The organism is Micromonospora reichwaldensis, from assembly GCF_031845925.1.
GTDB classification, from domain to species: Bacteria; Actinomycetota; Actinomycetes; order Mycobacteriales; family Micromonosporaceae; genus Micromonospora; species Micromonospora reichwaldensis.
The window spans coordinates 1-85,537 of sequence record NZ_JAVRFL010000032.1 but is presented as its reverse complement, the minus strand read 5'-3'; the positions used below and the strand labels follow the sequence as shown (position 1 = coordinate 85,537).

Sequence of the window (85,537 nt, the reverse complement as noted above, 5' to 3'; positions counted from 1 at the left end):
CGTTGATCATGAAGTTGTTGTCACGACACGCCGTGCCGAACGACAACAACCTCATGATCAACGCCCGCCTGCGGGCGGGCAGGAAGGAAGGGGGCGGCGTGGGGGCGGTGACGTTGCGGGGGTTCGGGTGGCGGCACGCCGGGCGGCGGGCCTGGGCCGTACGCGGGGTGGACCTGCGCGTGGAAGCCGGGGAGCGGGTGCTGCTGCTGGGGCCCTCCGGGGCCGGCAAGAGCACCCTGCTCGCCGCGCTGGCCGGGCTGCTGCCCGAGGACTCGGGCGAACAGGAGGGCACCGTCGAGATCGACGGGCTCGACCCCCGCAAGGGCCGGGAGCGGGTCGGCATCGTCTTCCAGGACCCGCAGACCCAGCTCGTGATGGCCCGCAGCGGCGACGACGTGGCGTTCGGGTTGGAGAACCGCGGTACCCCCGCCGGGGAGATCTGGCCCCGCGTCGACGAGGCGCTGGCCCGGGTCGGTTTCCCCTACCACCGCGACCGCCACACCGCCGCGCTCTCCGGCGGCGAGCAGCAGCGGCTCGCCCTGGCAGGCGTGCTGGCCCTGCGCCCCGGCCTGCTGCTGCTCGACGAGCCGACCGCCAACCTCGACCCGACCGGCGCGGCGCTGATCCGGGCGGCGGTGGCCGGCGCGCTGGACGCCGACACCACGCTGATCCTGGTCGAGCACCGGGTCGCCGAGGCCTTGCCCCTGATCGACCGGGTGGTCGTGCTCGAACCCGGCGGCGGCGTCCGCGCCGACGGCACGCCCGAGGCCGTCTTCGGTACGCACGGCGACGCGCTAGCCGACGAGGGCGTCTGGGTGCCCGGCCGCCCGGTACCGCCCCGCCACGCGACCGCGCCCCCCGGCGACGTGCTGGTCGCCGCCGACCAACTCGGCCTGCCGCCCCGGCTGGCCCCCGTCGACCTGGCGGTACGCGCCGGCGAGGCGCTCGCCGTCGTCGGGCCCAACGGGGCCGGCAAGTCGACCCTCGCCCTGCTGCTGGGCGGCCTGCTCAAGCCCGGCACCGGCCGGATCGCGGCGACGGCGGCACTGGCCGGCGGCGACGCCCGCACTCCCCCGCACCGCTGGCGCGCCCCGGCACTGGCCCGCCGGATCGGCTCGGTCTTCCAGGACCCGGAGCACCAGTTCGTCACCAACACCGTCTTCGACGAGCTGGCGCTCGGCCCGCGCCGCACCGGCCAGCCCGAGGCGGCGGTCCGGACCACCGTCGACACCCTGCTGTCCCGGCTGCGGTTGACGAAACTCGCCGCCGCCAACCCGTACACCCTCTCCGGCGGGGAGGCGCGGCGGCTGAGCGTGGCGACCGCCCTGGCCACCGCGCCCCGCCTGCTCGTGTGCGACGAACCGACCTTCGGCCAGGACCGGCGGACCTGGCTGGAGCTGGTGGACCTCTTCGCCGAGCTGCGCGACGCCGGGCACGGCCTGGTCGCCGTCACCCACGACCTGGAGTTCGTCGCCGCACTGGCAGACCACCGCCTCACCCTGGAGCGCCCGTGACCAGCGACCGAACCGCCGCACCGGTCACCCACCCGGACCGCCGCCCCACCCTGGGGCGGGCGTGATCAGTTTCGAGCCGGTCGCCGCGCCGGAGGCGTTGCTGGCCCGGCGCAATCCGGTGGCCAAGCTCGCCGCGGCGCTGGTGTTCTCGTTCATCCTGATCGCCACCCTGGACCCGGTGGCCCCGGCCATCGCGATCGCCGCCGAGTTGGCCCTGCTGCCGCTGTTCGGGGTCCGTTTCCGGGTGTTGGCGCGGCGGGCCTGGCCGCTGCTGGTCGGCGCGGTCGGCGTGGTGGTGACGCTGGTGCTCTTCGCGGCCGAGCGCTCCGGTCGGGTGCTGGTCGAGGCCGGCCCGGTGGTGGTCACCTCCGGGGTGCTGCTCACCGCGCTCGGCCTGGTGCTGCGCATGTTCGCGGTGGCGCTGCCCGGCGTGATCGTCTTCGCCACGACCGACCCGACCGACCTGGCGGACGCGCTGATCCAGAACGCGAAGGCGCCGGCCCGGTTCGCCATCGGGGCGCTGGCCGCGTTCCGGCTCGTGCCGCTGCTGGGGCAGGAGTGGCAGATGATCTCCATGGCGCGTCGCGCCCGGGGGGTCGAGGCCGGCCGCAACCCGCTGGCGAAGCTGCGGCTGTTCGTGTCGACGGCCTTCGCGCTGCTCGTCGGGGCGATCCGCCGGGGCACCCGGCTGGCCGTGGCGATGGACGCCCGGGGCTTCGACGCCGGGGTCCCGCGCACCGTCGCCCGGCGACAGCGCTTCGTCGCCGCCGACGGCCTGCTGATCGCCGGCGCGGCGGTGCTCGCCGGGGCCGCGCTGACCGTCAGCGTGCTGCTCGGCACCTTCCGCCCGTTGATCGGCTGACGCCGCCCGTTGATCGGCGGGCGGGCCGGGCGCAGGCGCCAACCGGGTGGGGCGGACGGCGGGTGGGCCGGGCGAAGGCGCCTGCCCGGGTGGTCGGGCGCGGGCGGGCCGGGTGGAGTCGCCGGTGACGACGGCTCCACCCGGCCGGCACCGTCAGCTGCGCCGGAAGGCGTACCGGCGGGCCTGCCCGGCCTTCTGGCCGCGCAGCGCGCCGGAGCGGCCGGTGCCGGAGACCGGCGGACCGGCCTTCGGCGCCGCCGGTCGGTCGACCGGCAGCGCCGGCACGACCGGCGCGACCGCCACCTCGTCGAGGTTGACGGGCGTCAGGTCCGCGACGGACGGCGTGGGGACGGTGGTACGGGACTTCTTCGGGTTGCGCCTGGCGGGCATCCGGTGCCTCCTCGGTCTGCGGGCCCTGCCACACCGGAGCGACGTCCGGTGACCGGGGCCCGCCTCGTTCGGCGACCGTCGCGCGACGGTCGGGCGGGATCGGGACAGCTGCCCGGGATCGGCCACGAGGAGCACCGCCGTTCGACGGCAGGTGCGGAATGCGGACGCCCGGGAGCACGCGGACCCGCGGCGACGCGGCGGCGGGTCGGCTCGGAAGTGGGGCGTCAGTTGCGCATGCCCACACGTTAGCCGCCCCACCGGTCGCGCGCACCCGAATTACCGGCGGGGTCCGCAGCCGGCCGGTCGGGCCCCACGGAGGCCGCCCGGCAGGGTCCGTGGTAGGCCGGTCGCGTCCGCACGGAGTCCGCCCGGCGGGGCCCGCAGCCGGCCGGGCGCCGCCTCGCAGAGGCAGGCCGCCCGGCGAAGGGTCTCGGCAGGCCGGTCGCGTCCCGGGGAGACCGCCCGGCCGAGGGTCATCGGGTGGCCCCCGCGCCCTTCGGGGCGACCGCCACGTGGCGGTGACGGAGTGCCTGACACGCCTCCGGGGCGCCCCGCCCGGCGATACGGTCGCACCGGCGGGTGTCGACGGCGGAGGGCGGACGGATGGCCGGGCGGGCGACGGCACGGATCGGCGTGACCGGACTGGCGGTGATGGGCCGGAACCTGGCCCGCAACCTGGCCCGCAACGGTTTCGCCGTGGCGGTGCACAACCGGTCGCCGGAGCGCACCCGCGGCCTCGTCGCGGAGCACGGGGACGAGGGCACGTTCCTGCCCGCCGAGTCGATGGCCGACTTCGTCGCGTCGCTGGAGCGGCCCCGCGCGGTCATCGTGATGGTCAAGGCGGGCGGCCCCACCGACGCCGTGGTCGACGAGCTGGTCCCGCTGCTCGACGCGGGCGACATCGTCGTGGACTGCGGCAACGCGCACTTCGCCGACACCCGCCGGCGGGAGGAGGCGCTACGGGCCCACGGCCTGCACTTCGTCGGCACCGGCGTCTCCGGTGGCGAGGAGGGCGCCCTGCGGGGCCCGAGCATCATGCCGGGCGGATCCGCGGAGTCGTACCGCACGCTCGGGCCGATCTTCGAACGGATCGCCGCCCAGGTGGACGGGGTACCGTGCTGCCGGCACATCGGGCCGGACGGCGCCGGGCACTTCGTCAAGATGGTGCACAACGGCATCGAGTACGCCGACATGCAGCTCATCGCGGAGGCGTACGACCTGCTGCGGGCCGGACTGGGCGCGCAGCCGGCGCAGCTCGCGGAGATCTTCCGTGGCTGGAACTCCGGCGAGCTGGAGTCCTTCCTGATCGAGATCACCGCCGACGTGCTGGCGCACACCGACGCGGCCACCGGGCGGGCGTTCGTGGACGTCGTGCTGGACCGCGCCGAGCAGAAGGGCACCGGCCGCTGGACGGTGCAGAGCGCGCTCGACCTGGGCATCCCCATCACCGGCATCGCCGAGGCGACCTTCGCCCGCTCGCTCTCCGGGCACGCCGACCAGCGCGAGGCGGCCCGTGGGGCATTCCCGGACATGGGCGCGACCTGGCGGGTCGAGGACCCCGACGCCTTCGTCGAGGACGTCCGCCGCGCCCTGCTCGCCTCGAAGATCGTCGCGTACGCGCAGGGCTTCGACCACATCCGCGCCGGCTCCCGCGAGTACGACTGGGGCATCGACCTGGGCGGCACCGCGACGATCTGGCGGGGCGGCTGCATCATCCGGGCCCGCTTCCTGGACCGCATCCGCCAAGCGTACGACGAGCGGCCCGACCTGCCGACGCTGCTGGTGGCGCCGTGGTTCGCGGACACCGTGAACGACGGCGTGCCGAGCTGGCGGCGGGTGGTGGCCGACGCGGCGCGGGCGGGCGTGCCGGCCCCGGCGTTCGCCTCGTCGCTGGCGTACTTCGACGCGCTGCGCGCCCAGCGGCTGCCGGCCGCCCTGATCCAGGCGCTGCGGGACAACTTCGGGGCGCACACCTACCAGCGCGTGGACCGCGAGGGCACCTTCCACACCCGCTGGCCCACCGACCGCACCGAAACCAGAACCTGACCCGAAACCCCGAACCCCCGACCCGCGAGTCGATCATGCACTTCTGGTGGCCGGAACGCCCCGGTGTGGGGCTTTCGCGGAGCACCACGACTGCATGATCGACGAACGGGTCGGGGGTGGGGTCAGGTCACGGGGTGGCGGGTTGGCAGTGGGCGTCAGAAGAAGCGGCGGCGCTTCGCCTTCTGCGGGCGGAGCATGTCGGCGCCCTTGGTGAGCAGGCGGCTCACCCCGGTCGGGCCGCGGCGGGCCTCCAGCGTGTGGCTGAGCCGGCGCGCGCCCGCCGCCGCCAACGGCACGGCGACGGCCATCATCGCCCACTGGGCAATACGCTTCTGGATCATGTGGGTTCACCTCCGTCGGTGGCTGCTGACCACCGTGGTACCCCGTACGACCGGGCGGTAAGCCTCAGGCGGGCGGCGGGGCGACCGGGTTGGGCAGCGCGCCGCCGAAGCGACGGTCCCGCTGCGCGTACAGCTCGCAGGCGTACCAGAGGTGGCGGCGGTCGAAGTCGGGCCAGAGCGTGTCGAGGAAGATCAGCTCGGCGTACGCGGTCTGCCAGAGCAGGAAGTTCGAGATCCGCTCCTCGCCGGAGGGACGCAGGAACAGGTCCACCTCGGGGATCTCCGGGTGGTAGAGGTACTTCGCGACCGTCTTCTCGTTGACCTTCTCCGGGTCCAGCCGGCCCGCCGCCACGTCGCGGGCGATGGCGGCGGCGGCGTCGGCGATCTCGGCCTGACCGCCGTAGTTGACGCAGAACTGGAGGGTCAGCGTCGAGTTGCCCCGGGACATCTCCTCCGCCGTCTGCAACTCGGAGATGACGCTCTTCCAGAGCCGGCCGGCCCGGCCGGACCAGACCACCCGCACCCCCAGGTCGACCAGCTGGTCACGGCGGCGGCGGATGACGTCGCGGTTGAAGCCCATCAGGAACCGGACCTCGTCCGGCGAGCGCCGCCAGTTCTCGGTGGAGAAGGCGTACGCCGACAGGTAGGGGATGCCCAGCTCGATGGCGCCCTCGACCGTGTCGAAGAGGGAGAACTCCCCCGCCTCGTGGCCCTTGGTGCGGGGCAGCCCGCGATCCTTGGCCCACCGGCCGTTGCCGTCCATCACCACGGCGACGTGCTTCGGCACCGCGTCGGCGGGCAGCGCCGGCGGCCGGGCGCCCGACGGGTGCGGAGTCGGCGGCACCGGCTCGCGACGCCCGGCCCTCATCGATCGGATCACTCGGTTCTCCCCCTGTTCACACCGTCCGCACCGGACCCGACGCCGGGCGGCGGCGGGACCGGGCCGGCCCCCGGGGCGCCCCGGTCGACCAGCGGCAGCGAGCGTAGCGCGCGCTCCAGGTGCCACTGCAGGTGTGCCGCGACCAGGCCGCTGCACTCCCGGCGTACGCCGGTCTCGGTGGCGTCGGCGACCCGCCAGTCGCCGCTGGTCAGCGCGGACATCAGGTCGATGGTGGCCGGGGCGGGATGGGCCGCGCCGGGCGGCCGGCAGTCCGGGCAGACCGCGCCCCCGGCCGGTACGGAGAACGCCCGGTGCCGCCCCGGCGTGCCGCAGACGGCGCAGGCGGTCAGCGCCGGCGCCCAACCGGCGAGCGTCATGCCCCGCAGCAGGTACGCGTCGAGCACCAGGGTGGTGGCGTGGCTGCCCTCGGCGAGCGCCCGCAGCGCGCCCAGGGTGAGCTGGAACAGCCGCAGCGACGGCTCCCGTTCGACGGGGGTGAGCCGCTCGGCGGTCTCGGCGATCGCGCTGGCCGCCGTGTAGCGGGGATAGTCGCCGAGGAACCGCTTGCCGTAGAGGTCGATGCCCTCGACCTGGCTGACCGTGTGCAGCGAGCTGCCCAGGTTGCCCTTCGGGTCGCCGGCGAGCTGGAGGTCGACGTGACCGAACGGCTCCAGCCGGGCACCGAACTTGCTGGTGGTGCGGCGGATCCCCCGGGCCACCGCGCGGAGCCGGCCGTGCCGGCGGGTGAGCAGGGTGATGATCCGGTCGGACTCGCCGAGCTTCTGCACGCGCAGGACCACCGCGTCGTCGCGGTAGAGCTGTCGGCGGTATCCGGCCATCGGACCATTCTCTCTCGGGGTGCGGAATCAGGGTCAGCTCGGGGTGTCCGCGCGCGGAACCCCGATGCGCGGGGGCCGTCACGCCTCGTAGCGTGCTCGCATGGCTCTGCACCGCACCGCCGCCGCGCTCGCTGCGGCCGCCACCCTGATCGTCTCCGCCGGGTGCGACAACCTGTCCTTCCGCCGGCTCGACTACGACAACACCGAGGCGGTCCGGATCAACAGCATCCGGGTGCTCCCGGGGGCCGGCGACGTGACCGTCCGCGCCATCGGCGCGCAGGACGAGGTGCGGATCAAGCGGGTGGTGCGCTACCAGGGCGGTCAACCCGACACGACGTACGAGGTCAAGGGCGGCGAGCTGGTGCTGGACACCGACTGCGGTTCCCGGTGCAGCATCTCCTACGAGGTCACCGCCCCGGACGGGGTGAGCGTGAAGGGCGAGACCGGCTCCGGTGACGTCGACCTGAGCAGGGTGGGCCCGGTGGAGATGCGGCTCGGCTCGGGCAACATCCGGGTGACCGCCTCCAGCGGCCCCGTACGCGCGGAGACCGGCTCCGGCAACATCCAGGTGGCCGGCGCCGGCGGGCCCGTACGCGCCCAGACCGGCTCCGGCAACGTCGAGGTCGACGAGGTCGCCGCAGCGGTCACGCTGCGTACCTCGTCGGGCGACATCACCGGGCACCGCCTCGGCGGCGGGGTGGACGCGGAGACGGGCTCCGGGGACATCGCAGTCGACCTCACGACGCCGGCCTCGGCGCGGGTGCACGCCTCCAGCGGGAGCGTCGACCTGGTCGTGCCGACGGGCCGCTACCGGGTCCGCTCCAACACCGACGGCGGCGACGCCGAGCTGGGCGTCACCGACGACCCGTCCGCCACGCTGGTGCTCGACCTCTCCACCGGCAGCGGCGACATCACGGTCACCCAGCGTTGATCTCGACGGTCTCCGGCTCCCGCGCGGCCCGGGGCCCCGGCACCACCGCCCGCCCGTTGACCGGTCCGCCGACCCTGCCGACGGTGGCCGGGCCGACGGTGGCCGGGCCGGGGCGGGCACGGCCGGGGACGATCTCCGGCGGCCTGCGGGCGGCCACGTCCTCCACCCAGCCGACGAGAGCGGTCACCGCCGCGACCAGCGCGAAGACCAACGCGACCCGGATCGCCAGGCCGAGCGGGTCCTGGTGCGACCAGCCCACCACGTCGACCAGCGGGGTGAGCGCCACCACGAACGGCATGTGCCACAGGTAGACGGTGAGCGCCCGCCGGTTGAAGATGGTCACCACCCGGCCGAACGCGGCGCGGTGGTCCACCCAGGGTGCGCTCGCCGGCCCCCGGCCGAGCAGCACGAGGACGAAGGCCGCCGACCAGAGGGCGTTGCCCAGGGGGTTGTCGTTCAGGTCGTACCCGCGCGGCCCGGGGTGGGTGACGATCCAGCCGGCTCCGGCGGCGGCGAGGGCCAGCGCGACCGGGACCAGCACCCGGTTGGCCAGGCGGCGCAGCATGCCGGCCTGGTGGGCGAAGCCGAGCAGCCAGGCCCCGAAGTAGAGCCCGAACTGGTGCAGCGCCACCGGCAGCGCCGGGAGCAGGCCCAGTTCGGCCGCCGCGAGCAGGGCGTACGGGGCGATCAGGGTGGGCACCGGGGCGCGCCGGAACAGCCAGAGGGCCACCGGCGAGGCGAGCACGAACCAGAGGTAGTCGCGCAGGTACCAGATCACGCTGAGCGCGATGGCACCCCAGCCGTTGGCCGGCGGGTCGGCGATGGGAAAGAGCCAGAGCAGCACCTTCGGGCTCAGCGGCAACCCGGTGAGCAGCATGGCCGGCACGAAGATGGCGGCGAGCACCCACAGCGACGGCAGCAGGCGTCGCAGCCGACGCACTATTGCCCCCGGTCCCCACCGGTGCAGTGAGGCCGCCATCAGCGAGCCGGCGAGCGCGAACATCACCGACATCGCCGGGAAGACGAGGGTCAGCGTGGCCCAACCGGTGACGTGGTAGACGACGACTCGAACGATGGCCAGGAAGCGGAGCAGGTCCAGGTATCGGTTTCGCATCAGCCTGCATCTATGTCCGGGGATACGGGGCTGTCCTACCCCTACCCTCCGGGCCGAGCACGCCAAACAGAAGAGAACCCACCAGAACGTGACATCTTCCATACGTCCGACCGGGACCGATCACGCGCCGGACGGGCCGCACCGGGGCCGGGAAACGTACGCGTACGCGCCCCGGCCCCGATCTCAGAAGCCCAGCTTGCGCAGCTGCTTCGGATCCCGCTGCCAGTCCTTCGCCACCCGGACGTGCAGGTCGAGGTAGACCCGGGTGCCGAGCAGCTCCTCGATCTGCCGCCGGGCGGTGGTGCCGACGTGCTTGAGCCGACTCGCCCGGTGGCCGATGACGATCGCCTTCTGGCTGGGTCGCTCGACGTAGACATCGGCGTAGATCTTCATGAGCCGGCCCTCGGGGACCATCTCCTCGACGACCACCGCGATCGAGTGCGGCAGCTCGTCGCGGACGCCCTCCAGGGCGGCCTCCCGGATCAGCTCGGCGACCAGCACCTGCTCAGGGTCGTCGGTGAGCATGTCGTCGGGATAGAGCTGCGGCGACTCGGGCAGGTAGCCGGTCATCACGTCGACCAGGGTGTCCACCTGGTGCCCGGAGACCGCGCTGACCGGCACCACCTCGGCGAACTCACCCAGCTCGCTGACCGCGAGCAGTTGCTCGGCCAGCCGCTTGCGGTCCACCAGGTCGGTCTTCGTGACCACCGCCAGCACGGTGGCCTTCAACTCGGCCAGCTCGCCGGTGATGAACCGGTCGCCCCGCCCGATCGGCTCGTCCGCCGGGATGCAGAGGCCGATCACGTCGACCTCGCTCCAGGTCTGCCGGACCAGGTCGTTGAGGCGCTCGCCGAGCAGCGTACGGGGGCGGTGCAGGCCCGGAGTGTCGACCAGCACGAGCTGGGACTCCGGGCGGTGCAGGACGGCCCGGATGATGTGCCTGGTCGTCTGCGGCTTGTTCGAGGTGATGGCGATCTTCTGCCCGACGATCGCGTTGGTCAGCGTCGACTTGCCGGCGTTCGGCCGGCCGACGAAACAGGCGAACCCGGCCCGGTAGGGGCGCGGCTGGAGATCGCTCACTCGACCACCGTGCCGAGGACGGACCCGTCCGGGGCGGCCACGTGGATCGGCGCGTCCGCGGCGAGGTCGCGTACCGCCGCGTGCCCCGCGCCGTCCAGGGTCGACGCCTCGGTGACCACCACGGCGGCCTCCAGCCGGGTCGCGCCGGCAGCCACCGCGGACGCCACCGCGAGCTGGAGCGCGGTGATCGTCAACGACGGCAGCGACACGCTGGCCGCCGCGTACGTCCGACCGTCCTGGTCGCGGACCGCCGCGCCCTCCACGGCGCCCACCCGGCCACGCGCGCCCCGCGCCAGGACGACCAGCTTGCCGTCCTCGGCGCTCAGCTCGACCGGGTCGGACGGGGTGGGCCGGGCGGCCGGTACGGCGGGTGACTCAGGCATCGGCGGGTTGCCTCTCCTCGGATCGGTTCGTGTCGTTCCGGGGCTCGGCGTGCTCGCCACGCCCCGGGCCGTTCTGCGTGTCGGTCGACTCCGCCCGGCTCACCAGCACGGTGTCGATCCGGTTGCGTCGGCCGGTGGTGCCCTCGGCGACCAACTGGAGCCCGGCGACCTCGACCTGCGCCCCGGGGATCGGGACCCGGCCCAGGGACTGGGCGAGCAGGCCGCCGACGGTCTCCACCTCGTCGGTGGGGAGGTCGGTGTCGAACAGCTCGCCCAGATCCTCCACCGGGAGCCGCGCGGTGACCCGCACCGCCCCGTCGTCGAGGTGCTCGACCGGCGGGCGCTCGACATCGTACTCGTCGGTGATCTCACCGACGATCTCCTCCAGGATGTCCTCGATGGTGACCAGCCCGCCGGTGCCGCCGTACTCGTCGACGACGATGACCAGGTGGTTGCGGGCGGCCTGCATCTCCGAGAGCAGGTCGTCGACCGGCTTGGACTCGGGCACGAAGGTGGCGGGGCGCATCAGCTCGGCGACGGGGAGCTGCCGGTCCTCCGGGGCACCGCCCTGGGTCCGCCGGATCAGGTCCTTGAGGTAGAGCACGCCGAGCACGTCGTCGACGCTCTCGCCGATGACGGGGATCCGGGAGAAGCCGGAGCGCAGGAAGAGCGCCAACGCCTGGGAGAGCGTCTTGCGTTCCTCTATCCACACCATCTCGGTACGCGGCACCATCACCTCCCGGGCGATGGTGTCGCCGAGCGCGAAGACCGAGTGGATCATCTGCCGCTCGCCGTGCTCCACGACACCGCGCTGCTCGGCCAGGTCGACCAGCTCGCGCAGCTCCACCTGGGTGGCGAACGGACCCTCCCGGAAGCCCCGCCCCGGCGTGACCGCGTTTCCGATCAGGATCAGCAGCGAGGCGAGCGGGTTGAGCGCCCGGCCCAGCCAGCGGACCAGCGGGGCGACGGACCGCCCGACCACGTACGCGTGCTGCCGGCCGATGGTGCGGGGGCCGACCCCGACCACCACGAAGCTGATCACGGTCATCGCGCCGGCGGTGACCAGCGCCGCGCGCCAGCCCGCGCCGAAGGTGTCGACCGCGACCAGCGCCACCAGGGTGGTGGCGGTCAGCTCGGCGAGCAGCCGCAGCAGGAGCAGGAGGTTGAGGTGGCGGACCACGTCCCCGGCGACGGCCTGGAGCGTCCGTGCGCCCCGCGCGCCGTCGCGGGCCAGCTCGGCGGCGCGGGCGGGCGAGACCGCGGCGAGGGCCGCCTCGGTCATGGCGATGAGGCCGGCCAGCACCACCAGGCCGGCCGCGAAGACCAGCAGTTGCAGGTCGGGCAGGCCGGTGGCGGCGGCCGCCAGTGTCGGGGTGGCCATCACCGGGACCGGGTCGACCGCCAGCTCGCCAGCAGCCGGGCCTGGAGGGCGAACATCTCCCGTTCCTCCTCCGGCTCGGCGTGGTCGTAGCCGAGCAGGTGCAGCACCCCGTGCACGGTGAGCAGGTGCAGCTCGTCGGCGGCGGCGTGACCGGCGGTGGCCGCCTGCTTGGCCGCCACCTCCGGGCAGAGCACGATGTCGCCGAGCAGCGCGGGCTCGCCGCCGGCGGCGGACGTCTCGCCGGGCCCGTGGTCGACGCTGCCCTCGTCCATGGGGAAGGCGAGCACGTCGGTCGGGCCGTCGCCGCCCATCCACCGGTGGTTGAGCTCGGTCATGTAGTCGATGTCGACCAGCAGCACGGACAGCTCGGCGAGGGGGTTGACCCCCATCTCGTCGAGGGCGTGCCGGGCCACGGCGAGCACGGCGTCGGTGTCGACGTCGACACCCGACTCGTTGGCGATCTCGATGGACAACAGTCTTCCCTCGGTCTAGCGGCGCCGGCCGGCCCGGCCGCCCTGGGCGGACCGCCCCGGCACGGCGTGCACGCTCTGCGCCTGCTGGTTCTCCCGCTCGTCCCAGCGGGCGTACGCGTCGACGATCTCCCCGACCAGCCGGTGGCGGACCACGTCGGAGCTGGAGAGCTCGGCGAAGTGCACGTCCTCCACGTTCTCCAGGATCTCCCGGACCACCCGCAGGCCGCTGGTCGTGCCGCCGGGAAGGTCCACCTGGGTGACGTCACCGGTGACGACGATCTTGGAATTGAAGCCGAGCCGGGTGAGGAACATCTTCATCTGCTCGGGCGTGGTGTTCTGCGCCTCGTCGAGGATGATGAAGGCGTCATTCAGGGTTCTTCCCCGCATATATGCCAGCGGCGCGACCTCGATCGTGCCCGCCGCCATCAGCTTGGGGATGGAATCCGGGTCGAGCATGTCGTGCAGCGCGTCGTAGAGCGGGCGCAGGTAGGGGTCGATCTTCTCGTTGAGCGTGCCGGGCAGGAAGCCGAGCCGTTCCCCCGCCTCGACCGCCGGCCGGGTCAGGATGATCCGGTTGACCTGCTTGGCCTGCAACGCCTGGACGGCCTTCGCCATCGCCAGGTAGGTCTTGCCGGTGCCGGCGGGGCCGATGCCGAAGACGATGGTGTGCGCGTCGATCGCGTCGACGTAGCGCTTCTGCCCCAGCGTCTTGGGACGGATGGTGCGGCCGCGCCGGGAGAGGATGTTGAGCGTCAGGACCTCGGCGGGCCGCTCGGCGCCGCCCTGCTCGAGCATGCCGACGGTACGCCGCACGGCGTCAGTGGTCAGGGTCTCGCCTTTCTCGATGAGTTCCAGCAGCTCGCTGAAGATCCGCTCGGCGAGGGCGTTGTCGGCGGGGGCGCCGGTGATGGTGATCTCGTTGCCCCGGACGTGCACGTCGCTGTCGACCGAGCGCTCGACCAGTCGCAGGATCTCGTCACCCGCGCCGAGCAGGTTGACCATGATCTTGGAATCCGGGACGGTGATCCTGGTCTGCACCCGGGGCGGGCCGGGAGGTGGGGTGCCGGTCATAGGTCGGGCCGAGGGGCCCTGCGCACCTGCTCTCGATCTCGGCGCCGGCCTGCTGGCGCGGCGCGCTGACGTTACTGCCATCTTATCTTTCCAACAGCGGCGGCACCCTGCCCATTTCCGCGCGTGGGGCACGGGCGGACCGGTCACCTCGTCCGCGGCCCGGGCGGACCGGACGGGGCGGGTCCTCGGCCCGTCCGGTCGCGCGGATCAGGAGCCGGCTCGGAAGTCGTACCGCTCGAAGGTCTCCTGGTGCCGGGTGAACCGGTAGGTCGCCCAGTGCATCCGCACCACCGTGCCGTGCTCGTCCCGGGTCAGCCGGAGCAGCTCCCCCGCCTCCCGGCCGGAGACCGTGCGAAACACGTCCGGCCGGTCCGGCAGCGCGACGAAGACCGACGGCGGCTTTCCGGCCGGATCATCGGCGCCCCGGGCCCGCAGCTCGCCGTCGTGCCAGGAGAAGACGTACTCGAAACCCTCCCCCCACCAGCGGCCGAGCAGCCCGCGTACGCCCTCGGGGGCGGGCGGGCCCGGCTGCCACGGCGTGACGTCGGCGGGGTCGTGCTCGACCGCGGCGGCCAGCAGCCGGTGCGGCAGGTCGAGGACCTCGCCGGCGGTGCCGGAGGAGCCGAGCACCGCGACCCCCATGGCGCCGGGAGTGCCCTCCCCGCCCCGCCGGCCGTAGACGCTGGCCAGGAAGCCGGGCATCGCGCCGTAGTGCCCGACGTGCATGATCCGCTCGCCCTGCGGCACCAGGATCAGCCCCAGCCCGAAGCCGTCGGCCCAGAGCGTCTCGTCGGTGACCGTCGCCGGCCAGCGCATCTCGTCGAGCGTCGTCGGGGCGAGCACGGCGCCGGCCGGGTCCAGCGCCGCCGGGTCGGCGAGGAAGGCCGCCCAGCGGGCCATGTCGGAGGCGGTGCTCCAGAGCTGCGCCGCCGGACCGATCGCCCCGAAGTCGGTCGGCGGCTCGGGGCGCGCCTCGTCGGAGTAGGCGTCGACCAGGAACCCCGTCGCGGCGTGCGGCCCGGGTTCCGTCGAGGTCGCGGCCAGTCCCAGCGGGGTCAGCACCCGCTCGGCGAGCGCCTCCGCCCAGGTGCCGCCCCGCAGGTGGCCGACGAGCCGGCCGAGCAGCGCCATGCCGAGGTTCGAGTAGTGGTAGCGGCGGCCCGGGGGCAGCACCCGCTCGGCCCGGGCCAGGTCGGCGACCAGCCCGTCGGCGTCCGGCGTGCGCAGGGTGTCCCAGACGTCGCCGTACGGCTCGCGTTGCAGGCCGGCGGTGTGCGACAGCAGCCGGCGCACCGTCAGCTCGCCGTGGGCCGGCAGGTCCAGGTGCCGGCCCAGCGGGTCGTCGAGGTCCAGCAGGCCGTCGTCGCGGCACTGGAGGGTCAGCACGGCGGTGAACGTCTTCGTGACCGACCCGATCCGGAACCGGGTGCCCGGCCCCAGCTCGGTGCCGTTGCCGGTACCGCCGACGGCGCACGTCCAGAGCGGGCGGTCCGCCCGGTGCAGGGCCGCCGACACCGCCGGCACCCGGGCCTGCGCCTGGACCGTCCGGACCATCCGCGACAGGCGGTCGTCGACCGCCGTCACGCGAGGTTCCGGGCCAGCATCGGGCCCAGCGGCGCCCCGCCGAGCACGTGCGCGTGCACGTGGAAGACCTCCTGGCCGCCGTACGCGCCGGTGTTGAACATCAGCCGGAAGCCGTCGCCGAGCAGTCCCTCGTCCTCGGCCACGGTGGCGGCCGTGGCGAGCACCTCTCCGGCCAGCGCCGGATCGCCCTGGGCGAGCGCCGCCACGTCGGCGTAGTGCTCCTTCGGGATGACCAGCACGTGCACCGGCGCCTTCGGGTCGATGTCGCGGAAGGCGAGCGTGGTGGCGGTTTCCCGGACGATCGTGGCCGGGATCTCCCCGGCGACGATCCGGCAGAAGAGGCAGTCGGTTCCCATGCGGGGCAGTGTAAGGAAGGGCACCTTGTCAACGCCTTCGGTAGAGGAAGGGTCCCTTCCTTGCACCCCGGGCGGGCCGGGCATGATGTCCGGCGTGACTTCACGGGCGGTACTGGTGACGGGGGCCTCGCGCGGCATCGGGCGGGCGGTGGCGACCGCGTTCGCGGCAGGCGGCGACCGGGTGGCGATCCACCACCGGGACTCGGCGGAGCTGGCCGAGCGGCTACGCGCCGAACTGCCCGGCGAGGGGCACGTCGTGGTCCGCGCCGACCTCACCGACCCGGACGCCGTACGGGCCATGGTCGACGAGGCGGCCGGCCTGCTCGGCGGGCTCGACGTGCTGGTCAACAACGCCGGGGTGTACGGCGAGCGGGACGCCCCGCACCCGGTCTTCGGCGCCTCCTACGAGCAGTGGCGCGCGCAGTGGCGACAGGTGCTGGAGACCAACCTGACCGGCGCGGGCAACGTCATCTGGTGCGCCGCGCAGCACATGCGCGACCGGGGCGGCCGGATCGTCAACGTCTCCTCCCGCGGGGCGTTCCGGGGCGAGCCGGAGCAGCCGGCGTACGGGGCGAGCAAGGCGGGACTCAACGCGCTGGGGCAGTCGCTGGCGGTGGCCCTCGCCCCGTACGGCATCACGATCGCGACGGTCGCCCCGGGCTTCGTGGAGACCGACATGACCACCGGACACCTGAGCGGGGAGCGGGGCGCCGCGATCCGGGCGCAGAGCCCGTTCAACCGGGTGGCCCGCCCCGAGGAGATCGCCGCCGCCGTGCACTGGCTCGCCTCCCCGCAGGCGGAGTGGGCCTCCGGCACCATCGTCGACCTCAACGGCGCCTCATACCTGCGCAGCTGACCCCGCCGGGCGGCGGCACCGGCCCGACGGAGGGGCCCGGCCCGGCTGGACCTCAGCCCGAAGGACCAGCCGGTGCACCTCTTCCCCGGGCTACTGGCCGGACCACGTCAGGAGGGAACCTTCTGATAGGCGTCGGCCTGCGTACGGTAGAGCCGCGCGTACGTACCTCCCAGTTCCGTCAGTGATTCGTGCGTGCCGTGCTCGACGATCCGGCCGTCCTGCAGCACGTAGACGGCGTCGGCATGGCGGACGCTCGCGAGGCGGTGCGAGATGAGCAGCACTGTCCGGCCGCGGAACAGTTCCCGGAGGTGCGCGAACAGTTCCGCCTCGGCGTCGGGGTCCAGGGAGGCGGTCGGCTCGTCGAGAACCACCAGTGGGGCGTCGCGGTAGAAGGCGCGGGCGATGGCCAGCCGCTGCCATTGCCCGAGTGACAGGTCGCTACCGTCGGAGAACTCCTTGCTGAGCATCGTGTCGTACCCGTGCCGTAAGCGGGTCAGGAAGCCGTGCGCACCGGCCTGCTCGGCCGCCGTCCGGACGCCACGCGGGTCGAACGGGACGTCGGGGCGGCCGAAGGCGATGTTGTCCATGGCGGAAAAGCGATACCGGACGAAATCCTGGAAGACGACGGCAGTCTGGGCACGCAGCGCGCCGAGATCCGTGACTGGTTCGCCGTTCAGGTCCAGCCGTCCCTCGGCAGGCCGGTACAGACCACTGAGGATCTTCGCCAGGGTGGTCTTGCCGGACCCGTTGGCGCCGACGAGCGCGACGAGTTGTCCCGCCTCCAACCGCACCGTGACGTCCTGCAACGCCGGCCGGTCCGCACCGGGATAGGTGAAGGAGACGCCGAGCGCGCGGAGCGAACGGAACGGGGCCGGCGCGACGGCTGTCGGCTGGGGGGCGGAATCGGTGATGAAGGTGCGCAGGTCGTGGAGGTACAGCGCGGCGCTGCCGACGTTGTTGAACAGAGAGCCCACGATCTGCATCCGGGCGGAGAGCAGCCACAGTCCGGTCATCGCGGTGAGGGCGGTGGGCAGATCCAGGACGGACCGGGTGACCGCCCACCATACGGCGGCGACGACAGCGAGGGAGAACGCGTCCCCGGTCCAGCGCGCGGCGATCTGGCGTCGCAGGTGGCGGCGGTACGTGGTCGTGGTGCGCCGTGCCTCGTCGCCGTAGCGGTCGTTCCACCTCTCCCGCAGCAGTGGACCGAGGCCGAGCGCGCGGATCTCCTTCGCCTCGTCGCGGCCGGTCATCAGCCGTTCCAGGTACTGGCGCTTCCGGCGGTTCTCGGCGAGGTCCCGGTTCAGGCCGTAGCTGTCGCGCCGTTCATCGCGCGCCGCCTTCACGGCCGGTAGTGCGCTGATCAACGCGAAGGGCAGCAGCCACCAGGCCATCAGCAGGAATGTCGCGGTCACCGCGATTAGGGCCAGGGCCGTCTGCACGACCGCAACGACGGTCGTGACGACCATGACGGCCTGACCGCGTGAGGCGAAGACAGCCCGTTGCATCCGGTCATGGAAGTCCGGGTCCTCGAAGTCGGTGATGTCGGCCCGCGTGGCCGCGTCCAGCACCAGTCCGACGACGTGCCGGTCCAACTGCATCATCAGGACGCGCTGACGGGTGTTCGCGATCGCGCGCAGGGTGCCGCCGAGGCCGGCGAACGCGACCATGCCCACGGCGAGCGGCACCAGCGAGTCGGCGGTCGCGGCGGGTCCCCCCTGCTGCAGGGCACCGCCGGTGGCATGGCGGAGGAGCAGCAGGCCGCAGCCCAGCAGGGCGGCGGTCACCACCTGGATGAGCAGCAGCGTGACCACGCCCGAACGGTCGGATTGCCAGGCGAGGCGTAGTGCGAGCGTCCCGGAGCGGAGCAGGTCGCGCAGGGAGACGCTGGGCTGCGCCGCGCGGTCGCTCACCGTGCCCCGTCCGTGGTCATCCGGTCGACCCAGGCCCGGTGCTCGCCGGTCAGCACCCGCTGGGTCTCGCGATAGATGAACGTGTGGCTCTCATGAGGCAGGAGCAACAGTCGGGCGTGGCCGCCGGTGGCAATGAGGCATCGGTAGAACGCCACCGCCTGATCGGCGGGGGTGGCGGGATTGTCGTCCTCCGCGCCGTGGACCAGCAGGACAGGACGCGTCAACTGGTCGGCCTGGTGCAGTGCGCTGAAGGCCTGGTAGAGCTCGGGCACCGCCCAGTACGGGCGGCGTTCCAACTGGAAACCGACAGGGGTGAGGGTGCGGTTGTAGCACCCGCTGTGCGCGATCGCTGCGGCCAACCCAGGCACCCGGGCCAGGGCGAAAAGGGCGAGGGTGGCACCGAAACTGTGCCCGCCCACGACGACGCCCTCGTGCGACTGAACCGACGGAGCGTCGAGCGCGGCGTGAACCGCCCCGACGATCTGGTCCTCGAGGAACGCGACCGTGGCGTCCGCGGGCCAGTCCAGGGTCAGGTCGAGGGTGGCGACCGGCCGCCCCGTGGCTGTCAGCGTCGCAGGTGGCGGTGCGCCCACCTGCTCGCCGCGGCCGACAGCCCGCAGCCAGAGCAGCATCGGCACCCCGCCGGTGGGTGGAGCCGACCAACTCAGGTGTGCCTGGTCGGTGATCGGCATGTCGACCCGCTGCGGCTTGCGCCGGCGGTTGGGTCGGTGTCCGGCCAGCCGGGACGCGACGCGTGCAGAGGCGTCGTCGCTGAGGTGATGCCGGGTCAGCACGCCGCGGTCGAAGACGATCAGGTCCGTCCGGTCCCCTCGTCGGACCGGCCAGGTCCGTCTGGGCCCGGGTTCGCCACCGCCGGAACTCGGAAGTGGGTGTGCGTGGGCGGTGGCCTTGACCAGTTCCACCACGGCAATCCCCACGTCTGCTCCCTGGCGGCACCGGAACACCGCCCGGTCACCGTGCACGACGAGTGGTTCGCGGCGCGACGGGACGACGGAAGTCGCCGCCCGGACGGCACGCGTACCGTCCGGGCTGTCGAGGGTGAGACGTCCGTCCTGTTCACCGAGGACCACGGGCGTGTCGCCGTGCCACAGCGGCCAGGAGGCGCCCGCGCCGGTGCGGACGGAATGATCGCGACCGTCGACGTTCCGGAAGTGCACGGTCGTGCCGCCCGGGTGGGCCGACCGCCAGCCGAGCACATCCTGGCCGCCCGGCACCCAGACGGCGTCGGCAGGCACGGCGAGCGGGTCCGAGGCGCCATCGAGGTCGACCATGCGGGCCTGGAACACGAACGTGCCGGGTCGGCCGCCGTCACCAGCCGTTTCGACGTGTCGGAGCAGGAGCCGTCGGCCGGACGGCGCGACGGACATGCCATGGATCAGATCGGCGTGGTGGACGAGACGGGCCTCTCCGGTCGCGATGTCGAGCCCCATGACGCGCGCCGCGGCCATCCGACGCAGGGCGTCGAGGTCGGGCCTGAAGGCGACGTGTCCAGGCCCGACAGCCTCGTACGCCGCAGGCGGAAACTCCTCGGCTAGGGCTGCGGGGCGAGTGGCCTGCGGCGCGGCCAGGAGCAGGAGAGTGTCGCCGGCCCAGGCCACCACGGGCTCTCCCGCGCCACCGTACGACGTCACGGACAGGGCGGCGCGTATCTGCCGGTGGTGGGTCACCGTCTGCCGGTGGTAGTCGGCCGTCCACGGGTGCAGTGCACCCTCGCGTTGCAGCAGACCGGCCACGAGAGGGCGGCGAGGGTGCCAGGCCAGCTGATCGTGGACCGCTCCCGGCAGGATCACGGGCCACGGTCGCTCTCCGTCTGCCCGTTCGATGACGAGATCCTCCAGCGTGGGCCGGTCGCAGACGAGTCCCGCGGCGCCGACGTCGATGCGCAGGTCCTCCCAGCGGGCGAGGTCGAGGGGCCGATGCGCCAGGGAGGGATGAGCGGGTACCCGGGCGACGGCCCAGGCCAGGCCGTCGGGTGCCACCTCGCACCAGGGGCGGCGCCGTTCCCATTGCTCCTCGGGGTCCGGAGGCCGCCCGTGGTCGGTCGGCGATCGGTGGGTCCACTCATCGGTCAGCATGACCACCGACCGGTGAGCCGAGCCGGATCGTGTCTATGAGGGCCTTCACCGCTCCGATCCCGTCGACCGGCGCGCAGATCGGCCGGCCGTCGACATCCAGCGCCTGCGCCGCCGGCACGCTGGTCATGCCGTACGGCAACTTCTCGCCGCGGTTCACGACGAGGGTGACCACGGCGTTTCGTCGGGCCGGCTCCATCTGAGCCAGCAGTTGCTTCAGCGAACGGCAGGAGGGGCAGGTGTCGGACACCACGAGTTCCACCATGGCGGGCGGCCGGTCGCAGTCGGCGGAGCCGGCCGTCGTCGCCGCCCGACGGTCGAGGGTACGGACCACGATGACGGTGCACACCGCGGCAGCGGCCGTTACGGCGAGCCGCCAGGGTGCCGAAAGTCGGTCGGGCGGGACGAGGGCCGCCGCGGCTGCGGACAGCAGGCCCGCGGTCAGGTTGGCGGCGATATGCCACCGTCCGACCATGGCGGCGGAGCCGAAGCAGGCACACGTCTGCCCCCGCAGCCTGTACGCGACGACGGTGAGGGTGAGGTACGCGAACGCGACAAGCAGGGCGGCAGGGCGAACCGGAAGCGTCGCGGCGAGCACGGCGGTGGCGAGTTCGGCGGCCGCCACGTTGCGCGGTCCGTGCGGTCCACGCAACGGACCTCTCTCGATCGGCCAGGGCAGCCGGTCGGCCGGTGTGAGGAGCTTGGCCACCGCACCGGCGGCGAGCGGTCCCGCCAGGGCAGCGACCAACCAACCAGGGGTCGTGAGCAGTTCTCCCGGGATCATGTCATTCCCCTCCGTCCAGGTCGCCGCGTCGGACGATCAGCCAGCCGGCCTCGATCAGTGGCGCGACGAGGGGTTGCACGGCAGCCCACCGGGCCGGATCGGGCACGCCACGGGTGAGCAGCAGTTGAAGGACTTGCCCGTCGCGTTCGCCGTACTCGGCGAGCGCCAGGCTCTGACCGTGCACCAGCACCGCGCCACCGAAGGGCAGGCGGGTGAAGGACGTGCCGGCCGCCACCCGCAGGAGGGTTCCCGGCTCAAGGTCGGTTGTCATGCGACACCTCTCAACCAGCGGTCGATCGACAGGATCCGCAGGACCGGCAGGGCGTTGTCCGCGAGGCTGCGGCCGTCGCGGAGCAGTGCCCGCACCGCGTGGACGTCGATCAGGCCGAGGTCGGCCAGCGCGGAGCCGCGCTCCCACTCGGCGGCGATCGCACGGCGTTGACGGTGCAGGTGGACGGCGGTGACCCGGCGGAGCCAGGTGCCGGGAGCGGTACGCCGGAAGCCGGTCACGCCGAGCCGGGACAGCGGCTCACGCAGCGGCAGGTGATTCTGGAACGTGCCATGCCTCAGGCGGCCGATCCTGCCGGGTGCCAGCCGCGCCACCGCAGCCAGGACGCCCGGGTCGAGTGCGGGTGAGAACTGCCCGATGGCGCCGCGTTCCTCTGCGCCAGCAGTCGCACGGGCCAGAACCGGGCCGAGGAAGTCCAGGTGTTCCTTCCACAGCGCCATGGTGCCGCGGTGGGTGGATTCCAGGACGGAGGTGCCGGTGTCGGTGATTCCAGGGACCGCGCTGACGATGTTGGGTGAGGGCGGCACGACCACGTCGGTGGGCGTCGCACCCTGTTCGCCGCGCGGCCGGGATCGTTCGGGCACGTAGACGATCGCCTTGGTGAGCAGTTCGCGCGCCTGGGCGAGGGTACGCAGTGTCCCGGCGATATGGAACGGCTCGCAGCTGAGCAGCCGACGACCGCGCAGACCGATGGACAGGTCCGGTAGGCGTACCGAGACCAGGTCCTCCAGCAACCCACCGTCGACGAGCGGCAGGCCGACGTGGGCGGCAAGGATGCGGCCCACCCGTTGTGGGACGTCGACATCCGGCACCGGCGGCGTGAGGCCGTCGAGGTTTCCGTGGTGGCCGAGCAGTTCGTCGGGATCCACGCGGACGCGCTCCACGGCCAGCCCGGGAATGTCGGGGAGCGGGCTGCCCGCATCCCAGCCGAGATCGGCGTGCACGAGCACCGGCCGGTGGCCGGCAGCGACGGCGGTCGCGGCGAGAAAGGCCGAGCCGAGACCGCCGCTGTAGGCGATCGCATACCGGCCACTGCCCGGTAGCGCGGCGGTGACGGCGTCGAGCAGGCCGGTGGGACGCGCGATCGGCGGAGTTGCCCGCCGGGTGAGGGAGATGCCGTCCCTCGTGACGCGCAACTGGGTACCGACGGTGAGCCGTCGCACGCCGTCGAGCGGGCTGCCGTCCGGCGCCGGTGATCCGCCCTGGATCAGAGTGAGCAACAGGCCCGGATCCGGCACCGGCCGTTCGCCGTCGACGACGAAGTCGGACAGGTCGTCGCTCCACTCGAGGCGACCGAAGTCGAGGCGGTAGTACAGGGGGCGTCGGCACGGCGCCTCCCGCCGCAGCGTGAAGGACCCCGCGCCGTGTTCGACGCGGACGCCGGAGGGAAGTGGTCGCGAAGCCGGCTCGGCCATGACGGGGTTCCCGTCAGCGGGGACTTCGACGAGGTTGATCATCCTGGCACCTCACATGGCGCGGCATGGACCCGTACGTAGTCCTCGAGCACGGGCAGAGAAGTGCTCACCACCCGGGTGCCGCATTCGACCCAGGCGTAGACGCCGGCCGGTGGGGCCAGCGGGGCCAACTCACGGCCGAGGTGGAAGGTGGCGTGGAATCCCAGCAGTCGCAGCGCGACGGTGAGATAGAGGGCGTCCTCGAGCGGATCGAGGAAGCCCACCGTGAGTCTCTGCACCAGCCGCAACCTCGCGACCAGGGGGGCCAGGTCCCGGTCGCTGCGCCGGCCGTCCAGCACGCCTGGCCATTCGGGAAGCTCGTACATTCCGTTTCCGGCTCTGGCGGTCTGCAAGAATGCCTTCGCCGCCGATGCCGCTTTCCATATTCGAAGCAATCCGACACCGTCTCCCCGAGTTCTGAATCAACGGCCCGGGCCGCCGGGTGGCCGTCACGCAGATGACAGCCACCCGGCGATTCCAGACCTCTCGTGACCTATTGAAGGGTCACGATCACTCGACGATCCAGATGCACTCGTACCACTCGCAGATGGTGTCGTAGCCAGCGGCGTTGCAGCAGTCGCTGTCCCAGACGCACCGGGCACCCTTGGGGCTGCACGCCTCCGCGACGACCGTGGGCTCGGCGTACATGTGCTGCTGCAGACCATTGCTGGCCAAGCGCGCAGCGACCGAAGTCACCGGCATTCCGCCTCCTCATTTTTTCGGATCGGGATCCGTCGTCCTATCTGGACGTTTACGAGTCTGCAATGCGGAATGGATGGTGTCGATGCTTTAGGGTCGTCTTGGCGCGTCCCGTTCTGTCCGGTACCGAATGGGTCAGCGTGGCTCACGATCAGTGCAGCCGGAGCGTCCGGCGCACCGTGACGACGAGCAGGGCGACGGCGCCGCCGACCAGCAGGAGGGCCTGGAGCGACTGGAACAACCAGAATCGGCTGGCCGGATGGACGTCGAAGGCCGCCTGGTATCCCTTGGCGAGCAGGCAGTCTTGTTCGGCGAGTTCGGCCCGACTCGACGACGGGTCGACGCCGGCGGCGGGTGGGCACACGCTGGACAGCGAGCCGTCCGCCACCCGGCCGTCCGGGGCCACCCACATCTCGGCGACGATGACGTCCCCGTTGGCGATGAGAGCGTCCCGGCTGACGCCGACCTGCCGGTCCGGCTTGGCGTAGAGGTCGTGACTGACGATGACCGCAGGGATGGCAACGGCGATCACCGCCACGGTGACCGCCATGGCCGGCACGGTGCGGCGCAGGATGGCGCTGGTGGCGGCGCCGACTGCGAATGCGAAGAGCCACCACGCGGCAGGCGCGAGGCCGACGATGTTGAACTTGCCGGGGTTGGTGAAGGAGGAGTCAGGGAAGGCACCCTCGAACACCACGTTCCACCGACCGACCATCACCGCCAGGGCTGCCCCGGCGACCACGACGGCCACGCAGAGCAGGCCGAGCTTGGCGAGGATCCAGCGTAGCGTCGTCACGGACTGGGTCCAGGCCATGCGGAACGTGCCGCGCTCCATCTCCCGGGCCACGAGGGGCGCACCCCAGAACGCACCGATCAGTGCCGGTCCCACCAAGGGCAGGTAGCCGAAGACCTGGTAGACGGCGTTGTAACGGTCGAACATCCCGCGGTTGAAGTCGTGACACACCGGCGACGATCCCGGGCAACCGTCGGGAGCGTGGCCTGCCGCCCACGAGGTGGCTTCGAGGGCGGAGACCAGGAGTATCCCGCCGAGCAGAATCAGTGCCCCGAACGTGACCAGCAGCTGGGCGCGGTGCTGACGGTAGGTCAGCCAGACCATCTTGCTCTCCTTCTCAGTTCGCCCGGACGATGTTGGGGCGGGGCAGCGCTGCGGCGTCGGGGTCACGCAGGTAGGTCAGGACGAGGTCCTCGAGGGACAGGGGACGTTCGGTCCACCGCTGGTCCGGAACGGCACCGGCGCCGCGGACCAGCATCGTGGCCTGCCGGCCGGTGCTGCTACGGGCGACGACGGGCAGCTGGGCGGCCACCGCCTCGGCGCTGTCCGCCGGACCGGTCAGGAGCCGGTGCTCGGAGAGCAGGTCGTCGATGTCCCCGCTGACCTGCACACGGCCGCCGTTGAGAACGACCAACCAATCGCAGGTGCCCTCGAGGTCGGGCACCACGTGCGAGGAGAGCAGGACGGTCATGCCCGTCTCCGCCACGGCGGCCATCAGGCTGCTCGTCACGTCGTGTCGGGCCAGGGGGTCCAGGTCGGCGAGCGGTTCGTCCAGCACCAGCAGGTCGGGCCGCTTGGCGATCGCCAGGGTAAGCGCCACCTGGGTCTGCTGGCCGCCGGAGAGCCTCGCCACCCGCCGGTCGAGCGGGATCCTCAACTCGTCGAGCCTGCCGCGGGCCAGGTCGTCGTCCCAGTTCGGATTCATCACCCGACCGAACCGCATCATCTCCGCGACGGTGAACCCATCGTAGAGGGGCTTCTCCTGGGCCAGGAACGCGATCCGGGACAGCGCGGCGCCGTCGCGTCCCACCGTCGTGCCGAAGACGCGGACCGACCCCCGAGTGGGTTGCAGCAATCCGACGATCATGTGGAGGAACGTCGTCTTGCCCGCTCCGTTGGGGCCGACCAGCGCCGCGACCCGACCGGCCGGTACGGCCACCGAACACTCGCGCAGCGCCCAGGTACGGCGGTACTGCTTGCCGAGCCCGGTCGCCTCCAGCGCATTGCCCTCCCGTCGCGCATGGGCCGGATGCTCCTCCGGAGACCTGCCCAGTCCTGGCATGTTCACGACCACCGCATCCTCACTCGTCCTCACGCCGACCTCCGAAACGAATCCATCAACACCGACGCGAACAGCGCCTCCACGTCCTCCTGGTCCAGGCCGGCGCGGCGGGCCTGGCCGACCCAGGCGGACAGCTGGGCGGCGAGTCGGGCCTGCTCACCCGCGTCGGCGGTCCGCAGCGACCGACGGACGAACGTGCCCTGCCCCGGGCGGCCGATGGCGAGGCCCTCCCGCTCGAGTTCTCGGTACGCCTTGAGCACCGTGTTGGGGTTGATTGCCAACTGCGCCACCACCTCCTTGGCGGTGGGAAGCTTGTCGCCGGGTTGAAGAACCCCCAGCCGAAGAGCATGTTTTACCTGGTGGACGAGTTGCAAATAGGTGGAGACCCCAGATCCACGATCCAGATGGAACTCGATCAACTCCGCCCCCCTTCACTATTGGAATAGTGAAAGAGTGCAGGTACCGTGAAGCCCTGTCAAGCGACTCCGGCAGACCGACGGTGACTGAACGTAGCCGCGCCTTGACGGCACAGGGGTGTCGCGTTAGCCTCGGATCACACGGGGATAGACGGGTATCTTTGTCATTGTCGCTAATGACTCTTATGTCGTTTTTGTGTCAGTTGCCGTCGTAGCGACGGTCGGAACCCCCGTGCACCGCGCCCGCACCACGGGCCGGACCTGGACCGGAAGCACATACGGGGGATCCATGAGCAGGAACCAAGCGGCACCCACGCCCTGCCACGCCCGATCAGCGCCCGAGTACATCTCTCTGCTGCGGCAGCTGCGCGCGTGGGCCGGACTGACGTACCGGGAAATCGAGAGCCGGAGCAGGCAGGAAGCACACGGGCTGCCCCGTAGCACGCTGGGAGCCGTCCTGGCCCGCAACGCCCTCCCTCGGGAGGACTTCATCGACTCGTTCGTACGCGCCTGCGGACAGGACAGCACGCTCTGGTTGCGAGCCCGCCGGCGCCTCGCCGTCGCGGCGGAGGGCTCCGGACACGGGAGGGCCCCGGCCTGGCTCACCGCCGCCCCGCTCGCCTCGGCTTCAGCGCCGCACCTGCTGCCTCCCGTCCAGGAACTCGTCGGCCGCGACGACGACCTGCGGCATCTCGCCGCACGTGTCGTACCGTCGTCGGTCACGGTCGTCACCGGAAGCGCAGGCGTCGGCAAATCCACTCTCGTGGTCCGAGTCGCCCACGAGGTCGCGTCCCGCTTCCCCGACGGGCAGGTCTATGTCGATCTTCGCGGGGCGCACCCTGGGGCGGAGCCGTTGACAGACCTGGAGGTCGTACGACGGCTGGCCGAGGCGCTCGGCGTGCCGGGCTGTGTGCAGGCCGACGACGTCCGCCAGGCCGCCGTCACCCTGCACGCGGCCCTGGCCGGCCGGCGGGTTCTCATCGTCCTGGACAACGTCGCCGTGGCGTCGCAGATCCGCAGCCTGATACCGGCCAACGCGGGAACGGCCCTGGTGCTCACCTCGCGGGCGAGCCTGAGCACCATCGGGTTCTGCTGGACCCACTCCGTACAGCCTTTGCCCCCACCGGCGGCGGAGGCCATGCTCACCCGCCTGCTCGGTGCCGAACGAGTCGGCGCCGAGCCGGACGCTCTCCGCGCCGTGGCCGCGCTCTGCGACCACCTGCCGCTGGCACTCTGGATTGCGGCAGCCCGGCTACGCGCCCGTCCCCACTGGCCGGTCCGGGTGATCGCCGAGCGGCTCGGACGGGCGGAGCAACGGCTTGACGAGCTCCGTGTCGACCACCTGGACCTGCGGGCGAGCCTCTCGGTCAGCCTTCAGACCGTGGCTCAGGACATCGACGGAGCAGTCGCGGTGCAGGTACTCCGCCTGCTCGGCTACCTTCCGGAGACGGAGGTCGTTCCCGACACGGTGGCCTACCGGTTGTCCCTCTCGGCTCACCAGGCGTGGGAGGCGTTGGAGCGACTGGTGGACGCGAGTCTGATCAGCAGCGTCGCGCCGGGGCGCTACCGGGTGCCGGCTCTGGTCCGTCTGCTCGGCCGGGAACTCGTCGGACCGCAGCACGAGGGCGTGACGCCTCCGCCGACCATCGGGATACACGGCAGCTCTGGCGCGATAGCGGTGCTGCGACGCTAAGCCCGCTAGGTGTTCGCGTTGCCGCCGAGAGCGGCCCTGTGAGCGGGAATGAGAGCACCAGATTCGGAGGAGATGGGCCGGCACTCCCGATGCGGCTGCGGCGTACCGACGGTCACCAGTGGCCGAGGCGGGTGGCCAGGACACTGAGGGCAGCCACCCCGGCGGTGGACGTACGCAGCACCGAGGGCCCCAGCCGCACCGGCCGGGCGCCGGCCTCGGTGAAGGCGGTCAGCTCGGCCGGGGCGATGCCGCCCTCCGGGCCGACGACCAGCACGATCTCACCGGCGGCGGGCAGCTCGACGGTGGTCAGCCGCTCCCGCGCCTCCTCGTGCAGGACGAACGTCGCGGCGGCGCCCGCGATCCGGCGGGCCACCGTCGCGGTGGACTCGTCGGGGGCGCCGGCCACCACCGGCAGCCACGACCGGCGGGCCTGCTTCGCCGCCTCCCGGGCCGTCGCCACCCACTTCTCCCGGGCCCGGGCGCCCCGGTCGCCGCGCCACTGGGTCACCGAGCGGGACGCCGCCCAGGGCACGATCTCGTCCACCCCGACCTCGGTCATCGCCTGCACGGCCAGCTCGCCCCGGTCGCCCTTGGCGATGCCCTGCACCACGACGAGCCGGGGGACGGACGCGTCGACGTACCCCCTGGAGGTGACCTCGAGGTCGAGGGTGCCCCGGCCGACGGCCGTGACCACCGCGGACGCGGTGCCGCCCCGGCCGTCGGCGAGCAGGAGTTCCTCGCCGACGCGCAGTCGTTGCACCGTGGCGGCGTGGTGCCCCTCGGGGCCGCCCAGGGTGAGCTGGTCGGCGGTGGGCAGCGACTCGACCAGGAACAGCGGCGCGGACACGACGATCAGGCTAGCCGCCCCGGCGGACGCCGGGGCGGTCAGGCCGCTCAGGCGTGGCCGTTGAAGGCGTCGCGCATCCGGGAGAAGAAGCCGCCCTGCTTGGTGAGCTCGGCGACCTCCTCGCCCCGGGTCTTGGCGAAGTCGCGCAGCATCTTCTCCTGGTCGGCGTCGAGCTTGGTGGGGGTGCGCACGTCGAGGTGGACGTAGAGGTCACCCCGGCCGGTGCCGCGCAGGTGCGGCACACCCCGGGCGCGCAGCCGCAGGTTGCTGCCCGGCTGGGTGCCGGCCTTGACGTCGACCGTCTCCTCGCTGTCCAGCGTCTTGATGGTCAGCCGGGTGCCGAGGGCCGCCGCGGTCATCGGCACCGTGACGCGGCAGTGCAGGTCGTCGCCCTTGCGGGAGTAGACGTCGTGCGGCCGCTCGTGGATCTCCACGTAGAGGTCGCCGGCCGTGCCGCCGCCCGGGCCGACCTCGCCCTGCTGGGCGAGGCGGATGCGCATGCCGTCCTCGACACCGGCCGGGATCTTGACGGTCAGCGAACGCCGGGTGCGGACGCGGCCGTCGCCGGCGCAGGTCGGGCACGGGTGCGGGATCGTGGTGCCGTAGCCCTGGCAGACCGTGCACGGCCGGGCGGAGACCACCTGGCCGAGGAAGGTGCGCTGCACGGACTGCACCTCGCCCCGGCCGGCGCACGCCTCACAGGTGGCCAGGTGGGTGCCGGCCGCCGTGCCGGCGCCGGAGCAGGTGGTGCAGAGCACGGCGGTGTCGACGGTGATCGGCGCCTCGACGCCGAACGCGGTCTCGTGCAGGTCCAGCTCCAACCGCAGGATCGCGTCGGCGCCGGGCCGGGTCCGCGGTCGCGGGCCCCGCGAACCGCCCGCCGCGCCGCCGAAGAACGCGTCCATGATGTCCTGGAAGCCGACGAACGGCCCGGCGCCGCCGGGGCCGCCCGGGCCACCCGCACCCCCGCCGCCGGGGGCGAGCGGGTCACCGCCCAGGTCGACGATCTGCCGTTTCCGGTCGTCCGAGAGGACCTCGTACGCGGCGTTGATGTCCTTGAACTTCTCCTGGGCCTCCGGATCCGGATTCACGTCCGGATGGAACTGCCGCGCCAACTTGCGGTAGGCGCGCTTGATCTCGTCGTCGGAGGCTTCCCGGCTCACGCCGAGAATGCCGTAGTAGTCCCTGGCCACTGCGTTCCGTGTCCTCATGTTCGTCTCGCGTTGCGCCGGTCGGCGGCCGGAGCCGGCCGTCGGCCCTGACTGGTCAGTTCTGGGCCAGCAGCTCGCCCACGTAGCGTGCCACGGCCCGCACCGTGGCGATGGTGCCGGGGTAGTCCATCCGGGTCGGCCCCAGCACGCCGAGGCCGCCGACGCTGGTCGCGCCCGGCCCGTAGCCGGTGCTGACCACCGAGGCGGCGCGCAGGTTGTCGATCTCGTTCTCGTCGCCGATCAGCACCCGCGTCGTGCTCGGCTCCGCCTCGCCGATGAGCTTGAGCATGACGACCTCCTCCTCCAGCGCCTCCAGGATGGGGCGCAGGGAGCCCTGGAAGTCGAGCAGGCCGCCGCGGGTGAGGTTGGCCGTCCCGGCCAGCGCGATCCGCTCCTCGTGCCGCTCGATCAGCGTCTCAAGCAGCACGGTGGAGAGGGTGGTCATGGCCGGGCGCAGGTGCGGCACCGACTCCTCGACCAGCGCCTGCACCAGCGGCGGGGTCTCCGACAGCCGGGTGCCGACCAGCTTCTCGTTGACCAGCCGGCGCAGGTCCGTGACGTCGTCGGCGGGGATCGGCGCGGGCAGCTCGACCAGCCGCTGCTCGACCCGGCCGGTGTCGGCGATCATGACCAGCATCAGCCGGGTGGTGGAGATCGGCACCAGCTCCAGGTGGCGCACCGAGGAACGGGCCAGGCTCGGGTACTGCACGACCGCGACCTGCCGGGTGAGTTGCGCCAGCAGCCGGACGGTGCGGTGCACCACGTCGTCGAGGTCGACGGCGCCGACCAGGAAACGCTCGATCGCCCGGCGCTCGGCCGGGCTGAGCGGCTTCACCCGGGACAGCCGGTCCACGAAGAGCCGGTAGCCCCGGTCGGTGGGCACCCGGCCGGCACTGGTGTGCGGCTGGCGGATGTAGCCCTCCTCCTCCAGCACGGCCATGTCGTTGCGGACGGTCGCCGGTGAGACCCCCAGCTGGTGCCGCTCGACCAGCGCCTTGCTGCCGACGGGCTCCTGCGTGGCGACGTAGTCCTCGACGATCGCGCGCAGCACGGCGAGCTTGCGGTCGTCGAGACCCATCCTCCCCACCTCCTGTCGCACGTCGGCCCCGGCACGCGGGGGGCCGGGGCGGGCTGCTGGCACTCGACTGTAGCGAGTGCCAGTCTACGTCGGCGGGGCCGCCCGCGCGATGATCGACCTGGGGTGATCAGTCCGATCGGCGACCGCGCGGGCCCGCCCGACGCCCCCGTGGGGCCGGTGTTCCGGGCGTCCCGGCCGGTGTCGCGCTGGTGCCGCCTTGCCGGCTGCCCCTACCGTGACCTTCATGACTGAACCACCTCGCCCTCCCGGAGCGGGGGACCCCGGCTTCCCGCCGGACCCGACCGCCCCGTCGGGGGTTCCCGGCCCCGCCGGCTCCGGCGACCCCACCGCACCACTGTCCGGGGCACCGGGCCCGGGCAGCCATCCTCCACCCGGTGGCTATCCGCCGCCCACCGGTGACCAGCCGCCGTCGGGCGGCTACCCTCCGCCCGGCGACTACCCACCGCCCGGCGGCTACGGACCGCCCGGCGACTACCCACCGCCCGGCGGCTACGGACCGCCCGGCGGCTACGGAGCGCCGGGGGCCGGCTATCCGGCCGGTGGCGGCTACGGACCGCCGACGGGCGGCTACGCCAGCAACGACGACAAGAACTGGGCACTGATCGCCCACTTCGGCGGCGCGGCCGGCGTGATCGTCGGCGGCGGCCTGCTCGGCTGGCTGGCGCCGCTCATCGCGCTGATGGTCCGGGGGCAGCAGTCGCCGGCCGCCCGGGCGCACGCCGTCGCGGCGCTGAACTTCCAGCTCACCTGGACGATCGTCGGGGTCCTGAGCTGGGTGGTCACGCTGATCACCTGCGGGGTGCTGTTCTTCCTCCCCATGCTCGTCTGGCTGGTGCCGCTGATCTTCGGCATCGTCGCCGGGCTCAAGGCCAACGAGGGCGTGCTCTACCGCTACCCGATGACCTACGCCTTCACCAAGTGACCCGGGTCGGCCGCTCCCCCGGCCGGCCCCGGCACGCGGTTCAGGGCAGCAGGTCGCGGACGACCGCGTCGGCGAGCAGCCGGCCCCGCAGGGTCAGCACGGCCCGGCCGGCCGCGTGCTCGTCGGCGGCCAGCAGCCCGTCCGCGAGGGCCCGCGCGGCGCCGGCCCGACCGGCGTCGTCGAGGGCGTCCAGGGGCAGCCCGGAGGCGAGGCGCAGCCGGAGCATGACGTCCTCCATGTGCGCCTCGTCGGCCGTGAGCACCTCGCGGGCCAGGCCGGGCGAGCCGCCCGCCGCCAGCCGCTTCGCGTAAGTCGTGGGGTGCTTGACGTTCCACCAGCGCACGCCGCCGACGTGGCTGTGCGCCCCCGGGCCGAGGCCCCACCAGTCGGCCCCGGTCCAGTAGAGCAGGTTGTGCCGGCACCGGGCCGCCTCGTCGCGGGCCCAGTTCGACACCTCGTACCAGGAGAGGCCGGCCGCGCCGAGGGCGGCGTCCGCGGCGAGGTAGCGGTCCGCGGCGACGTCGTCGGAGGGGTACGGCAGCTCGCCGCGCCGCATCCGGGCGGCCAGCCGGGTGCCGTCCTCCACGATCAGGGCGTACGCGCTGACGTGGTCCACCCCGGCGGCGACGACCTGGTCGAGGGAGGCGGCGAAGTCCGCCTCGGTCTCCCCCGGCGTGCCGTAGATCAGGTCCAGGTTGACGTGGTCGAACCCGGCGTCGCGGGCCTCCCGGGCGGCGGCGACGGCCCGGCCGGCGCTGTGCGTGCGGTCGAGGATCGCCAGCACCCCCGGCGCGGCGGACTGCATGCCCAGCGAGATCCGGGTGTAGCCGGCGGCCCGCAGCGCCTTCAGCGACTCGGGCGTGACCGACTCCGGGTTGGCCTCGGTGGTCACCTCGGCGTCGGGCGCGAGCCCCCAGGTGCGGTCGATGCCGTCGAGGATCCGGGCCAGGTCGTCGGCGGGGAGCAGGGTCGGGGTGCCGCCGCCGACGAAGACCGTGTCCACCCGGGGCGGCGGTGCGTCGCCCAGCACCCGGCGGGCGAGCGCCAGCTCGGCCAGCACGGTGTCGGCGTAGCCCTCCCGGCCCGCCCCGCCGCCCAGTTCGGCGGCCGTGTACGTGTTGAAGTCGCAGTAGCCGCAGCGGCTGGCGCAGAACGGCACGTGCACGTACACGCCGAAGCCGCGCGCGCCGACGGCACGGGTGGCGGTGGCGGGCAGCGACCCGTCGACGGGGACGGATTCGCCTTCTGGAAGGACGCCGGGCATGGCCACTAGTGTGCCCTTCCATGACCTCTCCCGACGCGCTCGTACGGGTCGCCACGGCCCGTGGGGTGACCACCCTCACCCTGGACAGCCCGCACAACCGCAACGCGCTCTCCACGCCGCTGATGACCCAGCTGCTGGCCGGCCTCGCCGAGGCGGTCGCCGACGACGCCGTACGCGTGGTCGTGCTCGACCACACGGGCCCGGTCTTCTGCTCCGGCGCGGACCTGAAGGAGACGGCCGCCGCGTACGCCAGCGGGACCGTGCCGGCCGGGATGCTCGGCGACGTGCTCGCGGCGGTCTGGGAGTGCCCGAAGCCGGTGGTGGCGAAGGTGGCCGGCCCGGCCCGGGCGGGCGGCCTCGGCCTCATCGCGGCGGCCGACCTGGCGGTGTGCGCGCGGGAGGCGACGTTCGCCTTCACCGAGGTGCGGATCGGCGTGGTGCCGGCGGTCATCTCCGCGACCGTGCTGCCCCGCCTGCACCCCCGCGCGGCGGCCGAGCTCTACCTGACCGGCGACACCTTCGACGGCCGGCGGGCGGCCGAGATCGGCCTGGTCACCGCCGCCGTGCCGGCGGACGGACTGGACGCGGCGGTTGCGGGGTACTGCGACTCTCTGGTGCGGGGGGCACCGGGCGCGCTGGCCGGGGCGAAGCAGTTGCTGCGCCGGCCGCCCGCCGCGGACCTGCGGGCGGAGATCGCCGACCTGTCCACCCTCTCGACCGGGTACTTCCTGTCGGAGGAGGGACGCGAGGGCGTCCTGGCGTTCCGGGAGAAGCGGCCGGCGCGCTGGGTGCCCGCCGACGGCGACGCGGGCGCCGACCGGTAACACCGGGGTGGCGCCGGGCGGGGGTGTGGCCGCGCGGTGAGCGGGGACTGCGGGTTGCGTGCCGGCGGTCCGCCGGGGCGTCCGCCCGGCGGGTCGGTGCCATGCCCGGCGCTCATGGAGAACCGGTCGGACGACCCGGAAGGCACCACGAGGGACGTACGCTTGTCGGACTGTCGATCAGGGGGTGTGGGTGCGTACTCGGGCAGTCGTGGCGGGCGGTGTCGTCCTCGTCGTCCTCGTCGCGGTCGGGATCTGGATCGTCATCCGGCAGATGGGCGGGCAGCTGCGCCTCCCCCTGGCCAGCCGGACCTGCACGGTGCAGGCGGACGGCCGGGTGGCGCTGGACCCCGACCAGATGGCCAACGCGGCGACGATCGCGGCCATCGGCATCCAGCGGAAGATGCCCGAGCGGGCCGTCGTCGTGGCGCTGGCCACCGCCTACCAGGAATCCGGCCTGCGCAACCTCGCGGGCGGCGACCGCGACTCGGTCGGGCTGTTCCAGCAGCGCCCCAGCCAGGGGTGGGGCACCCCGGAGCAGATCCGCGACCCCCGCTACGCGGCCAGGAAGTTCTACGCCGGGCTGAAGAAGGTGCGCGGCTGGGAGCAGATGCGGGTCACCGACGCGGCGCAGAAGGTGCAGCGCTCGGCCTTCCCGGAGGCGTACGAGAAGTGGGCCGACGAGTCCGAGGTGCTGACCCGGGCCCTGGTCGGGCACGCCACCGGCGCGGTCGCGTGCACGGTGGGCCGCGACCCGGCGATGCGCGGCGAGGCCGCGGCGACCGCGCTGACCCGCGGCCTGTCGTTGGACTGGGGCCTGGCCGGCGCGACCACCGCGGCGGACCTGACGGGCCTGACGGTCCCGGCCGCCGACGAGCGCCGGGGCTGGCGGTACGCGCACTGGCTGGTCTCGCACGCCCAGGACCACGGCGTGAAGCGGGTGCGCTTCGGCGACCTGGAGTGGACGGCCCGCGACGGCACCTGGAACCGGACCGACGACACGCCAGCCACCGGGCGGGTCGTCGCGGAGGTCTTCGCCGAGGCGTAGTGGCCCCCGATCTCCTTACCGGCAGTCACCGCGCAAACCGGCATTACCGGCGATAACTCCCGTCTCGCCACCCGACTGTGACTTTTCGTCACCGCGCCGCTCCCCACAGTCCGGACAACGGTCGCATATCGTGCTGGGCAGTACCCCGCCCCGAGACCAGCGGGTTACGATCGGCGGCCTGTGCCAGCAATGGTTTCGCCTCATGGGGAGGGGTACGTCGAAGTGTTCGACTACGGCGACCGGACCGGTTACGAACCGATCAGTGACACCGACCGCAAGGAATTCCACGAGCAGGGCTTCCTCCTGCTGCGCAACGTCCTGACGGAGGACCACCGGGCGGCGCTGGAGGCGGCGGTCGACCGCGTCTACGCCGAGGAGAAGGCGAAGGGCACCACCACCAAGGACGGAACCCTGCACCTGCTGGGCTTCCTGGAGCGCGACGAGCTCTTCGGCGACCTGCTGACCCACCCGATCGCCTTCCCGTACATGTGGGGCCTGGCCGGCTGGAACATCTACACCCACCACAACCACCTGGACGTCACCCCGCCCGCGGCGGAGCCGGAGAAGCCCTACTGGGGATGGCACCAGGACGGCTACCGGCAGAACTCCGACCCGGAGACGATGGACCCGAACCTGCCCCGGCCGATGTTCTCGCTCAAGGTGGCCTACGTCCTCTCCGACCTGTCGGAGAACGGCCGGGGCGCCACCAAGGTGATCCCGGGCAGCCACCTGTGGAACTCGCTGCCCCGCCCGGCGGACACCTCCGTGCACAACCCGGACCCGGAGGGCACGGTGGAGATCACCGCCAACCCCGGTGACGCCTTCATCTTCGACCGCCGCCAGTGGCACTCGCGGTCCACCAACCTGTCGACCATCACCCGCAAGATGCTCTTCGTCGGCTACACCTACCGGTGGATCCGGCCGCTGGACGAGCTGCACATCGACAAGGACGGCGAGTGGTGGGCCAACCGCACGCCGGTGCAGCGCCAGCTCTGCGGTGAGGGCACCCACACCGCCAACTACTGGGGCATCAACTGGGACGGCTACATCGACGACGAGATCCCGCTGCGCAAGGAGCTCAAGCAGCGCGGCCTGCTCGACCGCAACGTGCCCTGGCTGCGCTGAGCCGGTCACCCGGCGCGCGCCGAGCCGACGTCGGACGGGCCCCCTCCCCCACGGGACGGGGCCCGTTCCCGTTCACCCGGCCGCCGTCAGCTCCGGCCGGCGAGCCGGCGGCGCACCTTCTCCCGGACCCCGTCCGGCAGGTCGGGCGCGTCGAGCAGCCGGGGCAGCAGCTCAGGCTCCAGGCTCAGGGCCCGGAACACCTCGCCGATCGTCACCCCGTGCGCGGGCCGGTCCACCACCTCGACCGGGTCCCCCGCGCCGACCTCCCCCTCGCGCAGCACCCGCAGGTACGCCCCAGGCGTCGCCCGTACCGTGAACCGTTTGATCAGGTCGGGTACGCCCCAGAAGCCGGCAAAGGTGGTGCACGGCGTGCGCGGCTTGGTCACCTGGAGCAGCGCGGACCCGACCGCCCACTGCTCGCCGATCACGGCGCCCGTCACGTCCACCGCGTACGTGGTCAGGTTCTCGCCGAAGCCACCGGGGCGGATGCTGCGGCCCATCTCCCCCGACCACCAGGACGCGTCCTCCTCGGCGTACGCGTAGACCGCCTGCTCCGGACCGCCGTGGTGGGCGCGTTCGCCGATGAAGTCGCCGGCCACCCCGTCCACGCGCAGCAGCACCGGGCCGCCGACCGGCCGCTTGTCGATGCCGCTGCGACCGCTCGCGTCGCCCGCCCATGCCGCCTCGGTCACGCCGCCGAGGTTCACCGAAGCCAGCCTGCCCGTCATGGCGGCCAGCCTAGCCCGCCCTGCAGACCGCCCCAACGCGTGTAAGGAAGGGCCCCTTGTTAACGCTATGCGTTAACAAGGGGCCCTTCCTTACACGCTCCCCGTGCGGGGTCAGCCCTTGACGGCGCCGGCCACCAGCCCGGAGACCATCCGCCGCTGCACCAGTAGGAAGAAGATGATCACCGGCAGGGTGAACAGCGTGGACGCGGCCATCACCGGGCCCCAGGCGGTGTCGTCGCGACCGAAGAAGAACGTCATCGCGACCGGCAGGGTGTAGCTCTCCTGGTCGTTGATGAAGGTCAGCGCGAAGATCAGCTCGTTCCAGGCGGTGATGAACGAGAAGATGCTCGTGGCCACCAGCCCGGGCGCCACCAGCGGGAAGAGGACCTTGCGGAAGATCTGCGCCCGGCTGGCCCCGTCGATGGCGGCGGCCTCCTCCAGTTCCTTGGGCACCGCGGCGACGAAGCCGCGCAGCATCCACACCGCGAACGGCAGCGAGAAGCCGAGGTAGGTGAGGATCAGGCTCGGCAGGGTGTTGTAGAGCCCGAGCCGCTGGATCATCAGGAACAGCGGGATGACCAGCGCCTCCAGCGGGATCATCTGCACGATCAGCAGCATGATCAGGAAGGTGGTCCGCAGCTTGAACCGGAACCGGGCCACAGCGGTGGCGGCCAGCAGCGCCACCAGCCCGCTGAGCACCACGGTGCAGACCGCGACCAGCGCGCTGTTGAGGAAGAAGTCGCCGAAGGTGACGCCCGGGATCAGGTTCCCGGTGAGGATCTGCCGGTAGTGCTCCAGGGTCGGCTCGGTGGGCACCGGCCGGGGAGTGGACGAGAAGATCTCCGAACTCGGCTTCAGCGAGGTCGCGATCATCCAGTAGACCGGGAACGCGGCGAAGAGCGCCACCAGCAGCCCCGCGCCGTTGAGCGCGAGTCGCTTCGCGCCCCCGCCGCCTCCGCGTCGCGTCACGCGTCCTCCTCCTGCTTGAGCACCATGCGGACGTAGAGGCCGGTCACCACCAGCAGGATCAGGGTGAGGATCACCGCGATCGCGGCGCCGAGCCCGTACTTCGGCGGGGGTGAGAACGCCTCCGCGTACGAGTAGATGGAGAGCATGAACGTCGGCCGGTCCTGCGTGCCGCCGGCCAGCACGAACTGCTGGGTGAAGACCTTGAAGTCCCAGATCGTGGAGAGCACGATCAGGATCCCGAAGACCGGCCGCAGCAGCGGAAAGGTGATCTTCCAGAACACCTTCCACGGTCCGGCCCCGTCGACCCGGGCCGCCTCGTGCAGCTCGCTCGGCACGCTCTTCAGCCCGGCGAGCACGCTGACCGCGATGAACGGGAACGAGTGCCAGACCACCACCAGCGTCAGGATCGAGAAGAACAGCAGCGGCGAGTTGAACCAGCCGTAGCCCGTCCAGTCGCTGCGCCCGAAGAGGCTCTGCGACAGCCCGTCGGGCAGCGCGTTGAACAACCAGGTGACCAGGCCGCTGGTGTCGTCGAAGATCCACTTCCAGACGATCGTGCCGGTCAGCGCGGGGGTGGCCCAGGCGAGCATCACGCAGCTGGCCACGAAGGCGGCCATCTTCTTGCCGAGCCGGTTGAGCAGCAGCCCGACCAGGGTGCCCAGAACCATCGTGAGCACGACGTTGGCCACCGCGAAGAGCACGGTGTTGCGCAGCACCGTCAGGAAGAACGGATCACTGAGGATCTCGGCGTAGTTGCCGAAGCCCACCCACGGCCACTCACGGTCGCCGCGCAGCTGTCGGACGTTGTTGAGCTGGTGGAAGGACATCACCACCACCTGGCCGAGCGGCCAGAGCAGCAGCACGCCGATGATCACCAGGCAGGGCAGGAGCAGCAGGTAGGGCAGGCGGTCCACCCGGCGACGCCGCCGCGCGGGGGTCTCCCGCGCGGCGGCCGTCTCCGGCGCCTCGGTCAGCGTGGTCACTTGGCGTTGAGGATGCTTTCCATCTCCGCGGCCGCGTCGGCGGTAGCCTTCTCGACCGTCTTCTGACCCTTCATGACCGAGCTGTTCATCGCCTGGGTCACCGTCTTGGTCCGGCTGACCTCCACCCACTTCGGGGTGAGCGGCGTGAGCTTGGTGTTCTGCATCGTGGTGGCGAACGCCGACATGATCTTGTCGTTGGCGTACTTGTCGCCGCCGACCAGGTCCTTGTAGACCGGGAAGAAGCCGAGGCTGTCGGCGAAGGCCTGGTCGTTCTTCTTGTTCACCAGCACGGTCAGGTAGTCCCAGGCGAGGTCCTGCCGCTCGCTGTCCTTCCAGATCGCGACGTCGGAGCCGCCGGCGAAGCCGGGGGCCGCCTTGCCGTCGGGGCCGGGGATCGGGAACGTACCCCAGACCTTCTCGATCTCCGGGTTGTCCTTCTTGATGGCGCCCTGCTGCCAGCTGCCGCCGAAGGCCATCGCCGCCTTGCCGGTGGCGAACTGGGTCCGGGCGTCGATCTCGTTCCAGCCCGCGGCGGCCGGCGGGGCGACCTTGTGCACGGTCACCAGGTCGGTCCAGAACTTGACGGCCTTCTGCGCCTCGGGCGTGTTGTAGCCGGACTTCCAGGAGTCGCCCTGCTGCGTCGCGATCTCCGCGCCGGCGCCCCACAGGAACGAGTAGAAGGGCAGCTCGGAGTTGCCGGGCAGCGCGATGCCGTAGGTGCCCGGCTTCTTGGCCTGCACAGTCTTGGCGGCGGCGACCAGTTCCTCCCAGTTGGTCGGCGGCTTCACGCCCGCCTCGGCGAACCAGTCGGCGCGGTAGTACATGCCCCGGACACCGGCGTACCACGGGACGCCGTACTGCTTGCCGTCGAGCTGGGCGTTCTTGACCAGGTCGGGGAGGAGGTCCTTGCCCTCGGTCCAGCCGTTCATCCGGTCGGTCACGTCGGCCAGCGCCTCCTGCGCCGCCCAGCCCTGGGTCTCGGTGTTGCCCAGCTCGGTGATGTCCGGCCCCTCGCCACCGGCGAGCGCGGCCTGGAACTTCTTCGGCGCCTCGAGCCAGGGGATGTACTGGACCACCACGTCCGTGTCCGGGTGCTTCTGCCGGAACTCGGTCTCGACGCCGTCGAGGAACTTGGTCTGTGCCTCGCTGCCCTCGCCCATCATCCAGACCGTCAGCTTGCTGTTGTCGGCGGCCTTGTCGTCATCCGAGCCACCGCAACCGGCCAGGACCATCGCGGCCGAGGCCACGACGGCGGTGACCGGGGCCAGCCGCTTCCACCTGTTCACGCCACATCTCCCTCGCGCCGCTTGGCACTAACCTTCTCCGCCGCACCTTAGTAGGAAAAATTCCTTTACGACAGTGGGCGGTTGGCGAAAGAGAGGCGACGGTACCGCAGCGGGTCGATCACGCGCGGCCGGGCGCGGGGGCGAAACCGGGCGCACCGAGACGATCGGGGCGTACGCGAAACGGGCGCCCGACCTGTGCGGTCGGACGCCCGTCAAGCGGTACGGCGATTACCGGTGGGTGACGCTGCGGCGACGACCCACACCGGCGACCAGCGCCACGGCGATCGCGGCCAGCACGACCTGGACCAGCAGCTCGCCCCAGTCGATGCCGGCGGTCGAAGTGGCGATACCCATCGCCCGAGCCAGCACGGTGCCCAGCAACGCGGCGCCGACACCGATCAGCATGTGCAGCCACATCGGCATGTTCTGGCGGCCCGGCACGAGCAGGCGACCCAGAGCGCCGACAATGAGACCGACGATGAGCGCAGTGACGATGCCCCAAACGGTGAGCTCCATGTCGCCCTCCTCCTTGAGAAAGTCAGTTCCACGATCTGTGGTGTTCCTGTCGTGACCGCTAAGTTCCCGACCCGCCGAAATTCCAAACCGCTTTTCTGGGGCACCGGTTCGGCACGCTCCAGACCGGACTTCCGGCACCGCCGCAGCGCCGCCGGGCCCGGCCGGGACCGGGCGGACGGATGCCCCGGGCTGCCCGCGAAGGACCCCGGGGCGTACGCGAAACGGGCGCCCGACCTGTGCGGTCGGACGCCCGTCGAGCGGTACGGGAATTACCGGTGGGTGACGCTGCGGCGACGACCCACACCGGCGACCAGCGCCACGGCGATCGCGGCCAGCACGACCTGGACCAGCAGCTCGCCCCAGTCGATGCCGGCGGTCGAAGTGGCGATACCCATCGCCCGAGCCAGCACGGTGCCCAGCAGCGCGGCGCCGACACCGATCAGCATGTGCAGCCACATCGGCATGTTCTGGCGGCCCGGCACGAGCAGGCGACCCAGAGCGCCGATGATAAGACCAACGATGAGCGCAGTGACGATGCCCCAAACGGTGAGCTCCACGTCGCCCTCCTCCTTCAAAAAGAATCAGTTCCACTGTCTGTGGTGTTCCTGTCGTGACCGCTAAGTTCCCGACCCGCAGAAAAACCAAACCGGTTCGACCGACGAGGACGACGTCGTACATCAATGGCGCACCGGCGGCGACCACACCCGCGCGATCATTCGCGCAGGTGGCGCCCTTCCGACCGGCGGGCGGAGCGCGGGGGCCACGGGGCCGAAAAATTCCTTCGACGCGAACGGCCGGCGCCCCGGGGCGGGCGGGACCACCGAGGGTCCGCAGCCCGGCCGGGGCGCCGGCCGTCGTACGTCGTCATCCGCCGGACGCACCGGCGGCGGGGTCACTTCTTGCCGGGGGCCTTGGCGTCGCCGGAGTCGGAGGAGAGCGCGGCGATGAAGGCCTCCTGGGGGACCTCCACCCGGCCCACCATCTTCATCCGCTTCTTGCCCTCCTTCTGCTTCTCCAGCAGCTTGCGCTTGCGGCTGATGTCACCGCCGTAGCACTTGGCGAGCACGTCCTTGCGGATCGCCCGGATGGTCTCCCGGGCGATCACCCGGCTGCCGATCGCCGCCTGGATCGGCACCTCGAACTGCTGGCGCGGGATCAGGTTGCGCAGCTTCGCCGCGATCGTGACGCCGTAGTTGTACGCCTTGTCCTTGTGCACGATCGCGCTGAACGCGTCCACCGGCTCGCCGTGCAGCAGGATGTCGACCTTCACCAGGTCGGACGCCTGCTCGCCGGAGGGCTCGTAGTCCAGCGAGGCGTAGCCCTTGGTACGGCTCTTCAGCTGGTCGAAGAAGTCGAAGATGATCTCCGCGAGGGGCAGCGTGTAGCGCAGTTCCACCCGGTCGGCGGAGAGGTAGTCCATGCCGAGCAGGCTGCCCCGCCGGCCCTGGCAGAGCTCCATCACCGCGCCGACGTAGTCGTTCGGGGTGAGCACCGTGGCGCGCACGACCGGCTCGTACACCTCGGCGATCTTGCCCGTGGGGTATTCGCTCGGGTTCGTCACGACGATCTCCTGGCCGTCCTCGGTGATGGCCCGGTAGACCACGTTCGGCGCGGTGGAGATGAGGTCGAGGTTGTACTCGCGCTCCAGCCGCTCCCGGATGATCTCCAGGTGCAGCAGGCCGAGGAAGCCGCACCGGAAGCCGAAGCCGAGCGCGCCCGACGTCTCCGGCTCGTAGTCGAGCGCGGCGTCGTTGAGCTTGAGCTTGTCCAGCGCCTCGCGCAGGTTGGGGTAGTCGGAGCCGTCGATCGGGTAGAGGCCCGAGTAGACCATCGGCTTCGGGTCCTTGTAGCCGCCGAGTGCCTCCTTCGCCGGCCGGGAGTTGATGGTGATCGTGTCACCGACCCGGGACTGGCGGACGTCCTTCACGCCGGTGATCAGGTAGCCCACCTCGCCGACGCCGAGCGCGTCGCCCTTCACCATCTCGGGCGAGATGACGCCGATCTCCAGCAGCTCGTGCACGGCGGCGGTGGACATCATCTTGATCCGGTCGCGGGCGCTGATCCGCCCGTCGATGACCCGGACGTAGGTGACCACGCCCCGGTAGACGTCGTAGACCGAGTCGAAGATCATGGCGCGGGCGGGCGCCTCCGCGTCGCCGACCGGGGGCTTGAACTGCCGGACGATCTCGTCGAGCAGGTACGGCACGCCGTCGCCGGTCTTGCCGGAGACCCTGATGCAGTCCGCCGGGTCGCCGCCGATGAGGTGCGCCAGCTCCTCGGCGTACTTCTCCGGCTGGGCGGCCGGCAGGTCGATCTTGTTGAGCACCGGGATGACGTGCAGGTCGTTCTCGAGCGCCAGGTAGAGGTTCGCCAGGGTCTGCGCCTCGATGCCCTGCGCGGCGTCGACCAGCAGGATCGCGCCCTCGCAGGCGGCCAACGACCGGGACACCTCGTAGGTGAAGTCGACGTGGCCCGGGGTGTCGATCATGTTGAGCACGGCGGTCTCGCCGGCCCGGTCGCCCTCCCGGATGGTCCAGGGCATCCGGACGGCCTGGCTCTTGATCGTGATGCCGCGCTCGCGCTCGATGTCCATCCGGTCGAGGTACTGCGCACGCATCTGCCGGGGGTCGACCACGCCGGTGAGCTGCAACATCCGGTCGGCCAGGGTCGACTTCCCGTGGTCGATGTGGGCGATGATGCAGAAGTTCCGGATGCGCGCCGGGTCGGTGGCACCAGGAGCGTTCGCGCCGGAATCGAGCGTCGGTGGCACAGCGGTCCGTTCTGATCGGCTGACGTGAGCGGGCCGGCACGACGCCGGCTCCCCCTATGCTCCCACGTCGCCGCCGCGCGTCCGCTGCGCGGGCGATCCCCGCCGCCGGGACCACCCCGCGAGCGGGGTCACTCGGCGGGGGGCTCGACGAAGAGGGCGGCGAGCCTGGGCAGCCGCCGCTTCGCCTCCTCCTCGTCGTCGAAGTCCCAGAAGTCGTTGAGGTCGGGCACCGGCGCCGGCTCCGGGTCCGCCGGCAGCTCGGCGGCGGTGACCCGGCGGTACGCGTCCCACGGCGCCGCCAGCATCTCGGCGGCCGAGAACTCCTCACCGCTGAGCGAGGCCGCCCGTACCTGGGACAGCCCGGCCAGCGAGTCCGGGTCGGCGACGGCACGTGCGAACACCTCGCGCCCCTGGGTCATCAACCAGCCCCGGAAGTGATGGAAGCCCTCGTCGGACACGCCACCGTTGATCAGGTAGGCGGCGCCCCAGAGGTCGACCTTGTGGGAGGCGGACAGCACCCGCGCCTGGTGGCGGGCGTACCCGACGATGTCCTCCGGGTCGCGCTCGGCGAGCAGGGCGACGGCCCGCGCGGCGACCGCGTGCGGCTCTCCCCCGCCGCCGGCCCGGGCCCGGTCGATCAACTGCCAGAAGTCGTCGGTCCTCATGGCCTGGCAGTCTGGCAGACCGCGCGCCGCCCCCGCCCCGCCACGGCAGGCCCGGCGGGTCGCGGCCGGCGGGCGCAGAGGCGGTGCGGGCCGACCCGCCGCCCGGCAGCATGGTGGCGTGACCCCGACGTCCCCACCGCCCGTGCCCTACCACGCGACCGCCCGCCGGCCCGAGTGGGCGACGCTGCCGGCGGCGCTGCGTACCGCCATCGGCGACCGCCTCGGCGCGCCCGTGGTCGAGGCCCGGGTCGCCGGCGCCGGCTTCACCCGCGGCTTCGCCGCCGTGCTCCGCACCGCCGCCGGGGGCCGGGCCTTCGTCAAGGCCGCGGCCACCGCCGAGCAACCGCGACTGGTCGACTGGTACGCCCGGGAGGCCGCGATCCTCGACCGGCTCCCGGCCGGGCTGCCGGCGCCCCGCCCCCGGTGGACGCTGCACGAGGCCGGCTGGTTCGCGCTCTGCCTCGACGCCGTCGACGGGCACACGCCCCGGCTGCCCTGGGACCCCGCCGAGCTGACCGCGACCCTGACCGGGTACGCCGACATCGCCGCCGCGCTGGCCGGTGCGCCGTCCGGGCTGCGCGAACTCGGGCTGCCCCACCTCGCCGACCTGGCCCACGACGACATCCTCTGGTGGGGTGAGGTGGCCGCCGGCCGGGAGCCGGCACCGCCGCTGCCCGCGCCGCTGAGGGACCGCCTGCCCGAGCTGGTCGCGCTGGAGTCCCGCCTCCCCGCGTACGCCGCCGGCGCGACCGGTCTGATCCACGGCGACCTGCGGCTGGACAACGTGCTGATCGACGGCGCCGGGCGGGCCTGGTTCTGCGACTGGACATGGCTCTGCCAGGGGCCGCCCTGGTTCGACCTGGTGACCCTGCTGCTCACCGCGTACGCCGACGGCCTGGACGCCGACGCGCTCTTCGCCCGGCACCCGGCATCGGCGGGCGCACCTCCCGACGCGCTGGACGCCAGCCTCGCCGCCCTGTCCGGCTACTTCCTCACCACCGCCGCCTCGACGCCCGGGACCGCGTCGCCGCACCTTCCGGCGCACCAGCGGTGGAGCGGCGAGCAGTCACTCGACTGGCTCGCCCGCCGGCAGGGCTGGACCTGACCGGACCGCTCGCCGTGGTTGTGGCATGCCCACGGCCGCTCGCCGCGGGCGTGGGGCGCGGCGCTCACCAGGGCGGGGACCGAGCCGTTTTGGCTCGTCCCGGGCGACCTGGTAACCTGGCTCTTCGCGCAGCGATGACGCATGCTCGTCGCGCGCGGAATGCAGACCAACCCGAGCTATCAAGACGAGGCTGTCGCGTGGCGAACATCAAGTCCCAGATCAAGCGCAACCGGCAGAACGAGAAGCGCCGGCTGCGTAACAAGTCGGTCAAGTCGTCGCTGAAGACCGCCGTCCGGAAGTTCAACGAGGCCGCTGAGGCCGGTGACGTCGAGAAGGCCACCATCCTCATGCGGGACGCCTCGCGCAAGCTGGACAAGGCGGTCAGCAAGGGCGTGATCCACTCGAACCAGGCCGCGAACCGCAAGTCCGCGATCGCCCGGCGCGTGGTGTCGCTCTCCGCCTGACGAGGCGACCTCAGACCTGACCGGAAGCCCCGGGCACGACCCGGGGCTTCCGGCTGTCTGCGTTTCACGCGCTGCACTGCGGACGCGCCGCCGTCCGCCGAGGCCGGACGTCGGTCGCCATGCCGAGGTCGTTCGCCGTGCCCTGGCGTCGTCCGCTGCGGCTCTTCGTGGCTCGCCGTCGGTCGCACAGCAGATCTTGGCGGGAACGGGCCCTCAACGGGGCCGTCTCCTGCCAAGGTCTCAAGCGGGGCGTCCCCGGGTGGGCCACGGCCTACCGGGGACCGATCGGTCGTCGGATCGCCGTCGGGTCGCCCGTGACCGGCCTTCGGTCGGCGGCGGATCGTCAGCCCAGCGGATCGGGGTGGGCGCGCTGCGGGCCGAACTCGGCGTCCGCGCGGCCACCGTCGCGCTCCCCCGTGCCGTGCTGCGCGTCCAGGTACATCTGCCGGTCGCGTACGGCCCGCGCGGCGTGCGGCACCGGCGACGCCGTGACGACGACGCCCGGCACGGTCTGCGCGACCCAGTCGACCCTGGCCCGCCCGACCACCGGCTCCATCTGCTGGCGGAAGCGGTCCCGTTCCTGCTCGGGCACGAGGGCGGCGGTGTGGACCACCATCGCGGCCACCATGTCGTTGAGCTTCACCATCGCGGCCACCGTGGCGGGCAGGACGAGCACCGACCACCAGGTCACCAGCTCGGCCAGGGCGAGCAGCGCGGCGAGCGCGACGGCGCCCTCGAAGAAGAGGAAGCAGAGCACCCCGCCCGGGTTGACGAAGCGCAGCCGGAGCAGGCGCGCGTAGAGCGGACGGTACCGCTCCTCGTCGGCGGGGATCGTGGCCCACGAGCCGCGGGGTGCTCCGCTCACCGGGTGCCGCCCTGCCGGGCGGCGGCGACCGAGAACACGGCCCGCTCCAGCGCGTACGCGCGGTCGTCCGAGCCGCCCTTGACGGCCGCGTTGCACTCGGCCGCGGCCCGCATCGCCTCGACCAGCCCTTCGGGCGTCCAGCCACGGGCCCGCTGCTGGGCGGACCTGATCTTCCACGCCGGCATGCCGAGGGTGCTCGCCAACTGGAAGGGGTCGCCCCTGCCGGCGGCGGCCACCCGGGCCACGGTGCGGACGCCGTCGGCGATCGCGTCGGCGATCGGCACCGGGTCGACCCCCACGTGCAGCGCCCAGCGCAGCGCCTCCAGCGCCGCCGGCACGTCGCCCACCATGGCGGCGTCGGCGACGGTGAAGCCGGTCACCTCGACCCGGCCCCGGTAGTAGCGGGAGACCGTGTCGGCACCGATGCGGCCGTCGGTGTCGGCCATCAGCTGGGAGCAGGCGGCGGCCAGCTCGCGCAGGTCGTTGCCGACCGCCGCGATGAGCGTCTCGGCCGCGTCGTCGGTGCACTTCCCGCCGGCCCGGCGGATCTCGTCCCGGACGAAGGCCACCCGGTCGCGGTGCCCCTTGAGCTTGGCCGCCGGCACCACCGTCGCGCCGGCCGCCTTCAGCCCGTCGGCGAACGCCTTGCCCTTGGCCCCGCCGAGGTGCAGCACGATCAGCTGTACGTCCGGGTCGGGATTCTTCGCGTACGCCAGCAGGGCCGCCACCAGGTCCTTGCGGGCGTCCTGGCCGGCGCGCAGCACCAGCACCCGTCGCCCGCCGAAGAGGGACGGGCTGAGCATCTCGGCGATCTCGCCGACGACGAGGGCACCGGCCTGGTATTCGCGGACGTCCACGTCGGGGTCGACGCTGCGGGCCTTCGCGACGGCTTCGGTGACCGCGCGCGTGGCGAGCAGTTCCTCGTCGCCGAGGACGAGCAGAATAGGAGCGAGGCTGGCGGCGGTCACGCCGCCCATATTCGCACGGCCGACGGCCGGATCCAGTCTGCTCGTCGGCACTCCGGTTGCAGAGCCCGCACTCAGCGCAAATCCAGACATTTACCTCAGTGCCCCGCTAAAGCCAATAATCGCCGTCTATTACTACCGTTGTCGGCCCGGCGGCGTGCCGCGTGTCGCCACTCCCAGGCCGGCCCGGCCGAGCACCGCCGCCACGTCCCCCTCCGTGTCGGTACGCAGCACCCGCGCCCCGCCCCGGGCCAGCCGCCCGAGCACCGCCGGATTGGGATGCCCGTAGGTGTTGCCCGTCCCCACCGGCACCAGGGCCACCACGGGACGCACCGCGTCCAGGAAGGCCGGGTCCTGGTAGGCCGACCCGTGGTGCGCGACCTTCAGCACCTCGGCCCGCAGGCCGCCCGGCGAGGTGGCGTCCAGCAACGCCCGCTGCTCCTCGGTCTCGGCGTCCCCGGCGAGCAGGATCCGTACGCCGGAGACGGTGGCGAGCAGCATCAGCGAGTTGTTGTTCGGGTCCGACCGGGTGCCACGCATCGGGCGGGGCGGGCCGATGACGGTGAACTCGACGCCACCCTCCCGGTACCGCCACCCGGCCGCGCCCGCCACCACGTCGACGGAGTGCGCCGCGGCCTCGGCGAGGACCAGTTCCCGCCCGGCGGCGGGCTCGGACCACTGCGGGGTGAGCACGGCGCCCACCGGTCGACCCCGGAACACGCCCGCCACGCCGCCGGTGTGGTCGACGTGGAAGTGGCTGACCACCAGCAGCGCGACCTCCCGTACGCCCAGCCGACGCAGGCAGCCGTCCGCCGCCCCCGGGTCCGGCCCGGCGTCGACCACCACCGCCCGGCCGGCCGCCACCGGCAGCACGACGGTGTCGCCCTGGCCGACCGCGCAGGCGGCGACCACCCAGCCCGCCGGGGGCCAGCCGGGGGCGGCCAGCCGTACGGGCAGCGTGCCGGCCACGACGGCGACGACGACCACCACCACCAGCCGGCGTACGACCGGGCGCCGGGTGGCCACCAGCAGCGCGACGGTCAGCCCGGCCAGCAGCAGGGCCCCCGGCACCCCGCCCGGCCACGGCAGCGTGCCCGCCGGCAGCCGCGCTCCGTGCCGCGCCACCAGGACCAGCCACCAGGCCGGCCAGCTGGCCAGCCACGCGACGAACTCCGCCCCCGCCGGCCAGACGGGCGACACCGCCGCCGCCAGCACCCCGAGCACCGTGGCGGGCGCGATGGCCGGCACCGCGAGCAGGTTCGCCGGCACGGCGACCAGGCTCACCGTGCCCGAGATCCCCGCCACCACCGGGGCGCAGGCGAGCTGCGCGGCCGCCGGGACGGCCAGCGCCTCGGCGAGCCCGGCCGGCACCCCGCGCCGACGCAGCCCGTCGCGCCACCTCGGGGCGAGCAGCAGCAGACCGCCGGTGGCCAGTACGGAGAGCGCGAAGCCGGCGTCGCCGGCCAGCTCCGGGTCGACCAGCACCAGCACGGCCACCCCGGCGGAGAGGGCGGGCAGCGCCGCCCGGGGACGCCCGGCCGCCAACGCCGCCAGCCCGATGGCGCCCATGGTGGCGGCGCGTACCACGCTGGGCGAGGGACGGACCAGGATGACGAAGCCCACCAGGGCCAGCCCGCAGAGCCCGGCGGCCAGCCACGGCCCGGCCCGCGCCCACCGGGCCAGCAGCAGCACCGCCCCGACGACGATGGCCACGTTGGAGCCGGAGACCGCGTTCAGGTGGGTTATGCCGGTGGCGAGGAAGTCCTCCTCGACGGTGGGCGGCAGCCGGCTCGTGTCGCCGACCACCAGGCCGGGCAGCAGCCCGCCCTGCTCGTCGGGGAGCGGCAGGCAGGCGCGTTGCAGGCCGGCCCGCAACGATCCGGCGGCCCGCTGCGGCGACGGGGCGCCCCCGTGCGGCACCGGCGGTCCGGCCGCGCTCAGCACCGCCGCGGTCAGGTCGCCGCCGCGAGGGGCGGCGAGCCGTCCTTCGGCGGTCAGCCGCTGCCCGGGCAGCAGCCCCCGCCAGCCGGGATCGGTGGCGAGGACCAGCACGCGGGCCGGCGTCGCGACCCGTCGTCCGTCCGGGCCGGTGAACCAGGTCAGCTCGGCCGGCACGAGCAGGGTGGCCGGGCGCCCGGCGACGCCGCGTACGGGGCGGGGGTCGTCGCGGACGACCAGTTCGGCGGTGACGACCGCCCGCTCCTCGACCAGGGCGCGGACGGGCCCGGCGTCGCGGACGGACAGCCGCGCGGCGGTGGCCGTCGCGCCGCAGACCACGCCGAGCAGCACGGCGACGGCGATCCAGCCGTACCGCCGGACGGGGTCGGCCGGCCGCCCGAGGACGCCGGCCAGGTGCAGGCCGCCCAGCCCGGCCGCCCCGGCGGCCACCGCCGCCAGGAGCAGGGTCCGGCCGACGGTCAGGTGCAGCCCGGCCAGCGCGGCGAGCCAGGTGGCCACGGCCAGACCGGCCAGCCGCAGGTCGATGGCCGCCGCGACCCGCTCGCCCCCGGCATCGGCGCCGGACGTCCCGGGGCGGGCCAGGCCGGAGCCGAACGAGCCGGGGCCAGGGCCGGGCGGGCCGAGCGCGCCGCCCGCCGTCACACCGTCACCAGGTCCTTGAGCTGCTCGTAGCGGGCGTCGCCGATGCCGTCGACCTGGCGCAGGTCGCCGACCGAGCGGAAGCCGCCCTGCTGGTCGCGGTGGGTGAGGATGCGCTGGGCGAGCACCGGCCCGACGCCCGGCAGCGCGTCGAGCTGCGCGAGCGTCGCGGTGTTCAGGTTGAGCCGGCCGCCCGCGCCGGGCGCCCCCGGCGCGCCGCCGGGAGCCGCCCCGGGCGGGGGTGCCGCGCCCGGCGGTGCCGTGACGCCGACCAGGATCAGTTCCCCGTCGGTGACCTTGCGGGCGGGGTTGAGCAGGGCCACGTCCACCCCCGGCAGCGCCCCGCCGGCCGCCTCCACGACGTCGGCGACCCGCGCGCCGGCCGGCACCCGGACCAGCCCGGGACGGCGTACCTTGCCGGCGACCGCGACCACCAGTTCGCCGGCCGACGTGGCGGCCGGTTCCGCGAGGCCGGTCACCGTCGCATCGGCTGCCTCGGCGGTGGCGACCGGGCGGACCGGCTCGGTCTGCGGCCGGGACCGCCAGGCCCAGAAGCCGGCCCCGAGCACCACCAGCACGGCGACGGCGGCCAGCGCCCGCACTCCCCGCCGGCCGGGGTCGAACGCCCCGGGCCCCGGCAACCGGGACGCCACACCGGCCTCGGGGGCGCGGTCCGGCGGGTCGGGCTCCGGCGGCCCCGCCGCGCCGGCCGGCGACGCCGGGGTGCGGGACGGCAGCGCCGGGGTGCGGGGCGGCAGCGCCACGACCGGCTCCGGCACCCCGACCGAGCCCGGATTGTCGACGGACAGCCCGGCGAGCCTCCGATGATCGACGGACAGCCCGGCCGACCCCTGACGGTCGTCGAACGGCCCGGCGGGTTCGCCGGTCCGTTCGAGGGGATCGGCGGACCCGCCGGGGTGCGCCGGTGCGGCGCCCGACGGCCAGCCCGCCACCAGCTGGCGCAGTCGTTCCCGGACCACCGTCTCCTCGTCTTCTGACACGACGCGAAGCTAGGTCCGCGAGCCCGGGCCGCGCGGCCGGCCTGGGTACGGCTGTGGATGACGGCACCGCCTGTGGACAACCGCCTGATCATGCGGGTGATGTGCTAGGGCGGCGAAGAACGGCAGCTCAGCGGTTGCTGGCGTCCAGGGCAGCCTGTTCCACCCGCTGGCGGTGGTCCCGCCACCACGGCTCGTCAGCGGGTGGCAGGTTGTCGTTCCCGGGAAGCAGCCCGGCCGCGCCGTCGACCAGCTCGCGCACGATGTCCGCGTGGCCGGCGTGCCGTTGTGTCTCCGCGACGACGTGGACCAGGACGCGGTGCAGTGTGACCGTGGCATCGCCCCACCACGGCACCCGGCCGACGTCGTCGAGCGCGAGGGCTTCGATGGTGGTGTCGGCGTGGGAGCTGGCGCGACGGTACGACGCCACGATCTCTTCGCGACTCTCGTCCGCGGTCGCCCACATGTCGGCATTGGTCTCGGCGGCGTCGCCGACGTACGGCAACTCCTGCGCGAACGGCCGGCCGAACACGACGCCGAAGTAGAGGATCTCCATGGCCGTCGCGTGCTTCACGAGACCGAGCAGGTTGGTCGCGGTCGGGGTCAGCGGGCGCCGGGCGTCGTACTCGCCCAGGCCGTCGAGCTTCCACAGCAGCGCGTCACGGCCGCCCTTCAGGTAACTGTGCAGGTCGTCCTTCATCGGGTCACGATGGCATCCGGACGGGTGCCGACGCTGCCCCGCGTGATCGACAGCGATCACGGTCGAGAGGACGCCCTAGCCGCTGACCGGCGGCCGGCGGTGCACGACCACGCAGGCCAGGCCGGGCCCGGCGTGCGCGGCGACGACGGCGCCGGCCTCCGAGACGTACGAGTCGTGCAGGCGGTCGCCCAGCCGGGCCGTCAGCGCCTCCAGCAGCGCCTCCGCCCGCTGCGGCGCGGCGAGGTGGTGCACGGCCAGATCCACGTCGGCGTCGCCGGCGGCCTCGACGGCCAGGTCGGCCAGCCGCGCCACGCCCCGGCTGGCCGTACGCACCTTGTCTTTGAGGACGATCGCGCCGTCCGGCATGTGCATGATCGGCTTGACCGACAGGGCGGTGCCGAGCAGCGCCTCGGCGGCGCCGATCCGGCCGCCCCGGCGGAGGAACTCCAGCGTGTCGACGTAGAACCAGATGCTGGTGCGGGCGATGGCGTCGACGGCGGCGTCGCGTACCGCCGACAGGTCCTCGCCGCGCTCGGCGGCCGTGGCGGCGGCGACGGCGGGGAAGCCGAGGCCCATGCCGGTCGAGCGGCTGTCGACCACGGCGACCCGGTCGCCGAACCCGGCGGCGGCCAGCCGGGCGGCCTCCACCGTGCCGGAGAGCTCGGCCGACAGGTGCACCGAGACGATCCCGTCGGCACCCGCGTCGAACAGCTCCCGGTACGTCTGGGCGAACTGCTCCGGCGCGGGGCGGGAGGTGCTCACCGAGACGCGCCGGCCGCCGAGCGCCCGGGTGGCGTCGGCGGGGGTGGTCTCCACCCCCTCCAGCCCTTCGGCGCCGTTGAGCACGACGGCCAGCGGCACCACCGTCAGCCGGTGCACGCGCAGCAGCTCGGGCGGGAGGTAGGCGGTGGAGTCGGTGACGACCGCGACGGGCATGCCCGGCACGCTAGCCGATGTCGTCGGGGAACGCCCGGGTCAGACGGCCTCGGTGGCCGGGACGGTGATCAGGCCGACGTTGTGGGCGCGCAGGTGCCAGCCCCGGGTGGCGTCGTGGCGCAGCTCGGTCCAGTGGCAGTTCTGCAGCGAGCCCATGGTGCGCAGGACGGCGTGCTCCCAGCCGAGCAGGTGGCCGCAGCCCTGCCGGGCCGCGCCGCCGTGGGTGGCCACCACCACGGTGCCGCCGGGCACGGCGTCGGCGGCGTCGGACAGGGCCGCGCCCATCCGCTTGCCGAGGTCGTCCAGGGTCTCGATGCCGGCGCCCGGGTCCGGGTCGCCGGCCCGCCAGCGGGCGAACTCGGCGGGGTGGCGCTCGGCGGCCTCGGTGAGGGCGAGCCCCTGCCAGGAACCGAAGTGCCGCTCCCGCAGCCGTGGGTCGGTGCGCACCGGCAGTCCGGTCAGCGCGGCCAGCGCGCCGGCGGTGTCCGCCGCGCGGCTCAGGTCGCTGGCCACGATGGCGTCGGGCCGCAGCCCGGCCAGCAGGGGCGCCGCGGTGCGGGCCTGCTCGCGGCCGAGGTCGTTGAGCGGTACGTCAGTCTGCCCCTGGACCCGGCTGGCGGCGTTCCAGTCGGTGTTGCCGTGCCGCCAGATGATCAGGCGGGTCATTCCGCGGTGGTGGAGCCGGTGCCGGACTCGGCGTCGACGAGGTCGCGGTCGACGAACGGGATCGTCGGGCAGTCCTTCCAGAGCCGGTCGAGGGCGTAGAACTCACGCTCCTCGGTGTGCTGGACGTGCACCACGATGTCGACGTAGTCGAGCAGCACCCACCGGCCGCCCCGCTCGCCCTCGCGCCGGATCGGCTTGGCCTTCTCCGGCAGCTCCAGCAGCCGCTCCTCGATGGCATCGACGATGGCGAGCACCTGACGCTCGTTGGGAGCCGCGGCGAGCAGGAACGCGTCGGTGATGGCGAGCTGGTCGCCCACGTCGATGATGACGATGTCCTGCGCCTTCTTGTCGGCCGCGGCCTGGGCGGCGGCGATGGCCAACTCGTGGGCGCGTTCGGAAATTGTCACCGTTCTCCTTCGATCAACCGTGCGATCCTCCAAGCGTCTCACACCCGGTGGAATCCCGACTCGTCAGTTCTGGCGCGTTACCCGCCCGAACCGCCCCATAACGGGCCGAATTACGGCTGATAGAGGCGTCGCTTGGCGATGTACTGCACCACACCGTCCGGCACCAGATACCAGACCGGCTCTCCCCGGGCGACCCTGGCCCGGCAGTCCGTGGACGAGATGGCCATGGCCGGGACCTGCACCAGGCTCACCGTGTCGGCCGGCAGGTGCGCGGCGGTCAGCTCGAAGCCGGGCCGGGTCACCCCGATGAAGTGAGCCAGCTCGAAGATCTCGTCCAGGTCCTTCCAGGAGAGGATCCGCTCCAGCGCGTCCGCCCCGGTGATGAAGAACAGCTGTACCTTCGGGCCGTACTCGGCGTGCAGGTCACGCAGGGTGTCGACGGTGTAGGTGGGCCCGCCCCGGTCGATGTCCACCCGGCTGACCTGGAAGCGCGGGTTGGAGGCGGTGGCGATGACCGTCATCAGGTAGCGGTCCTCCGCCGGGCTGACCGGCTCGTCCGCCTTCTGCCACGGCTGGCCGGTGGGGACGAAGACCACCTCGTCCAGCCCGAACCGGTCCGCCACCTCGCTGGCCGCGACGAGGTGCCCGTGGTGGATCGGGTCGAAGGTGCCGCCCATGATCCCGACCCGCCGGATGTCTTCCTCCACCCCGCGATCCTAGGCCGGGCGGAACCGGCGGCCCCGGGGGGCCGCCGGACCGTCCCCGTCCGGCGACTCAGCCTCGACGCCCCATGGTGACCACCCCGTCGGCCGTCAGGCCGCCGCCGCGGCGACCGCCGTCCGGGCGACCAGGGCGCGGCGCAGGTCGTCGTCGGCGTCGGTCACCACGCGGCGCAGGCCGGGGGTGACGTCGTCGCGGGCCAGCAGCGCCGCGGCCGCCTCCCGGGTGGGCTGCGCCACGGCGTGCCGGGGGAAGGCCAGTCTCGCGACATGGTCGGCCACCCAGGGTGTACGCGCCCGCGCGGCGGCGGGCATGTCCGCGAAGTACCGCTCGACGTAGCCGGCGGTCAGCTCGGCCTGCTCCGGCTGCCAGAACCCCTCCGCGGTCGCCTCGACGAGTCGGTTCGACAGCTCGGTGTTCGACACGACGATCTCCCACGCGGCCCGCTTGGCGGCCGGATCGGGCAGCGCCGCGCGGCAGCGGGCGGCCCGCTCGGCACCGGCGGCGCTCGGGTCGGCCGCGGCCTCGGCGGCGACCTCCGCCGCGCCGGTCGCGCCGAGCACCACCAGCCGCAGCAGCAGCGCCCAGCGCAACTCGGCGTCGACCGCGAGCCCCGGCGGGACGTCCCGGCCGGCGAGCCAGCCGGCCAGCCGGTCCGCGTCGGTGCTGGCGGCGATCCAGCCCCGGGCCGCCGCGAGCTGGAGCGAGCCGCCCGCCGGGGCGCCGTCGAGCAGTTTCCGGCAGGCGGCGGCGACCTGCGTCAGGGCGGCCTCGCGGGCGGGCGGGTCGAGGTAACGGTCGACCAGCGAGCGGCTGAGCGTGAGCACGTCCTCGGCGATGATCACCTCGGTCTCGGCGGGGAGGGCGGCGGCGATCAGGGCCACCAGGCCGGCGACCGGACGCTCCCCGTCGGTGGCGGCGTCCAGCGACTCGCCCCAGAGCAGCGCCCGGGCCAGCGGGTCGGCCAGGCCGGGCAGCACCAGCGGCACGGCGTCCGCCGACGCGGGGTCGAGCCGGATCTTGGCGAACGTCAGGTCGCCGTCGTTGGGCAGCAGCAGCCGGGCCGCCGGCTCGCCGACCAGCCCGGTCAGCACCGTACGGCCGCCGTCGGCGTCCGGGTCCAGGTCGACCTCCGTCCGGAGGACCGTCCCGTCGGCGGCGTACCGGCCGACGCCGATGCGGTGCGGGCGCAGCACCGGGTACGAGTCGGGGGCGCTCTGCCGGATCGCCACCTGGCTGTAGCGGCCGTCCGCGTCGACGCTGACCTCGGCGCGCAGCGTGTCGACCTGCGCCGAGCGCAGCCAGCGTTCCGCCCAGCCGGACAGGTCCCGCCCGGCGGCTGCGGCGAGGCTGCCGAGCAGGTCGGTCAGGGTGGCGTTGCCGAACCGGTGCTTCGCGAAGTGGGCGTTGAGGCCGGCGAGGAAGGCGTCGTCGCCGAGCCAGGCGACCAGTTGCCGCAGCACGCTGGCGCCCTTGGCGTACGAGATGCCGTCGAAGTTGAGCAGGCCCTCGGCGGCGTCGGCGACCTCCTCGGGCGCCACGGGGTGGGTGGAGGGGCGCTGGTCGGCCGCGTAGCCCCAGGCCTTGCGCCGCAGGGCGAAGGTCGTCCAGGCCTGGTCGAACCGGGTCGCCTCGGCGGTCACCCGGGTGCCGAGGTACTCCGCGAAGGACTCGTTCAGCCACAGGTCGTCCCACCAGCGCATGGTGACCAGGTCGCCGAACCACATGTGCGCCATCTCGTGGGCGATGGTGGTGGCCCGCTGCTCCCGCTCGGTGTCGGTGACCGCGGAGCGGAAGACGTAGTCGTCGCGGAAGGTGACGAGGCCCGGGTTCTCCATCGCGCCGGCGTTGAACTCCGGCACGAACGCCTGGTCGTACTTGCCGAACGGGTAGCGCTCGGCGAAGAGCTGGTGGAACCGGTCGAGGCACTGCCCGGTGACGGTGAGGATCTCCTCGGCGTCGGCATCCAGGTGCGCCGCCAGGGAGCGCCGGCAGTAGACGCCGAGCGGGATGCCGTCGTGCTCGCCGCGCCGGACGTGCCAGGGGCCGGCGATCAGCGAGACGAAGTACGTGGCCAGCGGCGCCGTCGGGGCGAACTCCCAGCGCCCGGGGCGCGGCGTGGCGGCGAGCTGGCCGTTGGCCGCGACGGTCCACTCCGGCGGGGCGGTGACCGACATGGTGACCGGGGCCTTCAGGTCGGGCTGGTCGAAGGCGGCGAAGATACGCGGCGCGTTGTCCAGGAAGGACAGCGCGTAGAGGTAGGTCTCGCCGTCGGCGGGGTCGACGAAGCGGTGCATCCCCTCCCCGGTGTTCGAGTACGCCATCTCGGCGGCGACGGTGAGCGTGTTGGCCTCGGCCAGCCCGGTCAGCGGCAGCCGGTTGTCGTCCAGCGCGGCCGGGTCGACGTCGCGGTCGTTGAGTCGTACGGCCAGCAGTTTCGCGGGTTGGACCTCGACGAAGGTCTCCGCGCCGGGGGTCGCCCGGAAGCGGATGGTGACGTCGGAGCGGAACCGCTCGCCGTCGCCGGTCAGGTCGAGGTCCACCTGATAGGACTCGACGGTGATCGCCGCGCCACGCGCGGTCGCCTCTACACGGGTCAGGCTCGGCATCCGCTTATCCTGCCCGATGGGGAACCGTGCGTGTTTCCCTCATGACCCCCTGGCACTGGAGGACTGAACGATGGCTTCGCACCCCAAGGGTGACTTCGACCTCTCCCGGGCGGTCTGGCAGCGGGCCGAGGGCGACACCTCCGAGAGCGCCGTCGAGGTCGCCTTCGTCGACGACCTGATCGGCATGCGCAACTCCGCCGAGCCGGACGGCCCGGTCCTGGTCTTCACCCAGGCCGAGTGGGACGCCTTCGTCGCCGGCGCCCAGGACGGCGAGTTCGACCTGGACTGAGGGCGGGCTGACCGCTGACTGCCCGAGCGTGCGGGCCGGGCTGACCGCGTCCGGCCCGCACGCTCGGCCGTCAGGTGGCGGTGCAGGTCAGCGGCGGAACGGGGTTGGTGCCGCTCCACGAGCCGAGGAAGCCGACGACCGTGTCGGCACCCGGGCCGAGGCTGCCGTTGTAGCTCACGTTGCGCGCGGCGACAGCGGATCCGCTGGTGGTGACCGTCGCGTTCCAGGCCTGGTTGACGGCCTGGCCGGAGGCGAGGGCCCACGTCACGGTCCAGCCGCTGATCGCCGCGTTCCCGGCGGTGATCCGGATCTCCCCCTGGAAGCCGCCCGGCCACTGGCCCACGATCCGGTAGGCGGCGGTGCAGGACCTGCTGCCGCTGGTCGGGGTGGGGGTGGGCGGGTCCGTCGGGGTCGGCTGAGGCGTCGGGGTGGGCTGAGCCGTCGGGCTGGCCGTGGGCGTCGCCGTCGCGGTGGGGCTCGGCCCACCGCCGAAGATCGTGGCCTCCCTGGCGGTGGCCCTGATGCCGTTGGCGCCGTTGAAGATCCGCTCACCCCAGGTGGTGAGCCGCGCGGGGTCGAAGCTGGTGGCCATGTCCAGGATCGGGTCGGTGTTGCCGCTCCAGGACCAGCCGAGGTAGCCCAGGCCACGGGCCTGCGACTCGGCCAGGATCGTCTCGTGGTCGACCTCGTTGGCGTTGAACCGCCAGCCGAACTCGCCGATGACCAGCGGCCAGCCGTTGTCCTCGAACCGGTCCAGGTAGTCGGTGATGGCCGTGGCCGTGTTGAACACCGCGTACATGTGGATGGAGAGCACGGTGTTGCGCCGGCTGTCGGCGTCCAGGATCGCCTGCGCGTTGTCCCGCATGACGTACTGCCAGTCCTGGCCCCAGTTCGGGCCGTCGACCATGAGCAGGTGCTCGAAGCCGTTGGCCCGCATCTTCGTGATCGCGGCGGTGGTCGCGGCGGTCCACTGGCCGGCGTTGACGTTGCCGATCGGCTCGTTGCCGATGTTGATGACGACGTGGTTCTCCTGGCCGACGAGCGCGCTCTTCTGGCTGATCCAGTAGTCGACCGCCTCGTCGAGCGACGCGGCGGCGCCCTCCTCGCCGTAGCCGGTGGTGTCGTGGACCTCCAGTACGCAGATCAGCCGGTTCTGCTTGCACAGTGAGATCACGTCGGCGACGTCGGTGGACGGACCCCAGCGCTTGCCGCTGCCCAGCACCACCCGGACGGTGTTGGCGCCGAGCGCCTTGACGTCGGCGAACGAGTCGGTCTCGCCCGTGTACCAGACGTGGGGGTGGTTGACGCCTCGCATGACGAACGGCTGGCCGTTCGCCTCGACGATGTGGCGGCCGTCGACGTGCAGTCCCACGGCCGCGTCCGCCGGCTTGACGAACACCAGGACGGACGCGGCGACGGCGAGCAGCGCAGCGCCGACGGAGAGGAGTCTTCTCTTCATGGCCTACCTCAGGGTGAGGCCCCGACAGATCGGGGCACAGGCACGCCTGCCCAGGCGCACGCGGATGGCGGTGCGCGGCGCGCTCGTGACGAGTGCGACGTACGGGTGCGAGGCCGGCTCGGCTCTGCAACGGTGCCAAGCTACTCGTGGTCACGCAGGCTTCGCAATAGGACATCGTCGATGGGTCGGCTGTTCCCCCGGCCGGCGGCGGTACGGGATCGGGCGCCCCGCGTACCGTTGCAATTCATCCGCCGCATGGGTGACCTCGAATGGTGGCTAGTCGCCGTCGCCCCAGCCGAGCCCGCCCGGCCCCGGAGCGTGATGGAAGCCGGGATGGCCGGCAACGTCGGCGCAGCGCTCGCCGTCCGGGCCGGACGCGCCGCAGAACAACCGCTCGGCCTGCTGCCACGCCTCGGCCGGCGACAGCGCCGACGCGCCCAGGGCCACCTCGGGCCGCAGCAGACTCAGCGCCTCCGCGTACCCGACGGCCAACTCCCGGGCCGACGCCAGATCGGCGGCGGTGAAGCCGAGGTGCACCGTGAAGAACCGGCCCGGCCGGGCCGAGCGGCGGGGCGGCGCGATCAACGACGCGCCGGCGACCTCCCCGGCCGCGCCGAGCGCCTCCCGCGCCTGCCGTTGCCGCCAGTACGCCGGCCTGTTGTCACGCATGTGTCCTCCCCGTGGCGATCGTGGGCGGCCTCGTCCTGCGGTGGGCCGCCCGCGTTCCGTCCGGGCCACCGCCGGGTCGTGCCGGCGGCGGACCGGCGCGGACCGCTCCCCCGAGGAAACCAGCTAGCAGCGTCCCTGGGAGGGGCCAGCAGACGCGTCGTCCGCTGGCCCCTCCCCGGCGCCACCCGCCCCGCGCCGCGGCCGACCCGGCGGCGGGGTTCAGGCACGCCGGCCCGGGTAGACGCAGAGGCACGGACAGGACCCGGCCGGCAACGGCCGCCACCTTCGGTCAGGAGGCCCGATGGCGACCATCCCGACGGAGCGCAGCCCGGACAGCTCGGTGGCGTTCCTACGCGACGGCTACCGCTTCGTGGGCCGGCGCTGCAACCGCCACGGCACGGACATCTTCCAGGCCCGGCTGCTGCTGGAGCCCACCATCTGCCTGCGCGGCCGGGCGGCGGCGGAGCTCTTCTACGACACCGAGCGCTTCGTCCGGGCGGGCGCCATGCCGAAGCGGGCGCAGCGCACCCTCACCGGCCGCGGCGGTGTGCAGGGCCTCGACGGGGCGGACCACGCCGACCGCAAGGCCATGTTCATGTCGATCATGACGCCGGCCGCGGTCCGGCAGCTCGCGCAGCTCTTCGACGACGAGTGGCGGGCCCGCGTCCCGTCCTGGGAGTCGGGCAGGCCGGTGGTGCTCTACGACGAGGTCGGCCGGATGCTGACCCGCGCGGTCTGCGCGTGGGCCGGCGTGCCGCTCGCGGACTCCGAGGTGGACCGGCGTACCGCCGAGCTGCACGCCATGATCGAAGGGCCGGCGGCGCTCGGCCCCCAGCACTGGCGTGGGCTGTGGGGCCGCCGCCGGGGCGAACGCTGGATCGGCCAGGTAGTCGACCGGCAGCGCGCCGGCACGCTCCCCGCCCCCGACGGCAGCGCGCTGCGGGTGATCGCCGAGCACCGCGACGCCCACGGGCGGCTGCTCCCCCGCCGGATCGCGGCCGTCGAGCTGCTCAACGTGCTGCGGCCCACGGTCGCCGTCGACCGCTTCGTCGTCTTCGCCGCGCTGGCCCTGCACGATCACCCGGCCTGGCGGGAACGGGTCCGGGAGAGCGACGAGGCCGCCGAGAGCTTCGTGCAGGAGGTACGCCGCTACTATCCCTTCTTCCCCGTGGCCGCCGCCCGGGTCCGGCGCTCGTTCGACTGGCAGGGCTACCACTTCCCGCGCGGCCGGCGGGTGCTGCTCGACCTGTACGGCACCAACCACCACCCGGCGCTCTGGCCGGAACCGGAGCGGTTCCGGCCGGAGCGCTTCACCGGTTGGCGGGGCGACCCGTTCGCCCTCGTGCCGCAGGGCGGCGGCGAGCACCTGACCGGTCACCGCTGCGCCGGGGAGTGGATCACGATCGAGCTGTTGAAGCGGGCGGTGACGAACCTGACCACGACGATGCGGTACGACGTGCCACCGCAGGACCTGGCGTTGAGCCTGCACCGGATGCCGGCGCTGCCACCGAGCGGGTTCCTGGTCACCAACGTCCGCCGCACGGCCTGAAACGACACCGCCCCGGGGACCTCGACGGCCCCGGGGCGGTGCGGTCGCGACGCGCTCAGGCCGGGTGCAGGACGCTGCGCAGGCAGCCGTCCTCCTTCTTCTCGAACATCTCGTAGCCCCGCGCGCCCTGCTCCAGCGGCATCGGGTGGGTGGCCAGGTAACCGGGATCGATCTCGCCGGCCGCGATCCGGTCCAGCAGCATCGGGATGTAGCGCTGGGCGTGCATCTGCCCCATCCGCAGCACCAGCGCCTTGTTCATCGCCGCGCCGAGCGGGAACTTGTCCACCAGGCCGGCGTAGACGCCGACGATGCTCACCGTGCCGCCCTTGCGGCAGGCCATGATCGCCTGCCGGACCGACGTGGGGCGGTCGGTCTGCAGCCGGGCCGCCTGCTTCGCCCGGTCGTACGCGTACACCGGCCCGACGTCGTGCGACTCCATGCCGACGGCCTCGATGCACGCGTCCGGCCCCCGGCCGGCGGTCATCTCCCGCAGCGCCTCCAGCACGTCGGTCTCGGCGTAGTTGACCGTCTCCACGCCGAGCCGGTCGGCGGCGGTGGCGAGCCGCTCCGGCAGCCGGTCGATCACGATCACCCGCTCGGCGCCGAGGAGCTGGGCGGACCGGGCCGCCATCTGGCCGACCCCGCCGGCGCCCCAGACCGCGACCACCTCACCGCCCTTCAGCGCGCAGAAGTCGGCGGCCATCCAACCGGTGGGCATCGCGTCGGAGGCGAACACCACCGAGTCGTCGGGCACCCCGTCGGGCACCTGGAACGCCCCGATGTCGCCGAAGGGCACCCGGACGTACTCGGCGTGGCTGCCGGAGTAGCCACCGGCGGCGTGCGAGTAGCCGAGGATGCCGGCCGGCGAGTGACCCCAGAGCTTCTCGGTGAAGACCGGCTGCGGGTTGGAGTTGTCGCAGAGCGAGTACTGCTCGGTGCGGCAGTACCAGCAGCCGCCGCAGGCCACCACCGAGCCGACCACGACGCGGTCGCCGACGCGCAGCCGCCGTACGCCGGGGCCGGTCTCCACGACCTCGCCCATGAACTCGTGGCCGAGGACGTCGCCCTCCCGCATCGCCGGCAGGAAGCCGTTGATCAGGTGCAGGTCGGAGCCGCACACGCTGCTGGCGCCGACCTTGACGATGATGTCGCCCTCGGCGCGGATCCGCGGCTCCGGCACGTCGCGTACGGCCAGCTTGCCGACGCCTTCCCAGCAGAGCGCCCTCATGCCCGCCCTCCCGTCCGCAGCCTCTCCCGCACCTTGTCGGTCGCCTTCTCCTGGGCCGGGCCGCGCCCGGACGGGTCCCGCCGGGTGTCGATGACCTGGCCGCACTCCACCAGCGCCTTCACCCGGCGCAGCGCGTCCCGCAGGGCCTGGTCCGGGTCGTCGCCGCCGAGGAGTCCGAACGCCCGGCGCAGCGGCCCGGAGCGCCACCGCAGCTCGGCGCGGACCTCCGTGCCCCGGTCCCGGGGCGCCGGCATCAGGTGGACCGTGCCCTCCTGCTCCGGCCCGTCGGTGACCCGCCAGCGCAGCCGCCCGGGTCCCTCGACGGTGATCTCCGCCCGCCACTCGGTGCCCCCGCCGGCCGGATCCCGCGCCACGCAGCGCCACCGGTCGTCGTCGAGCCGTTCCAGGGTCGCCCACCCGGCCAGGGCCCGGTCCATCCGCTCCCGGTCGGTCCAGAAGCCGATGACCGCCGCCGCCGGCCGGTCGATCGTCACCCCGCGCCGCACCACGTACCAGCCGTCGCGGCGCTCGGGCTGGTGCCGGCGTCGTCGACGGGCCACCGCCCTGCCGACGCCGACCACGGTCACGGTGGTGGCGCCGAGCAGCGCCCACCTCGTTCCGTTGCTGGTCATCTCGTCTCCTCCGCCCGGGTGCCCGGGGATCGACCACCCGCACCAGTTGCGCTACCCGGGACCGCCCGACCGAAACGACGCGCCGGTTTGCCCGGTCGATAACCGGGCACCTGCTGCGGGCACCCACCATCGCCGGGAGGCACCGTGTCCTTCGACGCCAGCGAGTACGGCCGGCACGCCGCGGACGTCTACGACGAGACGTACGCGCACCTGACACCGGACGCGGCGGTGGAGCGCCTCGCCGATCTGGCCGACGGCGGCCCGGTGTGCGAGTTCGGCATCGGCACCGGCCGGCTCGCCCTGCCGCTGGTCGCCCGGGGACTGACCGTCGCCGGTGTCGAGGGCTCCCCGGAGATGGCCGCCGGGCTGCGCGCCAAGCCCGGCGGGGACGCGGTCGAGGTGGCCGTCGGCGACTTCGCCGAGACCCGGGTGCCCGGCGAGTTCGCCCTGGTGGTGCTCGCGTTCAACACGATCTTCGCGCTGCCGGACCAGGCCGCCCAGGTGGCCTGCTTCCGCAACGCCGCCGCCCACCTGCGGCCCGGCGGCCGGTTCGTCGTCGAGGCGTGGGTGCCCGACCCGGGCGCCTTCCGCGCCGGCGGCGCGCTGCGTCCAGTGCGGGTGGCGGAGGACGTGGTGCTGCTGGAGGCGGCCCTGCTGCACCCCGCAGAGCAGCGGATGACCACCACGAAGGTCCGGATCGGCAACGGCGGGGTGCACCTGCTGCCCGCCAACCACCGTTACGCCTGGCCGGCGGAGCTGGACCTGATGGCCGAGCTGGCCGGGCTGCGCCGCGAGCACCGGTGGGAGGACTGGAGCGGCCGGCCGTTCACCGACCACAGCCGCGAGCACGTCTCCGTCTACCGCCGCCCGGAGCGGGCGTGAGCGCCCCGGCCCGCCCGGCCGGGGCCGCTCCCGGCGGCGACGGCCGCGGCACCGGCGCGCCGACGACCGGGCCCGCCGACGACCGCCGGCTTCCCATGGCGTACGTGCTGCCGCTGCGCTGGACCGACGACGCCGATCTGACCGAACTGACCGCCTACCTGCGGCGGCTGAGCGCCCTGGTCGACGTGACCGTGGTCGACGGGTCGCCGCCGGAGGTGTTCGCCCGGCACGCGGAGGCCTGGCGCGCCCTCGTCCGGCACCTGCGGCCGGATCCCGCCCTGCGCGGCGTCAACGGCAAGGTGACCGGGGTGCTCACCGGCGTCGGCGCGGCCCGGCACGAGCACGTGGTGATCGCCGACGACGACGTCCGGTACGACGAGGCGGGGCTGCTCGCCGTGCACCGGCTGCTCGACCGGGTGGACCTGGTCCGGCCGCAGAACTACTTCGACCCGCTGCCCTGGCACGCGTGGTGGGACACGGGGCGCAGCCTGCTCAACCGGGCGCTCGGCGCCGACTACCCCGGCACCCTGGCGGTACGCCGGAGCACCTTCCTCGCCATGGGCGGATACGACCCGGACGTGCTCTTCGAGAACCTGGAGCTGATCCGCACCGTGCGCGCGTACGGGGGGACCGAGGCGGCACCCGCCTGGCTGCACGTACGCCGGCTGCCGCCGGACACCGCCCACTTCCTGGGCCAACGGGTCCGCCAGGCGTACGACGACCTGGCCCAGCCGGCCCGCCTGGTCACCTCGCTCGCGGTCCTGCCGGCGCTGGCGGCGGCGGTCGCGACCCGGCGGCCGAGGCTGCTGCTCGGGGCGGCCGTGACCACGGTGGCGCTCGCCGAGGCGGGCCGGCGCCGGGGCGGGGGCACCGCGGTCTTCCCGCCGGCCACCGCCCTGGCCGCCCCGCTCTGGGTGCTGGAGCGCGGCGTGTGCGGCTGGCTCGCCGTCGGCCGGCGCCTGCTCCTCGGCGGGGTCTGCTACGCGGGCGGCCGGGTGCGTCGCGCCGCCCACTTCGAACGCACCCTCCGCCGCGACCTGCGCTGACTCTCCGCACCGTCACCCACGCCCACGGCGGGGCGTGCCCGGGACGCACACGACAGCTCGCGGCCACTCCCCGAAGCGTGCTCCGGGAGTGGCCGCGAGCTGCGGCGTACGGTGATCGGGCTGGTCAGTACCGCACCTGTTCGCGGGACTGCTGCGCGTGGTCCTTCACGTCGTGCGCGGCCGAACGGGTGTCGTCCTTGACGGCGTGCACCGCGTCCTGGGCGGTGGAGCGCACCGACTGGGTGGCGTGCTGCGCCGGCTCGCGCAGCTCCTCCTTCAGCTCGCTGGCGACCTCGCCCAGCTTCTCCTTCACCACCCCGGCGTGCTCGCCGGCCTTCTCCTTGACCTGCGACGCCACCTGCTGCTCGCGGCGGGTCGCCGGGATCAGCGAGGAGGCGAGCCAGCCGACGCCGAAGGCGATCAGGCCGGCAGCCAGCGGGTTGCCCTCGGACTTCTGCCGGATCACGTGCGGCGCCCGCTGCGCGGCGTCGCTGACCGTCGAGGCCGCCGAGTGCGCCTTGTCGCTGACCGTCGAGGCGGCCGAGTGGGCCTTGTCGCTCACGGTCGATGCTGCCGAGGAGGCGTGGTCGCCCACCGCGTGGGCGCCGTGCTTGGTGCTGTGACCCAGGTCGGAAGCGCTTCCCATCACCTTGTCCCTCACATTCTGCAGTGCGTTGCGGGCCCGCTGCTTGCGGTCGTCGACGATGCGGGCGGGGCTGACCTTGTACGCCAGCGCGTCCACGTCGGAACTCAGGTTGTTCCGGGTGGCTTCGATCTCCCGGCGGATCTGGTCCGGGTCGGTGCTCATCGGGTGACCTCCTGCGGATGGGGCTTGAGCGCGCCGGGGATCCGCTGCACGCTGTCGTTGGTCTGCTTGAGGCCGCGGATGTGCTCGGCGCTCTTCTTGGCCTTGGTGTAGAGGACCGCGGCGATCGCGCCCCAGATGACGGCCACGATCAGGGCCGCCCAGCCGGCGTCCATCACGTTGGACAGCCCGGCCCAGAGGGCCAGCGACAGGAAGAGGGCCACCATGTAGCCGCCGAAGCCGGCGCCGCCGAAGAGGCCGGCGGCCTTGCCCGCCTTCTTGCCCTCCTGGCGGATCTCGGCCTTGGCCAGCTCGACCTCCTGCCGCATCAGGGTCGACAGGTCGCTGGTGACCTGGCGCATCAGCTCACCGATCGAGCTGCCCCTGACCTCGTCCGCGTCGTGGGGGTGGTGACCGGAGTCCAGCCCCGCCCCCTGCGTCGGCATGCTCATGCCGCCGCCTCCCTTCGGATCATTCGTGGGCTCACGGACGGGTGGTCCCGGTGGACGGCACGCCCGGCAGCGGGTCGGTCTGGCTCACCGGCGGCAGCGGCTGGCCGACACCACCGGCGGGGTCGGCGTAGCTGGTGGTGGTCTGCGGGTCGGCGTACGCGCCCGGGGTCGGGTCGAGGTAGCCGCCCGGCGGTACGGCGTCCGGCACCGCGCGCGGGGCCGGCGGGGTCGGGATGACCGCGGTCCGCTCCGGGTCGTAGCCGGCGCCCGAGCCGTACGCGGGGTAGCCGTTGCCACCCTGGCCGTCGCCGGCGGCCGAGATGTTCTTGGTCAGCCGGCCGGCGAGCACACCCAGCACGGCGGCGCCGACCAGGAAGGTGCCCGGGTTGCGACGCGCGTAGTCGCGCACCTCGGAGATGAGGTCGCCGGGTTCGCGCTGCTCCAGCCAGCCGGCCACGCCGTGCACCCGGTCGGCGGCCTGGCGGGCGATCTCGCTCACCGGGCCGGCCTGGCCGCCCTGCTCCGCCATCGAGCGCATCTCGTCGGCCAGCGAACGGAGCCCACCGGCGGCGCGCCGCTGCTGGTCGCCGGCCTGGCTGGCGAGCTGGCTGCGGGCCTCGCCGTAGAGGTTGCGCGCCTGGAGCTTCGCCTCGCCGACGACCTCCCTGCCCTGCTCCTTGGCCGTCCCGGCGACGGCGCCGCCGGCGTGCCTGGCCTCCGAGCCGACCTGACGGGCCTGCTCGCGGACGCCGCTGCCGTTGCTCGAATCCTGCCCGTACGTGGAAGTCGTGGGTGACAGATCGTAGGTCATGATTTCCCTTCCGCTCGGAAAGTCTTCGCGGGTGTGTGCTGGGGGGATGCGCTCGGCCGGTTCCTGCCGTCGCATCTCTTGACCTACCCTGCGTCGCCGGTTCCATACCTCCTTCGTGACTTTCCCTGCGGGCCGCCGTCGGGCCGCTACAAAATGGAGGATCGCCGGATCGCGTGTCGGCTCCGCCACGCACAGTGGCGGACGCTCCCCCGCTGCCGGCGCCGCGGGCAGGGCGTTCCGCGGATCCACGGAGGTGAATCGATGGCACGACACGCACGCGGCGGCCCGGCGGGCCCGAAGCCGAAGGTGCAGCTCGCCGCCGTGGCCGCGGCCGGGGTCTTCGCCCTGATCGGAGTGCTCGGGTTCATCCCCGGCATCACCATCAACTACGCCGACATGACGTTCGCCGGCCACCACTCCGAGGCCCGGCTGCTCGGCCTGTTCCAGGTGTCGATCCTGCACAACGCGCTGCACCTGGGCTTCGGACTGGCCGGCCTGCTGCTGGCCCGCAGCGTCGCCGGGGCCCGGGTCTTCCTCGCCGGCGGCGGCGCCCTCTACCTCGGCCTGTGGCTGTACGGCTTCGCGATCGACCGGGAGAGCGCGGCGAACTTCATCCCGGTCAACGACGCCGACAACTGGCTGCACCTGGTCCTCGGCTTCGGCATGCTCGCCTTCGGGCTGCTGCTCTCCAACCAGGTGGGCACGGGCACCCGGGCCGACGACCCCTTCGACCGTCCCTGACCCGCGCCGCGTGGCGGCGTTTGCCCGCCGCGCCCTTCGGGCACGGAGGTCGGAGGTCCGTCGACGAGGAGGTCGTCATGCCGAGGTGGTTGCGTGACAACGCGCTCTCCGTGGCGATGTTCGGCGCCTTCCTCGTCTTCCTGGTCCTGCAGAGCGTGTTCGGCTGGCAGACGTACAACCAGGAGCTGGCCGAGTTCGGGGCCGCGCCGACCAGCTGGCCGGCGTACCTGGGCACCGGGCACTTCGTGGAGTCGGTCTTCGAGAACTGGGAGTCGGAGTTCCTCCAGATGGGCGGCTACGTCCTGCTCACCGCCTACCTGGTGCAGCGCGGGTCGGCGGAGTCGAAGCCGGTGGGGCAGACCGACCGGCCCGAGGACGACGAGCGGCGGGCCACCCCGGGCTCCCCCTGGCCCGTACGCGCCGGCGGGCTGCCCCTGGTGGTCTACCGCAACAGCCTCTCCATCGCGCTGCTGCTGATCTTCGCCGGCTCGTTCGTCGGCCACCTGCTCGGGGGGACCGCCGACTACAACCAGCAGCAGGCGCTGCAGAGCGGGGCGCCGCCGATCGGCGCGTGGGAGTTCCTCGGCACGAGCGACTTCTGGTTCCAGTCGATGCAGAACTGGCAGAGCGAGTTCCTCGCCGTCGGCACGCTGATCGTGCTGAGCATCTTCCTGCGTCAGCACGCGTCGCCGGAGTCGAAGCCGGTCACCGCCGTACACGCGCACACCGGCGACTGACCGCCCGGCCCCGTCAGGCCGGCACGCGCAGCCGCTTGGCGAAGCACACGCTGTACGGGTTGCCGACGTACTCGCCGTAGACCGGGATCGGCTCGTACCCGCTGGAGGTGTAGAGCCCGATCGCGGCCCGCAGGTACGTGCCGGTCTCCAGGCGGAGAACCGCGTACCCCTGCTGGAAGGCCAGCTCCTCCAGCGCGGTCAGCAACTGCCGGGCGACGCCCCGCCCCCGGTAGGCCGGGCGGACGTACATCCGCTTCACCTCGCCGGTGCCGGCGTCGAGCGCCTGGATCCCGCCGCAGGCGACCGCCCGCCCGTCGGCGACCACCACCAGGTAGCGGATGTCGTCGTGGGTGACGGTCGCCTGGCCGTCCAGCCCGCCGTCGGCCGCCCGCAGCTCGCGCTGCTGGGCGGTGACCAGGGCGTCGATCTCCGCATCGGTGGCGGGGCGCGACTCGATCAGCATCAGGCCACGCTAGGCGGCGGGGATTTCGGGCAGGTTTCCGGCAGTCGACCCGCGCACGGAGCGCGACGAGCCATTCGGCGTCGCCAGCCTGGGCGGGCCATTCGGCGTCGCCAGCCTGGGCGGGCTATTCGGCGTCGCCCGCCGCCGCGACGCGGGACGGGCCGGGCTCCTGGGAAGGACCGGGCCCGTCGGACGGGTCGGCCTCCCGGACCGGCCCGGCGTCGCCGAAGCCGTCCGCCGGGTCGACGTCGTCGGAGACGTCGGCGTCGGTGCCCTCGACGTCGTCCTCCGGGCGCTGCCGGCGGGCCTTGCGGGCCGCCAGCCGCTCCGCGGCGGACGCCCGGGTGGACTTCTCCTCCAGCCGGACGTCGGTGCCCCGGTTGCCGGGGATGAAGTCGGCCCCGGCGTAGAGGGTCGGCTGCCAGTCGAACTCCCGCTCGCCGATCCGGACCAGGTCGCCCGGTTCCGCGCCGGCCTTGCCCAGCTTCTCCTCGACACCGAGGCGGGCCAGCCGGTCGGCCAGGTAGCCGACGGCCTCGTCGTTGTCGAAGTTCGTCTGCCGCACCCACCGCTCGGGACGGACGCCGTGCACGACCCAGGCGCCGTCCGGCGCGGCCTCGATGGTGAAGCCGGCGTCGTCGACCGCCCGGGGCCGGATCACGATCCGGGTCGCCTCGGCCGGCGGCGCGGCCTTGCGTCCCTGCTCCACCAGCTCCGCCATGGCGTACATGAGCTCCTTGAGACCCTCCCGGGTCGCCGCGGAGACCTCGAACACCCGGAAACCGCGCTCCTGCAGGTCGGGGCGGACGATCTCGGCCAGGTCCCGGCCGTCGGGCACGTCGACCTTGTTGAGCGCCACCAGCCGGGGACGGTCGGCCAGGCCGCCGTACTCGGTCAGCTCGGCCTCGATGGTGTCGATGTCGGCGACCGGGTCCCGGCCGGGCTCCAGGGTGGCGGTGTCGATGACGTGCACCAGCACCGCGCAGCGCTCGACGTGCCGCAGGAACTCCAGGCCGAGGCCCTTGCCGGTGGCCGCCCCGGGGATCAGGCCGGGCACGTCGGCGACGGTGAAGGTGTGGTTGTCCAGCCGGACCACGCCCAGGTTGGGCACGAGGGTGGTGAACGGGTAGTCGGCGATCTTCGGCTTGGCGGCGGAGATCACCGAGATCAGCGACGACTTGCCGGCCGACGGGAAGCCCACCAGCCCGACGTCGGCGACGCTCTTGAGCTCCAGCACCACGTCGAGCTGCTCGCCGGGCTCGCCCAGCTCGGCGAAGCCGGGGGCCTTGCGCCGGGCGTTGGCGAGCGACGCGTTGCCCCGGCCGCCGCGCCCGCCCCGGGCCACCTCGAAGGTCGTGCCGGTGCCGACCATGTCGGCCAGGACCGTGCCGTCGGGGGCCTGCACCACGGTGCCGTTCGGCACCTTGAGCACGAGGTTGCGGCCGTTCGCGCCGTCCCGGTTCGACCCGGCGCCACCCTTGCCGTTCTCGGCCTTCACGTGCGGGCGGAAGTGGAAGTCCAGCAACGTCGTCACCTGCGGGTCGACCACCAGGGACACGCTGCCGCCGTGCCCGCCGTTGCCGCCGTCGGGCCCGCCGAACGGCTTGAACTTCTCCCGATGGATCGAGACACAACCGTGCCCACCATCGCCGGCCTGCAGGTGCAGGACGACCCGGTCAACGAACGTCGCCACGGGCGTCAATCCTTCCAGCGAGGGTCACGCCCCGCACGAAAAAAGCGAAGCGGGCCGGGACACGAGGTCCGCGGCCCGCAACGCCTTCGAACTACTGCTGCGGCACGATGCTGACGGTCTTGCGACCGCGCTTGGTGCCGAACTGGACCGAACCGGCGGCCAGCGCGAAGAGCGTGTCGTCTCCGCCGCGGCCGACCAGGTCACCGGGGTGGAACTTGGTGCCACGCTGACGGATGAGGATCTCACCCGCGCTGACGACCTGACCACCGAAGCGCTTCACGCCGAGCCGCTGCGCCGCGGAGTCACGGCCGTTGCGCGAGCTGGACGCACCCTTTTTGTGAGCCATCTGAGGACGACCTACTTCCCGCTGGAGATGCCGGTCACCTTGACCTGGGTCAACGGCTGGCGGTGACCCTGGCGCTTGTGGTAGCCGGTCTTGTTCTTGAACTTGTGGATCCGGATCTTCGGGCCCTTGGTGTGCGCGGCGATCTCGCCGGACACCGCGACCTTGGCAAGCTTCGCCGCGTCGGTCACCAGGTCGTCACCGTCGACGAGGAGCACCGCGGTGAGCTTCACCGCGTCGCCGGGGGCACCGACGAGCTTCTCGACCTCGATCACGTCGCCCTCGGCGACCTTGTACTGCTTGCCGCCGGTCTTGACGATCGCGTACATCGGAGGCGGACTCCCTGTCGTTGAGGCTGCTGGCGGGTGTTCCCGCGGCGGCTCGCCGGGTAGCAGAGGCACGGCGGCGCGGGCACGCGAGAACTCGGTACACCAAAGTGCACCGCAGGCCAGCGTACGCCATCGGAGGGCTGAGGCCCAAACCGGGCCCCGCCGGTCAGCGGGCGCAGAGCTGGTCGAGGCGCTGCCGGAGCCGGTCGAGCCCGGTCTCGTCGATCGAGTCGACGTCGGTGCCCAGCGTGCCGACCTCCGCCGCCATGTCCGCGAGGAGGGTCTTGAGCTGCGCGTCCTCGGCCCGGGTCGACTCGCGCCGCAGCGTGCTGCGCCAGTCGGTCAGCGCGGTGGAGATGCGGTCCCGGGCGGTCCGGGCCGCCGCGGCGTCGTCCGCCCCGACCGCCGCGACCATCTTGCCGAGTTCCTCGACGTACGTCCGCACGGCCGTCTCGCCGGCCCGCTGTGCCGCGGCACACACCTCGGGCGCGTTGCCGCCGGCCGCCCCGCTGCCGGCCCCCGGCGCCCCGCCGCCGACGGATCCGCCCGGCGTGACGCCACCGCTCGGTGCGCCGCCGGGTGGGCCGGCCCGCTCCGGGCGCTCGGCCGCGCACCCGGCGCCGGAGAGCAGGACGGCGGTGAGCGCGGTGACGGCGAGCAGACGGCGCATCGTTCTTCTCCTGACCGCAGGCGGCCGATCGTGGCCGGGGATCGACCATACGACAGGGCCCCTCCCGCCGGACATCACCGGGGAGGGGCCCTGTCACACGTCGGGTCGGTCAGCCGGTCACGGCCGGGTACGCCGCCGCGCGCCGCTGCGGCGGGACCGGCGCCGACCGGAGCCCCCCTCCGACTCGTCGCTGTCGGCGTCGGAGAGCGCGTCCGGGTCGTCCGGGGCGGCCAGCCGGGCCGACTCGCCCGTCTGACTGTCGGCGACCTCTCCAGCGGCGGCCGTGTCCGCCTCGTAGCGGGACAGGTCGTAGCCCATGGTGTCGTGGTATTCGGTTTCCGGGCCGGCGTCGGCGACGGTCTCGGTGACCTCGGCCACGGTGCGCTCGGCCGGCGCACTCTTGCGCGCCCGGCGCCGGGACGAGCCGGCGCCCTGCTCCGCCGCCGCCGGGGCGGCCACGGCCGAGGCGACCGCCTTGACCTTCTCCCCCGCGCCGCCACCGCCGGAACGCGGCTTCTCCGGCACCGGCTCGGTGTGCATGATCAGGCCCCGGCCCTTGCAGCACTCGCAGGTCTCGCTGAACGCCTCCAGCAGGCCCGCGCCGATCCGCTTGCGGGTCATCTGCACCAGCCCGAGCGAGGTGATCTCGGTGACCTGGTGCTTGGTCCGGTCCCGGCCCAGGCACTCGGTCAGCCGGCGCAGCACCAGCTCACGGTTGGACTCCAGCACCATGTCGATGAAGTCGATCACCACGATGCCGCCGAGGTCGCGCAGCCGGAGCTGGCGGACGATCTCCTCGGCCGCCTCCAGGTTGTTCCGGGTGACCGTCTCCTCCAGGTTGCCCCCGGAGCCGGTGTACTTGCCGGTGTTGACGTCGATGACCGTCATCGCCTCGGTCCGGTCGATCACCAGCGAGCCGCCCGAGGGGAGAAAGACCTTGCGGTCCAGCCCCTTGATGATCTGCTCGTCGATCCGGTACTCGGCGAAGACGTCGGTGGTGCCGACATGCCGGCGCAGCCGGGCGACCAGGTCCGGCGAGACGTGCGACAGGTACGACTCGACGATGTCGTACGACTGCTCGCCCTCGATCACCAGCTCGCGGAAGTCCTCGTTGAACAGGTCCCGGACGACCCGGATGACCAGGTCCGGCTCCTCGTAGAGCAGCACCGGGGCGCCGCCCTCGGTCGCCTTGGCCTGGATGTCCTCCCACTGCGCCTGGAGCCGCTTGACGTCGCGCGCCAGCTCGTCCTCGCTGGCGCCCTCGGCGGCGGTCCGGACGATCACGCCCGCGCCGTCCGGCACCAGCTTCTTCAGCACGTCGCGCAGCCGCTTGCGCTCGGTGTCGGGCAGCTTGCGGCTGATGCCGGACGCGTTGCCGTGGGGCACGTAGACCAGGTGCCGGCCGGAGAGCGCGATGTGGCTGGTCAGCCGGGCGCCCTTGTGGCCGATCGGGTCCTTGGTGACCTGCACCAGCACCGAGTCGCCGGAGCGCAGCGCCTGCTCGATGGAGCGGGCCCGCCCCTCCAGGCCGGTGGTGTCCCAGTTGACCTCGCCGGCGTAGAGGACGGCGTTGCGGCCGCGCCCGATGTCGACGAACGCCGCCTCCATGCTGGGCAGGACGTTCTGCACCTTGCCGAGGTAGACGTTGCCGGCCATGGTGCCGGAGGAGTTGCGGGTGACGTAGTGCTCGACGAGCACCCCGTCCTCCAGGACGGCGATCTGGGTCCGGTCGCCGCGCTGGCGTACCGCCATCACCCGGTCGACGGCCTCCCGGCGGGCCAGGAACTCCGACTCGCTGAGGATCGGCGGCCGGGTCCGGCGCTGCTCCCGGCCGTCGCGGCGGCGCTGCCGCTTGGCCTCCAGCCGGGTGGAGCCGGAGACGCCCTGCACCTCGTCGACGGTCTTGCGCGGCTCGCGGATCTTGACGACGGTCGGCACGCCGTCGTCGGCGCCCGCCTCGACGTCACCGGCGCCCCGGCGGCGGCGACGACGACGGCGACGGGTCAGCGCGTCGCCGCCCTCGGCCTCCTCGTCCTCGTCGCCCTCGGCCTCCTCCGCCTCGGCCTGCGCGGCCTCCTCGGACTCCTCGTCCTCGGCGTCCTCCGCACCGCCCTTGCCCCGGCCACGGCCGCGACGGCCACGGCGGCGCCGGCGGCGGGCCGCGGCGCTCTCGTCCTCGTCCTCGTCCTCGTCCTCGTCGGCTTCCTCGGCCTCCTCGGTCGGTTCCTCGGGCTCGACGACCTCGACCGCCTCGACGTCGCGGCGGCCACGCCGGCGGCGGCGCGCCGGCTCGGCCGGCTCCTCGGCGGCGGGCTCCTCCGGCTCCGGCTCCGGAGCGGGAGCCACGACCCGGGCGACCGGGACGTCCTCCGGCTGCGGGGCCATGAACAGCACGGTGGGCGCGGAGAGCGCGGCCCGCCGGCGGCGGGTGCGCGGCTCGGGCTCGACGGCCGGCTCGGGCTCGACGACCGGCTCCGGCTCGGCGGCCGGCTCGACGGCCTCGGTCGGCTTCTCCTCGGCGGGCGCGGTGACCGCCACGCCGGGCGGGACCTCGCCGGAACGGCTCTCCGCGCCGCTGACCGCGGCGGGCGGGGCGGCGGCGCCGAACCCGGTGCCGGCCTCCGGCTCGATGCCGGCGGCGGCCGACGGCTGCTCCGCGGGCGCGGCGCCGGCCCCGAGGGCGTCGGTCGGGGTCTCCGCGGCCGGCTCGGCCGCGGCGGGGGCGGCCTTCTTCCGGCGGGTACGCGTCGCCTTGGCCGGCGGCGCGGCCGGCTCGGCGGGTGCCTGGTCCGCCGCGACCGGCGCCTCCGCGGCGGGCGGCGCGGCGACCTCGGGGGCCTGCCCGGCGGCCTCGGCGGGCGGGGTGGTGGTGTCCTCGGCGACCTTGGCGGTCGTCGCCTTGCGGCGGCGGCGCGTCGCCTTCGGGGCGGCATCGAGGTCGCCGGAGACGGGGGCGAAGACCTCGGCCTGGGGCGCCTCGCCGCTGCCCGGCACGGGCGCCGTCGACGCCGCGACCGGCACCTCGGTCTGCTCCGGCTGGTTCAGCGGCGTGGCCCGCCGCCGGGTCGTACGCCGTCGGACCGGCGCGGCCGGGGCCTGCTCGGCCCCGTCGGTTCCGGCGTCGGCGGTGCCGGCGGTGTTCTCCGCACCGGCGGCGTTCTCGACGGTGCTGTTGTCAGCGGTCTCGCCGGCCGGCTGTGAACCGGTCCGTTCGCCGCCCTCGGGCTCGTTCTCGAGCATGGACGTTCTCCAGTTCTGGCTGCCCCGGGCGCGGTTGAGCGCTGCCACGCAGGGTCGCCGCAAAAGTGTTTCCGCCGGGCGCACACGGTGCACGACCGCCGAAGTCTGCCTACCTGAACGTCGACCGACGGTCAGCGTTCACCGATGGTTGCCCCGTCGCGGTCCGCTTCCAACGGATCCGCGATCGCATCCTGCGCGGTCAGCGTGCCCTGTGCCAGCCGGATCACCCTCGGCGAGACCGGCGGCTCCAGGTCGGCCACCACGCGGAGGCCGGAAAGGACGTCATCGGGCCGCACGGAGGGGGTGACCTGCCGCACGACCAGTTCGAGTATCGCACACGGTACGGCCGGTGCCCCGGAAGGCGTCTCCGGTGACGCAATCACATCGATGCGGATCACCGCCGCCCGGGCGTCGAAGGTGCGCCGGCCCTGCTTGGTCATCCGCTCGACCAGCACTTCCTCGGCGGCCGTGAAGGCGGAAACCGCCCGTTGCAGGACGGCCGGGTCGACCTCGGGCAGCTCGATGCGCCAGTGCGACGCCTCGATCCGGTCGGCAAGACTCCCGCCGGCGGCCACGACGGCGTCGAGCACGTCGAGACCGGGCGAGAGGGCGGCGTCCAGCGCGGCGCGCAGCTCCGCCGGATCGACCTGCTCACGGAGGCCGATCTCCAGGTATTCCGCCTCGCTCGCCACGCCCGTCGGGGCCGCGCTGGCGTACGAGATCTTGGGGTGCGGGGTGAAGCCCTGGGAGAAGGCGATCGGCACGCCCGCCCGGCGCAGCGCCCGCTCGAACGCCCGGGCGAAGTCCCGGTGCGAGGTGAAGCGCAGCGGGCCGCGCTTGGCGTACCGGATCCGGACCCGCTGCACGACGGGTGCCTGGCCGCCCTCTGGCTGTGGTTTCCTACTGATCGTCGTGCTCCTCGTGTCGGAACCGGTTGATCGTGACGGCACTGCTCGCGACTCGCGTGCCGCTGACGATAACCACATGATCAACCCGGCGCACGGCGGGCGTGCCCGCCGTGCGCCGGAGCTACTGCTGGCCGCCGGTGGGGAGCTTCAGACCGTTGATCGGGGTGAGCGGGAGGAGCTTCTTCCCGGTCGGGCCGATCTGGATCTCGGTGTCCATCGACGGGCAGACGCCACAGTCGAAGCACGGGGTCCACCGGCAGTCGTCCTGCTCGTACTCGCTGAGCGAGTCCTGCCAGTCCTGCCAGAGCCAGTCCTTGTCCAGGCCCGAGTCCAGGTGGTCCCAGGGCAGGACCTCCAGCTCGTCGCGCTGGCGGGTGGTGTACCAGTCGAGGTCGACGCCGAAGGCCGGCAGCACCTCGGTCGCCGCCTGCACCCAGCGCTGGTAGGAGAAGTGCTCGCTCCAGCCGTCGAACCGGCCGCCGTTCTCCCACACCCGCCGGATCACCGCGCCGACCCGCCGGTCACCCCGGCTGAGCAGGCCCTCGATCAGCGACGGCTCGCCGTCGTGGTAGCGGAAGCCGATCGCCCGGCCGAGCGACCGGTCCGCGTTGATCGCCTGCTTGAGCATCTTGAGCCGGCCGTCGATGACCTCCGGCCGCTCCATCGACGCCCACTGGAACGGGGTGTGCGGCTTCGGCACGAACCCGCCGATGGAGACCGTGCAGCGGATGTCCTTCGAGCCGGTGGCGGCCCGGCCGGCCCGGATGACCTCGTGGGCCATGTCCGCGATCTCGAGGACGTCCTCGTCGGTCTCGGTGGGCAGGCCGCACATGAAGTAGAGCTTCACCTGCCGCCAGCCGTTCGTGTACGCGGTGACGACGGTGCGGATCAGGTCTTCCTTCGACACCATCTTGTTGATGACCTTGCGGATCCGCTCCGACCCGCCCTCGGGGGCGAAGGTCAGGCCGGTGCGCCGCCCGTTGCGGGACAGCTCCTGCGCGAGGTCGATGTTGAACGCGTCCACCCGGGTCGACGGCAGCGAGAGCGACACGTTGGTGCCCTCGTACTGCTGGGCCAGGCCGGAGCACATGTCGCCGATCTCGGAGTGGTCGGCCGACGACAGCGACAGCAGGCCCACCTCGTGGAAGCCGGAGAACTCCAGCCCCTCCCGCACCATCTGCCCGACGGTGGTGATGGAGCGCTCGCGTACCGGGCGGGTGATCATGCCGGCCTGGCAGAACCGGCAGCCCCGCGTGCAGCCCCGGAAGATCTCCACGGCGTACCGCTCGTGCACGGTCTCCGCGAGCGGCACCAGGGGCTTCTTCGGGTACGGCCAGGCGTCCAGGTCCATGGTCGTGCGCTTGTGCACCCGGAACGGCACGTCCGGCCGGTTCGGCACGACCCGCTGGATACGGCCGTCGGGCAGGTAGTCCACGTCGTAGAAGCGCGGCACGTAGACGCTCTCGGTGCGGGCCAGGCGCAGCAGCAGCTCGTCGCGCCCGCCCGGGGAGCCCTCGGCCTTCCACTCCCGCACGATCCCGGTGATCTCCAGGACCGCCTCCTCGCCGTCGCCCAGCACGGCGGCGTCGACGAAGTCGGCGATCGGCTCCGGGTTGAACGCGGCGTGGCCGCCGGCCACGATCACCGGGTCGGCGTCGGTGCGGTCGGCGGCGAGCAGCGGGATGCCGGCCAGGTCGATCGCGGTGAGCAGGTTGGTGTAGCCCAGCTCGGTGGAGAAGGAGACGCCGAAGACGTCGAAGTCGCGCACGGAACGGTGGGCGTCGACGGTGAACTGCGGCACGCCGTGGGCGCGCATCAGCTTCTCCAGGTCCGGCCAGACCGCGTAGGTCCGCTCGGCGAGCACGTCGGGCAGCTCGTTGAGCACCTCGTAGAGGATCTGCACGCCCTGGTTGGGCAGGCCGACCTCGTAGGCGTCGGGGTACATCAGCGCCCAGCGCACGGCCGCCGCGTCCCAGTCCTTGACCACCGCGCCCAGCTCGCCACCGACGTACTGGATGGGCTTGGTCACCTGGGGCAGCAGCGGCTCCAGCCGGGGCCAGACCGAATTGGCCGCGGCGGGGCGCGGCGTGGTGGACGGGACGCTCATGATGCCCAAGGGTACGCGGCCCGGCGGCGGCCGCCGCGCGCACGCCGGTCGCCACGCCCCCGGGGCGCCGGCCACCGCACCCCCGGCACGTCGCGGCGCCCCTCCGGCACCGGGCGATACCGGCGACGGCGGTGGCCGGAATCGCCCCGCTGGCGCATCGGTACTAACCTCGGACCGGCGCGAGAGGAGATTGCCGCGATGCCGCAGCCGCAGCCGGGCACGGACCGGCCGGCCGACGGGAGCCCCCCGGGTCAGGACCAGGGTCCGGATCCGGCGGTCACCGAGGAGCCCTCGACCTCCCCCGCAACGCCCGCCCCCGCTGGCGGCACGGGCCCGGAGGGCACCCGTGAGCTGCCCACCGACGACCCCGGGCCGACCGCGACGACCGACATCGGGCAGGACGCGGACGACGCCGGGGCGCGCGACGCCGGGGCCGACGCCGCGCTGCCGGACACGGGTGACGCCACCGCGCCGCATGCCTCGGGCGACGCCACCGCGCCGCACAGCACGGGCGACGCCACCGACCGCCCGGACACGGGCGACGCCACCGCGCCGCAGGACGCCGACGACACCGGGGCCGAGGGCACCCGGGTAGCCGGCACCGGCCCGGAGGGCACCCGCCTGCTGCCCGACGACGGCCCGCCGGCCGCGGGACCGCAGGGCACCCGGATGTTCCCCGGCGACGAGCGCCCGGCCGTGGGGCCGCAGGGCACCCGGATGTTCGCCCCCGACGAGCTACCGGCTGAACCGCCCGCGCCCCGGTGGAGCGGTTCGGCGGCGGTACCCCCGCCGAAGCCGCGCAAGCGGGCCTGGGGCGAGTCGGCCGAGATCCCCCCGGTGCCGGTGCCCCCGCCGGCGCCCCCGCCCGAGCAGCCCGCCGAGCACCGCACGCCGGTCGACCCGTGGGCGGGCGCCGACACCGGAGGGTGGGACCTGCCGCCGCCCCCGCCGCCCTCGCCGACGCTGCCCTACCCCGCCGCGCCGGCGCCCCGGCCGTACTCCGGGCCGCCGGCGCCACCCGTGCACTCCGCGCCACCCGTGCACTCCCCCGCGCCACCCGTGCACTCCCCCGCGCCGCCCGTGCACTCCCCCGCGCCGCCGGAGCCACCGCGTCCCGCGCCGCCGCGGGCCGCGTACCCGGCCGCCCCGCCGCCGTCGGCGTACCCCGTCTCCCCGTCACCCGCGGCCTACCCCGTCTCCCCGCCGCCGGTCTCCCGGGCGCCCGGCCCGGCCCGGCCTGCGCCACCCCCGCCTCCGCCACCCGCGCCGCCGAGGCAACGGCGGGCGACGGCGCCGCCGGCCGGCCCGCCACCCGGCCAGCAGGCCCCCAGGGGGTACGCCCCGAGGCCCGCCCGCAAGCGTCGCCGCTGGCCGTGGTACCTGCTGCTGATGCTGGCCTGCTGCTGCGGCTGCCCGGCCTACTACGGGGTGCCGATGGCGTCGCAGTACCCGGCCGAGGCCAGCCTGCCGGCCGAGGTGGCCGACCTGCGGCTGCGCGACGACAACACCAGCAAGGCGACCGCCAAGCAGTTGGAGGCGGACGTGCGCAAGGCGCACTGGCTGGCGGAGAAGACCTTCGCCGGCGTCTACGCCACGCCCGCCGGCAAGCGGGTGACGGTCTTCGGCGGCACCGGCTTCCGGTTCACCCCCGAGTCCGACGCGGAGGACGAGATCACCCGGCTCACCGGGCAGTACTCCCTCGGCGAGGCCCAGGTGGTCGACACCGGCGTACGCGGCCGGCACCAGCGTTGCGCGGTGGGGCGCGCCGACGGCCAGGACGTGGTGGTGTGCACCTCGGTCGACCACGGCAGCATCGCCACCGCGGTCTTCACCCGGCTCTCCCTCGACGACAGTGCCACCCTGCTCGGCACCCTGCGGGAGCAGATGCTCACCACCAACCAGAAGTAGCGGCTCCACCGGCTCGACGCCGTCGACGACCGGGCAGCGGCGCGGCTCCGGCCGCCCCGCTCCCGGGTTCAGGCCGGGGCGTCGCCCGGGGTGGCGGAGTGCGCGCGCGGCGGGGCGTAGCGGGGCACGTACTCCTGGCCGGTGAGCTTCTGGATCTCGGCCATGACCTCGTCGGTCATCTCGCGCAGCGACGTGCGGTCGTCCGACCGGCCGGTGAAGTCGAGCGGCTTGCCGAACCGGATGGTGATCTTGGCACGGCCGGGGCGGGGCACCCGGGTGCCGATGGGCTGGGCCTTGTCGGTGCCGGTCATGCCGACCGGGATGACCGGCACGCCGGCCGCCACCGCCAGCCGGACCGCCCCGGTGCGCCCCCGGTAGAGCCGGCCGTCCGGCGACCGGGTCCCCTCCGGATAGACCGCGACCAGGTCGCCGGCCTTGAGCACCGGAATGGCGGCGTCGAACGCGGACAGCGCCGCCCGCCCGCCGGCCCGCTCGACCGGGATGGCGCCCAGGCCGGTGAGCACGTGCTTGGAGAGGGCGCCCTTCGGGCCGGTGCCCTTGAAATACTCCGACTTGGCCCAGAACGCCAGGTGCCGGGGGACCACGGTGCCGAGGAACAGCTCGTCGGCGACCGAGAGGTGGTTGCCCGCGAAGATCGCACCCCCCGTGTCCGGAATGTGCTCCAACCCCTCCACGGTCGGACGGAAGGCCAGCCGGAGCGCGGGCGCCACGGTGAGCTTGCCGATGGTGTAGAGCAGGGGCACTGGTCCTCCGGCGGAGTGTGTGCGAACAGGCGGTGTCACCGTAACCGACGGGTCCACGCGTCGTCGCCCGGGTGGCGGGTCGACCGCCTGGTGAGCGGGCCTGTCGGGGCCGGTGGGGGCGGTCCGGCGGCACTCCGCCGGACCGCCCCCGTCTCACCGACTCATACCCTGCGGACGGCCACGGTCACCCGCTCGCCCTCGCCGACCTCCCCGGTGAAACCGTCCACTCCGTCGGCGAAGTCGACGGAGTCGGCCAGCACCTCGCGGGCCACGAAGTCGGTGTACGCGGCCACCGCCGCGCGCACCTCCTCGCCGGCCGACAACGCCACCACGATCCGGTCCGAGACGTCCAGGTCGGCGTCGCGGCGGGCCTGCTGCACCACCCGGACGACGTCCCGGGCCAGCCCCTCGGCGGCCAGCTCGGGGGTGACCTCGGTGTCCAGCACGACGACGCCCTCGCCGCCGGGCAGCGGCGCGGAGTGCTCGGCGTCGGCGGCGACCAGGCGCAGCTCGTACTCGCCCTCGGCGAGGGTGACGCCGGCGGCGACCGGGGCGCCGTCGACCAGCTCCCACTCCCCGGCCTTGACCGCCTTGATGACCTGCTGCACCTGCTTGCCGACCCGGGGGCCGAGCGCGCGCGGCACCACGGTCAGCACCTGCTGGCAGTACGCCGACACCTCGTCGGTGAACTGCACCGCCTTCACGTTGACCTCGTCGGCGACCAGGTCGCCGAACGGGCGCAGCTGCGCCGCCGCCGGCGAGGCGACGGTGAGCTTCGCCAGCGGCAGCCGCACCCGCAGGCCCTTCGCCTTGCGCAGCGACAGCGCCGCCGAGCAGACCTCCCGGGTGGCGTCCATCGCCGCGACCAGGTCGTGGTCGGCCGGGAACTCCCCGGCGGACGGCCAGTCGGTCAGGTGCACCGACCGCTCCCCGGTCAGGCCGCGCCAGATCTCCTCGGCGGTCAGCGGCGCGAGCGGCGCCACCACCCGGCACAGCGTCTCCAGCACCGTCCACAGGGTGTCGAACGCGTCGGCGTCGCCGGACCAGAACCGGTCCCGGGAGCGCCGCACGTACCAGTTGGTCAGCGCGTCCAGGTAGGACCGCACGGTGACGCAGGCCCCCGAGATGTCGTACGCGTCCATCTGCTCCTGGACCGTCGACACCAGCTCGTTCGTCTTCGCCAGCACGTACCGGTCGAGCAGGTGGGTGCTTGTCGTGTTCCGCTTCGCGGTGTACCCGTCGGCGTTGGCGTAGAGCGAGAAGAAGTACCAGACGTTCCACAGCGGCAGCAGCACCTGCCGGACGGCGTCGCGGATGCCCGGCTCGGTCACGGCCATGTCGCCGCCGCGCAGCACCGGCGAGGACATCAGCATCCAGCGCATCGCGTCCGAGCCGTACGAGTCGAACACGTGGTAGACGTCCGGGTAGTTGCGCAGGCTCTTGGACATCTTGCGCCCGTCGGAGCCGAGCAGGATGCCGTGGCTGAGGCAGTTGCGGAACGCCGGCCGGTCGAACAGCGCGGTGGCCAGCACGTGCATCGTGTAGAACCAGCCGCGGGTCTGCCCGATGTACTCGACGATGAAGTCGCCCGGGTAGTGGTGCTCGAACCAGTCGCGGTTCTCGAACGGGTAGTGCACCTGGGCGAACGGCATCGAGCCGGACTCGAACCAGCAGTCCAGCACCTCCGGCACCCGGCGCATCGTCGACTTCCCCGTCGGGTCGTCCGGGTTGGGGCGGACCAGGTCGTCCACCGCCGGCCGGTGCAGGTCGCTCAGGCGTACGCCGAAGTCCCGCTCGATCTCCTCCAGCGAGCCGTAGACGTCGACCCGCGGGTGGTTCGGGTCGTCGGACTTCCACACCGGGATCGGCGAGCCCCAGAACCGGTTCCGGCTGATCGACCAGTCCCGGGCGTTGGCCAGCCACTTGCCGAACGAGCCGTCCTTGATGTGCCCCGGCGTCCAGTTGATCTGCTGGTTCAGCTCGACCATCCGGTCCTTGAACCGCGTCACAGCGACGAACCACGACGACACCGCCTTGTAGACCAGCGGGGTGTCGCAGCGCCAGCAGTGCGGGTACGAGTGGGTGTAGGTGTCCTGCTTGAGGACGACCCCCCGCTCCTTGAGCTCCCGGATGACCGGCTTGTTGACGTCGAAGACCTGCTCGCCCTCGTACGGCGGTACCAGCGCGGTGAACCGGGTGTGGTCGTCGACCGTGACGATGGTGGGGATGCCGGCCGCGTTGCAGACGTTCTGGTCGTCCTCGCCGAAGGCCGGGGCCAGGTGGACGATCCCGGTGCCGTCCTCGGTGGTGACGAACTCCGCGCCGAGCACCTGGTAGGCGTTCGGGCCGGCCTGCTCGACGAGGAAGTCGAACAGCGGGGTGTAGCGGCGCCCGGCCAGGTCGCGGCCGGAGACGGTGCCGACCTGCTCGTAGCCCTCCAGCTCCTTGGCGTACGCGGCCAGCCGCGCCGCCCCGACCACGTACCGCTGGCCGTCGCGCTCCAGCACGGCGTACTCGATGTCGGGGCCGACGGCGAGCGCCAGGTTGGACGGCAGGGTCCACGGCGTGGTGGTCCAGACGCCGAGGCGCACCGGCCCGCGCACCAGCTCCGGCGCGCTCTCGTCGGGGGTCAGCGCGAACCAGACCGACAGCGTCGGGTCGTGCCGGTCCCGGTAGACGTCGTCCATCCGGGTCTCGGTGTTCGACAGCGGCGTCTCGCAGCGCCAGCAGTACGCCAGCACCCGGAAGCCCTCGTAGACCAGGCCCTTGTCGTGCAGGGTCTTGAAGGCCCACATGACGCTTTCCATGTAGTCCAGGTCGAGGGTCTTGTAGTCGTTGCCGAAGTCGACCCAGCGGGCCTGCCGGGTGACGTAGCGCTCCCAGTCGTGGGTGAACTCCAGCACCGAGGAGCGGCACGCCTCGTTGAACCGGGCCACGCCGAGGTCGAGGATCTCCGCCTTGCTGGTGATGCCGAGCTGCTTCTCGGCGACCACCTCGGCGGGCAGGCCGTGGCAGTCCCAGCCGAAACGCCGCTCCACCCGCCGACCGCGCATCGTCTGGTAGCGCGGCACCACGTCCTTCACGTACCCCGTGAAGAGGTGGCCGTAGTGCGGCAGGCCGTTGGCGAACGGCGGGCCGTCGTAGAAGACGTACTCGTTGTCGGCGTCGCCTGCGACGCCGCCTTCGACGGAGTCCGTGGTCTCCGGTTGCCGGCCGGAGGCCGGCCTGGCCTCGACGGAGGCCTCGAAGGTCTTGTCGGCCGTCCAGTGCTCCAGGACCCGGCGCTCGACCGCGGGCAGGTCCGGGCTCGCCGGGACACCGGCAGCGGTCGGTTCGTGCAACGGATAGACCATCGGGGGTCGCTCTCCTCGCGCAGCTCACTGTCGTGTGGGTCTGCGAGGACGAGCCTTCTCGGGTACGCCTCGACGGCGCCCCCGGGCAGGCCCGCGGTACCACCCCGCTTGGCGGCCAGGATCGACCGCCCGCTCGTTGGCCGGCTGTGACGGGCCGGACCCGTCCGGTTCTACTGGGCCGGGGTGAACCGGCTGTTCTTCCGGAGGCTCACCGGTGATGGCCGGGTCATCGCCTTACGACCGTCAAGGTTACCCGACCACCCGGAAAGATCGCCGCCGAGTAAACCCGCCCGGCCACCGGTGCCTAGGCTGACGGGGTGATCCGGATCAGGCTGGACGAGCCGACGCTCGCGCGCACCCGGATCGCGATCAGCCCGCTCTGGGAGGTGTGGACCAGCCTCTACCTGCTGCACCACCACCCGGGAGAGGCGCCCTGGCCGTACACCGGCTGGGCGCGGCACGCCCGGCGGGTACTCGCCGAGGTGCCGGCGACCGCGCCGGTCCGGCTGCTACTCACCTCCGGCCGCAACTCGCCCGACTTCCTGACCCCGATCCCGCCGTCGTCGACCCCGACCCTGGCCGACGAACTGGCCGGGCTGCGCGCGACGCCCGCCGAGGTGATCGCCGAGCAGATCCCCCGCTACCACCGCCCCGACGACCTGCCCGACTGGCTGAGGCCGTTCGTCACCGACCGGTCGACCGCGCTGGACCGGCTGGCGGGCGGCATCGAGGCCTACTGGGACGCGGCGATCGGCCCCTGGTGGCCGGCGATGCGGGCGGCGTTGGACGAGGAGGTGCTGCACCGGGCCCGCGCGTTGGCCGCGGACGGTCCGGATGCGCTCCTGGGCGACCTGCACGAGCGGGTGCGCTGGGAGAATCCGGTCCTCACCCTCATGAAGCCGCTCGAACGGCAGATCGAGGCGGTCGACCAGCGGCTGCTGCTGATCCCGCTGATCTTCTCCCGCGGCGCGCTCTCCTGCTCCACCGACCATCCGGAGATCGTCGCCGTCTCCTACCAGGCGCGCGGCGCGGCACTGCTCGCCGAGGAGGGCCCGGGGCGGGCCGCGTCCCCCGCAGCGGTCACCGACCGGCTGGCCGTCCTGGTCGGACGCGCCCGGGCCCAGGTGCTCCGGGCTCTGCTCCGGCCGTCCACCACGGCCGGGCTCGCCGCCACCCTCGGGCTGGCACCGAGTACGGTCTCGGAGCACCTCTCCGCCTTGCTTGCCGCCGGTGTGGTGCACCGCCGCCGGGTGGGCCGTCGGGTGCTGTACAGCCTCGAACCGGCCGGCCTGGCGCTCGTCCAGCTGGTGGGCGACGAGCCTGTCGTCGCCTCGGCCTGAGCATTCGGCCGGAGCCGAATTCATTCCCACCGGCGTCGTGGTCCCCATAGCGTGCCGGGCATGAGCACCGACGCGGTGAAGGCGGCGGGCGACGACGGGCGTACCGCTGTCGCGCGAGGTGGTCGCGGCCACGGTGCCGGGAGGTGGACGCGGTCCGCGGCGTCGACCCGACGGTCGGCAACGGGGAGCTGATCGGCCCGCTCGGACCGACCGGCACCGACGAGATCACCTTGACACCGCCGGACCCGCACGGCGCTCGTCCCGACCGCCGGCGGACCTCGTGGGCGTGCCTCACGACGCCGGGCAGGCCCACGA

81 protein-coding genes are annotated in these 85,537 nt (G+C 73.3%); 20 read left to right on the top strand and 61 right to left on the bottom strand.

Annotation, left to right across the window (positions count from 1 at the left end; all coding sequences use genetic code 11):
• Positions 1–98: 98 nt before the first annotated feature.
• On the top strand, positions 99–1,514 hold the full coding sequence (locus tag RM555_RS23815) for an ABC transporter ATP-binding protein (protein WP_311413819.1): 1,416 nt from the start codon (positions 99–101) through the stop codon (positions 1,512–1,514).
• A 61-nt stretch (positions 1,515–1,575) separates the two neighbouring features.
• Positions 1,576–2,376 carry an energy-coupling factor transporter transmembrane component T family protein gene (locus RM555_RS23810; RefSeq protein WP_311413811.1) on the top strand — a complete coding sequence of 267 codons (801 nt, stop codon included), beginning with the start codon at positions 1,576–1,578 and terminating at the stop codon, positions 2,374–2,376.
• Between the two features lie 153 nt (positions 2,377–2,529).
• On the opposite strand, the gene RM555_RS23805 is transcribed toward RM555_RS23810, so the two are convergent.
• Positions 2,530–2,766 carry a hypothetical protein gene (locus RM555_RS23805; RefSeq protein WP_311413810.1) on the bottom strand — a complete coding sequence of 79 codons (237 nt, stop codon included), beginning with the start codon at positions 2,764–2,766 and terminating at the stop codon, positions 2,530–2,532.
• A 603-nt stretch (positions 2,767–3,369) separates the two neighbouring features.
• On the opposite strand from RM555_RS23805, the gene gndA reads away from it, so the two are divergent.
• Positions 3,370–4,812 (top strand): NADP-dependent phosphogluconate dehydrogenase, encoded by a 1,443-nt coding sequence (gndA, locus tag RM555_RS23800; RefSeq protein ID WP_311413818.1) that lies wholly within the window; start codon positions 3,370–3,372, stop codon positions 4,810–4,812.
• Positions 4,813–4,967: 155 nt separating this feature from the next.
• On the opposite strand, the gene RM555_RS23795 is transcribed toward gndA, so the two are convergent.
• The 3 genes from RM555_RS23795 to recO form a co-directional block, all read right to left on the bottom strand.
• The gene (locus RM555_RS23795) at positions 4,968–5,153 is read right to left on the bottom strand and encodes a hypothetical protein (protein WP_311413809.1); all 186 of its coding nucleotides are present in this window, start codon (positions 5,151–5,153) and stop codon (positions 4,968–4,970) included.
• 64 nt (positions 5,154–5,217) lie between these two features.
• Positions 5,218–6,021, bottom strand: coding sequence for an isoprenyl transferase (locus RM555_RS23790; RefSeq protein ID WP_121400234.1), 804 nt, complete (start codon positions 6,019–6,021; stop codon positions 5,218–5,220).
• An 8-nt stretch (positions 6,022–6,029) separates the two neighbouring features.
• The gene (recO, locus tag RM555_RS23785) at positions 6,030–6,872 is read right to left on the bottom strand and encodes a DNA repair protein RecO (protein WP_311413808.1); all 843 of its coding nucleotides are present in this window, start codon (positions 6,870–6,872) and stop codon (positions 6,030–6,032) included.
• A gap of 100 nt (positions 6,873–6,972) precedes the next feature.
• Between recO and RM555_RS23780 the strand changes: the two genes are divergently transcribed.
• Entirely contained in the window at positions 6,973–7,803 is an 831-nt protein-coding gene (locus RM555_RS23780) for a DUF4097 family beta strand repeat-containing protein (RefSeq protein WP_311413807.1), read from the top strand.
• On the opposite strand, the gene RM555_RS23775 is transcribed toward RM555_RS23780, so the two are convergent.
• The 8 genes from RM555_RS23775 to RM555_RS23740 form a co-directional block, all read right to left on the bottom strand.
• Positions 7,790–8,917 (bottom strand): acyltransferase family protein, encoded by a 1,128-nt coding sequence (locus RM555_RS23775; RefSeq protein WP_311413806.1) that lies wholly within the window; start codon positions 8,915–8,917, stop codon positions 7,790–7,792. The two genes, RM555_RS23780 and RM555_RS23775, sit on opposite strands and share 14 nt — an antisense overlap.
• Before the next feature lie 183 nt (positions 8,918–9,100).
• Positions 9,101–9,997: a GTPase Era gene (gene era, locus RM555_RS23770; protein WP_151452825.1), complete on the bottom strand. Its 897-nt coding sequence runs from the start codon at positions 9,995–9,997 to the stop codon at positions 9,101–9,103.
• Entirely contained in the window at positions 9,994–10,380 is a 387-nt protein-coding gene (locus RM555_RS23765) for a cytidine deaminase (RefSeq protein ID WP_101412356.1), read from the bottom strand. The genes era and RM555_RS23765 overlap by 4 nt, the downstream gene beginning before the upstream one ends.
• The gene (locus RM555_RS23760) at positions 10,373–11,785 is read right to left on the bottom strand and encodes a hemolysin family protein (protein WP_311413817.1); all 1,413 of its coding nucleotides are present in this window, start codon (positions 11,783–11,785) and stop codon (positions 10,373–10,375) included. Before RM555_RS23760 ends, RM555_RS23765 begins: the two co-directional genes overlap by 8 nt.
• The gene (gene ybeY, locus RM555_RS23755; RefSeq protein ID WP_132240405.1) at positions 11,761–12,234 is read right to left on the bottom strand and encodes an rRNA maturation RNase YbeY; all 474 of its coding nucleotides are present in this window, start codon (positions 12,232–12,234) and stop codon (positions 11,761–11,763) included. The genes RM555_RS23760 and ybeY overlap by 25 nt, the downstream gene beginning before the upstream one ends.
• A 15-nt stretch (positions 12,235–12,249) precedes the next feature.
• Positions 12,250–13,305: a PhoH family protein gene (locus RM555_RS23750; protein ID WP_311413805.1), complete on the bottom strand. Its 1,056-nt coding sequence runs from the start codon at positions 13,303–13,305 to the stop codon at positions 12,250–12,252.
• A gap of 207 nt (positions 13,306–13,512) precedes the next feature.
• A complete protein-coding gene (locus RM555_RS23745) occupies positions 13,513–14,889 on the bottom strand; it encodes a serine hydrolase domain-containing protein (protein ID WP_311413804.1) in 1,377 nt (458 codons plus the stop codon).
• Positions 14,886–15,245, bottom strand: a complete 360-nt coding sequence (locus tag RM555_RS23740) for a histidine triad nucleotide-binding protein (RefSeq protein WP_132240408.1) — start codon at positions 15,243–15,245, stop codon at positions 14,886–14,888. The genes RM555_RS23745 and RM555_RS23740 overlap by 4 nt, the downstream gene beginning before the upstream one ends.
• A gap of 94 nt (positions 15,246–15,339) precedes the next feature.
• On the opposite strand from RM555_RS23740, the gene RM555_RS23735 reads away from it, so the two are divergent.
• Positions 15,340–16,101 carry an SDR family NAD(P)-dependent oxidoreductase gene (locus RM555_RS23735; RefSeq protein WP_121400873.1) on the top strand — a complete coding sequence of 254 codons (762 nt, stop codon included), beginning with the start codon at positions 15,340–15,342 and terminating at the stop codon, positions 16,099–16,101.
• A 107-nt stretch (positions 16,102–16,208) separates the two neighbouring features.
• Here RM555_RS23735 and RM555_RS23730 read toward each other — a convergent pair whose 3' ends face one another.
• From RM555_RS23730 to RM555_RS23685, 10 genes are all read right to left on the bottom strand, one after another.
• The gene (locus RM555_RS23730; RefSeq protein ID WP_311413803.1) at positions 16,209–17,915 is read right to left on the bottom strand and encodes an ABC transporter ATP-binding protein; all 1,707 of its coding nucleotides are present in this window, start codon (positions 17,913–17,915) and stop codon (positions 16,209–16,211) included.
• A gap of 95 nt (positions 17,916–18,010) precedes the next feature.
• Positions 18,011–20,110 (bottom strand): alpha/beta hydrolase family protein, encoded by a 2,100-nt coding sequence (locus tag RM555_RS23725; RefSeq protein ID WP_311413802.1) that lies wholly within the window; start codon positions 20,108–20,110, stop codon positions 18,011–18,013.
• Positions 20,097–20,732, bottom strand: coding sequence for a hypothetical protein (locus RM555_RS23720; protein WP_311413801.1), 636 nt, complete (start codon positions 20,730–20,732; stop codon positions 20,097–20,099). Before RM555_RS23720 ends, RM555_RS23725 begins: the two co-directional genes overlap by 14 nt.
• 160 nt (positions 20,733–20,892) lie before the next feature.
• Positions 20,893–21,162 (bottom strand): actinodefensin-associated protein B, encoded by a 270-nt coding sequence (gene adfB / locus RM555_RS23715; protein ID WP_311413800.1) that lies wholly within the window; start codon positions 21,160–21,162, stop codon positions 20,893–20,895.
• On the bottom strand, positions 21,159–22,637 hold the full coding sequence (locus RM555_RS23710) for a hypothetical protein (protein ID WP_311413799.1): 1,479 nt from the start codon (positions 22,635–22,637) through the stop codon (positions 21,159–21,161). The genes adfB and RM555_RS23710 overlap by 4 nt, the downstream gene beginning before the upstream one ends.
• Complete coding sequence (locus RM555_RS23705) at positions 22,634–22,873, bottom strand: hypothetical protein (protein ID WP_396888833.1); 240 nt, start codon at positions 22,871–22,873, stop codon at positions 22,634–22,636. Before RM555_RS23705 ends, RM555_RS23710 begins: the two co-directional genes overlap by 4 nt.
• Positions 22,874–23,144: 271 nt before the next feature.
• Positions 23,145–23,330: a hypothetical protein gene (locus tag RM555_RS23700; RefSeq protein ID WP_311413797.1), complete on the bottom strand. Its 186-nt coding sequence runs from the start codon at positions 23,328–23,330 to the stop codon at positions 23,145–23,147.
• A 154-nt stretch (positions 23,331–23,484) separates the two neighbouring features.
• The gene (locus tag RM555_RS23695) at positions 23,485–24,450 is read right to left on the bottom strand and encodes an ABC transporter permease subunit (RefSeq protein ID WP_311413796.1); all 966 of its coding nucleotides are present in this window, start codon (positions 24,448–24,450) and stop codon (positions 23,485–23,487) included.
• Positions 24,451–24,463: 13 nt separating this feature from the next.
• Entirely contained in the window at positions 24,464–25,408 is a 945-nt protein-coding gene (locus RM555_RS23690) for an ABC transporter ATP-binding protein (RefSeq protein ID WP_311413816.1), read from the bottom strand.
• A 29-nt stretch (positions 25,409–25,437) separates the two neighbouring features.
• Complete coding sequence (locus RM555_RS23685; RefSeq protein WP_311413795.1) at positions 25,438–25,827, bottom strand: GntR family transcriptional regulator; 390 nt, start codon at positions 25,825–25,827, stop codon at positions 25,438–25,440.
• A gap of 286 nt (positions 25,828–26,113) precedes the next feature.
• On the opposite strand from RM555_RS23685, the gene RM555_RS23680 reads away from it, so the two are divergent.
• Positions 26,114–27,517, top strand: a complete 1,404-nt coding sequence (locus RM555_RS23680; protein WP_311413794.1) for an NB-ARC domain-containing protein — start codon at positions 26,114–26,116, stop codon at positions 27,515–27,517.
• A gap of 112 nt (positions 27,518–27,629) precedes the next feature.
• On the opposite strand, the gene RM555_RS23675 is transcribed toward RM555_RS23680, so the two are convergent.
• From RM555_RS23675 to hrcA, 3 genes are all read right to left on the bottom strand, one after another.
• Positions 27,630–28,364 carry a 16S rRNA (uracil(1498)-N(3))-methyltransferase gene (locus RM555_RS23675; protein WP_311413793.1) on the bottom strand — a complete coding sequence of 245 codons (735 nt, stop codon included), beginning with the start codon at positions 28,362–28,364 and terminating at the stop codon, positions 27,630–27,632.
• Positions 28,365–28,411: 47 nt separating this feature from the next.
• Complete coding sequence (gene dnaJ / locus RM555_RS23670) at positions 28,412–29,557, bottom strand: molecular chaperone DnaJ (RefSeq protein WP_311413815.1); 1,146 nt, start codon at positions 29,555–29,557, stop codon at positions 28,412–28,414.
• Positions 29,558–29,630: 73 nt separating this feature from the next.
• On the bottom strand, positions 29,631–30,653 hold the full coding sequence (gene hrcA / locus RM555_RS23665; RefSeq protein ID WP_151452815.1) for a heat-inducible transcriptional repressor HrcA: 1,023 nt from the start codon (positions 30,651–30,653) through the stop codon (positions 29,631–29,633).
• Between the two features lie 244 nt (positions 30,654–30,897).
• Between hrcA and RM555_RS23660 the strand changes: the two genes are divergently transcribed.
• The gene (locus RM555_RS23660; RefSeq protein WP_311413792.1) at positions 30,898–31,596 is read left to right on the top strand and encodes a DUF4870 domain-containing protein; all 699 of its coding nucleotides are present in this window, start codon (positions 30,898–30,900) and stop codon (positions 31,594–31,596) included.
• Between the two features lie 40 nt (positions 31,597–31,636).
• On the opposite strand, the gene hemW is transcribed toward RM555_RS23660, so the two are convergent.
• Complete coding sequence (gene hemW, locus RM555_RS23655; protein ID WP_311413791.1) at positions 31,637–32,860, bottom strand: radical SAM family heme chaperone HemW; 1,224 nt, start codon at positions 32,858–32,860, stop codon at positions 31,637–31,639.
• 20 nt (positions 32,861–32,880) lie between these two features.
• Here hemW and RM555_RS23650 point away from each other — a divergent pair, with 20 nt between their 5' ends.
• The 3 genes from RM555_RS23650 to RM555_RS23640 all read left to right on the top strand — a co-directional run bounded on the left by RM555_RS23650 (position 32,881) and on the right by RM555_RS23640 (position 35,854).
• The gene (locus tag RM555_RS23650; protein WP_311413790.1) at positions 32,881–33,684 is read left to right on the top strand and encodes an enoyl-CoA hydratase family protein; all 804 of its coding nucleotides are present in this window, start codon (positions 32,881–32,883) and stop codon (positions 33,682–33,684) included.
• 184 nt (positions 33,685–33,868) lie between these two features.
• On the top strand, positions 33,869–34,729 hold the full coding sequence (locus tag RM555_RS23645) for a hypothetical protein (protein ID WP_311413789.1): 861 nt from the start codon (positions 33,869–33,871) through the stop codon (positions 34,727–34,729).
• 189 nt (positions 34,730–34,918) lie between these two features.
• A complete protein-coding gene (locus tag RM555_RS23640; protein WP_151452836.1) occupies positions 34,919–35,854 on the top strand; it encodes a phytanoyl-CoA dioxygenase family protein in 936 nt (311 codons plus the stop codon).
• An 86-nt stretch (positions 35,855–35,940) separates the two neighbouring features.
• Here RM555_RS23640 and RM555_RS23635 read toward each other — a convergent pair whose 3' ends face one another.
• From RM555_RS23635 to RM555_RS23600, 8 genes are all read right to left on the bottom strand, one after another.
• Positions 35,941–36,582, bottom strand: a complete 642-nt coding sequence (locus RM555_RS23635; RefSeq protein WP_311413788.1) for an MOSC domain-containing protein — start codon at positions 36,580–36,582, stop codon at positions 35,941–35,943.
• 111 nt (positions 36,583–36,693) lie between these two features.
• The gene (locus tag RM555_RS23630; protein ID WP_311413787.1) at positions 36,694–37,551 is read right to left on the bottom strand and encodes a carbohydrate ABC transporter permease; all 858 of its coding nucleotides are present in this window, start codon (positions 37,549–37,551) and stop codon (positions 36,694–36,696) included.
• Positions 37,548–38,534 carry a carbohydrate ABC transporter permease gene (locus RM555_RS23625; protein ID WP_132240418.1) on the bottom strand — a complete coding sequence of 329 codons (987 nt, stop codon included), beginning with the start codon at positions 38,532–38,534 and terminating at the stop codon, positions 37,548–37,550. The genes RM555_RS23630 and RM555_RS23625 overlap by 4 nt, the downstream gene beginning before the upstream one ends.
• Complete coding sequence (locus tag RM555_RS23620; protein ID WP_311413786.1) at positions 38,531–39,820, bottom strand: sugar ABC transporter substrate-binding protein; 1,290 nt, start codon at positions 39,818–39,820, stop codon at positions 38,531–38,533. Before RM555_RS23620 ends, RM555_RS23625 begins: the two co-directional genes overlap by 4 nt.
• 228 nt (positions 39,821–40,048) lie before the next feature.
• Entirely contained in the window at positions 40,049–40,336 is a 288-nt protein-coding gene (locus RM555_RS23615; RefSeq protein WP_088998878.1) for a GlsB/YeaQ/YmgE family stress response membrane protein, read from the bottom strand.
• Between the two features lie 269 nt (positions 40,337–40,605).
• Positions 40,606–40,893 (bottom strand): GlsB/YeaQ/YmgE family stress response membrane protein, encoded by a 288-nt coding sequence (locus RM555_RS23610; RefSeq protein ID WP_311413785.1) that lies wholly within the window; start codon positions 40,891–40,893, stop codon positions 40,606–40,608.
• A 335-nt stretch (positions 40,894–41,228) separates the two neighbouring features.
• Complete coding sequence (gene lepA / locus RM555_RS23605; protein WP_311413784.1) at positions 41,229–43,106, bottom strand: translation elongation factor 4; 1,878 nt, start codon at positions 43,104–43,106, stop codon at positions 41,229–41,231.
• Positions 43,107–43,234: 128 nt separating this feature from the next.
• The gene (locus RM555_RS23600; RefSeq protein WP_311413783.1) at positions 43,235–43,771 is read right to left on the bottom strand and encodes a DUF4240 domain-containing protein; all 537 of its coding nucleotides are present in this window, start codon (positions 43,769–43,771) and stop codon (positions 43,235–43,237) included.
• A gap of 118 nt (positions 43,772–43,889) precedes the next feature.
• Between RM555_RS23600 and RM555_RS23595 the strand changes: the two genes are divergently transcribed.
• Together RM555_RS23595 and rpsT are read left to right on the top strand one after the other, a co-directional pair.
• Entirely contained in the window at positions 43,890–44,876 is a 987-nt protein-coding gene (locus tag RM555_RS23595; RefSeq protein ID WP_311413782.1) for a phosphotransferase family protein, read from the top strand.
• Between the two features lie 197 nt (positions 44,877–45,073).
• Positions 45,074–45,340, top strand: coding sequence for a 30S ribosomal protein S20 (gene rpsT, locus RM555_RS23590; RefSeq protein WP_132240425.1), 267 nt, complete (start codon positions 45,074–45,076; stop codon positions 45,338–45,340).
• Positions 45,341–45,683: 343 nt separating this feature from the next.
• Here rpsT and RM555_RS23585 read toward each other — a convergent pair whose 3' ends face one another.
• From RM555_RS23585 to pepN, 10 genes are all read right to left on the bottom strand, one after another.
• Positions 45,684–46,205: a hypothetical protein gene (locus tag RM555_RS23585; protein WP_311413781.1), complete on the bottom strand. Its 522-nt coding sequence runs from the start codon at positions 46,203–46,205 to the stop codon at positions 45,684–45,686.
• Positions 46,202–47,182 (bottom strand): DNA polymerase III subunit delta, encoded by a 981-nt coding sequence (gene holA / locus RM555_RS23580; protein WP_311413780.1) that lies wholly within the window; start codon positions 47,180–47,182, stop codon positions 46,202–46,204. Before holA ends, RM555_RS23585 begins: the two co-directional genes overlap by 4 nt.
• A gap of 123 nt (positions 47,183–47,305) precedes the next feature.
• A complete protein-coding gene (locus tag RM555_RS23575; RefSeq protein ID WP_396888832.1) occupies positions 47,306–49,771 on the bottom strand; it encodes a ComEC/Rec2 family competence protein in 2,466 nt (821 codons plus the stop codon).
• Complete coding sequence (locus tag RM555_RS23570; protein ID WP_396888831.1) at positions 49,768–50,769, bottom strand: helix-hairpin-helix domain-containing protein; 1,002 nt, start codon at positions 50,767–50,769, stop codon at positions 49,768–49,770. Before RM555_RS23570 ends, RM555_RS23575 begins: the two co-directional genes overlap by 4 nt.
• Before the next feature lie 127 nt (positions 50,770–50,896).
• Positions 50,897–51,466, bottom strand: a complete 570-nt coding sequence (locus tag RM555_RS23565; RefSeq protein WP_311413779.1) for a DinB family protein — start codon at positions 51,464–51,466, stop codon at positions 50,897–50,899.
• A 75-nt stretch (positions 51,467–51,541) separates the two neighbouring features.
• Complete coding sequence (locus RM555_RS23560; protein ID WP_311413778.1) at positions 51,542–52,402, bottom strand: DegV family protein; 861 nt, start codon at positions 52,400–52,402, stop codon at positions 51,542–51,544.
• 39 nt (positions 52,403–52,441) lie between these two features.
• Positions 52,442–53,068, bottom strand: a complete 627-nt coding sequence (locus RM555_RS23555; protein ID WP_311413777.1) for a histidine phosphatase family protein — start codon at positions 53,066–53,068, stop codon at positions 52,442–52,444.
• The gene (rsfS, locus tag RM555_RS23550) at positions 53,065–53,475 is read right to left on the bottom strand and encodes a ribosome silencing factor (protein WP_132240430.1); all 411 of its coding nucleotides are present in this window, start codon (positions 53,473–53,475) and stop codon (positions 53,065–53,067) included. Before rsfS ends, RM555_RS23555 begins: the two co-directional genes overlap by 4 nt.
• A gap of 110 nt (positions 53,476–53,585) precedes the next feature.
• Positions 53,586–54,182 carry a nicotinate-nucleotide adenylyltransferase gene (nadD, locus tag RM555_RS23545; RefSeq protein WP_132240431.1) on the bottom strand — a complete coding sequence of 199 codons (597 nt, stop codon included), beginning with the start codon at positions 54,180–54,182 and terminating at the stop codon, positions 53,586–53,588.
• 105 nt (positions 54,183–54,287) lie between these two features.
• Entirely contained in the window at positions 54,288–56,804 is a 2,517-nt protein-coding gene (gene pepN / locus RM555_RS23540) for an aminopeptidase N (protein ID WP_311413776.1), read from the bottom strand.
• 70 nt (positions 56,805–56,874) lie between these two features.
• On the opposite strand from pepN, the gene RM555_RS23535 reads away from it, so the two are divergent.
• Positions 56,875–57,093, top strand: a complete 219-nt coding sequence (locus RM555_RS23535; protein ID WP_088992395.1) for a DUF397 domain-containing protein — start codon at positions 56,875–56,877, stop codon at positions 57,091–57,093.
• Positions 57,094–57,163: 70 nt separating this feature from the next.
• Here RM555_RS23535 and RM555_RS23530 read toward each other — a convergent pair whose 3' ends face one another.
• Together RM555_RS23530 and RM555_RS23525 are read right to left on the bottom strand one after the other, a co-directional pair.
• Positions 57,164–58,552 (bottom strand): cellulase family glycosylhydrolase, encoded by a 1,389-nt coding sequence (locus RM555_RS23530; protein ID WP_311413775.1) that lies wholly within the window; start codon positions 58,550–58,552, stop codon positions 57,164–57,166.
• Positions 58,553–58,828: 276 nt separating this feature from the next.
• Positions 58,829–59,221, bottom strand: a complete 393-nt coding sequence (locus RM555_RS23525; protein ID WP_311413774.1) for a hypothetical protein — start codon at positions 59,219–59,221, stop codon at positions 58,829–58,831.
• Between the two features lie 301 nt (positions 59,222–59,522).
• Here RM555_RS23525 and RM555_RS23520 point away from each other — a divergent pair, with 301 nt between their 5' ends.
• Positions 59,523–60,770: a cytochrome P450 gene (locus tag RM555_RS23520; RefSeq protein ID WP_311413773.1), complete on the top strand. Its 1,248-nt coding sequence runs from the start codon at positions 59,523–59,525 to the stop codon at positions 60,768–60,770.
• 55 nt (positions 60,771–60,825) lie between these two features.
• Here the strand turns inward: RM555_RS23520 and RM555_RS23515 are convergent, their stop codons facing one another.
• Together RM555_RS23515 and RM555_RS23510 are read right to left on the bottom strand one after the other, a co-directional pair.
• A complete protein-coding gene (locus RM555_RS23515; RefSeq protein WP_311413772.1) occupies positions 60,826–61,998 on the bottom strand; it encodes a zinc-dependent alcohol dehydrogenase in 1,173 nt (390 codons plus the stop codon).
• Positions 61,995–62,630 carry an SRPBCC family protein gene (locus RM555_RS23510; protein ID WP_311413771.1) on the bottom strand — a complete coding sequence of 212 codons (636 nt, stop codon included), beginning with the start codon at positions 62,628–62,630 and terminating at the stop codon, positions 61,995–61,997. Before RM555_RS23510 ends, RM555_RS23515 begins: the two co-directional genes overlap by 4 nt.
• Positions 62,631–62,774: 144 nt before the next feature.
• Here RM555_RS23510 and RM555_RS23505 point away from each other — a divergent pair, with 144 nt between their 5' ends.
• Both RM555_RS23505 and RM555_RS23500 read left to right on the top strand, forming a co-directional pair.
• Complete coding sequence (locus RM555_RS23505) at positions 62,775–63,512, top strand: class I SAM-dependent DNA methyltransferase (RefSeq protein ID WP_311413770.1); 738 nt, start codon at positions 62,775–62,777, stop codon at positions 63,510–63,512.
• Complete coding sequence (locus RM555_RS23500) at positions 63,509–64,558, top strand: glycosyltransferase (protein WP_311413769.1); 1,050 nt, start codon at positions 63,509–63,511, stop codon at positions 64,556–64,558. Before RM555_RS23505 ends, RM555_RS23500 begins: the two co-directional genes overlap by 4 nt.
• 124 nt (positions 64,559–64,682) lie before the next feature.
• Here RM555_RS23500 and RM555_RS23495 read toward each other — a convergent pair whose 3' ends face one another.
• Genes RM555_RS23495 through RM555_RS23485 form a run of 3 tightly spaced genes read right to left on the bottom strand, consistent with a single transcriptional unit; the run spans position 64,683 to position 66,626 of the window.
• Positions 64,683–65,366 carry a DUF3618 domain-containing protein gene (locus RM555_RS23495; RefSeq protein ID WP_311413768.1) on the bottom strand — a complete coding sequence of 228 codons (684 nt, stop codon included), beginning with the start codon at positions 65,364–65,366 and terminating at the stop codon, positions 64,683–64,685.
• Positions 65,363–65,815 (bottom strand): phage holin family protein, encoded by a 453-nt coding sequence (locus RM555_RS23490; protein WP_311413767.1) that lies wholly within the window; start codon positions 65,813–65,815, stop codon positions 65,363–65,365. The genes RM555_RS23495 and RM555_RS23490 overlap by 4 nt, the downstream gene beginning before the upstream one ends.
• Positions 65,816–65,846: 31 nt before the next feature.
• Positions 65,847–66,626, bottom strand: a complete 780-nt coding sequence (locus RM555_RS23485) for a hypothetical protein (RefSeq protein ID WP_311413766.1) — start codon at positions 66,624–66,626, stop codon at positions 65,847–65,849.
• Between the two features lie 261 nt (positions 66,627–66,887).
• On the opposite strand from RM555_RS23485, the gene RM555_RS23480 reads away from it, so the two are divergent.
• Both RM555_RS23480 and RM555_RS23475 read left to right on the top strand, forming a co-directional pair.
• Positions 66,888–67,367, top strand: a complete 480-nt coding sequence (locus RM555_RS23480; RefSeq protein WP_311413765.1) for a DUF4383 domain-containing protein — start codon at positions 66,888–66,890, stop codon at positions 67,365–67,367.
• A 77-nt stretch (positions 67,368–67,444) separates the two neighbouring features.
• Positions 67,445–68,104, top strand: coding sequence for a DUF6766 family protein (locus tag RM555_RS23475; protein ID WP_311413764.1), 660 nt, complete (start codon positions 67,445–67,447; stop codon positions 68,102–68,104).
• A 13-nt stretch (positions 68,105–68,117) separates the two neighbouring features.
• On the opposite strand, the gene RM555_RS23470 is transcribed toward RM555_RS23475, so the two are convergent.
• From RM555_RS23470 to RM555_RS23435, 8 genes are all read right to left on the bottom strand, one after another.
• A complete protein-coding gene (locus RM555_RS23470; protein WP_311413763.1) occupies positions 68,118–68,567 on the bottom strand; it encodes a GNAT family N-acetyltransferase in 450 nt (149 codons plus the stop codon).
• A 124-nt stretch (positions 68,568–68,691) separates the two neighbouring features.
• Entirely contained in the window at positions 68,692–70,260 is a 1,569-nt protein-coding gene (obgE, locus tag RM555_RS23465) for a GTPase ObgE (RefSeq protein ID WP_311413762.1), read from the bottom strand.
• 91 nt (positions 70,261–70,351) lie between these two features.
• Positions 70,352–70,606, bottom strand: coding sequence for a 50S ribosomal protein L27 (rpmA, locus tag RM555_RS23460; protein ID WP_013288010.1), 255 nt, complete (start codon positions 70,604–70,606; stop codon positions 70,352–70,354).
• Positions 70,607–70,617: 11 nt separating this feature from the next.
• A complete protein-coding gene (gene rplU / locus RM555_RS23455) occupies positions 70,618–70,932 on the bottom strand; it encodes a 50S ribosomal protein L21 (RefSeq protein WP_088975625.1) in 315 nt (104 codons plus the stop codon).
• A gap of 166 nt (positions 70,933–71,098) precedes the next feature.
• The gene (locus RM555_RS23450; RefSeq protein WP_311413761.1) at positions 71,099–71,602 is read right to left on the bottom strand and encodes a hypothetical protein; all 504 of its coding nucleotides are present in this window, start codon (positions 71,600–71,602) and stop codon (positions 71,099–71,101) included.
• A gap of 117 nt (positions 71,603–71,719) precedes the next feature.
• Positions 71,720–74,842, bottom strand: a complete 3,123-nt coding sequence (locus RM555_RS23445) for an Rne/Rng family ribonuclease (RefSeq protein WP_311413760.1) — start codon at positions 74,840–74,842, stop codon at positions 71,720–71,722.
• A 131-nt stretch (positions 74,843–74,973) separates the two neighbouring features.
• Positions 74,974–75,708: a TIGR03936 family radical SAM-associated protein gene (locus tag RM555_RS23440; RefSeq protein ID WP_311413759.1), complete on the bottom strand. Its 735-nt coding sequence runs from the start codon at positions 75,706–75,708 to the stop codon at positions 74,974–74,976.
• Between the two features lie 163 nt (positions 75,709–75,871).
• Positions 75,872–77,857 (bottom strand): TIGR03960 family B12-binding radical SAM protein, encoded by a 1,986-nt coding sequence (locus RM555_RS23435; RefSeq protein ID WP_311413758.1) that lies wholly within the window; start codon positions 77,855–77,857, stop codon positions 75,872–75,874.
• Positions 77,858–78,526: 669 nt separating this feature from the next.
• Between RM555_RS23435 and RM555_RS23430 the strand changes: the two genes are divergently transcribed.
• On the top strand, positions 78,527–79,765 hold the full coding sequence (locus RM555_RS23430) for a hypothetical protein (RefSeq protein WP_396888835.1): 1,239 nt from the start codon (positions 78,527–78,529) through the stop codon (positions 79,763–79,765).
• Positions 79,766–79,833: 68 nt separating this feature from the next.
• On the opposite strand, the gene RM555_RS23425 is transcribed toward RM555_RS23430, so the two are convergent.
• Entirely contained in the window at positions 79,834–80,529 is a 696-nt protein-coding gene (locus tag RM555_RS23425) for a lysophospholipid acyltransferase family protein (protein WP_311413757.1), read from the bottom strand.
• A gap of 161 nt (positions 80,530–80,690) precedes the next feature.
• Positions 80,691–83,882: an isoleucine--tRNA ligase gene (gene ileS / locus RM555_RS23420; protein ID WP_311413756.1), complete on the bottom strand. Its 3,192-nt coding sequence runs from the start codon at positions 83,880–83,882 to the stop codon at positions 80,691–80,693.
• Positions 83,883–84,199: 317 nt separating this feature from the next.
• On the opposite strand from ileS, the gene RM555_RS23415 reads away from it, so the two are divergent.
• On the top strand, positions 84,200–85,222 hold the full coding sequence (locus RM555_RS23415) for an ArsR family transcriptional regulator (protein ID WP_311413755.1): 1,023 nt from the start codon (positions 84,200–84,202) through the stop codon (positions 85,220–85,222).
• Positions 85,223–85,537 lie beyond the last annotated feature (315 nt).

Coding starts and splice junctions, on each gene's coding strand:
- RM555_RS23805 (WP_311413810.1), bottom strand. CDS start 2,766: ATGCCCGCCAGGCGCAACCCGAAGAAGTCCCGTACCACCGTCCCCACG.
- gndA (WP_311413818.1), top strand. CDS start 3,370: ATGGCCGGGCGGGCGACGGCACGGATCGGCGTGACCGGACTGGCGGTG.
- RM555_RS23795 (WP_311413809.1), bottom strand. CDS start 5,153: ATGATCCAGAAGCGTATTGCCCAGTGGGCGATGATGGCCGTCGCCGTG.
- RM555_RS23790 (WP_121400234.1), bottom strand. CDS start 6,021: ATGAGGGCCGGGCGTCGCGAGCCGGTGCCGCCGACTCCGCACCCGTCG.
- recO (WP_311413808.1), bottom strand. CDS start 6,872: ATGGCCGGATACCGCCGACAGCTCTACCGCGACGACGCGGTGGTCCTG.
- RM555_RS23780 (WP_311413807.1), top strand. CDS start 6,973: ATGGCTCTGCACCGCACCGCCGCCGCGCTCGCTGCGGCCGCCACCCTG.
- RM555_RS23775 (WP_311413806.1), bottom strand. CDS start 8,917: ATGCGAAACCGATACCTGGACCTGCTCCGCTTCCTGGCCATCGTTCGA.
- RM555_RS23765 (WP_101412356.1), bottom strand. CDS start 10,380: ATGCCTGAGTCACCCGCCGTACCGGCCGCCCGGCCCACCCCGTCCGAC.
- RM555_RS23750 (WP_311413805.1), bottom strand. CDS start 13,305: ATGACCGGCACCCCACCTCCCGGCCCGCCCCGGGTGCAGACCAGGATC.
- RM555_RS23740 (WP_132240408.1), bottom strand. CDS start 15,245: ATGGGAACCGACTGCCTCTTCTGCCGGATCGTCGCCGGGGAGATCCCG.
- RM555_RS23725 (WP_311413802.1), bottom strand. CDS start 20,110: ATGCTGACCGATGAGTGGACCCACCGATCGCCGACCGACCACGGGCGG.
- adfB (WP_311413800.1), bottom strand. CDS start 21,162: ATGACAACCGACCTTGAGCCGGGAACCCTCCTGCGGGTGGCGGCCGGC.
- RM555_RS23710 (WP_311413799.1), bottom strand. CDS start 22,637: ATGATCAACCTCGTCGAAGTCCCCGCTGACGGGAACCCCGTCATGGCC.
- RM555_RS23695 (WP_311413796.1), bottom strand. CDS start 24,450: ATGGTCTGGCTGACCTACCGTCAGCACCGCGCCCAGCTGCTGGTCACG.
- RM555_RS23690 (WP_311413816.1), bottom strand. CDS start 25,408: ATGCCAGGACTGGGCAGGTCTCCGGAGGAGCATCCGGCCCATGCGCGA.
- RM555_RS23680 (WP_311413794.1), top strand. CDS start 26,114: ATGAGCAGGAACCAAGCGGCACCCACGCCCTGCCACGCCCGATCAGCG.
- hrcA (WP_151452815.1), bottom strand. CDS start 30,653: ATGGGTCTCGACGACCGCAAGCTCGCCGTGCTGCGCGCGATCGTCGAG.
- RM555_RS23660 (WP_311413792.1), top strand. CDS start 30,898: ATGACTGAACCACCTCGCCCTCCCGGAGCGGGGGACCCCGGCTTCCCG.
- hemW (WP_311413791.1), bottom strand. CDS start 32,860: ATGCCCGGCGTCCTTCCAGAAGGCGAATCCGTCCCCGTCGACGGGTCG.
- RM555_RS23650 (WP_311413790.1), top strand. CDS start 32,881: ATGACCTCTCCCGACGCGCTCGTACGGGTCGCCACGGCCCGTGGGGTG.
- RM555_RS23640 (WP_151452836.1), top strand. CDS start 34,919: ATGGTTTCGCCTCATGGGGAGGGGTACGTCGAAGTGTTCGACTACGGC.
- RM555_RS23635 (WP_311413788.1), bottom strand. CDS start 36,582: ATGACGGGCAGGCTGGCTTCGGTGAACCTCGGCGGCGTGACCGAGGCG.
- RM555_RS23615 (WP_088998878.1), bottom strand. CDS start 40,336: ATGGAGCTCACCGTTTGGGGCATCGTCACTGCGCTCATCGTCGGTCTC.
- RM555_RS23600 (WP_311413783.1), bottom strand. CDS start 43,771: ATGAGGACCGACGACTTCTGGCAGTTGATCGACCGGGCCCGGGCCGGC.
- holA (WP_311413780.1), bottom strand. CDS start 47,182: ATGGGCGGCGTGACCGCCGCCAGCCTCGCTCCTATTCTGCTCGTCCTC.
- RM555_RS23565 (WP_311413779.1), bottom strand. CDS start 51,466: ATGAAGGACGACCTGCACAGTTACCTGAAGGGCGGCCGTGACGCGCTG.
- RM555_RS23560 (WP_311413778.1), bottom strand. CDS start 52,402: ATGCCCGTCGCGGTCGTCACCGACTCCACCGCCTACCTCCCGCCCGAG.
- RM555_RS23555 (WP_311413777.1), bottom strand. CDS start 53,068: ATGACCCGCCTGATCATCTGGCGGCACGGCAACACCGACTGGAACGCC.
- pepN (WP_311413776.1), bottom strand. CDS start 56,804: ATGCCGAGCCTGACCCGTGTAGAGGCGACCGCGCGTGGCGCGGCGATC.
- RM555_RS23535 (WP_088992395.1), top strand. CDS start 56,875: ATGGCTTCGCACCCCAAGGGTGACTTCGACCTCTCCCGGGCGGTCTGG.
- RM555_RS23530 (WP_311413775.1), bottom strand. CDS start 58,552: ATGAAGAGAAGACTCCTCTCCGTCGGCGCTGCGCTGCTCGCCGTCGCC.
- RM555_RS23525 (WP_311413774.1), bottom strand. CDS start 59,221: ATGCGTGACAACAGGCCGGCGTACTGGCGGCAACGGCAGGCGCGGGAG.
- RM555_RS23520 (WP_311413773.1), top strand. CDS start 59,523: ATGGCGACCATCCCGACGGAGCGCAGCCCGGACAGCTCGGTGGCGTTC.
- RM555_RS23515 (WP_311413772.1), bottom strand. CDS start 61,998: ATGAGGGCGCTCTGCTGGGAAGGCGTCGGCAAGCTGGCCGTACGCGAC.
- RM555_RS23510 (WP_311413771.1), bottom strand. CDS start 62,630: ATGACCAGCAACGGAACGAGGTGGGCGCTGCTCGGCGCCACCACCGTG.
- RM555_RS23495 (WP_311413768.1), bottom strand. CDS start 65,366: ATGAGCACCGACCCGGACCAGATCCGCCGGGAGATCGAAGCCACCCGG.
- RM555_RS23490 (WP_311413767.1), bottom strand. CDS start 65,815: ATGAGCATGCCGACGCAGGGGGCGGGGCTGGACTCCGGTCACCACCCC.
- RM555_RS23485 (WP_311413766.1), bottom strand. CDS start 66,626: ATGACCTACGATCTGTCACCCACGACTTCCACGTACGGGCAGGATTCG.
- RM555_RS23480 (WP_311413765.1), top strand. CDS start 66,888: ATGGCACGACACGCACGCGGCGGCCCGGCGGGCCCGAAGCCGAAGGTG.
- RM555_RS23475 (WP_311413764.1), top strand. CDS start 67,445: ATGCCGAGGTGGTTGCGTGACAACGCGCTCTCCGTGGCGATGTTCGGC.
- RM555_RS23470 (WP_311413763.1), bottom strand. CDS start 68,567: ATGCTGATCGAGTCGCGCCCCGCCACCGATGCGGAGATCGACGCCCTG.
- rpmA (WP_013288010.1), bottom strand. CDS start 70,606: ATGGCTCACAAAAAGGGTGCGTCCAGCTCGCGCAACGGCCGTGACTCC.
- rplU (WP_088975625.1), bottom strand. CDS start 70,932: ATGTACGCGATCGTCAAGACCGGCGGCAAGCAGTACAAGGTCGCCGAG.
- RM555_RS23450 (WP_311413761.1), bottom strand. CDS start 71,602: ATGCGCCGTCTGCTCGCCGTCACCGCGCTCACCGCCGTCCTGCTCTCC.
- RM555_RS23445 (WP_311413760.1), bottom strand. CDS start 74,842: ATGCTCGAGAACGAGCCCGAGGGCGGCGAACGGACCGGTTCACAGCCG.
- RM555_RS23435 (WP_311413758.1), bottom strand. CDS start 77,857: ATGAGCGTCCCGTCCACCACGCCGCGCCCCGCCGCGGCCAATTCGGTC.
- RM555_RS23430 (WP_396888835.1), top strand. CDS start 78,527: ATGTTCCCCGGCGACGAGCGCCCGGCCGTGGGGCCGCAGGGCACCCGG.
- ileS (WP_311413756.1), bottom strand. CDS start 83,882: ATGGTCTATCCGTTGCACGAACCGACCGCTGCCGGTGTCCCGGCGAGC.